The organism is Paenibacillus sp. LC231 (assembly GCF_001860525.1).
Lineage (GTDB): Bacteria > Bacillota > Bacilli > Paenibacillales > Paenibacillaceae > Paenibacillus_AQ.
Map to the genome: position 1 here is coordinate 1 of NZ_JFOM01000014.1, position 115343 is coordinate 115343.

General features: G+C 47.9%; 88 protein-coding genes and 1 rRNA gene (1 of these 89 running past the window's edge). 11 read left to right on the forward strand and 78 right to left on the reverse strand.

Annotated features, from left to right (window positions below; genetic code table 11):
* Positions 1-106 (reverse strand): 16S ribosomal RNA (locus AK95_RS09455); the annotation flags it as partial.
* A 494-nt stretch (positions 107-600) separates the two neighbouring features.
* On the opposite strand from AK95_RS09455, the gene AK95_RS09460 reads away from it, so the two are divergent.
* On the forward strand, positions 601-1857 hold the full coding sequence (locus AK95_RS09460; RefSeq protein ID WP_071219729.1) for an MFS transporter: 1257 nt from the start codon (positions 601-603) through the stop codon (positions 1855-1857).
* Positions 1858-1921: 64 nt separating this feature from the next.
* Here the strand turns inward: AK95_RS09460 and AK95_RS09465 are convergent, their stop codons facing one another.
* From AK95_RS09465 to AK95_RS09570, 22 genes are all read right to left on the reverse strand, one after another.
* The gene (locus tag AK95_RS09465; protein WP_071219822.1) at positions 1922-2113 is read right to left on the reverse strand and encodes a hypothetical protein; all 192 of its coding nucleotides are present in this window, start codon (positions 2111-2113) and stop codon (positions 1922-1924) included.
* Positions 2114-2293: 180 nt separating this feature from the next.
* The gene (locus AK95_RS09470) at positions 2294-6784 is read right to left on the reverse strand and encodes a S8 family serine peptidase (protein WP_071219730.1); all 4491 of its coding nucleotides are present in this window, start codon (positions 6782-6784) and stop codon (positions 2294-2296) included.
* Positions 6785-7144: 360 nt separating this feature from the next.
* Positions 7145-9160 carry an NAD-dependent DNA ligase LigA gene (gene ligA, locus AK95_RS09475; RefSeq protein ID WP_071219731.1) on the reverse strand — a complete coding sequence of 672 codons (2016 nt, stop codon included), beginning with the start codon at positions 9158-9160 and terminating at the stop codon, positions 7145-7147.
* Positions 9161-9298: 138 nt separating this feature from the next.
* A complete protein-coding gene (gene pcrA / locus AK95_RS09480; RefSeq protein ID WP_071219732.1) occupies positions 9299-11629 on the reverse strand; it encodes a DNA helicase PcrA in 2331 nt (776 codons plus the stop codon).
* Positions 11630-11926: 297 nt separating this feature from the next.
* Positions 11927-12616 (reverse strand): heptaprenylglyceryl phosphate synthase, encoded by a 690-nt coding sequence (gene pcrB, locus AK95_RS09485; RefSeq protein WP_071219733.1) that lies wholly within the window; start codon positions 12614-12616, stop codon positions 11927-11929.
* Positions 12617-13030: 414 nt separating this feature from the next.
* On the reverse strand, positions 13031-13903 hold the full coding sequence (locus AK95_RS09490) for a phosphatidylinositol-specific phospholipase C/glycerophosphodiester phosphodiesterase family protein (protein ID WP_071219734.1): 873 nt from the start codon (positions 13901-13903) through the stop codon (positions 13031-13033).
* A gap of 117 nt (positions 13904-14020) precedes the next feature.
* Positions 14021-15421, reverse strand: a complete 1401-nt coding sequence (locus AK95_RS09495) for an undecaprenyl-phosphate glucose phosphotransferase (protein WP_071219735.1) — start codon at positions 15419-15421, stop codon at positions 14021-14023.
* Positions 15418-16329, reverse strand: a complete 912-nt coding sequence (locus AK95_RS09500; protein WP_071219736.1) for a glycosyltransferase family 2 protein — start codon at positions 16327-16329, stop codon at positions 15418-15420. Before AK95_RS09500 ends, AK95_RS09495 begins: the two co-directional genes overlap by 4 nt.
* 103 nt (positions 16330-16432) lie before the next feature.
* On the reverse strand, positions 16433-17362 hold the full coding sequence (locus AK95_RS09505) for a glycosyltransferase family 2 protein (RefSeq protein ID WP_071219737.1): 930 nt from the start codon (positions 17360-17362) through the stop codon (positions 16433-16435).
* A gap of 128 nt (positions 17363-17490) precedes the next feature.
* Positions 17491-18375: a dTDP-4-dehydrorhamnose reductase gene (rfbD, locus tag AK95_RS09510; protein WP_071219738.1), complete on the reverse strand. Its 885-nt coding sequence runs from the start codon at positions 18373-18375 to the stop codon at positions 17491-17493.
* Positions 18372-19394, reverse strand: a complete 1023-nt coding sequence (rfbB, locus tag AK95_RS09515) for a dTDP-glucose 4,6-dehydratase (RefSeq protein WP_071219739.1) — start codon at positions 19392-19394, stop codon at positions 18372-18374. The genes rfbD and rfbB overlap by 4 nt, the downstream gene beginning before the upstream one ends.
* 12 nt (positions 19395-19406) lie before the next feature.
* Complete coding sequence (gene rfbC / locus AK95_RS09520) at positions 19407-19955, reverse strand: dTDP-4-dehydrorhamnose 3,5-epimerase (protein ID WP_071219740.1); 549 nt, start codon at positions 19953-19955, stop codon at positions 19407-19409.
* 18 nt (positions 19956-19973) lie between these two features.
* Positions 19974-20717, reverse strand: coding sequence for a sugar phosphate nucleotidyltransferase (locus AK95_RS09525; RefSeq protein ID WP_071219741.1), 744 nt, complete (start codon positions 20715-20717; stop codon positions 19974-19976).
* A gap of 45 nt (positions 20718-20762) precedes the next feature.
* Complete coding sequence (locus AK95_RS09530) at positions 20763-23144, reverse strand: glycosyltransferase family 4 protein (RefSeq protein WP_071219742.1); 2382 nt, start codon at positions 23142-23144, stop codon at positions 20763-20765.
* A 14-nt stretch (positions 23145-23158) separates the two neighbouring features.
* Positions 23159-24355: a glycosyltransferase family 4 protein gene (locus AK95_RS09535; RefSeq protein WP_071219743.1), complete on the reverse strand. Its 1197-nt coding sequence runs from the start codon at positions 24353-24355 to the stop codon at positions 23159-23161.
* 16 nt (positions 24356-24371) lie between these two features.
* Positions 24372-25949: a class I SAM-dependent methyltransferase gene (locus AK95_RS09540; protein WP_071219744.1), complete on the reverse strand. Its 1578-nt coding sequence runs from the start codon at positions 25947-25949 to the stop codon at positions 24372-24374.
* Positions 25946-27220 carry an ABC transporter ATP-binding protein gene (locus tag AK95_RS09545; RefSeq protein WP_071219823.1) on the reverse strand — a complete coding sequence of 425 codons (1275 nt, stop codon included), beginning with the start codon at positions 27218-27220 and terminating at the stop codon, positions 25946-25948. Before AK95_RS09545 ends, AK95_RS09540 begins: the two co-directional genes overlap by 4 nt.
* A gap of 12 nt (positions 27221-27232) precedes the next feature.
* Positions 27233-28009 (reverse strand): ABC transporter permease, encoded by a 777-nt coding sequence (locus AK95_RS09550; protein ID WP_071219745.1) that lies wholly within the window; start codon positions 28007-28009, stop codon positions 27233-27235.
* A gap of 142 nt (positions 28010-28151) precedes the next feature.
* The gene (locus AK95_RS09555) at positions 28152-29090 is read right to left on the reverse strand and encodes a GDP-mannose 4,6-dehydratase (protein WP_071219746.1); all 939 of its coding nucleotides are present in this window, start codon (positions 29088-29090) and stop codon (positions 28152-28154) included.
* A gap of 24 nt (positions 29091-29114) precedes the next feature.
* Positions 29115-30074, reverse strand: a complete 960-nt coding sequence (gmd, locus tag AK95_RS09560) for a GDP-mannose 4,6-dehydratase (RefSeq protein ID WP_071219747.1) — start codon at positions 30072-30074, stop codon at positions 29115-29117.
* A 51-nt stretch (positions 30075-30125) separates the two neighbouring features.
* A complete protein-coding gene (locus AK95_RS09565; protein WP_071219748.1) occupies positions 30126-31202 on the reverse strand; it encodes a mannose-1-phosphate guanylyltransferase in 1077 nt (358 codons plus the stop codon).
* Positions 31199-32377: a glycosyltransferase gene (locus tag AK95_RS09570; protein ID WP_343225160.1), complete on the reverse strand. Its 1179-nt coding sequence runs from the start codon at positions 32375-32377 to the stop codon at positions 31199-31201. Before AK95_RS09570 ends, AK95_RS09565 begins: the two co-directional genes overlap by 4 nt.
* Positions 32378-32590: 213 nt before the next feature.
* Here AK95_RS09570 and AK95_RS09575 point away from each other — a divergent pair, with 213 nt between their 5' ends.
* Entirely contained in the window at positions 32591-35050 is a 2460-nt protein-coding gene (locus tag AK95_RS09575) for a Wzy polymerase domain-containing protein (protein WP_071219750.1), read from the forward strand.
* 71 nt (positions 35051-35121) lie between these two features.
* Here the strand turns inward: AK95_RS09575 and galU are convergent, their stop codons facing one another.
* Positions 35122-35994 carry a UTP--glucose-1-phosphate uridylyltransferase GalU gene (galU, locus tag AK95_RS09580; RefSeq protein WP_071219751.1) on the reverse strand — a complete coding sequence of 291 codons (873 nt, stop codon included), beginning with the start codon at positions 35992-35994 and terminating at the stop codon, positions 35122-35124.
* A gap of 297 nt (positions 35995-36291) precedes the next feature.
* Here galU and AK95_RS09585 point away from each other — a divergent pair, with 297 nt between their 5' ends.
* Both AK95_RS09585 and AK95_RS35305 read left to right on the forward strand, forming a co-directional pair.
* Positions 36292-37338 carry an acyltransferase family protein gene (locus tag AK95_RS09585; protein ID WP_071219752.1) on the forward strand — a complete coding sequence of 349 codons (1047 nt, stop codon included), beginning with the start codon at positions 36292-36294 and terminating at the stop codon, positions 37336-37338.
* Positions 37339-37473: 135 nt separating this feature from the next.
* Positions 37474-38586 carry an acyltransferase family protein gene (locus AK95_RS35305; protein WP_074961822.1) on the forward strand — a complete coding sequence of 371 codons (1113 nt, stop codon included), beginning with the start codon at positions 37474-37476 and terminating at the stop codon, positions 38584-38586.
* A gap of 133 nt (positions 38587-38719) precedes the next feature.
* On the opposite strand, the gene AK95_RS09595 is transcribed toward AK95_RS35305, so the two are convergent.
* Positions 38720-41233, reverse strand: a complete 2514-nt coding sequence (locus tag AK95_RS09595) for a U32 family peptidase (RefSeq protein WP_071219754.1) — start codon at positions 41231-41233, stop codon at positions 38720-38722.
* 729 nt (positions 41234-41962) lie between these two features.
* The gene (locus AK95_RS09600; protein ID WP_071219755.1) at positions 41963-43060 is read right to left on the reverse strand and encodes a DNA alkylation repair protein; all 1098 of its coding nucleotides are present in this window, start codon (positions 43058-43060) and stop codon (positions 41963-41965) included.
* Positions 43061-43656: 596 nt separating this feature from the next.
* Between AK95_RS09600 and AK95_RS09605 the strand changes: the two genes are divergently transcribed.
* Complete coding sequence (locus tag AK95_RS09605; protein WP_071219756.1) at positions 43657-44865, forward strand: MFS transporter; 1209 nt, start codon at positions 43657-43659, stop codon at positions 44863-44865.
* Between the two features lie 139 nt (positions 44866-45004).
* On the opposite strand, the gene AK95_RS09610 is transcribed toward AK95_RS09605, so the two are convergent.
* The 7 genes from AK95_RS09610 to uvrB all read right to left on the reverse strand — a co-directional run bounded on the left by AK95_RS09610 (position 45005) and on the right by uvrB (position 57712).
* Positions 45005-46963, reverse strand: a complete 1959-nt coding sequence (locus tag AK95_RS09610) for a GTP-binding protein (protein WP_071219757.1) — start codon at positions 46961-46963, stop codon at positions 45005-45007.
* Between the two features lie 308 nt (positions 46964-47271).
* A complete protein-coding gene (locus AK95_RS09615; protein ID WP_071219758.1) occupies positions 47272-49206 on the reverse strand; it encodes a copper amine oxidase N-terminal domain-containing protein in 1935 nt (644 codons plus the stop codon).
* Positions 49206-50282, reverse strand: coding sequence for a S1C family serine protease (locus AK95_RS09620; protein WP_071219759.1), 1077 nt, complete (start codon positions 50280-50282; stop codon positions 49206-49208). Before AK95_RS09620 ends, AK95_RS09615 begins: the two co-directional genes overlap by 1 nt.
* A gap of 250 nt (positions 50283-50532) precedes the next feature.
* Positions 50533-50742, reverse strand: a complete 210-nt coding sequence (locus tag AK95_RS09625; protein ID WP_071219760.1) for a hypothetical protein — start codon at positions 50740-50742, stop codon at positions 50533-50535.
* Between the two features lie 248 nt (positions 50743-50990).
* Positions 50991-52493, reverse strand: a complete 1503-nt coding sequence (locus AK95_RS09630; protein WP_071219761.1) for an S-layer homology domain-containing protein — start codon at positions 52491-52493, stop codon at positions 50991-50993.
* Between the two features lie 257 nt (positions 52494-52750).
* Positions 52751-55618, reverse strand: coding sequence for an excinuclease ABC subunit UvrA (gene uvrA, locus AK95_RS09635; RefSeq protein WP_071219762.1), 2868 nt, complete (start codon positions 55616-55618; stop codon positions 52751-52753).
* 102 nt (positions 55619-55720) lie between these two features.
* Positions 55721-57712, reverse strand: coding sequence for an excinuclease ABC subunit UvrB (uvrB, locus tag AK95_RS09640; RefSeq protein ID WP_071219763.1), 1992 nt, complete (start codon positions 57710-57712; stop codon positions 55721-55723).
* Between the two features lie 302 nt (positions 57713-58014).
* On the opposite strand from uvrB, the gene AK95_RS09645 reads away from it, so the two are divergent.
* Together AK95_RS09645 and AK95_RS09650 are read left to right on the forward strand one after the other, a co-directional pair.
* Positions 58015-58809 (forward strand): flagellar motor protein, encoded by a 795-nt coding sequence (locus tag AK95_RS09645; RefSeq protein WP_071219764.1) that lies wholly within the window; start codon positions 58015-58017, stop codon positions 58807-58809.
* The gene (locus tag AK95_RS09650) at positions 58793-59611 is read left to right on the forward strand and encodes an OmpA/MotB family protein (protein WP_071219765.1); all 819 of its coding nucleotides are present in this window, start codon (positions 58793-58795) and stop codon (positions 59609-59611) included. The genes AK95_RS09645 and AK95_RS09650 overlap by 17 nt, the downstream gene beginning before the upstream one ends.
* Positions 59612-59815: 204 nt before the next feature.
* On the opposite strand, the gene AK95_RS09655 is transcribed toward AK95_RS09650, so the two are convergent.
* The 3 genes from AK95_RS09655 to AK95_RS09665 are packed head-to-tail and all read right to left on the reverse strand — an operon-like array spanning position 59816 to position 63148.
* Positions 59816-60979 carry an ABC transporter permease gene (locus AK95_RS09655; protein ID WP_071219766.1) on the reverse strand — a complete coding sequence of 388 codons (1164 nt, stop codon included), beginning with the start codon at positions 60977-60979 and terminating at the stop codon, positions 59816-59818.
* A complete protein-coding gene (locus AK95_RS09660; protein WP_071219767.1) occupies positions 60972-62153 on the reverse strand; it encodes an ABC transporter permease in 1182 nt (393 codons plus the stop codon). The genes AK95_RS09655 and AK95_RS09660 overlap by 8 nt, the downstream gene beginning before the upstream one ends.
* A gap of 47 nt (positions 62154-62200) precedes the next feature.
* Positions 62201-63148: an ABC transporter ATP-binding protein gene (locus tag AK95_RS09665; protein WP_083397578.1), complete on the reverse strand. Its 948-nt coding sequence runs from the start codon at positions 63146-63148 to the stop codon at positions 62201-62203.
* 189 nt (positions 63149-63337) lie between these two features.
* Between AK95_RS09665 and AK95_RS09670 the strand changes: the two genes are divergently transcribed.
* The gene (locus AK95_RS09670; protein WP_071219768.1) at positions 63338-64498 is read left to right on the forward strand and encodes a sensor histidine kinase; all 1161 of its coding nucleotides are present in this window, start codon (positions 63338-63340) and stop codon (positions 64496-64498) included.
* Between the two features lie 47 nt (positions 64499-64545).
* Positions 64546-65196, forward strand: a complete 651-nt coding sequence (locus tag AK95_RS09675) for a response regulator (protein ID WP_071219769.1) — start codon at positions 64546-64548, stop codon at positions 65194-65196.
* Positions 65197-65269: 73 nt separating this feature from the next.
* On the opposite strand, the gene AK95_RS09680 is transcribed toward AK95_RS09675, so the two are convergent.
* The 5 genes from AK95_RS09680 to ftsE all read right to left on the reverse strand — a co-directional run bounded on the left by AK95_RS09680 (position 65270) and on the right by ftsE (position 71166).
* Positions 65270-66592: a PDZ domain-containing protein gene (locus AK95_RS09680; RefSeq protein WP_071219770.1), complete on the reverse strand. Its 1323-nt coding sequence runs from the start codon at positions 66590-66592 to the stop codon at positions 65270-65272.
* Positions 66593-66684: 92 nt separating this feature from the next.
* Positions 66685-68154: a S41 family peptidase gene (locus AK95_RS09685; protein ID WP_071219771.1), complete on the reverse strand. Its 1470-nt coding sequence runs from the start codon at positions 68152-68154 to the stop codon at positions 66685-66687.
* A gap of 131 nt (positions 68155-68285) precedes the next feature.
* A complete protein-coding gene (locus AK95_RS09690) occupies positions 68286-69554 on the reverse strand; it encodes a murein hydrolase activator EnvC family protein (protein WP_071219772.1) in 1269 nt (422 codons plus the stop codon).
* Positions 69555-69581: 27 nt separating this feature from the next.
* Positions 69582-70490: a permease-like cell division protein FtsX gene (gene ftsX / locus AK95_RS09695; RefSeq protein WP_071219773.1), complete on the reverse strand. Its 909-nt coding sequence runs from the start codon at positions 70488-70490 to the stop codon at positions 69582-69584.
* Positions 70480-71166 carry a cell division ATP-binding protein FtsE gene (gene ftsE, locus AK95_RS09700; protein WP_071219774.1) on the reverse strand — a complete coding sequence of 229 codons (687 nt, stop codon included), beginning with the start codon at positions 71164-71166 and terminating at the stop codon, positions 70480-70482. The genes ftsX and ftsE overlap by 11 nt, the downstream gene beginning before the upstream one ends.
* Before the next feature lie 206 nt (positions 71167-71372).
* Here ftsE and AK95_RS09705 point away from each other — a divergent pair, with 206 nt between their 5' ends.
* On the forward strand, positions 71373-72809 hold the full coding sequence (locus AK95_RS09705; protein ID WP_071219775.1) for a VanW family protein: 1437 nt from the start codon (positions 71373-71375) through the stop codon (positions 72807-72809).
* Between the two features lie 275 nt (positions 72810-73084).
* Here the strand turns inward: AK95_RS09705 and AK95_RS09715 are convergent, their stop codons facing one another.
* On the reverse strand, positions 73085-73813 hold the full coding sequence (locus AK95_RS09715; protein WP_071219777.1) for a bactofilin family protein: 729 nt from the start codon (positions 73811-73813) through the stop codon (positions 73085-73087).
* 406 nt (positions 73814-74219) lie between these two features.
* Between AK95_RS09715 and AK95_RS09720 the strand changes: the two genes are divergently transcribed.
* Complete coding sequence (locus AK95_RS09720; RefSeq protein WP_071219778.1) at positions 74220-74993, forward strand: alpha/beta hydrolase; 774 nt, start codon at positions 74220-74222, stop codon at positions 74991-74993.
* 186 nt (positions 74994-75179) lie between these two features.
* Here the strand turns inward: AK95_RS09720 and argH are convergent, their stop codons facing one another.
* The 36 genes from argH to AK95_RS09905 all read right to left on the reverse strand — a co-directional run.
* On the reverse strand, positions 75180-76595 hold the full coding sequence (gene argH / locus AK95_RS09725) for an argininosuccinate lyase (RefSeq protein WP_071219779.1): 1416 nt from the start codon (positions 76593-76595) through the stop codon (positions 75180-75182).
* A 131-nt stretch (positions 76596-76726) separates the two neighbouring features.
* Complete coding sequence (locus AK95_RS09730) at positions 76727-77959, reverse strand: argininosuccinate synthase (RefSeq protein WP_071219780.1); 1233 nt, start codon at positions 77957-77959, stop codon at positions 76727-76729.
* A gap of 106 nt (positions 77960-78065) precedes the next feature.
* A complete protein-coding gene (gene argF, locus AK95_RS09735; RefSeq protein WP_071219781.1) occupies positions 78066-79022 on the reverse strand; it encodes an ornithine carbamoyltransferase in 957 nt (318 codons plus the stop codon).
* 58 nt (positions 79023-79080) lie between these two features.
* Positions 79081-80301 carry an acetylornithine transaminase gene (locus tag AK95_RS09740; protein WP_071219782.1) on the reverse strand — a complete coding sequence of 407 codons (1221 nt, stop codon included), beginning with the start codon at positions 80299-80301 and terminating at the stop codon, positions 79081-79083.
* A 235-nt stretch (positions 80302-80536) separates the two neighbouring features.
* Positions 80537-81373 (reverse strand): acetylglutamate kinase, encoded by an 837-nt coding sequence (gene argB, locus AK95_RS09745; RefSeq protein ID WP_071219783.1) that lies wholly within the window; start codon positions 81371-81373, stop codon positions 80537-80539.
* 31 nt (positions 81374-81404) lie between these two features.
* Entirely contained in the window at positions 81405-82631 is a 1227-nt protein-coding gene (gene argJ, locus AK95_RS09750) for a bifunctional glutamate N-acetyltransferase/amino-acid acetyltransferase ArgJ (RefSeq protein WP_071219784.1), read from the reverse strand.
* A gap of 18 nt (positions 82632-82649) precedes the next feature.
* Entirely contained in the window at positions 82650-83705 is a 1056-nt protein-coding gene (argC, locus tag AK95_RS09755; RefSeq protein ID WP_071219785.1) for an N-acetyl-gamma-glutamyl-phosphate reductase, read from the reverse strand.
* Between the two features lie 391 nt (positions 83706-84096).
* Positions 84097-84666, reverse strand: coding sequence for a GNAT family N-acetyltransferase (locus AK95_RS09760; protein ID WP_071219786.1), 570 nt, complete (start codon positions 84664-84666; stop codon positions 84097-84099).
* Positions 84667-84998: 332 nt separating this feature from the next.
* A complete protein-coding gene (locus AK95_RS09765) occupies positions 84999-85904 on the reverse strand; it encodes a YitT family protein (protein ID WP_071219787.1) in 906 nt (301 codons plus the stop codon).
* Between the two features lie 26 nt (positions 85905-85930).
* A protein-coding gene (prfB, locus tag AK95_RS09770; protein ID WP_162487559.1) for a peptide chain release factor 2 occupies positions 85931-87044 on the reverse strand; the annotation gives its coding sequence in 2 pieces (ribosomal slippage) (positions 85931-86971 and positions 86973-87044; 1113 coding nt in all).
* Positions 87045-87438: 394 nt separating this feature from the next.
* On the reverse strand, positions 87439-89952 hold the full coding sequence (gene secA, locus AK95_RS09775) for a preprotein translocase subunit SecA (protein WP_071219788.1): 2514 nt from the start codon (positions 89950-89952) through the stop codon (positions 87439-87441).
* 722 nt (positions 89953-90674) lie between these two features.
* Complete coding sequence (hpf, locus tag AK95_RS09780; RefSeq protein ID WP_071219789.1) at positions 90675-91241, reverse strand: ribosome hibernation-promoting factor, HPF/YfiA family; 567 nt, start codon at positions 91239-91241, stop codon at positions 90675-90677.
* 198 nt (positions 91242-91439) lie between these two features.
* The gene (locus tag AK95_RS09785) at positions 91440-91637 is read right to left on the reverse strand and encodes a cold shock domain-containing protein (RefSeq protein WP_009594275.1); all 198 of its coding nucleotides are present in this window, start codon (positions 91635-91637) and stop codon (positions 91440-91442) included.
* 356 nt (positions 91638-91993) lie between these two features.
* Positions 91994-92356, reverse strand: a complete 363-nt coding sequence (locus tag AK95_RS09795; protein WP_162487560.1) for a hypothetical protein — start codon at positions 92354-92356, stop codon at positions 91994-91996.
* A gap of 18 nt (positions 92357-92374) precedes the next feature.
* A complete protein-coding gene (locus tag AK95_RS09800) occupies positions 92375-94273 on the reverse strand; it encodes a glycosyltransferase (protein WP_071219792.1) in 1899 nt (632 codons plus the stop codon).
* Positions 94274-94289: 16 nt separating this feature from the next.
* Complete coding sequence (locus tag AK95_RS09805; RefSeq protein WP_071219793.1) at positions 94290-95393, reverse strand: glycosyltransferase family 2 protein; 1104 nt, start codon at positions 95391-95393, stop codon at positions 94290-94292.
* Between the two features lie 57 nt (positions 95394-95450).
* A complete protein-coding gene (locus AK95_RS09810; RefSeq protein ID WP_071219794.1) occupies positions 95451-99959 on the reverse strand; it encodes an IPT/TIG domain-containing protein in 4509 nt (1502 codons plus the stop codon).
* Between the two features lie 22 nt (positions 99960-99981).
* Positions 99982-100323 carry a hypothetical protein gene (locus tag AK95_RS09815; protein ID WP_071219795.1) on the reverse strand — a complete coding sequence of 114 codons (342 nt, stop codon included), beginning with the start codon at positions 100321-100323 and terminating at the stop codon, positions 99982-99984.
* 3 nt (positions 100324-100326) lie between these two features.
* On the reverse strand, positions 100327-100710 hold the full coding sequence (fliS, locus tag AK95_RS09820) for a flagellar export chaperone FliS (RefSeq protein ID WP_071219796.1): 384 nt from the start codon (positions 100708-100710) through the stop codon (positions 100327-100329).
* Positions 100711-100755: 45 nt separating this feature from the next.
* Positions 100756-102255 carry a flagellar filament capping protein FliD gene (gene fliD, locus AK95_RS09825; protein WP_071219797.1) on the reverse strand — a complete coding sequence of 500 codons (1500 nt, stop codon included), beginning with the start codon at positions 102253-102255 and terminating at the stop codon, positions 100756-100758.
* Between the two features lie 14 nt (positions 102256-102269).
* Positions 102270-102602 carry a flagellar protein FlaG gene (locus AK95_RS09830; protein ID WP_071219798.1) on the reverse strand — a complete coding sequence of 111 codons (333 nt, stop codon included), beginning with the start codon at positions 102600-102602 and terminating at the stop codon, positions 102270-102272.
* Positions 102603-102680: 78 nt separating this feature from the next.
* Complete coding sequence (locus tag AK95_RS09835; RefSeq protein ID WP_071219799.1) at positions 102681-103514, reverse strand: flagellin N-terminal helical domain-containing protein; 834 nt, start codon at positions 103512-103514, stop codon at positions 102681-102683.
* Positions 103515-103680: 166 nt separating this feature from the next.
* Positions 103681-103917, reverse strand: a complete 237-nt coding sequence (gene csrA, locus AK95_RS09840; protein WP_071219800.1) for a carbon storage regulator CsrA — start codon at positions 103915-103917, stop codon at positions 103681-103683.
* Complete coding sequence (fliW, locus tag AK95_RS09845) at positions 103895-104359, reverse strand: flagellar assembly protein FliW (RefSeq protein ID WP_071219801.1); 465 nt, start codon at positions 104357-104359, stop codon at positions 103895-103897. Before fliW ends, csrA begins: the two co-directional genes overlap by 23 nt.
* Positions 104360-104432: 73 nt before the next feature.
* Positions 104433-105008, reverse strand: a complete 576-nt coding sequence (locus AK95_RS09850) for a DUF6470 family protein (protein ID WP_071219802.1) — start codon at positions 105006-105008, stop codon at positions 104433-104435.
* Positions 105009-105020: 12 nt separating this feature from the next.
* On the reverse strand, positions 105021-105914 hold the full coding sequence (gene flgL / locus AK95_RS09855) for a flagellar hook-associated protein FlgL (protein WP_071219803.1): 894 nt from the start codon (positions 105912-105914) through the stop codon (positions 105021-105023).
* Positions 105915-105926: 12 nt separating this feature from the next.
* On the reverse strand, positions 105927-107501 hold the full coding sequence (gene flgK, locus AK95_RS09860) for a flagellar hook-associated protein FlgK (protein ID WP_071219804.1): 1575 nt from the start codon (positions 107499-107501) through the stop codon (positions 105927-105929).
* An 18-nt stretch (positions 107502-107519) separates the two neighbouring features.
* Positions 107520-108020, reverse strand: coding sequence for a flagellar protein FlgN (locus AK95_RS09865; protein WP_071219805.1), 501 nt, complete (start codon positions 108018-108020; stop codon positions 107520-107522).
* Positions 108017-108313: a flagellar biosynthesis anti-sigma factor FlgM gene (gene flgM / locus AK95_RS09870; protein WP_015737724.1), complete on the reverse strand. Its 297-nt coding sequence runs from the start codon at positions 108311-108313 to the stop codon at positions 108017-108019. The genes AK95_RS09865 and flgM overlap by 4 nt, the downstream gene beginning before the upstream one ends.
* Positions 108314-108400: 87 nt before the next feature.
* The gene (locus AK95_RS09875; protein WP_071219806.1) at positions 108401-108811 is read right to left on the reverse strand and encodes a TIGR03826 family flagellar region protein; all 411 of its coding nucleotides are present in this window, start codon (positions 108809-108811) and stop codon (positions 108401-108403) included.
* A gap of 113 nt (positions 108812-108924) precedes the next feature.
* Complete coding sequence (locus tag AK95_RS34740) at positions 108925-109371, reverse strand: ComF family protein (RefSeq protein WP_235613074.1); 447 nt, start codon at positions 109369-109371, stop codon at positions 108925-108927.
* Positions 109372-110004: 633 nt separating this feature from the next.
* Positions 110005-111900: a helicase-related protein gene (locus tag AK95_RS09885; RefSeq protein WP_071219807.1), complete on the reverse strand. Its 1896-nt coding sequence runs from the start codon at positions 111898-111900 to the stop codon at positions 110005-110007.
* Between the two features lie 359 nt (positions 111901-112259).
* A complete protein-coding gene (locus AK95_RS09890) occupies positions 112260-112682 on the reverse strand; it encodes a hypothetical protein (protein ID WP_071219808.1) in 423 nt (140 codons plus the stop codon).
* Between the two features lie 290 nt (positions 112683-112972).
* Positions 112973-113695, reverse strand: a complete 723-nt coding sequence (locus tag AK95_RS09895) for a response regulator (RefSeq protein WP_071219809.1) — start codon at positions 113693-113695, stop codon at positions 112973-112975.
* Positions 113696-113699: 4 nt separating this feature from the next.
* Complete coding sequence (locus tag AK95_RS09900; protein WP_009594214.1) at positions 113700-114854, reverse strand: sensor histidine kinase; 1155 nt, start codon at positions 114852-114854, stop codon at positions 113700-113702.
* Positions 114855-114899: 45 nt separating this feature from the next.
* Positions 114900-115343 carry the end of a phosphodiester glycosidase family protein gene (locus AK95_RS09905; RefSeq protein WP_071219810.1) on the reverse strand. The gene runs 2259 nt beyond the window's last position, so 444 of the gene's 2703 nt are visible here — the last part of the coding sequence; the start codon falls outside the window, past its right edge — the gene reads right to left on this strand; it ends in the stop codon at positions 114900-114902.

Here is a 115343-nt window from a genome sequence, read left to right on the forward strand (position 1 = left end):
GCCGCTAACCATCAGGAGTGCAAGCACTCCATCAGGTCCGCTCGACTTGCATGTATTAGGCACGCCGCCAGCGTTCGTCCTGAGCCAGGATCAAACTCTCCAATAAAGTGTTTGACTTGCTCATTTCAAAGCTAACGTATTAACGTTTGCTTGTGTTACATTGACGTGATCCATTTGTTCAGTTTTCAAGGAACTTGTTGGCTGCTTTGCCGATCATCTCAATCAGCAGCGCAGGTTTATATCTTATCAAGTATTTAACTTGATGTCAACACTTTTTTTCGACACCGTTCGACAAGCTTCAAAAGCTTTCGTCAAAAGCGACAGTTAGTAATATACCATGATACAAAACATATAGCAAGCATTTTTAAAAGAAAATATGTAAAGTTTCGCATAACATCGCTCCTATCAAGATTTATACCTTATAGAGAACGATATCCAACCCCGCCTGCCGGCGACCTTGCTATAAATTTGCTCCATCGTAGACCTCAAATTCGTGAAGTATCATCTCGAAATGTAATTGATTTCCTATAGAAAAGGTTTTAAGGTTAGTTCATCGCTTTTCTAAAGCCCGACTACATACATAAGAAAGGAGTTCGCCGAATGGCAGACAAAAGCATCGCTCTCCAAAAGCCCTCAGATACTCCAAGCCCTGCCCACGGAGAGGCAAATCAGGCTACCGTATATAAAATTCTAATCGCCATCAGTTTCGTTCATTTGTTTAATGATTCGATCCAGTCCGTGATCCCTGCTATCTTTCCTATCTTAAAGGATAACCTGCTGCTTACCTTTACGCAGATCGGTTGGATCTCCTTTGCCATTAATTTTACTTCATCCATTATCCAACCGGTTATCGGGTATGCCGCGGATCGAAGACCGACACCGATTCTGCTTCCGATCGGTATGTGCTTCACGTTTGCAGGCGTGTTCATTCTTGCATATGCACATACATATATCCTTGTTCTGTTCGCGGTCGTTCTGATCGGATTAGGCTCGGCGACCTTTCACCCTGAGGGAATGCGAGTCGCTCATATGGCTGCAGGTATGCGAAAAGGATTATCCCAATCGATCTTTCAAGTAGGAGGCAATGCCGGGCAATCACTTGCTCCGCTCCTGACACGATACATTTTCGTACCGTTCGGACAGTTCGGCGCGATCGGTTTCACCTTCGTTGCCGCAGCTGGTATCCTCGTGCAATCCTATGTTGCCCATTGGTATCATGGCATGCTGAAAGCTGGTTATACGTTTAAAAAGAAAGCAGTCGGACGCATGCTTGATCCCGCCCGCCGCAAAAGCGTACGCAATGCAACGCTGGTTCTCGTCATTCTCGTGTTTATCCGCTCCTGGTATGGCGCAGCCATTAGCAGCTATTATGCGTTCTACCTCATGGATGCATACAAGTTCACGATTGATGATGCTCAGATTTATATTTTTCTATTTCTCGCATCCGGAGCTGTGGGTACCTTCTTCGGCGGTCCGCTGGCCGACCGCTTTGGGCGCCGCAACATGATCATGCTCTCCATGATCGGCACGGCGCCCATTGCACTGATTCTGCCGTTCGCCTCCCCGTTCTGGGCGGCTGTATTGCTGCTGATCGGCGGATTTGTCCTATTGAGCAGTTTCTCGGTCACCGTTGTGTATGCCCAAATGCTGCATCCGGGCAATATCGGTACGGTATCCGGGCTGATCACCGGGTTTGCTTTTGGCATGGGCGGGGTCGGTTCGCTTGTGCTCGGTAATCTCGGGGATGCTTGGGGAATCGGCAATGTTATGATCGCCATCGGCTTCTTGCCGCTGCTTGGTCTGCTTGCCCTGCTTCTTCCCGGTGATGACAAGCTGGACCAGTGGTCGAAGGAATAATCGAGATTATGGGAAAAAGACACTCATCGTGCTGCACAATACGTGCAAGCGGTGAGTGTCTTTTTCACTTTATTTTTCTGACAAGTTTAATGAACCAGTACAGGAATATCCATGGGAGCACGTATTTCGTCAGCCATTCGATGCTCAACTGAATAGCTCCGGCTTCTGATCCCTCAACCAGATTCCCCAGTACAGAAACCATAACGAAAAATAGCACGATGGCAATGGTTGCATAGAACACTGTTCTATATCTCATGTCCTCCCACCCTTCATCGAATTCAGGCGCTACCAAAATATTACACACGCCGGAATATCGAATCAACCTATTTGTAGCAGCCAACACCATTAAAAAGAGGAGATGCCCCATCACGTCGCATGATATGGAGCAGCTCCTCTTTAGCTCAATCAGAATTGTATTGAAGCAGCTTAGCCTTCATTAGATTTTGTTCAGATAATCCAGTAAACGATACACAATTACGGATACCTGAGCCCGAGTGGAAGTCTCACCCGGTCCGAAGCGGTTGCCATTCACTCCCTTCACCAGACCTTCCTTCACAGCAAAGGCTACAGCCGCGCGCGCCTCCTCCGAAATCAGATTCGTATCGTTAAATGACAAGGAACCTGCTTCGGAATCAATCTTCAGCGCTTCCGCAATCATGACCACCATATCCTCACGGGTCAGCGGATGCTTCGCTCCCGCTTCTTTGCTGCGTGTTTCCCAATCGATGCCTGTTTCGAAAATACGATCAAGCAGTGTCGCAAATTCGGCACGGGTCACCGCATTGTTCGGCGAAAACCGGCCCGCACCTGTCCCGTTCGTGATATGCTGCGAGGCTGCAACCTCGATCTCATCCTTAGCCCAGTGGCTGACGATGTCGTTAAAGGTCACGTTATTCTCGGCAGCCACATATGAACCAGGACCGTTAATACGGAACGTGATCGATCCACGCGCAGCCGATTGCAGCAATCCTGCGGATTGCAGGTCCCCTTTTTCCGACTGTACGTAGGCACCTACCTTGCGCGCATCCTTCACTTTTGTTGGGTCATAGTTCAATGTCAACAGAAGTGGGTGTTTGAACTTGTCTCCGTGTTTGATCGAAACGATCGGGGATACAGCGTTCAATGTGTTTTCGGATCCCGCTTTGCTTGCAGCTACGGAAACCGTTAAGCTGAATCCGCTGCTCGTAGTGAAATCATCCAAGGCATCAGCAGGAACCGTCAGGCTAAATCCGTTACCCGCAATCACAAGCGGTTTGCCGGATGCTTTCAATTTATCTACGGCAGCCTTACCGAGGGTAAGAGCTACATCGCGATATTTGCCGAAATCCAGCTTCGATACATCCAGCTTCACTTCTTTGCCGTCTTCGGTAATTCCTGCCGTAACCGCTGCTTCAGACAGAGCCGCCGTTGCAGACTCGGTACCATCCGCATTTTTCTTCGTGGTTACTTTGGCATCCCCCGATACTTCTGAGGCCGGAGTTGACGGAGTTCCCGTAGAACCTCCACCAGAGGACGAGCCGCCTCCTCCAGATCCGCCACCATTACCTGGATCCGGGTTGCCTGGTCCAGGCGCGCCCGTCAGCTGCAAAGATACGGAAGCCGTTCCTTGAAGTCCTTGACGGTCCTTGACGGAAAGCTCAACGGTATAGTTGCCTGAAGATAATCCGTCTAACGCAATGTTAAATGCACCATTCTGTTCAACATCAAAGGTACCTTGCTTGGCGACCGTTTTGTTAGCTCTTTTAATAACATAGCTGGCATCCAGCCATTCGCTCACATCAAAATCAATTGCCCACTCATCCCACAGAGCCGGAACAGCTGTTACATAGAGATCATCGATCGTGCCGGTTAGCGAAGGATTGTTCTTGCCGGAAATTTTGACATCCGCCTCCGTTTGTATCGATGGTGCCGATCTCTTCACGAAGAAAGGAATCGTGGCATAATCGGAATAAACGATTCCATCCGTACCAAGGGATAAAAGCTCTATCGAGTACAGACCGTCCTGAACCTCTACCTCTTTCTCGGTCTCATAATCGGCATACTTCCCGTTCCAGCCGATCGTAAACGAGGTGTTCGCATCAAAATAGGCTTCCCCTCCGAATATTTGGCCGATAATACCGTCGCCGTCAACACCCGCGCCCGGATTAAGACTGTCATACAAGTCCACAATGACGATCTGCATCGGATTGTAAAATTCGAAAGCCAGGTTGAGCTTGCCCAATTCACCCGTCACGGTCAACGGAACATGCGGTAAGTAATTCTCTTTGTCACTGTAGGCTTTTGTATATTTCACGCCTGTGATCTCAAGGTTAAAGTACGCAACGTAAGGAACTGAATAGGTGTAGGCTCCATTCGTAAAGGTAATATACCCTTGTTGTTCTGATACGCCCTCTATCCCTTCCGGCACTTGAAGGGTTATTGTGACCTCTTCTTGACCGTTTAGGGTGAAGGTGCTTTTATCGGTTGTAACACTTACTCCCGGCGTGACCTGTGTGTTATTGATTTCCACGTTAAAAGTCCCGCCCGCATTTCCAATACTCTCTACCTTTATTTTTTTCTGAACGGTCTTGGCAGCTTTGCCCGTGAAATTACCGAAGTTGATGCTTCCCGTAATGTTATCCTGCTCTTTACTTGTTCCGTTCTCCTGATACGAGGTCTTGTCCAGGACCTTCACCAAAGCCTCTGCCTGGATGGTATTGAGCGCTTGTATACGCCCGGCTCCTTGATCCGTTACATCGTAGGATTCGGTATTCAGCACTTTGGCGTTATTCATCAGTGCGACTTTGACGTCGAATGGAGTCCAGTCGTTGTGCTTCTCCAAAATAAGAGCTGCAAGCCCTGCCACATGCGGGGATGCCATACTGGTGCCCGTGAAGCGATCATAGGATTGACTGTAATCTGCATCGGCAATGTCCCTACCGTACGCCGGAATGGATGACAATATGCTTGTTCCCGGTGCAACCACGTCAGGCTTGATGTCCAGCGTCTTTTTGGCCGGGCCGCGGGAGCTGGAATCATTGATTTCATCGCCTGCGGTTCGGTTTTTGATAAAATCCGTAAAATTCACTTTCATATTCGGGTTGGCATCGAGCAGCGATTTGATATAATCGCCGTCTTCTTTGCTCATACTAAAGGTTGGAATGAAGGCAAAACTGTCCCCAAGCAAAACACCGATAGGTCCAGGGTTCTGGTTGAACACAATGGCACCCTTCGCGCCTGCCGCCTTAGCATTGGCAATTTTTTCGACAAAGGCAATTTCGCCGCGCTTAATCAATGCGATTTTGCCCGCTACGTCTTTACCCGTGAAATCTTCTGGCTTACCCAGATCCGCATAAACCAGTCCGAAATCGCCATCCAGGACAACTTCAGGATCTTCGGCCAGATTCCAAGCCATTAATTCAAGCTTATACGTTGCATCTGTCACCGTGATCGGAGCGGCATCGTCTGCCGAAGGCAGTTCCTTATCCTTAACAGGTTCAACAGCCTCCTCTTCCGTTACCGGCTCTTCTCCGGCTCCTCCATTCGGTTGAGCCGGCTCTAGATCTTGCTCCGTATCGACGGAAGGCTCCGTCCCAACCATAGCAGCCGTGTCATCAGTCGATGTTGGCCCAGCGGCTTCATCTGCCTGTGCTCCTACATCCGTCTGCTCTTCAGGCGTAACGGGTTGTGTTGGCTCTGCTCCAAGCTCCAACGGACCCTCATTGTTATCCATTGGCTCACCCGGCAATTCCGCATCCGTGAAAAAGTGCGATGTTGCCGCAATTTCGTCACTTGGACCCGTTGAGTTTCCTACTGTAATCGGAAAAGCCGCTGCCCCTGGCGATCCAACCGTCCAGCGGTTAGGCCCTGAATTGCCGCTTGCAACGACTGGCGTGACACCAGCCAGCGCAGCATTATTGAGTGCTACGGACGTAACATAGTCCGGATCATTGCGTGAATTGCCCAGCGAGAGGTTGATTATATCCATTCCGTCTTGAACGGAACGGTCAATACCACCCAGTACCCAGCTGGAATAGCCGCTTCCGTATGGCCCAAGAACTCGGTAAGCATAGATATCCGCTTCCGGCGCAATGCCCACGACTCCATATTCGCCGGCATCACGGGCCCCGATGGTACCCGCTACATGCGTTCCGTGATCCGTCCAATACGTACTCCCCCTGTCATCGACCTGTGGGGGATTGGAAGGGTCATTCTCCCAGTCGAGCGGAGTCGTCTCATAGGGATCGTTATCATTGTCTACGAAATCATATCCACCCTTATAAGCATCCTTCAAAACAGGGTGTACGTAATCAATACCCGTATCGATAACGCCTACTTTAATGCCTTTACCTGTATAACCGAGATCCCATACTTCCGGAGCACCGATGAACGGCCCCGTATCCTTCATGTATGGATTCACTTCGCCCTTCGGTCCAACCGTTACCTCCAGATCGGGATATACGCCTAGAACGCCAGGAAGATCAAGCAGCGCTTCAACCTGGCTGCCGTCAATCTCCATGGACACCCCGTTGAATGCGTAACTATATTGCTCCGAAATTTCGTGCGTTATATTCTTCGTGCTCAGGCTGCGTATAAAAGTCTGCTGCTCCAATTGCACTTGTGCCTCAACCTTCGCTACTGCGGAAGAACTAAAGGATTGACCCTGAATAGAGGAAAGCCCTTTGGCTAAGGCCACTGGCTCAGTAGACAGCTCTACAATGACTCTTGTAGGACCCCCGGCAGATCTCTGCAGACTTTGATCAAGCACCGGAAACTCGGCAAGCTTAGCCCGCTGTTTCAGAATATCCTTTATTTGCCCAGCTTCATCGGCACTGAGCTGATTGTCCAGCTCGATCTGCCGTTCAGACGGAGCGGCCCCAGCCGCTGGTGCAACGAGTGATAGCGTTAATACAAAACTTAGTAGTGCGGACCATAACTTTTTACTCAAGGCTTTGCCCCTCCCATAAGATAGATTTCCCAATCACATTAGGGTCTGGGATGTCCTCAGCATATCTGCGCTGCCTAACGATGGTATCCACTCCTTTCCGCATAAGACTGACCCGTGGTAAATTATTCTAGAACCCAAAATTAGATTCCTTCATCCTTTTCTGTATACTTTTGTTAAATTCAGTCGATTGTATAGGAGGTTTTGACGAATGATCAAAAACGTCATAGATTCATAGAAAATATGGCTTACATTGCAAGTAAGGAGGACGTCAGGGAATCGGGGAAAAAGAAAACCCGAGGCATCGATAGCCTCGGTTCACATGGAGTTGCAACTGATTCTGCAAGATATATCAAAGTTGTATTATGATTCGTCTAGCAATCGCACGAACTCTTCTTCATCCTCAAGAATGTCGATGCCGAGCTGCTGGGCTTTCGCCAGCTTGCTGCCGGCTTTCTCGCCTGCAATGAGGAGGTCGGTTTTCTTGGACACGCTGCCGGTGACTTTGGCGCCGAGCGCTTCCAAGCGTTCGGTTGCCTCTTCGCGGGTCAGCAGATGGAGGGTGCCTGTCAGCACCACCGTTTTGCCGCTGAAGTAGGAATCCGTACTGACCGGCTTCGGTGCTTCCGGCGCTTTCGCTTGGACACCCAGCGAGAGCATCTTCTGAATGCTTGCTTGGGCAAACGGGTCCGCGAAGTATCCAGCGATGCTTTCGGCCACGATGCCGCCCACGTCCGGCAGCTCGACCAATTCTTCTGCGGTCGCCGCCATCACGCGGTGCAGATCACGGTAGTGATCGGCCAGCATTTTGGTTGTGGATTTGCCGGTATTCGGAATCCCCAGCGCAAAGAGGAAAGATGCAAGATCCCGCTCCTTACTCTTCTCGATGGCATCCAGCAGATTCTGGGCTTTTTTCTCGCCGAAGCGCTCCAGCTTCAGCAAGCTATCAAAAGATAACGTGTAAAGATCAGCCGGTTCTCTCACGCCCAGTTCGTCGTATAACTGGATCGCGGTTTTGTCGCTGAATGTCTCAATGTCCATGGCATCCCTGGAAGCAAAATGCGTGATCCGGGCCACGATTTGCGGTTTGCACCCCGTCTTGTTGTTGCAGAAGAGATGAGCGCCGCGCTGCTCCAGCGGGAATCCGCAGGATGGACACTGTTCCGGATACAGGATCTCTTCTCCGTCCTGCTCCTCCGTTACTTTGCCAAGGATCTCGGGAATAACGTCATTCGAACGGCGAATGAAGACTCGGGAGCCCAGTGCGAACTTGAGGTTCTTGCGCTCAATATCCCCGATATTGTTCAGCGTACAATTTTGCACCGTGACCCCGGCAAGCTCAACAGGCTCTACACGCGCTAACGGCGTGATTTTTCCGGTCCGCCCCACATTCCAGGTTACCGACTGCAGCACGGTCGTGGTTTCTTCCGCTTCGAATTTATAAGCGACTGCCCAGCGGGGGAACTTATCGGTATATCCGAGCGCCTCTCGTATGCGGAAATCGGTCACCTTCACCACCGCTCCGTCAATGAGGTAATCGAGCTCGGAACGGCGCTTCTCGATATCGGCCAATTGCTCCATTACATCATCAAATTGCTCAAAATAGAAAATGTACGGATTGACCTTGAGCCGGTTCTCGCGCAGGAAATCCATCATCTCCTTGTGATCAGCAAAGGTGATTCCATCCGAATAACCTACATTATAGAAGTAAGCGTTCAGTTTACGCTCAGCCGTCACCATCGGATTGAGATTGCGGAGCGCCCCTGCGGCGGCATTACGCGCGTTCTTGAGCGGCTCGGCCGCGGTTTGATTGTATTTGTCCAGCACGGACAGGTTCATGATGCCTTCGCCCTGTACTTCAATCGTACCTGCCTTGTACGGGATCGTCAGCGGCACCGACTTGATGGTTTTCACCTGAGCCAAAATACCTTCGCCAACTGCACCGTTGCCCCGTGTCGATGCTTGAACGAGCTTGCCGTCCTGATAGGTCAGATTCAGCGTGAGCCCGTCAAACTTCAGCTCCAGTGCATAACAAGGCGCCTTGAGAGGATTGCCGGGATTCTTCGTATTATAGTCATTGACCAGCCTGACCACGCGATCATGCCAGGTACGGAGCTGCTCAATGTTCTGAGCCTTATCGAGACTCCATAACGGAGCCAAATGGCGGTGCGGGGCAAAACCCTTCAAAATCTCCCCACCCACCCGCTGGGTCGGAGAATCCGGAAGCGTCACTCCGGTCTCGGCCTCCAACGCTACCAGCTGGTCGTACAGGGCATCATATTCCTTGTCGCTTACAAGCGGCTGATCCTGCGTGTAGTAATGGTAATTGTAATTGTTCAGCTCCGCAATGAGCTTCTCCATCTTTTCCTTGAAATCCATGCAGGGGCAATCCTCCTTCAATAATATAAGGCCATAATAGGTTGCATTGTGACTTATGTGGACTGTTGTTCAACCATTGTATTACATTGTTGTCCAAACATCCTGCCCTTAACATGAAGCAACCACCATCGTCCTCGGTTATTCCACCTTCGTAATCGGCGCGAAGCCGGCAAGCAGACGTTTCACGCCCACAGGCGCCGGGAATGCAATCTGCAATTCCATGTCGTTGCCACTGCCTTTTACCGCTACGATCGTACCGGTTCCCCATTTGCCATGGGCCACTTTATCGCCGGCTTTAAATTCCCCACTGCCCGAAGCCGCAGCCGGACGGGATGACGCACCAGTTGTCATCGTCACCCGGCTCTTCGGCGCAGCTTGCGCGGAAGCGGTCGATCCGCTGAGGGAGAGGTCCACGCTGCGGCCGCCGCCAAAGTTGCTGCCTCCGCCCCCACCGAAGCCGCGTCCTGCGTAAGATCCGCCCACATTGCTACCGCCGCCGCGGCGGTATCGGTCATGCGCCATCTGGGTGTCTTCCTTCAGTTCTTCCGGGATTTCCTCCAGGAATCGCGATGGCATGTTCGCCGTCGTGCGCCCAAATAAGGTACGCATGCGTGCACAGGATAAGAACAACTGCTTCTCGGCGCGCGTGATGCCCACATAAGCAAGTCGACGTTCCTCTTCCAGCTCCTCGTTATCCATAAAAGCACGGCTGTGCGGGAATACCCCTTCCTCCATGCCGATGATGAACACCACTGGGAACTCCAGACCTTTGGCACTGTGCATGGTCATAAGCACGACAGCGTCGTCACGATCTTCTTCGTCATCGTTCATCGAATCGATGTCAGCGATCAAGGCTAGATCCGTAAGGAAAGAGATGAGCGATTTATCCTCATTGTTCTTCTCAAACTCTTGCGTAACCGACAGGAACTCGTCGATGTTCTCGAGGCGGGATCTGGATTCGATCGTATTCTCGTTTTGCAGCTCGAGGCGGTACTCGGACATTTCCAGTATTTTTTCCGTAAGCTCGGTGACCGACAGAAACTCTACCATACGAGTGAGCGCGGCAATCATGTCGTAGAAGCCCACCAGCGCATTACGCGTCCGTCCGGCAAAACCGAGGTCGTCCACGATTTCCAGTACGCGGAAGATCGAGATGCCCCGCTCTGCGGCTGCAGCAGCCAGCTTCGCGACGGTCGTGTCGCCGATGCTTCTTTTTGGCACATTAATGATCCGCGTTAAACTGATATCGTCGTCAGGGTTGGAGATCAGGCGTAGGTAGGCGAGCAGGTCCTTAATCTCTTTGCGATCATAGAACTTGATGCCCCCGACGATCTGGTACGGAATATCCGACTTGATCAGAATTTCCTCGATCACCCGAGACTGCGCATTGGTCCGATACAGGATCGCATGATCCTGATAGCTTTTGCCGTCCTTGATATTCTTGCTAATTTCCGAGGTGACAAAATACCCCTCATCATGTTCCGTATCCCCACGGAACACCTTGATCTTCGGTCCTTCACCTTGCTCGGTCCACAGATTCTTCGGTTTGCGGCCTGTGTTCAGGCCGATCACATTGTTGGCAGCATTCAAAATATTCGCGGTAGAACGGTAATTCTGCTCCAGCAGAATCGTCCGCGCCTCGGGATAATCCTGCTCAAAATTCAGGATATTCGTGATATCCGCGCCACGCCAGCGGTAGATCGACTGATCGCTGTCCCCGACAACGCAGATGCGGTGATGGCTGTCCGCCAGCATGCGGCAGAGCATGTACTGCGCCCGGTTGGTATCCTGATACTCATCCACGTGAATGTACTGGAATTTGCGCTGGTAGAAATCGAGAACCTCCGGCACTTCCTTAAACAGCTGGATCGTGGTCATGATCAGATCGTCAAAATCGAGCGAGTTGTTGCTCTTCAAGCGCTTCTGGTATTCCGTATATACCTTGGCAACAAGGGTTTCAAAATAGTCTCCGGCTTTCTGTTCATACTGCTGCGGGGAGATCAGCTCATTCTTGGCCGCGCTCATGGCCGCTTGAATTGCCTTCGGCTCAAATTTCTTCGGATCAATGTTGTGCTGCTTCATCACGTTCCGAATAACGGACAGCTGATCCGTCGAGTCTAGAATACTGAAATTCGATGTAAAGCCAATCCGTTCAATGTCTCTACGCAAAATCCGCACGCACATCGAGTGAAACGTCGAGACCCAGATGTCCTGGCCTTCCCGGCCGACCAGTTTGGATACCCGCTCCTGCATCTCACGGGCTGCTTTATTCGTAAACGTAATCGCCAGGATGCTCCATGGTGCAGCTTTGCGCGTGGCGATCAGGTATGCGATTCGGTGTGTCAGTACCCGCGTCTTACCGGAGCCGGCACCTGCCATAATGAGCAGCGGTCCGTCGGTTGCTTCAACGGCTTGGCGCTGCTGCGGATTCAGCCGTCTGACGGCGTCGTGTATATCAATGGAATGCATAGTATTGCCTCCTAATAAGTGTAGATTTGGTAAGGGAGAAACTTGGTTAAAGATGACAAGCGAAAAAATGGAATAGGGTCTGGCAGATAGATAAAATTAAAGATAATGAATGTATATAATGCTGTCTGTCTAAGACATGGTGCGTTCTGCTTGCTTGGTTAAATGGAATATAAAATTAATTATTAATAAATGTATACTTAACCGTCACAAGGCGGATGGAGAAAACACACTATTATAGAGCCTGAGCTGGCTTAACGCACCTCTATATTTTTGGGCAGATCTTATAACAGAGACAAGTCAGCCCTTCACGGCCTTGACCGTTTCGAGCGCCTGCTCCAGATGATCATACACAACGTTGCCAACAACGATCGTATCTGAGATAGCAGCTGCCTCCGACGCTTGCTGGGCGCTCGTTATTCCGCCACCGTAGAACAAACGGGCGTTATCCAGCGATCCGCGCACTGTACGAACAGTCTCCATATCCCCATATGCGCCGCTGTATTCCAAGTACACAATCGGCAGATTCATCAGCTTGTCCGCAATCTGGGCATAAGCGGCTGCCCCGCTCGCATCAATCGAAGTCTCTGCTCCGGTCAGCTTCGCCACCGCGGCATTCTCATTCAACACGATATACCCCTCGGTTACAACCAGATCCCACGGGATCATATACCCATAGCGTTCAATTCCTTCGCGATGCCGGCCCATAATCCAGGTTGGATCCTGCGTATTCAAAACCATCGGGACCATATATAGATCAAATCCGGGTACAACGGCTTCCAGATCGGATACTTCCTGCACGCACGGCAGCTCGTAGCGCCTAATTCGGGACAGCAGATCCACGGTATTTTCATAAGTGACTCCGGTTGAGCCTCCGACCATAATGGCATCGGTTCCTGACAAACATACCGCATCAAGGGTCTCGTCATCGATCTCCTTGTCGGGGTCCAGCTTAAACACATGCCTCCAGGATTGTATCATCTCTTTCAAGCGTCATTCCTCCACGTTCACGGGTTACTATTATACTAAAATAAGTCTATGCTAGCACGGTAAGCAAGTCAATTTATGTTCGCATAAAATACGAACATTTTTTTGGTAATTGCGGTTTATCGGTTTAGCCGATATACGAACCTAACCTCTTGAACGGGATTGGGGCTGATACTTCGCTTAAAAAAGCGTCTACCGACATACCGTATGACGCACAATTCCAGAAATATAGATGGTGGTTTTCTGTGATATCAAGTAGGCCATTGCTTCGAATTTATATCTTCTGATAGCATGAAAAAGCCCGCGTCTTTTGGAGACAACGGACTTCGATGTTTAGCATCACTATATATGAAGAAAAGCCTATTTCATAGGCGGACCATTCAACATAAAATAAGCCGTGCAGCACTCCTATGGCAGTCACTTTTTAATGGTATATCTCAGGCTGTTCTGCTCCAGCTCCGGCTCTGTCAGCAGGTCCGAGTAAACGCCGTACACGCCCCATTTTTCATAATTATTCACGGTGTTGGTGTCATTGATGGTATGGACATAAGTCACGGCACCCGCTTCCTTCAGCTTGGCTACGAAATTCGGGCTGACCTTGTACTCCGGCATGGTAACGGCGTCAATGCTGTTTTCCTGCACGAAGGCCGTGATCTCGGCGGGTGAATCCTGCGTGGCATACAGCGTATAGATAATCGACTTAAACGGATAGATGTCCCTGACCATATCGAGCATCTGCTCATTATAAATTTGGACAACGACCCGATCCAGAAGTGCCGGGTTCCTCTCATTAGCAGCACTTACAATCTCCGTAAACAGGTGCTGAATATCCTGATCCTCCTGCTCCTTCGTATCCGTCACGATGTAGATATCAGGATGACGCTCCATCATATCCATGATCCCCTCAATATCCATCGGTTGGTATTGCTCCAAAATCGGCGTATTAATGAATTCCTCATGGCTCAGGCGGGCCGCCTGCTTATCGTCAGGGAGTTTCTCTTTCTGACCCAGCTGCTGGGTCATGCTCTCCGTCCACTCGTGCCTGGCCACGACTTTGCGATCCTCCGTCAGCATCAAATCAATCTCGAATACCCGGGTGCCTTTCTCGTAGTTAATGGCCATGGCTTCATAGGCGTTCGTGTAGGACTGTTCCCCGATGCTCCCCATGGCATGGGCGATCAGGCGATAGGCCGTGAATCCTTGCGGCGCTTCCTCTTCCAACTCCAGATGAGTCAGAAGCAGTATCATAATGGCGGAAAATAATAGAAGGACAGCTGCGATCCGTTTCATGGTATCCCCACCCTTTGTTTCGTTCATCGCTGTTGCTAGGTAAATACCCGGTTACATGGTCGGCCAAACAAAAAACGCCATTTGGCGGCTGCCAAATGACGTCTACATTCATTAAAATCAGTATGCGTTCTTAAATCCGTTGCGGATCGTGCGCAGAATGATTTTGATATCAAACAGAATGGACCAATTCTCGATGTAGAAAATATCGTGCTTGATCCGCTCCTCAATCGAAGTATCCCCGCGCAGACCATTGCTCTGCGCCCACCCCGTGATGCCCGGGCGTACGTGGTGTTTCACCATGTACTTCGGGATTTCCTCTTTGAACTGTTCCACATAATAAGGGCGCTCAGGCCTAGGGCCCACCACACTCATATGACCGAACAGGACATTGAAGAATTGCGGCAGCTCATCCAGACTGGTCTTCCGAAGAAAAGAGCCGAACTTGGTGCGGCGTGGATCATTTTCCACGGTCCAGCCCGTATCCGGGGCCCCCTCCGGCAGCGGCTTCATGGAGCGGAATTTATACATATAAAAGTTCCGGCGATTCAACCCGACCCGCTCCTGCTTGAAAATGACGGGTCCCCGGGAGGTCAATCGGATACCGAAGTAAATCCCGATCATCACCGGCAGGGTGAGGATAATCGCCACTAACGAGAATACGATATCAAACGCTCGCTTGAACAGTCGATTTGCCGCCAAATCCAGCGGGATATCCCGCACGTTGATCATCGGCATACCAGCAAAATTATCAAACACCGGCCGTGCCGGGAGGTAATCGAAAAAGTCCGGGATAATCAGCGTTCGGACACCGGCCTTTTCACAAGCAGCAATGATCTCCGGGTATTTGTGGTGCGCATCTAGTGGAAGTGCTAGTACGACCTCATCGACGAGCTTTTCGTTTAGCACCTTATGCAGATCGCTGACCGAACCCAGAATGGGCTTAAGTCGTCTGGCTTCGATCTCGTCCCACTGCTGGTAATCATCCAGAAAACCGATGACTTCATACCCAAGCTCCGGGTATTGCTTCAAATTTTTGAAGAAGCGCTTGCCCAGCGTACCAGCACCCACTATGAGCACGAATTGGCGGTTGTAGCCTTTTTCCCGAAAATGCTTGAGGGATTTCTTTAGGAAATAACGGTATAGGATGATGAAGGCTACATTGAGAATCATGTAGATGGCGAGATACCACCGAGAGATATTCACTTCCTTCACAAAGAACATTAAGCTGAGAAGGATAAACATCCCGATGAAATGCATCTGGAAGATTTTCAAAAATTCGTCGGCAAAACGCTTTTTCCGCTTCGGCGAGTACAAGGTAATCATGATGCCGACAACCACAGCAACCGCACCGTAAATCAAGCTCCACATTCCGTAAGATTCGATGGGCAGCGGTTTTTCGTACGGAAACCAACCGCTTTCGAATTTCATCCACCAAGCGAGCAGAAACGCCAATTGGATAAAGGCAAAGTCGGTCAACATATACAATTTGGTCAAAAAACCCTGATTCTGGCGGATCATGATTTCACCTCCACTCCACCTGAAGATTGTGTTATCGTTGCTGGACGAATCGGCTTAAGCCGGTTCATAAGCAAGGATAGGAGCAATTTTAAACCAACGCCTGCATAGACGGCTCCATTAACGAATATGTTGTACTTCTGCCGGTAATGCTTCCGATGAAAAAGAATCATCGCGCGATGGAACTCATAAATAATCTTGAACGGCCTGCGCCGGGCGCTGCCGCCTTTATAATGGATAATCGTCGTCCGAGGATAATAGTGAATTCCCCATCCCGCCTGCTTGATCCGATAACACCAGTCGATGTCTTCCCCGTACATAAAAAACGTCTCGTCCAGCCCGCCCACCTGCTCGATCGTCTCACGGCGAACCAGCATGAACGCACCGACCAAACAATCCACCGGATACTCCACATCCGGATTCAAATACCCGAGCTGATATTGGTTAAATTCCGGCTTGTTCGGGAACAGCTTGCTGAACCCGAAGGCATAGTAAAAGGAAGCCGAAGGCGTTGGAAACCCTCTTTTGCAGGCTTTATCCAGCGATCCGTCCGGAAGGACGATTTTACAGCCAGAAGCGCCAATGATCGGGTTATAGTCCATAAAAGCGACCATCGTCTCGATTGTATCCTGCTGGATAATCGTGTCGGAATTTAGGAGCAGCATATAGCGACCTGCCGCAACTTCCATCCCCTGATTGTTGGCTTTGGCAAAGCCGGTATTCTCCGTGTTCTCGATCAGCTTGACCTGTGGGAATAACTCTCGGATGGTCTGAACCGACTCGTCCTTCGAGTTGTTATCGATCACAATGACTTCGTATGTATATTCCGTCTCTGATGCAAACACGGATCGCAAACAGTCCACCGTCAGCTGACAGGTATTGTAGTTCACGATTAAAATGCTTAAATCCATTGCATAACGTCTCCTGACAAATATAGTAATCTATCGACATTATAGCATAGTTCGTGGGGAAAGAAGGAATATCAAGGAATAAGTTGCTATAACCTCCTCAACCTCATATAAACCCGATCAAAATAAAGAATTTGAACAATAAACTCTCTGCTTTGGACTGTCTGTATAATTTGCTCCTACGCGCATAATGTAACCTGTCTAGGAAACTTGTGCGAGATGCAAGAAATAAATCCAGCTGCTCTTTCTGTATGCCAGTCAAACGTGATCCATAGATTCGATTAAACTCTCTCGCTTGTTTATGTAGCAAGTCTTTACCTGTATGTCTCTTAAAACTGGCCCACTTACTCTTCAGCTTACCCACGATGGAGTTGCTGCCTCCAACCACATTGTTACTGTGCTGACGATATAACATGGTCGGCATGTTATCGTAGATTACGGTTCCAAATGCGGATACGAGCAAGTAGAACCACCAATCATGCATAAGAACCTTTTGACTGTCCACCGATTTACTATTCATAAAAAGGTTTCTTGCTGATTGATTCATCGTGATCGTCGCGCCAATGGCGATATTCTCATATAACGCATTGAAGAAAGAAGGCTCCTGAGCTGGAGGCTTCGGCCAAGTACCTTTCCGGTTTAACTCGGCATCCGTAAGATAGGTCGAAGTAAAAACCATCGCCGGAACCTCTCTATGTATGGAAGCATTCAAGCGCGCTATGGCATCCTCTACCTTATGATCAAGCCACACATCATCCTGGTCACAAAAACAGTAGTAGTCGGCTTCAGGATCTGCAGATCTCAGCAGTTCAAAGAAGCTGGACACAACGCCAACATTCGGTCCTTTTATGAGCTTTATCTTGTGTGGATGGATATTCATCAGTTCTTCAAGAACTTCAACGGTTTGATCCGTGGATCCATCGTCACGTATCAAGATCGAGATGAAAGGGTAAGTCTGATTGAGAATGCTCTGGATTTGTTCGAATATATACTGTTCGCCGTTATAGGCGGATAGCAATACTTGCACTTTATTCATAATGAGGAACCTCCGGAAAAACACATTGGCTTCATACTGCTGCCATTCATTAGATCTATGAGTGAATTAAGAGATTGGCTAATAAATAAACCTGATCCATACAGATCAGGCCTCTTTCATCGCTGTATTCATTTTAAGTATAGTTCAGGGTGCTGCTTCATATCCACCGTAAACTGCTTCAGCCCCTCACGCCAATGAGGCAAATCTTGTAGTTGGTTTAGGCGGATAGCCAGATGATCCATCGTTGAATTGGCTGGACGCGGAGCGGGTCGTGGAAACTCTGCCGTCGTGCAAGGTTTCAGCTCAGCCGTTATCTCTAGTCCCAATTGTTCACGGGCCTCTTCAAGAATAGCCTCGGTAAACTCATACCAAGTACAAGACCCACTGTTGGATGCATGATATACACCGTATTTTTCAGTGGAAATTAAGTTTATCAAGAACTGCGCCAGATCTACCGTGTATGTCGGCGAACCTTTTTGGTCGTTAACCACTTTTAACAGCGGTTTTTCTTGTCCTAGACGAAGCATCGTTTTTACAAAGTTGTTGCCGTGAAGCCCGAAAACCCAAGATGTTCTTACAATAAACCACTTGGAACAGAAGTCCCGAATCATTTGCTCGCCTGCGAGCTTGGAGCGGCCATAAATCGTTTGTGGGTTGGTGTCGTCGTACTCAACATAAGCTGTCTCACTAGTACCATTAAAAACATAATCCGTGCTGATATAAACTACGGTGGCACCGATTTTTTCGGCGGATACTGCGATATTTCTCGTACCTATTGCATTCACAAGATACACACCATCTGTATCGCTTTCGGCTGCATCCACTGCCGTATAAGCCGCACAATGAATGATAATATCCGGATTATGGGCGGAAATAACCTGTCCGCATTGCTCCATATTGGTAATATCCAGCTCTGCTCTCCCGCAGCCGACTACCTCATGTCCAGCTTCAGTTAGTGAATGTGTTACATCCTTCCCCAACTGACCGTTTGCCCCGGTTACGAGTACCTTCATTTAACTTCACCCAACCGCTTGCCGTACTGCTGGGTCATGTATTCCCGGTAAGCACCAGACTGGATACGCGTCCACCATTCCTTATGATTCAAGTACCATTGAATCGTTTCTTTAATACCTGTCTCGAAGTTATGCTTTGGCTTCCAGCCCAGCTCATTCATGATTTTTGTAGGATCAATGCCATAACGTCGGTCATGGCCTGGACGGTCTGTCACGTAAGTGATCAGTGACTCCGGTTTGCCAAGCTCCCTCAGGATTGTTTGCACAATATGCAGATTGGTCCGCTCGTTGTTGCCCCCGATATTATAAACCTCACCTATTTTTCCCTGGTGAATAACCAGATCGATCGCACTGCAATGATCCTCGACATACAGCCAATCGCGAATATTGAGACCATCGCCGTAGACCGGCAGGGATTCATCATTTAGGGCACGAGAAATAATCAGAGGGATCAGCTTCTCAGGGAATTGGTAGGGACCGTAATTATTCGAACAACGGGTAATGTTAACCGAGAGACCAAAGGTCTCATGATAAGCTCTTACGAGCATATCCCCTCCTGCTTTGCTGGCAGAATACGGGCTATTCGGTGCAAGTGGCGTCGTTTCAGAAAACAAACCGGTTTCGCCCAAGGACCCATATACTTCATCCGTGGATACTTGAACAAATTTGGTCACGCCATATTTCTTGGCTGCATCCAGAAGAACCTGTGTACCAAGCACATTAGTGTTCACGAAAATCTCCGGTTCTAGAATGCTGCGATCCACGTGTGACTCTGCCGCGAAATTAACTACAACGTCGATGCCCTGTTGGAAAACTACATCTACTGTTGTTTTATCAGCAATATCTGCTTGGAGAAACGAGTAATTTGGGTGGTGTTGAACGGATTTTAAGTTTTCAAGGTTGCCCGCATACGTAAGTGCATCCATGTTGATGATCTGGTAATTCGGATGCTGCTGAATCATATATAAAATAAAGTTACTGCCTATAAAACCGGCACCGCCGGTAACAAGAAGTTTCATCCTCACTGCCCCCTAGTCAAAATTCATCTCTGCGTCTTTCAGCAGCGGGTGCCGCTGGTCTTTGTCCGATAGAATCGGATTCGACGTTGGCCAATCGATCCCCAAAGCCGGATCATTCCATAATATGCCACGGTCATTCTCGGGGGAATAATATTCGTCCACTTTATAGAGAACCCGGGTATTGGGCACCAGTGTACAAAAACCATGAGCAAACCCTTTAGGCACAAGCAGCTGGCGATGGTTATGCTCGCTCAAAATGACGCCAATCCACTGACCAAAAGTAGGGGAGCTTTTTCTGATATCTACGATGACATCGTATATTGCACCTATTAAGACACGTATGAGTTTGGTTTGAGCCTTAGGGTTGAGCTGATAATGAAGTCCCCGCAGCACCCCAGCTTCAGCGGATAAAGATTGGTTGTCTTGGATGAAGTTATAGGTAATGCCATGTTGTTTAAATTGCGAATCGTTGTAACTCTCCATAAAAAAACCCCGGTGATCGCCGTGGACCACCGGTTCAAGTACAAAAGCGTCTGTGAGTTTTAAAGGAGTTACGTTCATCGTTCAATTCCTCCCTAACTACAGTTTAAGTTTTCCGAAATCATCACCGAATCGAATATCTCTAGCCAACTCATTGGCCCGAGCGAGCGACGCATGCGTTCCCGCATCCGTCCACCAGCCTTGAAGCGTATCAAAGGTAAGCTCTCCTCGTTTAATATATGCATTGTTGACGTCCGTGATTTCCAATTCGCCACGAGCTGACGGTTTCAATGTCTTAATAATATCAAAAACCGTATGATCATACATATATATTCCCGTGACAGCATAATTGGACTTAGGCTGTTCCGGTTTTTCTTCAATGGAAATGATTTGGCTGCCTTGGATTTCCGGAACACCAAAACGGTTAGGATCAAGAACTTCCTTGATTAGGATTTTGGCGCCAGATTGTTGGCTTTGGAAGTTAGCGACATAAGCAGAGATGTCATCCTCAAAAACGTTATCGCCGAGGATGACAGCGATTAGTTCACCACCTGCAAACTGCTCTGCAAGGTTCAATGCTTGAGCAATGCCCCCTGCTTCATCCTGCACTTTATATGTGAAGGAGACCCCCATTTCGCTACCACTACCCAATAGGTTTACGACATCCCCCATATGGTCCTTCCCTGTAACAATGAGTATATCTGTAAGACCCGCTTGACGGAGTTTATGTACAGGGTAGAAGATCATCGGATATGCTCCGACTGGCAGCAGGTGTTTATTGGTGACTTTGGTTAAGGGATAGAGGCGTGAACCTGTTCCGCCGGCTAGGATTATGGCTTTCATATTAACTCCTCTTTGTGGTACTAAACTTAGTATGAATCACCGCATTTACATTCCTGTTACTATTTTTTTTAATCTCCATGCAATCTTTTTCCAAGAAAAATGGTTATCTATATAATCATATGCTTCTTGCGAATAGCCATCTTTTAGCTGTTCATCGTTCATCAATTTGTTAATAGACTGCGGGAAGTCTGGCAAGTCTGTTATTATAAGATGTTCTTTCCTGAAGTCATACCCTCTCGAGCCTACTTCAGTAGATATTACAGGTATTCCATTAGCCATATATTCAGCTATCTTTAAATTCGTTCCAGAACCATTAATCATAGGATTAATGGCCACATCTGCAACAGAGTAAATCAAGCCCTTCATCTCTTCACTGACTATACCGGCAAAAGCAACATTTTCAGGAGGAACTGTCCCTTTAAATGCTTCACATTGCCCTCCCATAATAACAAAATGGCAGTCTGGAAGGTTAGGGGCAAACTTAAGAATTTGTTCAACAGCTTCCAAATTAGGCTTGTGCCAACTCCCAATAAATACAACTATTTTCTCGTTGATTAACCCTAATTGTTCTTTTCTACCCTTTCTCTCTGCTACCGTTAGGTATTGATTGATGGATAGATCAACTCCATTGGGTGCCAGTATAAATTTATTCCTATCAACTCCATTGTATAGTTCTGTAAAAGTATTAATATCTTCGTTAGAACAAGCAAAAACACAATTACTTTGCATAACTGCTTTTTTCTCCAGTTGATACAAATCCTCAAGAAGCTCGTTAGTCATTTTTCCTTTTGGTAGCATTGATTTCTTCAATTGATACTCAACGTTATGAGCATCATAAATTACCACCTTTTCACCTAAAAATGGGTCCATTAAGTGGAGTAAATATGGATGGGAAGCTACGAGAATATCACTTTTGTCTAATACTTCCTTGGCCACATGATGGTACTCTGGCGTAAACTGGGATAACTTTTGCATCGCTATATCAGTAATAGGTATCCCAACCTCTCGTTCAATTTCCCATTCTTTATCCTGATGTTTTTGGCTTTTGGGTATACTTATCTCTGAGAATCCATCTCTCTCAAGCTTATAGTGCTGGCCCTTGTCATTTAAACTCACGATTGTTATATCAAAATCTCTTCTAAGATTGTAATACAGGTTATAGATTCTTAATTGACCTCCATGTTGTTTAGGGAATACAGGGTAAGTTGAAAGAACAGCCATTTTCTTCCTTTTAACAGCATTATTGGGTTCATTATTAACGTCTTGGGTACCTAATAACTTGTCGATTGTATTTGTCCAGGATATTTCACGAACTAATTGAAAAGCTCGTTCTCCCATTTCCATTGAAAGATGCTTATTATTTATTAAGAAGTTCAATTGTTTAGACAAACTTTCAGGGCTAGCATCCGCAATTAAACCAGTTAATTGATGCTGTACGAATTCAGTTGTTCCTCCAGAGTCCTTACAAGTTATTACCGGTTTTTTACAATACATCGCCTCAATTGTTGCCAAGCCGTAATCCTCATCGTAAGGTATATAGACTACTCCTAATGCGTCTTTATACAAGGAAACTAATTTCTCATTATTGATATATCCCAAAAAGGTTATTCGCTTATCATCTTGGGATAGATTTTTAAGTTTCCTTTCTTCTGGTCCTGTCCCGGCTATTATCAGTTTGGCTTCAGGATTGTCCACCAGTTTCATTGCATTTATTATTAAATCAACTCTTTTGGCCCCATCTAATCTACCCACAACTAAAAAATAGTCATACGAACCAGGCTCTAATCCTTCCAACGAGGATGGAGGATAAATAACATCTATGTCTACATTTCTAGGAAAATAATCTTTTCTTGCTTTTACAGTTTCAGATATAGAAGTATATCTCTTTATTCTAGAAGGATGTAATGCCCACTCATCAAGAAAATGGATAATTAATTTGATAAAGGGACCAGGAAATGAAAATAGAGAGTCTGGGAACATGTGTTGTTGATCAAACAGTTTATCTAAGCGGACAAAGAAACCGTCCAGATCATTTCCTAAATTTTGAGCATTATTTGTATAGTCTATTATTTCATTAATAAGATCAAACTTTGTTTTATTCATTTTTGCAGGCAAATTCATAAAATGATAAGTATCAAAAAGGCCTCTAAGATGGTGTGCCATATAAACAACTTGATTATGATGTCTTACCATCCAAGCAGGATATTTAAATGTAATTACCATGTCAAAGTGATCTAGGTTTAAATTATAAAATGTTCTATAGCTATTAATAAGAGACCAAAAACTGTTCTCTTCTGTAGGGATTTTAAAAAGTTCCACTTTATGATTAGTTATTTTGTCGATATTATAATATAGACCTAACATTAATTTTTCTATTCCGCCCACTGCAAATGGTTTAGGACTCGGAGAAACTATAGCTATGTTCATATGTACACCTCCCGCTAAGTAATGACTTTAGAAATTTTATTCATAGCGTTCTCCCAAGAATAAAATCTACTTGTTTCATAGGCGTTTTCACCCATTTTTTTTGCTAGATCTGGATTTGAGATTAATTTAAAAATTGCCTCAGCGAGGGCCTCAGAGTTAGGCTCAACCAAATAACCATTTACCCCATCCTCAATCAACTCAGCGTAGCCACCACCGTCAACACAAGCAATTACTGGCTTTTTAAAACACATTGCCTCTATTGCTGTCAAACCGTAATCTTCTTCATAAGCTGGACAGACCACACATAAGGCATTAGCATATTCCTTAAATAAATCTTTTCTGGACACTCGACCCGTAAATATAATATTGGACTTAAGTTTACCTTTGTAAGACTGCGAAAGCAGGTTCAAGTGTTCATCTGAAAAGAAACCGTTAGACATCTTTTTCCATATAACGTCATCTTCAATAATAATATTTTTAATAGCTGCATAGGAAAGAAGTTGATCTATTTTTTTCAAATCATCAGTACGTCCGCCTTCTCCAATAATTCGACCTTGATACGATGGTAGCTTTTTCATGGCATTAACAAATAACTCCGGACGCTTCGGAAACTCATGTCTACCCACCACTATTGGGGAATCATACTGAGTATGTCCTTTATAATTGTAAATTTCATTATCAATTCCTGCATAAAATAAATCCACATTATTAGACAAATTATTGTATCTGAAAATGCGGTCCTTTATAGTTCTACTACCAGCTAAAATAGTTGTTACTTTAGATAAGGACAAGGAGTCAATTTCCCTTAATATTTCCTGCGCCTTTTTATGGAAAGGCCTCTGAAGGCCCGTCTCCTGTATTAGCTCAGAAAGATCATAGTGAACCTTGCTATGATGGTAAAACAATGCATAGTGACGAGGATGCTGTATCGCAAAAGAGGGAGGCTGCGTGCTAATAACCGCATCATATTTCGACAAATCCATCTTCATATATTCCCAAAAATAATTAATGTATTTAAAAAATTCTGGATTCTTTTCATATTCTTGGGTAGTTACGGAATAAGGAATAGAACTCAGTTCATTCTTTGTAGCATCCAAATATATAATGTCTACCGAATGTCCCTGTCTTTCGAGTTCATCCTTAATATGATTCACTACTACTTCAAAGCCACCTGTAATTTTATAATCCGGCTTAACTATTCCTATTTTCATAATAGTCTCATTCCTTCTACTTCCGAGCTATAATAGCATAATCTTGATCTCCGTACAGCAAATCATTCATTCGATCTATAGAACGATTAAATTCATCAACATTAGATATAGAATCATTCGAAACTTGAATATGCGGTAACGCATTTTCTTTCTCTACACGGCCAGAATATAGAATTGTTGTCTCTCTGAAACCTATAGACTCAGTTAGAAATTGAATAGTTAATGGGTGAACCGGTTTAACATGAGTAGGATCCATATAAAAAGACCTTGTAAAAATGGCTAACGTTTGAGGGTTCGGAGTTTCCATTATCAAGTAACCGTTTGTAGCTAGTTTTCTATGTGCAACTTCAACCAACTTTACTATATCTTCAAAAGGAACATGCTCAATTACCTGCCCAAGAAAAATACCACCGACAGAGTTATCGTCTTGTTCTTTTAGATAAGTTATGGCATCTTTTTTAATAACAGGTAGACCAATGTCCTGGCAATATTCTACCATTTCATCTGTCAAGTCAATTCCTTTTGCTTTAATATTGTGATTAAGAAGAAGCTCTAAAAATTCACCTCTACCACAACCTATATCTATAACATTTTCTTTGTTTTTAAAATACGGTATATATTTAAGTTGTCTATTTCTTATATCCTCCATTGATCCTCTATACCTATTTTCGAAGAGCAGATAATCAAAAGGGCTTACATTATCCACTTCATAACTTTCCCCCTCATTTGCTTCGGGTAATTTAGGTGAACCGGCAATACTTGAACCTTTTTGATTTTTTAATTTTCTTATTCTATAATTCAAAAAGTTTATATCCGCTCTAAACTGTTGTTCGTTATAAAGCATCCTTCCATTAAGCTCATCGAGTTTTGGAAAGATAAACTCATTCACAGTATTCTTATGTTCATTATTTGATACAGTTAACAAGTTGAATTCTTCGTATAGGTTATTTATTTCCTGTTGAATTTTAGATAATATCTCGTTATCTTTGTTCAGTTGATTACTGTTTGATACAGTAAAAGAATTGAATTCTTCGTGTAGATTATTTATTTCTTGTTTGATAAAAGATAATGTCTCTCTATCCTTTTTCAGTTGATAATCGACATCATTTTCAAAATTATATATTTCTGTGTTATTTAAAAGTGTTCTTTGCCTTAATATCTCCCCTTCCACCAAATCTATTCTATCTAATATGTTGGTTTGTCTTGATGTTACTTCTTCGATTTTTGTTTTTGTGACAATTAAAACATTCATTAATTCGTTTAAAGAACGGGTGACCGAAGCATTAAATTCGCTTTGTGTTTTAAAAGTATTTGATACGTACCATCTTAGAAATTTCCTGACAAATTTCTTCCCGAAAATCAGGAATTTTCCAATTACTTTTCTATGTGACGTAATAGGTTGGTCGGCACTTACATTCCATAACCAATTATTTTTTTCTGCCTCCTCTTTAAATCTGGAGAGATCTATCTCAGTGGGGGTTGAAGAAGACCTTTTGTAATTATCATTAGAAATTTCTTCGCCGTTTGAATATTGAATAATCTGCGTCTTTAGAAAGTCCATTAATTGTTCAGTTGTCGTAAACCTTCCATTCATTCAAACTTACCTCCTTTGTGTATCCATTGATGCGGTAAATACGCTACCCCAACCTCTTCTTCATAAGATTTCACATTAAACGTAAGGGCCTTCGTAATATAATCATAGGGAGTCCCATCTTCATGATGACAGGCAACGTCAAGATAATACTCCCCTGCAACTAAGTTAAGATTGCTAATTCTAACTTCCATAATACCTTCTTCGGATAGAACTACCTTTTGATCATCAATAAAAGTGTTAGTACCATAGCAACAATATCCATCCATTTTAAAAATCCCAATCCCAAAAACAGATTTATCTATCTCTGAATGGACTGAATACTTTATACGAATTGTTGCTTCCTTTCCTTTTTCAAAGAAATGCTTTTCTGTCTTAGTTTCATCAAGCATGGTTACCATATTTATTTCTAGCTTTTTATTTCCCCACCTCTCAACATTATCGTTTTTTGCTGAGAGTTCATTTACTTTCTCTAAGGCATCATTTGTATTTTTTTCTGTCTGTGGCTCCTCAGATTCCCTGGTTAAACGCATTTCCTCGCTCTCATTTAAAAAGTCCATATAATTTCTAATTATTTTTCTCGGATCACCATGCTCCACCACACGAGATTCGTGTATCCAATATAATTCATCACACAGCCGTTCCATCACACCATTATCGTGAGAAACAAATACAATAGTTTTACCTTTATTTTTGAAATTTTCAATTTTACTTATGCACTTCTTCTGAAATGCATTATCCCCTACTGCCAAAATTTCATCAATCAATAAAATATCTGGATCAACATGCACAGCAATTGAAAATGCGAGTCGCATATACATTCCTGAAGAATAGGTCCTAACAGGATTTTCTATAAATTGGCCCAGTTCAGCAAACCGTATTATCTCATCAATCCGGCTATCTATTTCTTTTCTTGTTAACCCAAAAATAGACGCGTTCATATAAATATTTTCGCGTCCAGTGAAGTCCATATGAAACCCTGCACCTAATTCAAGTAAACTCGATACACGGCCTACTATCTCAATACCGCCTATATCAGGACGCAAGATTCGAGTCAGAATTTTCAGCATCGTACTTTTACCTGAACCATTTCGGCCAATTAATCCGATCATCTTACCTTTTGGAACCTCAAAGGAAATGTCCCTCAAGACCCACTTTTCTTGATAAACCCCTTTACTCCGATATATAATTCGATCCTTTAAAGTCGCGGGCTTATCTTCAAATATTTTGAATTTTTTTGATACATTTGTGACCTTGATCGCGAATTCTGACATATCCTCCACCCTTTATATTTCCTCAATAAATCTAAATTTAAGTTTCGTAAATACACGTTGCGAAATAAATAATAAAAGAATAGAAAATAAACCTATAAATAATAGAGATTGTAAATCAGGCGTTCGCCCATAGTAAAAAACATCCCTGTAAGAAGCCATAAGTAAGGCAATAGGATTATTATAAAAGAGCCACCTTGCTTCTTCCGGTACTTGACTCAATGGGAATAGTACCCCTGATAAATAAAATAATGCATTAACTATGATAGCTAACATATGCTCCAAATCTCTGAAAAACACGGTTAAAGCTGAAACTAAAAACGTAATCGCTAAGGTTAAAATTACTTGTATTAACAAAATCAATGGTAAATAAACATAATGTACATTCGGATAGTATCCATATATACACAAGGCAGGAATCAAAATTACAAGGCCATATAAATAATTGACAAGTCCCGCCATAACCACAGATATGGGGAGAATTTCATGAGGGAAATATATCTTTTTTATCAAATTACCTGATCCAACTACAATAGAAGAACCACCCAAAATTGAATTAGCAAAAAAGTTCCACGAAAGCAAAGTGCTAAATAAAAATAGTGGATAGTTATCAACCTGCATCCTCACAACTATTGAAAATAAAACAGAATAAACAACTAACATTAATAATGGATTAAGAAACGTCCATAAGAAACCAAACACAGATCCTCTATATCGAGTCCGAAGATCTTTCGAGACCGAATTTTTAAGGAATTCCCGATATTTGTATATATCAACCCAATCTTTAAACATGGCTAACTTCCACCTTAATCGTATCCTTTTAAACTTCCCAACACGTCCTTTGGAAGTGTTAGCTTATTTATGAGGAGATTTATATTTACTAAAACAGCAGACATACTTTCCGATAACTTCACTTCAATAATTCACCAGAGTTTTAAAGAATACTTCTCCAGTAAGTTAAAATGTCGACTAGTGATTCTTCAATTAGGTATTCGGTGTCCCACCCAATCAAATTATTAATTTTTGTTGAATCACCTATATAAATTGGGAATTCAGATGGTCTCATTTTATTGATATCTTGCTGTACATCAATTGATTTGTTAGTGCTCAGGGTTAGCAAATAATCTAAAATGTATCTTATTGGATGAGATTTGCCTGAACATATATTGTATACTTCTCCTGCCCTGCCCTTTTGAATCACTTCTGCATACGCTCGAACTATATCCCGGACATCTGTAAAATCCCTTTGAGCCTCTAAATTTCCAACTGTAATAACAGGCGGTAACTTCTGACTCTCGATTAGAGCTATTTGTCTAGCAAAATCAGATGTAACAAAACCTTGTTTCTGCCCTGGTCCAATATGATTAAATGGTCTTACATGGACGATATGTAGACCAAGTGATGAATAAAGTTTAGCCAGCATATGCTGAGTAACCTTCGATATTCCATATGGATTTGTAGGATTAAGAGGGGCTGTTTCCGAAATTGGGATGTTCTCCTTAGACACAATTCCATATTCCTCTGAAGATCCTACAGAAAGAATTTTAACTGTATCGGAAATATCAGATTGTTTGATGGCATCATAAAACAAAGCAGTCTTAGTAACGTTAGCATCCAGAGTCCTGGACACTTGTGTCCAGGACTTCGCCACCGAACTTTGAGCTGCTAGATGGAAGATTAGATCTGGTTTTATAGTATTCAGCAATTGAACAATGGCTTCTTCTTGATTGAAATCAAGCTGAACCCTGTTTATATGATTTTTCTCGTGATTGACACTTCGACTAGTCCCCCAAACTTCAATCTGCTGGGAGACTAGGTACTCTTCCAAATGCCTACCTACAAAACCGTTAACGCCTGTAATTAAGGCTTTCATAGCTTAACCTCCTTTAGTTGAGGCTTATTTTAGTCTGTTAAGATCACTATCCACCATCATCTTCACCAACTGCTCAAAACCAACTTCTAGTTCCCATCCGAGCTTATTCTTAGCTTTGGAGCAGTCACCTAATAACAAATCAACCTCAGCCGGTCTCACAAACTTCTGGTCAATAACCACATAATCACTCCAGTTAAGACCAACATGACTAAAGGCAATCTCAACTAATTCTTCAACCGTGTGTGTTTCACCTGTAGAAATAACGTAATCTTCTGGTGTTTCCTGTTGAAGCATCAGCCACATTGCTTTTACATAATCTCCGGCAAATCCCCAGTCTCTTTTTGCATCCAAATTCCCCATGCGAAGCTCACTTTGAAGGCCCAACTTAATACGAGCCACTGCATCAGTAACCTTGCGTGTAACAAACTCAACACCACGTCGAGGTGATTCGTGATTAAAGAGAATGCCAGAACAAGCAAACATATTATAGCTTTCTCTATAATTCACTGTGATCCAATGGCCGTATACCTTCGCCACACCATATGGGCTTCTTGGGTAGAACGGAGTTGTCTCTTTTTGTGGGGTTTCAACTACTTTACCAAACATTTCACTGCTAGAAGCTTGATAAAACCTAGCCTCTGGCTTTACAATTCGTACTGCTTCTAACATATTAGTTACTCCCATACCGGTTGCTTGGCCTGTGAGTACGGGTTGATCCCAAGAGGTTGCAACAAAGGATTGCGCTGCTAAGTTATACACTTCATCTGGATTAGATTTTTTCACTGCATTAATAAGAGAGCCCTGATCTAACAAATCACCTTCGATAAATTCGATTTCATTCTTGATGTATTCAATATTTTCAAGAATTGGAACACTCGTTCTTCTTCGTAATCCATAAACTTTATATCCCTTGGAGAGCAGAAGCTCAGCCAAATATGATCCGTCTTGTCCAGTAATGCCTGTAATTAACGCTTTTTTATTCATAGTTTGATAATTCTCCTTTTTATGTTCATTACTAAATATATTTCGATTAGTTTAGAGATACTGCTCTCTTTTTTGGTTTCTTAGTTCCTTTAGTAACAACTTGACCTCCTGAGCTTTATCTTTTGTGCATATAAGAGTTACATCTTCTGTATCTACTATTATTAAGTCCTCAATTCCAAGTGTCGCAATTAACTTACCATTGCTTTCAATAATGCATCGCTTAGTATCTAAATTCAGGATGTTACCTTTAATAACATTACCATCCTCATCAAGATCATTAATACGTTCAAGGGCCGTCCAGCTACCGACATCATCCCATCCAAAAACACAAGGGATCATGTATATATTGCTAACCTTCTCCATAATCCCGTAATCAATAGATTGATCTGGCATTTTAGAAAACTCACTTTTGATAGCTTCATCACGTTCCGGAGAATCAAAAGTAGCCTTCATGGTCTCTAGAACATCATGCATATCAGGCATCAGTTCTTTAATATAATTCCGAATCACGCTAACCTTCCATACAAAAATGCCGCTATTCCAATAATAATTTCCAGATTTAAAATAAGATTGAGCTGTCTCAGCGTCCGGTTTCTCAACAAACTTACTAACTTTTATAATATCTAGATCATTTAATTGCGTGGATTCACCAGAACTTTCAATATAGCCGTATCCAGTTTCTGGATAGGTAGGTTTTATACCTAGTGTAACAAGATTAGACCCCTCTTGAGCAACATCAACAGCAGTTTTGATAATTTTAATAAATCCTTCGTCATTCTTGATAATATGGTCGGATGGAATAACAACCATGGTACTGTCAGGGAATTTTCCTTCGATGACGATAGAGGCCAGCCCAACGCAAGGTGCTGTATTCCGTCCCACTGGTTCGATAATGATATTGCTGTTTGGTAAATGCGGAATTTGAGCCTTTAGAAGTTCTGCATACAACTCATTGGTTACGATGAAAATTTGGCTGATATCTACAAGTTTCTCTAATCTATGTATAGATTGTTGAATCATCGATTTATTACCTGATATATTTAAAAATTGCTTTGGCAAATTGGTCCGACTCTTCGGCCAAAAACGTTCGCCTTTTCCACCAGCCATAATTACACATGTTATTGTCATTTCGTTCCCCCAAATTTCCAGAAGTATATATATTCAAGTCTCTTTTGTATTAATGCACCAATAGCTTTCGGGGAATAATATTCTTTGATAAAAGCCTCCCCTTTACTTGCAACTGAGTTGTAGAAATCGGAATTATTTACCAAGCGTTTCATATAATCACTTGCATGATCAACGTCTGGATCCGCCCAATATTGATAGGCTTTATAAGGGCCATGGTCTTTTCCGACGTTAATAAGTCTATAATTAACTAAACACGAGTTAGTACTATTCATATAGTCGATATTCGAAGACCAATTTGTCCCAATAACCGGCTTCCCGAGATACATGGCCTCTGCAAGCCCTAATCCAAAACCTTCACTTCGATGTAGAGACACAAAGCAGTCTATAACTGAAATCAAGGCATTTATATCATTTCGGCTAATTGTATCTTTAATTAAATAAATATTCTTATGATCACTAGTAAGTTCCAAAAGTTCGTCCAGTTCAGCTTTACCGCTATTATATGAGTTTACTTTCAGTACCAATCCAACTGATCGATCGTAAGGCTCAAAGGCTGCTTTAAACGCTTTAATCACAGCCTTAGGGTTCTTACGTTCTTGATAACTCTTAACATCATACATAGATAAAAACAGGAAGACTCCATCGGGCAGACCAAAGAACTCCCTATTACGAACTTCATTTATACCAACCTGAATGGAGTGCGGCATTTTCACCACAGGAACTGGGCTTTTCAAAGCTATTGAATCTGCCACAAATGTAGAAGGAACCCAGATTTCATCAACAAGCTCAAAAGCCTCTAGCCATTCATCTGGAAAATCCGGTAATTCCCAATGCCAAAAACCGATATTATATCGATTTTGGAACAAGGAATTTCCATATTGAGCGTAGACCTCCATCATTTGTTCGGCATTAATATGAAATAAGTTAATGTTGTATTTAGGTTCTCCAATTTCCTTCGACGACCATGTAAGGTCAGACATTCTAGCACTATTCGTGCCCTTGAAATTAATAATTCCAAAAGGGATACCCGCGGAATCCATACTATTAGCAGCTATTCGACATGATTCTCCAATCCCCATCTCCGCTCGTGAATAGCCCAGTAGATTAACACCCTTTTCCAGGTTATTGCCGTAACTTTGATCTTGACTCTTTTCTAGAGGATAAGCCTTCTTCAAAAGCGCCCTTTTCACTCTTTGCCTAAAGCCAGGAGATAACAAGCGAGTTATAAGGGGCTTTGTTAATACTGCTAACTTATATGTAAATTGATATATTACTCTTTTAATATACAACACCACCGGATAACAAATATACGTAGAACAGGAATCTAGCCCCATTCCTCTCATTATGCTAGAATATTGTCGTATCTACAAGAAAAGGAGCTAATTACGTTGTCGAATCCAGTATACGGTAAAAAAGCCGCCACGTCGAGAAAAGGTGAGACGAGATCGGTTTTGTTTTGGGTGTTAATATCAGGAATAATTCTGTTTCTAGCATGGACGCCATTCCAAACGGCTCTATTTAACGGACAAATGTTAGTATTTGAGAAACCGATTTTCTGGGCAGCTATCTTGGCTTGTCTACTACTATTTCTCTGGATTGCTCATTCTTATAAAAGCATCCAATTAAAAGATCAAAAAGATTGGCTGGCCGTGGGTGTACTTTTACTCCCCCTAACTTACATACTCTCACTCATTAGCGCCGCCTCCCATGTTCTTGCCATGAATATGGTCATCATCAATTGTATCTACGCCATAATGTTTATCATCGGATTATATGTGTTACGCGAGAATTTGGGGAATCGAATGATTCAAATCACGATTATGACGGTTTCTTATCTGATCGTGGGATTCGGCTTACTCAACTGGTTTGGCCAAGGCAAGACAGCGGGCGCCATTGCGAAATGGTTTTCCAATACCGTTTTAAACGGCACGTATACCCACGCCGTCATGACTGACTCTAACGGTCTGCGTCTGACTTCGGTGTTCCAGTACGCGAATACTTATGCCGCTTTTCTCATGGCATTCCTTTTCGCGGCAGTCTTTTTCGTTACGACATCTCGAAAATGGCACAGTCAAGCCTTTCATAGCTTCATGCTGGTACCCATCATCGTATCGCTGCTCTTGACTTTGTCTCGGGGCGGTCTGGTGATGTTACCTGTTGTGTTTGTTTTGTTACTACTATTCCTGAAGCCAGCTAAACAGCTATTGTGGATCCTGTACTGCGGTATTGCAGGCGTGACTTCACTGATCATTTCCAAACCGGTAACAGAGCTGGGGTTAAAGTTAAATGAGGCCTTTAGCAGCAGTGATGCCCTTAAGGGCTGGGGAATTTTGCTTGGTGCGTCCGCTATTGTAGGACTGCTTGGATGGGTTATACAAAGTTTTATTGCTCCCAAACTTGAACGGTCTTTAGACAATTGGTCGGTTAAAAAAACCTCCAACTTATGGATTCCACTAGGTTCCGTCGCAATTGGAGGCTTGCTGATTTTCCTATTCATCGGTACCGGATTGAAAAATATACTACCGCAAAACATCAGCGTCCGACTCGAAAATATTAACTTTAATCAGCATAGTGTTCTGGAACGCTTTACATTCTATAAAGACGCCATGAAGGTTCTGGCTGACTACCCGATCATCGGAGCCGGAGGCGGAGCATGGGCTTCACTCTATGAGCAATATCAAAACAACCCATATACAAGCCGTCAAGCGCATAACTTCTTTTTGCAGTACTTGATCGAAGTCGGAATTGTCGGGTTTGTGATATTCATGTCGTTTATTCTGTATATTTTCTATAAGTATGTCCGCGGTTATATCAAAGGCAACGAGGAAGAGCGCAACGGTCATTTTCTTTATTTCATTATCGTTCTATCGATATTGATCCATAGTATTCTGGACTTTAACATGAGTTATGTATTCATGGGAATCCTAGTATTTCTGGGACTTGGCGGAATGGCAGCTGTAATGGATAATAAATCAGTGAAGAAATGGAGCCTCAAAGATTCAACTGCCAGAAGTGTATTTAGTGCAATCGTCGGACTTTGCGGTATTCTTGTCATGATTACATCTATCCGGTATGTACAAGCTGCCGACTCTGGAATGGAAGCAGGCAGAATCGTTCAGGTCAGCTCTTCATTTGAGGAAATTAAGGCTCCCCTTGATAAAGACCTGAGCATACGCCCGAGCCATCCCGATTCGGTACTGTTAACCGCATCACTCTATCAGACTATATATAAGCAAAATCAAGATGAGAATTTTTATAGCGCATCTGTTGATCTACTAAATAAAGCGTTAGAAGCTGAACCATATAACAAATCTATGCTTAGTCGATTAATTGAAAGTTACGAAATGAAACAGCAACCGGAGCAAGCTTATGAAGTATTTATCAATAATGCCTATAAATTTAAATGGGACATTAGCTGGTCCGAACAGATTATCAATAAGGGTTATGATCTAGGGATGAAGGCACTTGGAGCTGGAGACGCAGCAAGGAAAGACAAGTACTTCAAGCAAGCAACCGAAGCATTTGCCAAGGTTCAGACAGGTATTCAGCATTTGGCTACATTACCGGAAGGACAATTGCAAGGGCGCTCATATGAAAACACACCAGACATGATCCTCCATGCCGGCAAAATGTACTACATGATGAATCAACCAGAGCAAGCATCAGAAACTCTTAAGCTTGGCATACAAGAAGATCTCTCACAGACAACCCAGCAGGAGATTGTACGTTGGTATCTGGCAGCATTACAAAAACAAAACTTGAGTGATGATGCCCTTATGGGGAAACTATCCCAAGTTGATCCGAATGCGAAGGAAAGTGTTCAGCAGCTTGCTAATCTTCAATTCTAATTAAAAAGGGGGCAGTTGTGGTAGAAATTCTCTACCCAACTGCCCCTCTTTCTAATGTGTCAAATTTGCTTCTACCGAACTTTCGTCAAAACCCCACTTAAATATGCAATCAAATCCTCTCTCAAATCTTCCCGCTGCAATGCATAATGAATGCTGGTTTCAATAAATCCCAACTTCTCGCCGACATCATGGCGCATCCCGTCAAAATGATATGCATAGATCGGGCTGCGATCAGCCAAGGCTGAAAGCGCATCTGTCAGTTGAATTTCCCCGTTCTTTCCAACCTCCTGATTCTCTAGCAGGTCGAAGATTTCCGGCGGCAAAATATAGCGGCCCATGATGGCCAGGTTAGAAGGCGCCTCGGCATGGGACGGCTTCTCTACTAACCTTGACGTTTCATAGATTCGTTCTGATTTCTGAAGTCCATCTACGATCCCGTAACGGTCCACTTCGTCCCAGGATACCGGCTGAACGCCTACAATGGCAGATTGGTAGGTATCGTAGACTTTCATCATCTGTTTTAGGCAAGGGACTTCCGACTCCACGATATCGTCGCCTAGCAGCACGGCAAACGGCTCGTCCCCAATGAACTTGCGTGCGCACCAAATGGCATGTCCCAGCCCCTTAGGCTCCTTTTGACGGATATAATGGATATCTGCCATGTTGGACGGCTTGCGTACTTCTTCGAGGAGATACCATTTCCCTTTTTCAGCTAGGTTATGTTCCAGCTCAAATGAAGAATCAAAGTGATCCTCAATCGCCCTCTTCCCCTTACCCGTCACAATGATAATGTCCTCAATGCCGGAAGCGACCGCTTCTTCGATGATGTATTGTATGGTCGGCTTGTCCACAATGGGTAGCATTTCTTTGGGCATCGCTTTCGTGGCTGGCAGGAACCGTGTACCAAGTCCAGCGGCAGGTATGATCGCTTTACGAATGTTCATCCTATCTTCTCCATTCCCGTAAGTCTCAACATATTGATGACATTGTACCATGAGTCCGGCCAACCCATCGATTAAAATCGGTTTTTGTCAGAGGCAGGGAGTTCATTGTCCTTGCTTTAGCCGCTTAGGCGGTGTTACCTTTTTCTTCACCTTATCGGTTTTGATGTGGCATTTTCAAGGTGGGGCCGATAACTGGAAATGACGCCTCCCAGTTTTATCCATGGAAATAGCCAAGACTCCTCCGATATACTAGTACGAAACTTCGATGGACCAAAAAGCCAAAGGAGATGGTTGCTGATGAAAGAGAGAGACGACTATTTCGATAACCTCAAATTCATATTGATCCTGTTGGTGGTCGTGGGGCATCTCATCGAGCCGTTTAACGGCGAAGCAGCGATGGGAGCGATCTATCAGTTCATTTACTCGTTTCACATGCCGCTGTTTGTTTTTGCGGCCGGTTATTTTGCCAAATGCATTCAATCCCCCAAACAATACGTCGGCCTGCTGTCGGGGCTGGTCGTGCCGTATTTCATATTCGAGACGCTCTTTACCCTGTTCAACTATTACATGCAAGGCTTGGATCGGCTCGATTTCACGTACTTTTACCCCAATTGGATCCTGTGGTTCCTGTTCAGTATGATGCTGTGGAAAATGCTTCTGCCGTACCTGCTGATGCTCAAATACCCGCTCATCGTCTGTTTCGCGATGTCCATCCTGCTCGGGTACTCGATCGATGTCGACTATTACGCGAGCATTTCGCGTACGCTGTACTTCCTGCCTTTTTTTCTTATCGGCTATGTTTTCAAAAGGGAATGGCTGGATGCCATCAAGGCCCGGTCCTTCCAGCTACTATCGATCATCCTGCTGGCCGCCGGATTTGTCTTGCTGTTCGTCATATCGCCGATCCTGCCAACTAACTGGTTCTACGGAGCGATGCCTTACTTGGAGTTTGGCTTGGACTCGTGGTATGCGGGCTTCTACCGTATGATCACCTACGCCTTCACCGTCATCATGGGACTGTGCGTGCTCTCCCTTATTCCGAGGTCAGATACGCCCTTCACGGACCGTGGGGTTAATACCATGTACGTCTTTTTGCTTCACGGGTTCATCGTCAAAACGATGCAGCATTTGAGCTGGTTCGAAGCGTTCCGGTCCGCGGGAGGCAAGCTGCTGCTGATTCTGATCGGAGCCCTCTTGACCTGGCTGCTATCCTCGTCCTGGATCAAACGCGGCTTCGGTTGGATCGTCGAGCCGAACGTCGGGTTTCTATTCCATTATCGATCCAAGCACCGGCATGAACGCGCTGAAACGAATCGTTCCGAAGCAAAAAGGAGTGATGCCTAACTTGGCGTCACTCCTTTTATTCATATTAACTAGGGTCCTTTCCAACTTCATATTTAAGACTAGTGACATTCACTCAATTCAACTGATAAAATATTTTATAATTATCGATTATCATGGAAGGATATACCTTATTTTATGAATAGAATAAACTCATTAGATGGCTTAAGAGGTCTTGCTGCAATGGGGGTCGCTTTTTTTTGGCATTATCAGCATTTCACTCCTGAAACCTTTCCTTTTAGCCGTAAAGCCTACTGGTTCTATCAATACGGTTATAGTTTAGTTGATCTTTTCTTCATTTTATCGGGGTTCATTTTTTGTTACGTTTATAAAGCTAGACTAACAAGCAAATCACTTGGGCTTAAAGAGTATAGTGTTCTCAGATTCAGCAGATTATATCCGCTGCACCTACTTACATTATTATTAGTTGCCTTAGTTCAATCAATAAGACAGTATTACATCGGAGATTATTTCGTCTATCAACACAATGATACATATCATTTCATATTAAATTTACTCTTTATTCAAAATGGTTGGTTCGATCACAATTTTTCATTTAATGCTCCAACATGGTCACTTTCTGTTGAGATTATTGCTTATTTCATATTTTTTTCAATTATTTATTTCCTTGGAAGAAAAAAATACTACTTAGTGCTGTACATAGCCTTTGTAATTTTAGGAATAGTAATAAAGCTCACTGGCTTTAATACTTTTTTACTTAATCAAGAAACGAGTCGGGTATTTATGGTTTTTTTCGTAGGTTGCTTAGTATATGAATTATATAACTATGTAAGAAAAATAAAGAACAAACATGTATTTATTGCTATTTATTGTGCTATATTCTTATTTCTCTCAGTATGCGCAATAACATTTGGTCATGTCGTATTACGAGACTGGCAATTAGTATATACACTTATAATTTTCCCACTTGGAATATTAATAATTCTCGAGATAAAAATATTTAACCGAGTCTTATCAGTGAAGCCTCTTACATATCTTGGGGATATATCCCTTTCAATCTATTTGCTCCATTACCCAATGCAACTCGGTTTAATAACACTGAAAGATATTTATTTTTTTGATATAAACTTCTCCTCAAGACTAACTTTTGTTACTTTCAGCATTTCAGTCATTTTTGTTTCGATTCTATCCCACGAATTTTTCGAGAAGCCATCTCAAAAGTATTTACGAAATACTCTACTGAACAGAAATAAAGTGCGGGACAAGAGAATCCAGTACAGTAAAAGCTGAAACTGTATTTGGAGCTTTTATCCTGCGAAGAATTCTAGAAATAATAAATAGAGTACGCCCCATTTTATTGCTAAGGCGTACTCTTCGATAATAATTTATTCGAGGCAAGTCAACTGGGATGTTATCCTTGCCCTTACTTCACCAACTGCCCCCGCGTAACGCCAAGCTGGTTGGTTGCCTTCAGCTTCTTCCACACCTGGGTGCCGCTGATCTCGCCGCGCAAGGCCCGGTTGTAGAGATCGATAACCTCATGGACTTGCTCCGGCGTTTCTTCGAGGAACTCCACGCGGTAGCTGGATACACCCAGCTCCATGAAGTTGGCCAGGTACTCGGCGCCGGATTGCTCGATGGCATTGTACACGGTGTTACGGCAGCCTTCATCAACCCGTACCGGATGGGACATGCCGATCCGGTCCTGCAGGGACACGCGGCTCTCTTCACACGGACGACCGCAGTTCGTGAAGTCCGTTCCTTCGCTGAGGAACGTACAATACACGCAGTGCTCGGTATGGAACATCGGCAGATGCTGATGGATGACGATCTCCAGCTTGGACGTGTCCGCCTTCCCAAGAAGATCCACCATCTGCTGGATGTTCAGGTCATAGGAAGGCGTGACGGTGTCGCATCCGGCTTCGACGAACAGGTCAACCGCCTTGTGGTTGGCAATGTTCAGGGAGAAGTCGCCGATCAGCCGGGGATGCTTCGCCCCCGGGTTCTCCATCCGGTGGCGCAGGTAGAAATACAGCGCACCGGTGTTGCGCACCAGCACGGCGTCCGGCTGGAGGCGCAGGATGTTGTTGTGGTAGCCGTTCTCGCCCGGCATGTGAATGCGCGGCGTTGCCAGCGCAATCTGCTTGCCGGCTGCACGCACGGCTTCCACCGCTGCCGGGAACTGCTTGATGAACTCGAAGTCGGCGTAGATCATCTCGACGCCGGCCGCAAGCGCAGCCTCGACCTGCGGGAGGCTGCGGCACAGCGCGGTGAGCTTCGCCTCACCGCGAGCCACGGGCGCTGCGGGCGCAGCCGCATCGCCATACACCGACACCGCCCGTTTCACGTACACGGGCGGCTTTGGCCGCTCGCCAGCGAGCAGCTCCACCGCACGGCGGCGGATGCTGTTGAGCTCGCGAATCGGCACGATGACGTCGCCGTACAGGTCGACGTCGAGTGCCTCAAGCTGGAACACCGTTCCGCCCAGGCGGCCAAGCTGCTCCTCCAGGATTTCCTGGCTGAGCGGCCGCTTCTGGGCAATCTCCAGTTCCAGCTCCGAATCCACCTGGACCGTCGTGCCCTTCTGCACATCGGTCCACCAGGTCGACAGCGGCTGTCCGGGACGGCCGCTGACACGGACATGTACCGGGAATACCCGGTACGGCTTCTCCGTCTCGTACGTCTGACGGAGTCGCTTATCCAGCGCCGGATCGTTCGTCTTCCAGATCCGGTCGCCCACATGCAGCTTGCGCAGGTCCACGTCGCTTCGGCCGGGAACGATATCAACGATCCAGCCTTCCTGCGCTTCGCCCTCCAGCTTGACGCCTTTGCGGCGCACGTCGTAAACGCGTCCGCCTTCTTCTTTTTTCGTTGGGTCGCCAGCATCGAATACGATACCGTCCCCGCGCTTCAGCGGCGCGTCCAGCTTGCAGACTACACCGTCACGCAGAATCTGTTCCACCCGGCCGAGATACACGCCGCGGCTTTTCGGGAAAGTACCCTCGACGAGCTTTTTATTGTTCGTTCCATCCAGGAAGCCATGGGTGAAGCCGCGGGAGAAGCTCTGCTGCAGCTCGCGAACCTCTTCCTTGCTCGGTCTCGCATCTTCGCCGTCAAAATACCGGTCGATCGCCTTCCGGTACTTGCTCACGACGTTAGCCACGTATTCCGGACTCTTCAAACGGCCCTCAATCTTGAACGAGGTCACGCCCGCTTCAATCAGCTCCGGCATCAAATCGATCGCGGCTAGATCCTTCGGAGATAGCAAGTAAGCGACGTCACCCATCGGCTTCTGCTCGCCATCCACGATCAGATCGTACGGCAGACGACAGGCCTGCGCACACTCCCCGCGGTTGGCGGAACGACCGCCCCACATTTCGGAAGTCAGGCATTGGCCCGAGTATGACACGCACAATGCACCATGCACGAATACTTCCATTGGAAGCTTCGCCTGCTCCCCGATCTTCTGGATTTGCTTCAGATTGTTCTCGCGTCCCAGTACGACACGTTCCATATTGAACGGCTTCGTGAACTCAACGGCCTCCGGCGACGTAATCGTCATTTGCGTAGAACCATGGATCGGGAAATCCGGGGAAATCTCGCGAATCATTTTTACCAGACCCAAATCCTGCACGATCACCGCGTCCACGCCGGCATCCACGCACGCATCGATCAGCTCCTTGGCATCCTCCAGCTCGTTCTCAAACACCAGAATATTGAAGGTCAGGAACCCCATAACCCCATAACTGTGCAAGAAGGCCATAATCTCAGACAGCTCGTCCATCCGGAAATTGTTCGCCCGTGCGCGTGCATTAAATTTCTCGACCCCAAAAAAGATCGCGTCCGCCCCATTCGCCACCGCGGCCCGCATGCAATCCCAATCCCCTGCGGGTGCCAGCAGCTCCACGTCTTCTCTTCGTAGTGCTTTCGTGTCCATCTATATCCTCCCAGGCCGGTTCAAGCCGGCGTGCTGTGTACTACTATTCTTTCATTGAAACCTGCAAGCCATACTCTATTTTCATAGAACAGGGCATCCGACATCTATATCAATTGAGTTTGTAAATACTTCGAAAGCTTTTCAACTTATCTAGTTTACCAAAAGTCCGGCTTCTCTTCTACCTGCTAACTTGATTTCCACACTTTTGATAGTGTTGCCATAATCCGCATAGCACACTCGGTTTCGCTTGCCTGCGGTTCATTGTCTAGTTCGGTGGGGGAGCGGATGCTAAAACTCCCTGTGATGATCTAATGCCCTCTTATATCTTCATAGCCATAACACTTTAAAAGAAAAATAAACAAGCCCTCCATCGGAAGGCTTGCCTCACATCATCCGCAGCGACTGCTGCTGGCAGATGATCATCAGCGCGGGGCTAGTGTTGTTATCTCTTTCTCTTGCATATGGGGATTACTTCCCCTCTCCTTTATCGGGGAGCTGGGATACTGCATGTTAATCTCCGTATCCTTTAGTCAGAACCTCCTTAACATCTCAGAGGTCGACAGCCATCCAAGTATGCCGCGAAGCACGTACCGTGCGCACGATGTACAAAACTTTGGAACGGAATCGCCCCAACCGTCAACTGGTTCCAGGATTTCTTCACCATAGGTTTGCCAGTGCACGACCTGCCCCCAAGTTTTCCAGTACATCGTCCTGCTCCACGCCCTACTTTTACTCCGCACCCTCCAGCACAAAATCCATGCTCGCCAACCGCTTGCCGTTCACAACAATGTGAAGACGGTGATCACCCGAATAGAAACGACGCGTGGAGATCGGTTTAAACGACTGCTTCTTCTCTACCTTCCAGCTTCCGGGCGCATAGATCTTGTCCGAGCATTTATAGCGCTTCGGCGCAAGCTTGCCGCTCGCCTTCATATAATCGATCTCATAATCGATGCGGAGCGCCATCGGATGGCCGGTTTCGTTGACCACCTGAAAAGCGAACTCCAGATCATCCCCCATCGCGATCACGGAACGTTTGATCCGCAGCTCGCGCACCTCAAGTCCCTCCAGCTCTTCAAGCTCCTCATACCCGAAAATGGCCAGTGCCCGGATATCACCCCTCCGAAGGAGCGAACGCAGCGCATGCCGTACGATCCAATCCGTTAACGGATGTTTGCCATACCATTTGGCGGCGATCTCAAGCACAAGCTCCGGATGATCCTTGGAGATATCGTTCAAGTGATTGGCAACACTTTTTCTAACATATAAGGAAGGATCCTCTTTCAACTGTTCCAGGATCGGCAGCGCCGGACGCGGATCCTTAATCAGGGCCGGCAGCTGCGGTGCCCAAGGCAGGCGTGGTCTGCAGCCTTCACTCGCCAACCGGCGCAGATGCTCGTCATCGGACTGTGCCCATGTCATCATCTGAGCCAGCATCCGTTCCTGATCCTGGATGATAAAAGGCCGAACCGCAAACTCCGCCGTGGAAGAATGCGTGAATACCGCCAAAGCCTCCATAGAGGTCTCCAGATCCTCCATCCCGTTCACCTCGACATAGTCAGGGAAGAACACATATTCCACGCCTCTAAAATGCGGGGCTACCTGTTTTAGAATCTGAACAGCTTCCGGGTAAGAAGCAGGCAGCGTGTCCGTTAAGGCCAGCGTAATATGCCGGATGCGCTGCTTGAACTCCTCCTGTCCCCAGGCTTCATTATGAATCAGCTCCATGAACCGGTTCGAATCGAATGCCGGATAAACCTCCTTCAACCGGTCGGTCACTTGCTGGAACAACGTATTTGAATATAGATCCTTCAGCGTTTCTCTCATATAAGATCTCCCTAAAAAATAATTTTTACGATATTGTATCCACGTCTTACGGAATCCTTGAAAGCCCTTTATTTATGCGATAACCCGGCGGTTCCAACCCATCTCCAAATGAGCCGTCAACCGCTCCAACCCCATTCCCCGCCTCTTCCCAATCCAAAACATGTGGTGTAGGATGAAGTTGCACGCCTTTCGCTTTAGCGCGGCAGTCTGGTTCATTCCAGTTTGCCAAATTAGTGGGGCGTTTTGCTTTATCCGTATCCGGCCTCCCGCTGCTGGGATGTCACAATGTATACATGAACAACTTTCTTATCTCTAAAGAAAAACGTCTATCGACGTACTTTCACAGATAACAGACCGCATGTAGAGGAAGTTTTCCTTTCGAGATAAGCGCAGCGCCTTCTCCAAGATCCGACGGTAAACCGACGGATTCTCCTGCAGGAACTCCTGCAGCTTCTCGGCGAACAAGGGCTCAAGTCTCGAAGTTTATACTTTTGCTATCTCTAAAAATGTAATACATACATCATTACCCCATTTAAAAGACAGGAGGCGAAGCTCGAAGGATTACAACAAATCGCACATCAGGAGATGAAGAAGACATGGAAAGCTGGAAAAAGAATTTATGGATACTATGGTTCGGCTCATTTATCGTTTCATCAAGCTTCTCGATGGTCATACCATTTCTCCCACTTTTTCTGATTGAGCTCGGCGTTACCAAGAATACGGAAATGTGGTCGGGACTGCTGTTCAGTTCCGCTTTTTTTGCGGGCGCCTTGTCCTCTCCCTTCTGGGGAGCCGTCGGGGATAAATACGGACGCAAACCGATGATTATCCGCGCGGGGCTGGTGCTCTTTGTCATCTATATTCTGATGGCATTCGTCACGAATGAGTATCAGGTGCTGATTCTCCGCCTGCTGCAAGGCCTTCTCTCCGGCTTTATCCCGGGTGCAATCGCCATTGTAGGCACCAATACCCCCGAGAAAAAGGTCGGCTACGCACTCTCCATGATGTCCACAGCAACCGCAACCGGCGGCATTATGGGCCCAATGATCGGAGGCACCCTGGCCTCCCTGTTCAGCAACCGAATGGCATTCGGATTGGCAGGGATGCTGTGCTTCGCAGCCACGCTGCTTGTCATATTCTGGGTCAAGGAAGAGAAATTCGTACCCAGCAAAGAGCGCGTCTCCGTCATAAACACGTTTAAGGTCGCCGGACATAACAAGGCGCTGATGACCGTGCTTATGCTTACGGTGCTGACGCAGTTCTCCGTCATGACGATCGAGCCCGTACTGCCGCTGTATATCGCTCAAATCGGCGGCTCTTCATCACATACCTCGATGATTGCCGGCTTTGTGTTCTCCATCGTCGGGATCGCCAGCATCCTGTTTGCGGCCCGCTGGGGACGCTTATCCGACAAAATCGGATTTCAAAAGGTGCTGCTGATCGGTCTGCTCGCCGGCGGAATCGGATCGCTCGCCCAAATCCTGTTCAGCAACATTTGGGCATTCTCGGCCATTCGCTTTGCTTACGGCGCCTTCTTCTGTGCCGTATTCCCGGCACTCAACGGCCTAGTTGTCAAACATACGCCAAGCGAATTCCGCGGGCGTGCGTTCAGCCTCAACCAGACAGCCAACCAAATTGGCGGTATGGCCGGGCCTCTCGCAGGCGGCATGATCAGCGGCATCTTTAACATCCATTCGGTATTCTTGATGACCGGTGTGTTAATGCTGATTACGACCGCCATTACCTATTGGACAATGCGGCCAACGCGACAGCAGCCTGTTGAAAAAGGCACGCTCTCTTCATAAAATCTCTTTACGATGCGCACGCATGATGTATTCAATCACGCGTGCGTATTTCATTACGGATTTAAATCGAATCATCGTGGGGCTTATATAGTCCAACATCTTTAACTCATTGCCTGCACACCTATTCTCCTCCGCCACTTTAGACATGCATATGACGGTCCGCTTCATCCCACGGCACCGCATATCCGCTTCCCTTGGCGCAAAATATCGAAGAGGAGCTGTATTCCGGGTCCGCATTTTTATCGTATCCTTTACGTTCAATGACCTCGGCCTCGTTATGGCACCGGCCATATCCGCCGTAAACCAGGGATATCGCACCTCTTCCCTTCGTGTAGGCGGCTAATTCCATGCTGTAATTCATCATAGTCGATACGGGAGCTGATCCTGTGACCGTCACCTTGTTTCCCGCCGTTTCCGGCGGCTCGAAGCTTGCTTTCGCCTGGGTCAGATCTGACATCAACCGTCCGATATACTCGGCATCCACCTTTACCTTGAAGTGATAGTAAGGCTCCAGGAGCATATTGACTGCCTTCTCCAGGCCTTGGCGTAACGCACGGTAGGTGGCTTCCCTGAAATCCCCGCCATGCGTATGCTTGTTGTGCGCCCGCCCTTTCAGCAGGGTAATCTTGATGTCCGTAACGGGAGAGCCTGTAAGCAGTCCGTGATGATCCCTCTCGCCGACATGCTGGGCGACCAGATGCTGATAATTGACCGGGAGCACATCGGGATGACAAGCATTGGCGAACACGATGCCGCTGTTCCGCTCTCCAGGCTCCAGCCGGAGGTGCACCTCCGCATAATGCTTCAACGGTTCAAAATGACCACAGCCTACGACGGCTTCCATTATGGTCTCTTTATATAGAATCTCCGGTTCACCGAAGGTGATCCGGTAACCGAACCGCTCGAGCACGATGCGTTCCAGCACTTCAAGCTGAATGATCCCCATCACATGGATATGGATCGCCTGAGCATGCTCATCCCACTGCACAGACAGGGAAGGATCCTCCGCATCCAGCAGACGGAATTCGCGCAGCATATCCTTGGGATGAATCGAGGAGTCGAATTGCACCTTCGACTTCAGTGTCGGTACAAGCTCATATACCGTCCGGCCACCACCCAGAGTCCCAAGCCCATCCCCTGCCGCAGCTGAAGAAATACCCGTAACGACAAACAGATCACCCGCATGCACCTGATCGACATTCGTCACGCGGCCCCCATTGATCAAACGGATATGCGTCACCTTCTCCGTGATCGTCTCCGTTCCGATGAAATAAGTCATTTCGTCGCGCACCCGCAGCGTTCCGCCCGTGGCTTTGATATAGGTCAATCTTGCGCCCTGTTCATCATGACGAATCTTATATACCCTTCCGGCAAAATCAACCCCGGGATCATAGTCCGTAACCGTCAGCAGATCCAGCTGATGCAAGAAATGGGACACGCCCACGTTTTGCAGAGCTGATCCGCTGAAGCAGGGGAATAGCTGCCCTTTTCGTATCATCGTCGTCATCGTATCCAGCCACCGTGAAACCTCATATACTTGTTCCATATACAGCTCCAGCAGCTTCTCGTCCCGCTCCGCGATAGCCTCAATGACCGAGGACTGCATCACGCCTTCGTGCAGCATATCCTCCTCTGTGATCATACAGACGTCTTCGGTAAGCTCACTCCGAATCTCTGCAAACACACGCGCCACATCCGCGCCTTCCCGGTCGATTTTATTAATAAACAAGAACGTAGGGACGCCATGCTTGCGCAATAACTGCCATACCGTCTCCGTATGCCCTTCGACACCTTCCACGGCACTTATGACGACGACGGCGGCGTCCATGACTTGAATCGCCCGCTCCATCTCCGGCGAGAAATCGACGTGACCCGGCGTATCGATTAAATAATAAGTGGACCCGTTAAAATCCATGGTGGCCTGATCGGCAAATACGGTGATGCCCCGTTCCTTTTCAATGTCATGTCGATCAAGAAAAGCACTCTGATGATCCACGCGGCCGCGCTCCTGAATCGTATCGGTCATATATAACAACTGCTCCGCCAACGTGGTTTTGCCTGCATCCACATGGGCGAACATGCCTATCGTTTTTTTCATCCGCTTATTCCCTCTTCTGTAAGCCGGTTTAATTACATATCCATTGCTCTCACAGATTTAATTTTACCATATCAGATCGCATGAGCGGCACATATGTTCTATATTTTCGGGGGAGAGTCGCTCCTTTTCTCTATATGTGCGTGTTCAAAAAGGTCGATTTTCAGCACCGAGAAGGTTTTGAACAACCTCTATAAACCAAAATAGCTGCCTGCGGCACCCCTATGGATGCAGCAGGACAGCTATCCGCGTTATCAAAAATATGATTGCCCACTAAAATGTGATATGCGTTTTATATTCCATCCTTCGGACTACTTCACCAGCTCAAACGAGGACAGCGCACGCTCCAAAGCGGCTTGCTGCATGTCCGTCGCATTGGCATCATTCAACGTCGTCGTAATCGTGTACGTGATATTTCCGCTTTCAAAGACGATCTCCTGGGTGGTAAAGCCAACGCCGTTCTTCACCTGATGCACCTTGAACGACACGGCAGGCACACCGGCAAACGTGATGTTATCCACGCCAAGTAATTTCACCGTCGTCCCTGAAGCCGTGCTGGCTTCATTATAATAACGCTTCAGGTTGCTGACGATGAAGTCTGCGGATGTATCCTTCTGTGCATTAATTTCAAACCCGCCTCCGGCAAATCCATATTCGACCGTTCCCTGCTCGAACTGATCATTCAGCGGTTCCCAGTATTTTGGAATGTCGATATGATAGCGGTACGTTTCGGAGTTTTTGCTCCGCATCTTGGTTTTATCGGTCAGGTAGCCTTCTTCGCCAATGCGGCCGAAGTTCTCCGGTACCACATCATAATCGATCTCGATCGATTCCAGCACCTTCTTCCAGTTGGCTGCCGTTTTCTCTTGACCATCCGGTACCGCATACTCCAGATAATAACGGTAGCCGTTCTTCTGGATCATCACTTCATATTCCGTCACCCATTTATCTCCGAAGTTGTACCGCACCTCTTGAATCTGCCCCTTGACGCCCGAGATCTCCACAGGCGTAAGTCCGACGTATTCGTATGAATCTTGGACGAAGGATTCCGACAGCCAGTCTTTAAGCCGCTGCCCCCAAGCTGCGAGTGTGCCCTCAACCCCTGTCGGTACGGATGTCACCGAGACGGACAGATAACCTTCCCCTTCGCTGCCGTACAACATATCCTTATTGTTGATTTCCCATCCTGCAGGAATGCCAAACCATATGCCGTATTCTTCATTTCCTGCTTCGCGGAGCCCACCTACGATGGAAGAGACGTCTTTTAACGATTTGTCTCCCGCCTGATAGGTCGTTCTAAAAGAACCCAGCAGGCTCGCGTGCTTGTCCATATCTTTATAGTGAACCGCTTCTGCATCGGCAAAATACAGCTCATAGACGCGGTCATTGGCATAATACTGCCGGCCTTCCCACAGGACGCCGTCGATATCGCGGGAAATGACTCTGGCATACGGTACAGCTCCGCTTGCGACCGTCTCTTGGTGAAGCACAACATCTCCGGAATCGTTCAGTTCTTTCAGGAGCCGTTCTAACAGATCGTCCGGACTCAGCTTTACTTTCTGGGAGGAGGCATGAACCTCAAGATAATAGCGGCCCGTAGCATCGTTGAAAGCCGCACCGCTCTCGTCGTCCGTTCCTCTCCCAACGATCATCCAGGAAGGATAATTCATACTCCATTCATAATAGCTATTTCCGATTCGAGTCTTCCCGGTCGTATTGTTGATCTCGCCCTCGTCATGCTTCTCTTCCTTATCCGTGACCATGAGGCTGATGGACAGCTTGCCTTGGGAGGAGCTTACCTTGGCTCCAATCCCCGCGGCAACCGGACGCAGCGGTACCATCAGCGTTCCGGACACCATCGTCGGTTCTACCGGCAGCTGTACCTTTTTCCCATCAATCCAGGCAGTCTTGTTGTCGATAACGAGCACAACCGTATGCGGTCCTTGCAGCAGTCGAACCCGGTTCTCGCCCTCCAGCTTGATCTCGCTGCCAAACGCTTTTTTAAACACGCCCAGCGGCACCATCAATACGCCCTGCTTCAGCTGCGGCTTGGCTATCTTATACGAGGTGCCATTGACCGAAGCTGAGCTGCTGCCGCTTTGCACGGTCAGGATACGCTTCTCCGGCACAACGTCATCTCCCCATACGGGAAGGGATAATGACGTGAATAGCATCAAAGCCGATAAGGTACCAGCTGTCATCTGCCGCAAACGCTGGCTTGACTCCGTTCTTTTTCTCTTCACCATTACTCGGCCTCCCCAGCGCTTGACGAAGCAGCTCGATTATCATCCTGGCTGAGCGTCAGTTTTACATTTACAATATCTCCATCCCGCTGCATCAGCAGCCGAACCTGCTGGCCTGGGATGAAGGGTTTTAACCGTTCGTTGATATCCACGACGGAATAGATGCGCTTTCCGTTAATTGCATATAACACGTCATCTTCTTGGATTCCAGCTTTTCGGGCTTGCTCGGACAGCACCTTCGTAACGGTCAATGGATCGTCTGAAGGCAGACCCACAATGGCGGACCAGCTTTCTTCCAGTTCCAACCCAAGGCCGGCTCTTCGAACCTCTCCATATTCCAATAAGTGATCCACAATATAATGGACCGTTTCCGCAGGAATGGAAAAGCCCATATTTTCGATGCCAACGGCGGCAAACTTCTTGCTGTTGATGCCAATGACCTCGCCTTTCAGATTGACAAGCGGCCCTCCGCTGTTGCCCGGGTTAATGGCGGTATCGGTTTGAATCAGGCGATAAGAGCCGTCGACGCTCCGGTTCAGGCCGCTTACCACACCTACGGATGCCGAGTTTCGTAACGAGAAAGAGATTGGCGTACCAATGGCAACCACCGTTTCTCCAACCAGCGCATTTTGCGCGGATGCGGCAAATTTGGCCGGCTTCAGAGACTTGGCGTTTATTTTGACTAAGGCAATATCACTCATAGGATCGCTGTATACACCCTTGGCTTTATAGGATTTGCCGTCTGACGTCACGACCGTGATTCCGGTAAGCCCGTCCACTACATGAGCGTTGGTGACGATCCAGCCGTCTGACTTCCAGATCACCCCTGTACCGTGCGCCAGGTTGTATCTGTCATCCACTTCGCTGCTTCCTTGTGCTGCCTTTCCGATAATGCCAACAACCGATGGCGACATCCGGCTGATAACCTGAGGCACCGCATTTTGTTCATATGTACTCTTGGGCTTAGCGCTTGCTGCAGCCGCAACGTCTGTATGCATAACCGCATTCCCGCTTCCTGCCATAATGATGGCCCCCAGCAGTAAAGCCGTCGATCGTTTTTGCCATTGTATATTCTTCAATTCTTTTGTTCCTCCCCCGGTTCCATCCTCTACCCAACCAACCTGTACTCCTCAATTTATCATGTTTTTCCATTTGTAGCCATTGCTTCTAGACCTATTTCTTTTACGGTTTTCCTGCGGACCGTGTAACTTTTCCCCGAAGAAACAAAAAGACGCCTCCACACTGCGAACAGCAGACGGGCGTCTTGTTTGTATGTATTTCATTACATTCGTCATATGAAGCCGCTTTAAATAAGGTACTTAAGACAACCTAATTGTTAAACCATCCTGTAATCATGGCATAGTCAGAGTACAAGAACACAAATAAGCTGACGAGACCGAAAGCGATTGCGAATTTATTTTTTTGGCGGGCCATCAACAAGCGAACCACACCAACAAAGATCAGAATCGTAAACAGGATCATGAAAATATCAAATGTCTTAAATGTCGCGCTCGCATCCGATGCTGCTGCAAGGATCATGAAACGTACCTCCTCGTGGGTTTCTTCTCGGGCAAATTTACATATCTTCTTCTATGTTATCCATGTGCCCGTCCAGATGCAAGCCCTCCGCCCCTAAAAATCAAAAAAAGTCATAAAATTTTCTCATTTTTAACCAAATTTTCAGATATTAGCATGACTTTCATCACGGCAGAGGTTAAATCAAGCTTGCGTAATGGATTCAGGCATAGGCTGCTTCGTATATCCAAGTACTCCGAACAGGAAAACATTCACTCCTGTGCCTCATACTCCTCAGGAGTCGATACCTGCTCTGTTGCCGTTTCCTCCTCCAAGTCTTCACTTGGCAGCGCGACGGAAGGATCTGTGATCGTAATCCGATCCTCTGGGTCCTTCTTGACCTCCAGCGCAACCTCATTGGACGGTTCGCTGCTTACATTTAATTCGTTCACAGCAACGACATGGATCGCATACCGGCCGGACGGACCTACTAACATATTGCGGTTCGGAATAAGATAGGAACGGCTCACTAACGGCTCCTCATTCAAACGATACAGTACTCCGTCAGGCCCTATGTAGTATACATGATAGATTACGCCTTCCTGCACATCTGTCCAGGTTAAACCAATGGATTCATCTTCCTCATTTAGGATGGCCTGAAGACCGGATATTTTATTCGGACGGCTCGAAACTTCGTTAGAATAACCACTCTTGCCGAAACTGTTCACTGCCTCGACTACATAGTAGGCCGTCTCCTGAAAACGCACGTCGGATGTTGCGTAACTGCCTGACTTCACATTCGCTCCGTCTGACAATAATGTATAACCCGTCCCGGACTTCTCGCTGTAATAGATATTGTAGGTTTCCCCTTGTTTCGCTGTCCAGGTTAATTGAATCTGCCCCTTCTCATATCGGAACTTCAGATCCGTCGGAGCAGTTGGTGCCGTTGTCGGCAAATCCGGCTGAGATGCCAAGTTCTCTGTCCCCGTATGGGACTGTGCTGTTCCAGGAACGGAAGGCGTTGTGGATGTTGATCCCGATGATGAGGTTACGATACCATGGATGACCGGGTGAGGACTTTCTGGTGGTGTCTCTACCTCATCCTCCGAAGTATTGGAGACAATGTGCCCCACGGCTTTCAACCACTTCGCTGTAACCAAAGCTGCTTCTTCCTGGGTAACGATACCCTTGGGATTCCAAGCCTCGGCTGCGGATTCCTGAAAGAGACCTAACTCCATGGCCAGTTCGATAGCTTCCTTAGCATAAGGGCTAAAAGAGCCCGCATATAACTCCAGCTGCTTGGCTTCCGCGTCCGAGTTTTCTTTATCAGTAATCCCTTGAAGAGCTCTTTGATACAGCACAGCCATATCCTGACGTGTCAGCGATTGTCCAAGTCCAAACCTACCGTTCCCTACCCCTTTCACCAGCCCTGCATGAACCGCACCTTCGATTGCGGAGAAAGCATAGTGATCGTTCGGTACATCCTTGAAGGTAGCGACTTCCGGACGTTCAGCCGTGCTAAGGTTTAGAGCATTGACAATCATTATGACAAAATCCTGCCGGGTGATGGCCGCGTTCGAATGGAGATCCCCACTACCGTCACCGGGATGGAGTCCTTCCTCGGTTAACCGGAGAGTGGCTTCCTGTGCATCGAAGCGCCCCCTATCTGAGACGGGTACGGGTATACCATCATCTGCTTGAACGCTATCGGATGAGTTTATGTATAAAGCACTTGCTGCCAGTGCTATCAGAACGGAACAGGTGATCCTCTTCATACAATCCCTCCAATTTGTCGCAATCATCAAGATCATACCATATCCTGGAATGCGAAGATATTGGAGGATGATATGAAAATAAAAAAAGAGCCCCCGTTAATAAAACCAGGGACTCTGTTATTACGCTAACCTTGTTCATCTGCTGAAATATGAAATGCAATAAGCTGTGTACCCACAGTTCACTCCAGCATGGAGCAGATTCGACTAAGATGCTGCCATTTCATCCGGTCTCCTTAACAGAAGCGAGGGAGCAGCCGTTAACGTGCCGCTTCCACCTTGTTCAATTCCTTAGTTCGCTTCGTATCGCGTTCCAGGATGGGCTTCAGGTACTTCCCTGTATAAGACTCGGGCACCTTCACCAAATCCTCAGGCGTTCCGGTAGCGATGATGGTACCACCGCCGCTACCGCCCTCTGGACCCAGGTCGATCAGATAGTCTGCTGTCTTAATGACATCGAGATTATGCTCGATGACGAGGACGGATTCCCCGGATTCCACCAGTCGATGAAGGACAACGAGCAGACGGTCGATATCGTCCACATGCAGGCCCGTGGTCGGTTCATCCAGAATATACATCGTTTTGCCTGTGCTGCGGCGGTACAGCTCGGAAGCCAGCTTCACGCGCTGAGCTTCACCACCGGACAACGTGGTGGCAGGCTGACCCAAAGTAATATAACCCAGACCGACATCCATCAGCGTTTGCATCTTTCGGTGAATCTTCGGAATGTTCTGGAAGAAATCCGTTGCATTCTCTACGGTCATCTCCAGGACTTCAGCGATGTTCTTGCCTTTATATTTAACTTCCAGCGTTTCGCGGTTGTAACGCTTGCCCTTACACACTTCGCAAGGCACGTAGATATCCGGCAGGAAATGCATCTCAATCTTGATAATGCCGTCTCCACGGCAGGCCTCGCAGCGACCGCCCTTCACGTTAAAGCTGAAGCGGCCCTTCTTGTATCCACGAATCTTCGCTTCATTCGTCTGGGAATAGATATCCCGGATATCGTCGAAGACGCCCGTGTAGGTCGCCGGGTTGGAGCGTGGTGTACGTCCAATCGGTGACTGGTCGATGTCAATGACCTTCTCGATATGCTCCAGACCCTTCATCTCGCGGTATTGCCCCGGACGGACTTTGGCTCTGTTCAAGTCACGAGCGAGCGTCTTGTAGAGGATCTCGTTGACCAGTGTCGACTTGCCTGAACCGGACACACCGGTTACCGCCGTAAAGACGCCAATCGGAATTTTCACGTTGATATTCTTCAAATTGTTCTCTTTCGCACCTTTAATCTCGAGCCAGCGTCCATCGGTCTTGCGGCGCTTGCTGCTGACCGGAATGAACTTGCGGCCGCTCAGGTACTGGCCCGTCAGAGAGTTAGGGTCGTTCATAATCTCCTTCGGGGTTCCCTCCGCGATGACCTGGCCGCCATGAATGCCTGCGCCTGGGCCGATGTCGATGATATAGTCCGCGGCCATCATGGTGTCTTCGTCATGCTCGACCACAATGAGCGTATTGCCCAGATTCCGCATATGCTCCAGCGTCGAAATCAGGCGGTCATTATCCCGCTGATGCAGCCCGATGCTGGGCTCGTCCAGAATGTAAAGAACGCCCATCAGGCTGGAGCCGATCTGCGTAGCTAACCGGATCCGCTGAGCTTCCCCACCCGACAGCGTTCCCGCCGAACGACTGAGAGTCAGGTAATCCAGGCCTACATTGACCAGGAAGCCCAAACGGCTGTGAATCTCCTTCAGAATGAGATTGGCAATCTGCTTTTCTTTCTCGCTAAGCTCCAGGTGATCGAAGAATTTCAGGGATTCTCCGATCGACAGGCTGGTGACATAGGCCATGTTGCGGTCATTGATCGTAACCGCCAGGCTTTCCTTCCGGAGACGATGACCTTTACAAACATCGCATGGCTTGCTGCTCATATATCCTTCGATGTATTCGCGAATACCCTCGGAACTGGTATCGCGATAGCGACGTTCCAGATTCGGAATGATGCCCTCGAAGGTCACATGCGCTTCCTTGCGCTGACCGAAGTCATTCTCATAACGGAAGTGAACCTTCTCATTGCCCGTGCCGTACAACAGTTTATTCATCTGTTCCTGGCTAAAGGTACTAACCGGCTTGTCCAGCGGAATGCCGAAATGCGCGCAGACCGATTTGAGAAACTGCGGATAATAAGTCGACGTGCCCCCGCTCCATGCAGCAAAGGCGCCTTCCTCCACGCTTTTGCTCGTATCCGGTACAAGCAGCTCCGGATCCACAATCATCTCGACGCCAAGTCCGTCGCAATCCGGACAAGCGCCGAAAGGCGTATTGAAGGAGAACATTCTCGGGGTCAGCTCTTCCATGCTGAAGCCGCAGATCGGACAAGCAAAGTTGGAGCTGAACCGCAGCTCCTCCTGACCCATGATATCGACCAGAAGCTGGCCGCCTGACAGGTTCAGTGCGGTCTCGATCGAATCGGCCAGACGTGCCTCTATATCTTCCTTAACTACGATCCGGTCCACAACCACCTCGATCGTATGCTTTTTGTTCTTCTCAAGTTCGATACTTTCCGATAGATCGCGCAGCTCTCCATCGACGCGCACCCGAACGAAGCCCTGTTTCGCAATATCGGCGAACAGGTTCTTATGCTCGCCCTTGCGCCCGGAAATGACCGGCGCGAGAATTTGCAGTCTCGTCTTCTCGGGATACTGCATGATGCGGTCTACCATTTGCTCGACCGTCTGGGAGGTAATCTCCACGCCATGCTCCGGACAGTGCGGGTGTCCCACCCGGGCAAACAGCAGACGCAGATAATCATAGATTTCCGTTACGGTACCTACCGTAGAGCGCGGGTTGCGGCTCGTCGTTTTCTGGTCAATTGATATCGCCGGCGATAGGCCTTCAATGGAATCGACATCCGGTTTCTCCATCTGTCCGAGGAACTGGCGTGCATAAGCGGACAAGGATTCCACGTAACGTCGCTGACCCTCGGCATAAATCGTATCGAATGCGAGAGAGGATTTGCCCGAGCCGCTAAGCCCCGTAAGAACGACGAACTTGTCACGCGGTATCGTGACGTCGATATTTTTCAGATTGTGTGCACGTGCGCCTTTGATCACAATATTTTCACTTGCCAAACGATATCATCTCCTACTCCATATGGCATGCATGTGGTGCTTATATTTTCACAAAGAGAACGACCGCATAGGCCGTCCCCCCTGTCATTCATCTCTCCAAATTTATTCGGCTTGCAGCTCCAGCAGCGCATCACGAAGCTCGGCCGCACGCTCGAATTGCAAATTCTTCGCTGCTTCCTTCATTTCGGCCTCGAGACGCTGGATCAGTTTCTGACGATCCTTCTTCGACATCTTCTGTCCTTCGCCCACCAGATAATCCGCCTTGCCCTCCGCAACCTTCGTTGCTTCGATGACATCGCGGATCTTCTTGCGGATCGTTTGCGGCGTTATGCCGTGCTTCTCGTTGTAGGCAACCTGGATGCTGCGGCGGCGCTCGGTTTCCTTGATCGCCCGATCCATCGAATCGGTGATCTTATCGCCGTACATGATAACTTTACCTTCCGAGTTACGGGCTGCCCGGCCGATCGTCTGAATGAGCGAGCGATCCGAACGGAGGAAGCCTTCCTTGTCGGCATCCAAAATCGCTACCAAGGAAACCTCCGGAAGGTCAAGACCCTCCCGTAGAAGGTTAATACCCACCAGCACGTGGAATGTACCAAGCCGCAGATCGCGCAGAATCTGCATCCGCTCCAATGTCTTGATATCGGAGTGCATGTAACGAACCTTGATGCCGATTTCCTTCAGATAATCGGTCAGATCCTCTGACATTTTCTTCGTCAGGGTCGTCACGAGCACACGCTCGTCACGTTCCACGCGGTCATGGATCTCGCTAATCAGGTCATCGATCTGCCCTTCAGTCGGACGCACATCGATGATCGGATCAAGCAGGCCTGTCGGCCGGATGATCTGTTCAACCATCGTATCGCAGTGCTCCATCTCATACGGTCCCGGCGTGGCCGACACATAGATGATCTGGTTCACCTTCTCCTCGAACTCCTCGAACTTCAGCGGCCGGTTATCCAGCGCGGACGGCAGGCGGAAGCCGTGATCGACCAGCACGGTTTTCCGTGCCCGGTCACCGTTATACATCGCGCGGATTTGCGGGAGCGTAACGTGCGATTCATCAATGACAAACAGCATATCGTCCGGGAAGTAGTCAAGGAGCGTATATGGCGTAGCACCAGGCTCCCGGAAGGTCAGGGGACCGGAGTAGTTCTCGATGCCGGAGCAGAATCCGACTTCCTTCATCATCTCGATGTCATAACGGGTACGCTGCTCCAGGCGCTGCGCTTCCAGCAGCTTGCCTTCCGAGCGCAGCAGCTCAAGGCGCTCTTCCAATTCGCGTTCAATGTTCACGAGCGCGACCCGCATCGTCTCTTCACGGGTAACGAAGTGAGACGCCGGGAAGATAGCGATATGCTCGCGTTCTCCAACCAGCTCGCCCGTCAAGACGTCGATCTCCGTGATCCGCTCGATCTCGTCGCCAAACAGCTCGACGCGAACGGCCTGTTCCCCCTTCGAGGCAGGGAATATCTCGATGACATCCCCGCGGACGCGGAAGGTACCGCGAACGAAGTTGATATCGTTCCGCTGATACTGGATATCAACCAGCCGCGACAAAATCTCATTCCGCGGCTTCTCCATGCCTACCCGGAGCGACAGCAGCATTTCGCCGTATTCATGCGGCGAACCCAAGCCATATATGCAGGATACGCTCGCCACAATGATGACATCGCGCCGTTCAAACAGCGAACTCGTTGCAGAGTGGCGGAGCTTATCAATCTCTTCATTAATGCTGGAATCCTTCTCGATATACGTATCGGAGGAAGGGATATAAGCTTCCGGCTGATAGTAATCGTAATAACTCACGAAATAATCCACGGAGTTGTTCGGGAAGAATTCCTTAAACTCGCTGGCCAGCTGTGCAGCCAGCGTCTTGTTATGCGCAATGACGAGTGTGGGACGGTTTACTTTGGCGATTGTCTGCGCGATCGTAAACGTCTTCCCCGTTCCTGTTGCACCTAGCAGCGTCTGATGTTTTTTCCCTTGGCGGAGTCCTTCGACCAACGCATCAATAGCCGTGGGCTGATCGCCCTGCGGCTGGAATTCAGACTGGATCTCAAAGGATTTGGTACTGACAACTAAATCGCTCATTGCCCTTCATCACCCTCATACTCTAAAATGAAATTCATGCTAAAAGATATGTCGAAACTTCCCGATGATATACTATGGGAAATTAGTGGTGTCTACGTAAGGAATAAGAATATTTGTTCCCGTCTCATTATACCCTTTACGTTTTTTTGATGCAAACAGTTTAATTAAATTTTAATAAGTTCCAGCACGAATGTTCCAAGCCTCAGCTTCCTCCGGTCCGGCTGCTCCGGAATCCATGTCGGACAAGCTTGAGGCGAACCGATGATTGTTAATTAACTTCCTTAAGGAGATGATACAGCGTTATGGATATTACGATTATTCTTGGCATTCTCGCCGGCTTGGCCGCGTTGATCGGAGGGTTTTTATGGGAAGGCGGGCATCTGAGCGGCCTGCTGCAAGGTGCGGCGGCGCTTATCGTATTCGGCGGCACCATCGCCGCCGTCATCGTCAGTTTCCCTGCTACCCGGCTCCGCACCATCCCGGCTGCGCTCAAGCTGGCCTTCGGCCGCAGCAACCGTTCGTCGGACGAGCTGATTGACGCCATTGTCGATATGTCGGTTACAGCCAGAAGAGACGGGGTGCTGGCGCTGGAGCGCATCTCGGCCGATCACGAGGACCCGTTCCTGCGGGAAGGCATGCAGATGGTCGTGGACGGCAATGACCCGGAAATGGTGCGTCAAATCTTGGAGCTCGATATCAATGCCGCCGAGCAGAAGCACGAAGGATATGCCAAAATTTTCGAGTCTGCCGGGGGATATGCTCCTACCATGGGGATCATCGGTACCGTCATGGGATTGATCCACGTGCTGGGCAGTCTGCAAGACCCAACCGGTCTCGGACCTTCGATCGCGGTGGCGTTTACCGCCACTTTATACGGCGTCGCAAGTGCCAATATTATCTTTTTGCCCATTGCGTCGAAGATTAAAGCACGTTCCGAAGAAGAAATTGCAAATATGGAGCTGCTGCTCGAAGGAATTATGGCTGTTCAGAACGGAGAGCACCCGCTGTTGGTTCGTAAAAAGCTAGCCTCCTTCGCTTCCGCAGGCACCACGGACATTCCGTCCTCAAGGGGGATCGCGCATGAGACAGCCGAATAGACGGCGCCGTCATCGCAAGCAGGCGGAAGGCGACCAGCGCGAACGCTGGATGATCACCTATGCCGACCTGATTACGCTGCTCCTGATCTTTTTTGTGGTGATGTATGCCATGAGCCGGCTCGATACGGAAAAATACAAACTCGTCACCCAGTCCCTGCAGGCCACCTTCCAGAGCGGAGACAGCATCCTGGAGATGGGCTCCGGCATTACCGGCACAGCCGATACGGAGAACCATAAGAATCCTCCGCCGAAGCCTGCTGCCGAAGAGGAGGGCGGCGAGGATAAGGATACGGCGGCGGAACCGCTAACCGAGCGGGAGCTCGCTTTCCGTGCCCAGGAGGAGGAGCTGGCGAACTTTATGGGGCTCATTCAGCAATACGTGAAGGACAACCAGCTCGAAGAGGATATCTTCATCGCGGATGAACCGCAAGGGATTGCCATTACGCTAAGCGACCGCTTCCTGTTCGATGTCGGCAAAGCCGAGCTTAAACCCGGGGCCGCTCCGGTTCTGGGCAAATTAGCCAGCCTGTTCGGCGATTTAAACACCACGGTGAGCATCGAGGGGCATACGGACAATGTGCCGATCGGCCGCTACTCCAGTTACAAGGATAACTGGGAGCTCTCCGGTGCCCGGGCGATGTCAGTGCTGCGGTTCTTCCTCGATAACAGCAAGCTGGACCCGGAAGGCTTCCAGTACGCAGGCTATGCCGATACAAGACCAGCGGCAGATAATGCGACTGCAGAAGGCAAACAGAAGAATCGGCGGGTTGAAATTACCGTTCTACGACAGCTTAAGGAGTAGGAAGAGGCGTCATGCGGCAAAACCCGCATCCCTGCCCTGCCTTGCCTTAAGAAAACTCTTATCCCATCGTCACCTATAGTAAATAAGCGCCCGGCAGACTGAATGGACATGCATTCAGATCTGGCCGGGCGCTTTCGTTTTTTTCAAAAAATGATTCGATCACTGACAACTTTCCTGAGAGCCACAAGTATCCAGCATACCCGTTTATGCGCCGTGCCCAACTCCGCTCTCGCTTGGCCGCAGGATAGCAGAACCGACGGCAAGCAGAATGATCGCCATCAAGCCGAGAACGGCCAGCGGCAGTGCGATATCGGATAGCGTACCACCGGTGGCCGCTATCTCAACCGCCTCAATGGCCCATTTTTGCGGGATGAAGTTGGCGATTTTCTGCATGAACTCCGGCATGATGGCAAGCGGCCAGAAGCACCCGCCCAGCATGCAGGTCGGGGTCACGATCATGGAATTGATCATGGCCGCATTCTGCCCGTTCCGGATCAACCCGGCGACCGTGCTTGCCACACCTAACGATACCAGCATGAAGGCCATCAGAATAAGGAAATGCAGTAACAAAGGAACTCCGTATTCGTAACGGAGCACATACCGGCTCAGCACAAGCACGATGATCACCTGCAGCGAGCCGACAACCAAGCTGCCCAGAAAATTGCCTAAAGCAATCTGATAGGCACGTACTGGTGCCGTGTACATGCGAGACAGCGTTCGCTGCCTGCGGTCATCGATCATCATCGAGACCACGCTGGAGATGAGGGTCATCATGAACATCAGGGTAAAACCCGTTACGTTGGATAGTCCTGGCTTGGCGTACAGGTTCAAATCCTTGACCTCCGTATCCACCCGATTCATTGCGGATTGCTTGAGCACTTCTTGCAGCATCAGCATTCGGTCAACATCCGGCTCCGAGGTTTCCCGGATCAAAGCAGCGGTGCCGCTCAGACGCGTGACCGCAGAGTCTGCCGTCATTCGTATCATCACCGAAGCCTCCGAGGTTGAGACCTCGTATATCTGAACCAGCGGCTGTTGTCCTTCAATCAACCCATCGCTGAAGCCCTCCGGTATATAAACGCCTACGGTACTTTTATTCTCCACCAAGTCTTCTCGCAGCGTATTCTCGGATTCGGACTCCTTGAGTACGTATTGGCCGCTGCGCTCCAGCTCATTCATCAGATACTGACCTGCCGGGCCTTCGTCTTCATTCACATATGAGACCAGGATGCTTGCAGCCGAGGTCTGCCCCAAGAGAAACACCGTCAAGGTAACGACCACGCAAGGAACCAGCAGGTAGACGATCCAGCCTCTTTTTCGCCCCAGCGTGCGCCGCACCATATGCCAGGCAATGGTTAGGCTATGCATGGTATCCCACCTTTCTGTACGTAATCATGGCTGCAGCTGACAGAGCTGCGGTAATCGCCGCCAGCATGCCGAGGCAGGTGACGATCAAATGCACGTCGCTGTTCAGCATCATCCGCAGCATGCTCTGCATGGCCCAATGATTGACGGTGAAGGAAGCGATCTTTTGGAAAAATTCCACGGGAAGCGGCATGAATCCCCCGCTCACAAATGTCATGGCGATAATGATCGCCTGCATCAGCCCCCTGGCTCCTGCCGCCGTTGAGGAGACCAGGGTGATAAACGTGGCAATGGTCATGGACGATAATGTGATTAATACGCAGACAACGATAAGCAGCAGAGGGTGGGGCCCCCATTTCACGCCGTACAGCCACATGGACCCAAGCACAATGGCTGCTGCCTGTACAAGCGTGATCAGACTACAGCCGATAATTTTACCGGCAAATACGGTTCCGGGGGTGACGGGTGCGCTTTGCAGGCGATACAGGGTCCGGCTTTCCCGCTCTCCCAGCAGACTGCTGCTTGCCATCAGACCCGAATACAACAGAAACATAATCAGCATGGAGGCAGCGTAGTATTGGGCTGCTGAATACGTGGCTCCTTTCTCGCCCAGTTTCCCGATGGTTACGTTCGGTCCAGACGAGGTTTCCACAGGTGCTGCCGCTTGAGCCGCAAGAACTTTATCTCCGCCCATAACGATAACCTCAGCCTGTTTGTGATTGACATCTGCGATAAAGGTCTTAAAGATCGTGTCTGCCACCAGGTTGAGATTACGGTCTCTTCCGGGCAGCAATTCAAGCTTCACGTCCGCTCCCTGACCCATCCGTTCATCAAAGGAAGCGGGAACCACTACCGCGTAATCGACCTCGCCCCTGCGCAGCTTTCCTTCAACCTCCTCACGGCTGGCTGCCATCTCTTGAACGAGAATCTCCTGGATTTCCGGCGAGCCGGTTAGAGCCTGAATGCTCCCCGGCAGTTGGCCTCCATCCGCAGCATCCAACACAAATCCCACTTTGACCGATGGCTGTTTAAATTCCTGATCGTTGCCGAACCAGCCCGAGAGCGCGTTTCCCAATATAAAAATAAGAATGAGCGGCAGCAAAAACTGGTTGATCAGCACCGTTCGGCTGGTAGCCATCCGCTTCAGCTCAAACCAGGCGATAATCATCATATTCATCTTCGGTATTCCTCCTTTATGGATTCCTCTGCACGTGTCCCTTATGATCAATCGCGAAGCGTACGCCCGGTCAGGCTGAGAAACAGCGTTTCAAGCCCCGGCTCCTCGCATTGCAGGGAGCGAAGCGTCGTATGGTGTTTACTGCAGATGAACAGAATATCCTGCAGCTCATCCTGAGCTGACGGGACATAAACTTCGATCTCGTTATCATTCTGCGTGACGCGCCGGACGCGCGGGTGAATGGTCAGCTCCTCCACCAGTTCCGGTGTGATCCCATCAGCGGTAAGAATGATTTTTTCCTCATGCGCAACGCGTGCCCGAAGCTCCTGCTGCGTCCCGCAGGCGATAACATGACCTTGATCCATAATCGCCACCCGATCACTGATCGCGGCAACTTCCTCCATGTAATGACTTGTATAAATAACGGTAGAACCCATGCGGTTTAGCGTCTTCACGGATTCCAGGATATGATTCCGGGACTGCGGATCAATCCCCACCGTAGGTTCATCCATAATGATCAGCTTCGGACGGTGCGTGATCGAGCATGCAATATTCAATCTTCGTTTCATCCCCCCGGAGAAGGTGGACGGCTTTTCCTTCGCCCGATCTTGCAGGCCGACAAACTCCAGCGCCTCTTCCACTCGTTCCTTTAACAAAGGGCCGCGCAGTCCATATAATTTTGCAAAAAAAGCAACATTGTCCCAAGCCGACATCTCTTCGTACATAGCCAGATCCTGCGGCACCAACCCGATTCTCTGCTTCACTTCCAGCGGCTGCTCTTCAATCGAGATGCCGTCCACCTTGATGCTGCCCTGATCCTTGGGAAGAAGTCCGCAGATCATATTGATGGACGTGCTTTTGCCCGCCCCGTTCGGTCCCAGAAGCCCAAAGATTTCCCCTTCGTTCACTTCCAGGTTCATATGATCCACCGACAGCTTGTTTCCATATCGTTTCACGACATCCTTCATCTGCAGAAAGACCGCCATCTTCACCATCTCCATTTCTCAAATCTCTCGTATCCATTTGTTGATTTTATTCTATCTGGAATCGCCGGATTTTTAAGGTAGAAGAAGTCACTTTATAGGGTGACGAAAGTCATCTCCTTACTGAAAACATCCATGTGATATAATGATGCCAATGGTTTGAACGGTTTGATTTCACTAAGGAAAAGGGTTTGATCGCACGTGACATCCCCACTCACCTATCTAAGGTATGGCTTCATTCTCCTTCCGGCCGCCGCGGACATCTTTTTGCAGCAGCTCGATGATTACGGGGCATACATGGTGTACATATTGCTGTTTCTGGCGATTTCGGTGCTAAGCCGCTTTTTGCCATCGCCTGCTTATCTGAAGGCAGCCGCTCTGCTGGAAATTTCACTATCTCTGTGGCTATGCCATCAATACGGCTTCATGATGGTGTTCCTATCCATCTCCACCCTATGTGTTTATTTGCCCTTGTTCGAGCGGCCAGGCAGGCTATGGGCGGCGTTCGGTCACCTCCTGCTGCTCAACATGGCTATTATCGATTACGATGCGCTGCTGTTGACGACCGCCAATCTGTTGTTTCTGTTCATGGCGGTAACGTTCAACCACATCCATGAAATGAAGCAGAAGGAAGCGGATCATATTCAGTTATACGACGAGCTGAAAAGACTGCATTTCCAGCAGGACGAGGCCGGCAGACAATTGCTGCAATTCGCTCATCAGGTAGAGAGTGCGGCGCAGGCAGAGGAGCGCAACCGGATCTCCCGCCAGCTGCATGACGACATCGGCCACCGGCTGATTCGCGTTAAAATGATGATGGAAGCAGCCCTCCTCACCGTTCCGCATGATTCCGCGCGCGGCATGGATATGCTCCGTCAAATCCGTGACCAGCTGGGAGAGAGCATGGAGCAGATGCGAACGGCCGTGAAACAGATGAATCCGGTCCGGCGGATTACAGACGACTATTCCCTCGATCGGCTCCTGGAGGAGACAGGCAGGCAGACCGGGATCGAGACCGAGCTTATATTACAGGGTTTTCCCTATCCGCTCTATCCCAGTCAACAGGTGGTGTTATACAAAAATGCCCGTGAAGCTATCACGAACGCCATCCGCCATGGCGAGGCTAAACGGGTCCAGATCATCCTGCATTACGGGGAACAGGACGTCCGGATGGAGGTTTCCAACGACGGTGCAGTCCAGAAGCCGGCAGGCGACGAAGCTTCACCGAACCGTCAAGGTATCGGAATGAGCGGCATGCTCGAACGAACCCAAGTGGTGGGTGGAACGCTGGAGGTACGAAAAACCGTGCCTTTTACCGTCATCACCCGGCTGCCTGTCTACCGGAAGCGTGAGATTATGTAATTTAACAAGACGCAGTTCTTATTTTATCGAAAAGGTCGTGGCCATCCATGATATCTGTTTTAATTGTAGATGATGATCCGTTCATTCGGGAAAGCTTGAAATTGCTGGTGGGGATGGACCCCGATATCAAAGTATCGGCTGTCGCAGAGCACGGGGAGGAAGCGCTGGCTTTGTTGGAGGAGGGGCTTCCTGTCAACGTCGTCCTCATGGACATTCGCATGCCGGTATGCGACGGCGTGGAGGGAACGCGGCGGATTCGTGAACGTCACTCGGATGTGCGAGTGCTTATGCTGACCACCTTCGATGATGATGAATATATTGTCGAAGCTCTGCGGAACGGGGCCAGCGGTTATCTGCTGAAGAACATTCCGCCGGACCGGATCATCCAGGGGATTAAAACCGTGCATGACGGAAACATGCTGATTCATCCCGATATCGCGCGCAAGCTGACCGGCATGCTGCGTCCAACGGCTCAGCCCGTCCCTAAATCCGCTGAGCTGGAACAATTCGGACTGACCCCGACCGAGAAGAAGGTCGTTGTCCTTATTGCGGAGGGCCTCTCCAATAAGGAAATTGCCGGGCAACTTTATTTAAGCGAAGGTACCGTCAAAAACTATGTCACCGAAATCTTGGGAAAGCTCAATCTTCGGGACCGCACGCAAATCGCCATTTTTTATTTGAGAAAAGTGCAGGGCTAAATCCATATACAGCATTTTGCAACCAAAAAAGCGGGTCACTGTCCGATATAGGACAAAGGCCCGCTTTCCAGTATCATGATGAATGGAAACCTGTTTCTTCGGAACCGCCGGTCGTTGTGCTGCCGGAAGAACCCCGCTTGCTGCGAATATGAAGTTTATTCGCCAGCAGCGTGATCAAGCTTACCGGCTTCAATCTCACCGCTATGCCATCTCTCGGATCAGGCGCCACGATAGCTCCCAGCTGATGATGATCCCCCGCGTAAATCGCACGCTGCAGGAACTTGCTCTCCCCTTGATGATTCTGAACCTCCAGCTTACAGAAGGCCGAATTCTGACGAAGGGCGCTATGCAGCTGTTCCTTACTATGAATCAGTTTACCGTTCACCTTCAGAATCGTCTCTCCGGCGAGAATACCCAGTTCGCTTGCCGGACTATTCGGAAGCACCGCGAGGACGCGTAGTCCACGAATCGGATGCACAAAGATCGGACTGCGCTGCTGCTCTTCATAACGGCTGTACCACACCAAGCCCTCATGCAGCAGTAATGCCGCTAGTGCAGCCACGATCGTAAGCGGTGTCCACCACTCGGCAAGCAGGCTCAATGCCAGCACAATCGCTCCGTAGAATATGAGCCGCTTCGATGTGATTCCTGCCTTCTCCTGCGGGAGCATGCTCTGCGTCATTTCCCCGAAGCCGATCACGACCGGAAGCGCCATCATGGTAAAGCCTGTGCTCCAGGCATCACCGCCGAAGAATGGCGTCCAGGGCAGCACGCTGCCTCCGCTTACCGCCGGAACAAGGAGGAACAAGGGCAAAGGCCAGAAACTCTGCATATGATAGCCGCCAACGAGCTTGCCACGCTTCCCCTCAAGGAACAACGGTGTAGCAAAACCCGAACCCTGTATCCTGACAAGCAAGGCTTCGGCAAAATGCAGGACGGCGGATAAAGCAAGCAGCGCGGGAATGTCCAATCCAACAATCGTTGTGATTACATGACTGATCCAGCCTTCCGGCTGCCAATTCGGAAACCAGCTTAATCCAAACTGAATGATCCCAAGAAGGCCGATGGAATAGGCAAAGCATAAGTACCGGATATGAAAGAGCATCAGGATCAGGGAAGTCACCCATATACATATAATGGCTTCCAGGCTTAAGGATATCCCGAGGAAGGCCACAACGATGGACACGCCGATTCCTGCCAGCAGCCCGCCCAGAAACGTTCGCCATGTCTGCAACCCCCAGGAATGCAGCTTCACATGGAACAGCTTGCGCTCCACCAGCACCTGCCTTCGGTAAAACAGCATCACAAACAAAATCGAAATATAATAAAAGGGCTGCGTCAGCAGTTGTATGCCTGCATCTATCCCATACAAAAGCAGTTGTTTCAATGTCTCCAACAGCTTGCCACGCTCCTTTCAGCTTCAAGACGCTTCAAAGCTTATACTTTCTAATACTTAAAAGAAAAAAAGAAGGCTAACGTTCAGCCTTCTTACTTGTTCGACGCCTGAGCGGCGATTTCCTTCCGAACCTCGGCAATTCCGCGATTCATTTGATTATCCTCTTTCGGATCCTGAATCTTCTCGATCAATGCGGCTTCCAACGCCTCGGCTGTGGCACCGTTAAGGATACCGTCCGCTTTCAGCTTGTGCTTGCTCTGGAAGCTCTTGATCGCCTTCTCCGTGTTCCGGTCGAAATAGCCATCGGTACGCCCAGTCTTATAGCCAACGGCTTCAAGCATGATCTGCGCGTTCTTCACATCCGTGCTATTGGTGTCGTACGTATAGGTTTTCTTCTTATCGATCGGTGCAACGGTAAAGTATTCCGGCTGTGACACCTGAATATCCGGCTCAATTCCCTTCTCATGGATCCAGGTACCGTTTGGTGTCAACCATTTGGCAATCGTAACTTTGAGCAGGCTTCCATCGCCAAATTGCTTATCAAAGCTCGTTTGCACGGTTCCTTTACCGAAGGAATGCTCACCCATCAAGGTAGCTCCCGCCGACTGCTGCAGTGCGCCCGCCAAAATTTCGGAAGCGCTGGCGCTGCCCTTGTTCATCAGCACCGTAATCGGATAGGATTTCGCCTCACCGTTCGAAGGATGCTTCTCCCGCTTCTTATTCTTATCCTCTACCTGAACGATCAACTCGCCTTTAGGTACGAACTGCTCTGCAATGTCAATGACAACGGACAGCACGCCGCCTGGATTGTTCCGGACGTCGATCAGCAGTCCCTTCATGCCCTGGCTTTCCAGTTTCTCGAGTTCTTCCTTAAAGCGTTCGCCTGTATTCAGCGAGAATTGGGAGATCTCAATAACGCCGATTCCGCCCTTCTCCATCCGTGCCGATACGGTTTCCAGATCGACGTCATCACGAACGATAACATACTCGATCGGCTGCTCGGAGCCAGCACGCTTGATCTGAAGGACGGCCTTGGAGCCCTTCGGACCACGAATCTTGTTGACGGCCGCGTTCAGTTCAAGGCCCTGCAAGGATTCGCCATTGACTGAAAGGATGGTGTCCTTCGCCCGAATGCCGGCTTTATCCGCAGGAGATCCCTTGATCGGAGACACAACGACCACACTGCCATCTACAGAGGACACCTCCGCGCCAATCCCCGAGAAGGAGCCCTCGATGCTCTCTTCAAACTGAGCTGCCGTTTCTTTTCCCATATAGTTGGAATATGGATCCTCCAGCGCTTCCATCATCCCGTTGATGGCGCCGTCGATCAGTTTCGACCGATCGATATCCTTGTAATAATTGCTTTCGATGAGGTCAATTGCTGTCCCCAGTTTTTTCGCCTCAGACTGCTCCAGCCCATTCCTGTTCGCTATACTGGCCAGCAGCCCCTCACCGTCTCCAGTCTGGCTGGGAGCGGGCAGCTGGGTCAAAGCCATCGTTAACAGCACGCCGCATAGCATGGCAGCTATGACCAGAAAGACAGCCGTTCGTTTTTTCAGCAAGTACTTCACCGCCTTTGTACGTTTCAACTGCTACACACACGGGGAATCCCGTCCACCTAGTATATGATTGGCTTGCCGGGAATATTTATACAGCGGTCTGAAGGTTATATGGTATAAGTCCTGAAATTCGGTTACAGATAAGGCGAAGGATTCACCGGCGATCCATTGACACGAACCTCAAAATGAAGATGCGGTCCTGTGCTCTGACCCGTGGAGCCTACTTCGGCAATCTTCTGCCCTCTGGACACCTTGTCGCCTTCGCTGACTTTAATGCCGCCGTTGCGGATATGTCCATACAAGGTCCATACGCCGCCCCCATGATCAACAATAACACAGTTTCCGTAACCGCTCCACCACTCGGCCAAAATGACCGTGCCGCTCTCGGCTGCGCGGATCTCAGTTCCCTGCGGAACAGCAAAATCCTGGCCTGTATGCATCTTGCCGACTTCCCCCGTTACCGGATGGACCCGAGGCCCATAACCGGAGGACAGTCTGGCCCCGGAGACCGGAATGGCGAATGGTCCGCCGTTCCCTGTATATCCCCCGCCGCCTTTACTGCCGCCGAGGGTAGTCGCCTTGGCTCTTTTCGCCGCAGCCGCTTTGGCAGCCGCCGCTTTACGTGCAGCTTCCTCAGCCGCAAGCTTATTCTTTTCCTTCTGCAGATCCGAACGTTTGCTTGCCAGGGCAACCAGCATTCTATCCTGCTCTTCGGTCAAGATTTCCGCATCCTCAATTTCCTGATCATACTGGGCCAGTAGTACGCGCTTCTCCTGTTCCTTCTCGTTCAGGATGCTCTTGCGGTCCTCCATTTGGCCATACAGGTCCTTGGCGGTTGCATACTGTCCTTCAAGTTCCTTCTTCTTGTCAATGACCAGCAGCTTGTCCTGCTTATGCTCCACCAGCAAATCCTGGTCCTGGTTAACGATCGTCTTCAAGGAATCCGCACGCTCAATAAAATCGCTGAAGCTGGTCGAGGAGAGCAGCACATCCAGATACGATACTTGCCCATCCATGTAGATGAGGCGAATTCGGGATTCCAACAGCTTCTCACGGGAGGCGATACGCTCCTCCGCCGCTTCAAGTTCCTTGGTCGTTTTTCTCAGCAGATCCTCTGTCTCCTCGATCTTCATGGAGATTTTGGTCAATTCATTGCTGACGATGCTGATCTGCTCCAACACATATTTCAGATTCTTCGTTGTTTTCTTCTTGTAATGCTGAGCTTCTTGTTTATTTTCCGCTGCTTTGTTCTTCTGCGCCCGTGCTTTCTTGACCTGCTCCTGAAGTACGCTCAGCTCTCGATCTACATCGGCTGAAGTCTTCTTCTCGGCTTGTCCGACGGACGGTTGGATCATAACAGTGGCCAGTAATAAGGCTGCTACTCCTGCGGCGATCTTCTTCAAGTTTCGCTCCCCATCCTTTACCTTGTTTTATACTTTCAAAAATTTACGTATCGACATGGTGCTTCCCCAGATGCCAATGACAATGCCCAGCCCAACAACAATGGTGCCTATCGGCAGCCACAAATCGCCTAGAGGGATTAAACTTTTGGCTAACGTCAAATCCGTTTGCGATGCGGCGTACAGGCGGTTGTAGCCTACAAACAACAGCGTGACCGTCACAATGGAGCCCATCAGGCCGATCATGGCGCCTTCCACGAAGAACGGCCAGCGAATGAAGTTGTTGGTCGCGCCGACAAGCTTCATAATGCCGATCTCGCGGCGACGGGCCAAAATCGTAACCCGAATGGTGTTCGAGATCAGGAACATGGACATCAAGCCAAGTCCCGCTACGAAAATAAAGCCGATATTCCGCACCGTCTTCGTAATCTTGAACAGGGTTTCTACCGTGCCTTCCCCATACTTGACACGCAGGATCGGCTCCTCCGTATACTTCTTGTTCAGGGCAGTAATCTTGTCGGCAACAAAACCGACCGTAGTCGGTTCAATAACGGAAACCTCGAATGCATCCGGTAGGGGATTCTGGTCCGCTTCGCTGAAGCCTTCCACCCATTCGGATCCCAGGCTTTCCTCAAGCTCCTTCATGCCCTCTTCCTTGGACACGAACTTGATGGCGCTGACCTCCGGCATGGCCTCGAGTTCACCCTTAATGGTCTCGCGCAGCTTCTCATCCACGTTGAGATTTAAGTACGTATTGATTTGCACATTGCTATCTGCTTTATCGGCTAAAGCGTTCACATTCATGACTAACAGCATGAAAACGCCCAGTATAAACAAAGACACCACGATGGAAGTGACGGATGCGACCGACATCCATCCGTTCCGGAAAACGCTCTTCGCCCCTTCCCGCAAGTGCCGCAAGAAGGTTCTAAAATTCATACCCGTAATCTCCTCTCTGCTGGTCACGGACGATCTGTCCGTGCTCAATCGCAAGAACGCGTTTACGCATGGTGTTCACGATATCCCTGTTGTGGGTAGCCATTACGATGGTCGTTCCCCTGAAATTGATTTCATCCAGCAGCTGCATGATGCCCCACGAGGTTTCCGGATCCAGGTTACCTGTAGGCTCGTCCGCAATAATGACGGAGGGGTTGTTCACAATCGCTCTGGCGATTGCGATCCGCTGCTGCTCCCCGCCAGAGAGCTGGGAAGGTTCGCGGTTTGCCTTGGATTTCAGACCCACAAGCTCCAGCACCTCCATGACCCGTCTCTTGATGAGACGCTGCGGCGCTTCGATAACCTCCATGGCAAAAGCTACATTTTCGTAAGCAGTCAGCTTGGGCAGCAGACGATAGTCCTGAAAAATAACCCCGATATTTCGGCGAACATAGGGAATTTTGCGCTGCTTCAGCTTCCCGATATTAAATCCGTTAACGGAAATTTGCCCCTTGGTAGGCACTTCTTCTCTATAGATAAGTTTCATAAACGTCGATTTGCCCGCACCTGACGGTCCGACAACATAGACGAATTCATTTCGATTGATTTTGACGGAAACTCCCTGAAGCGCATGAGCGCCGTTCGGATAAGTCTTCCATACGTCCTGCATTTCGATCACTTCATCACTTCCCAATCCTTAATTAGCCATTATACTTTCGACAGTTTCCATCGAATTCCTTTAAAATCCATGAAAAATCCTCACGACATCGTCTATTGTAACAAATTTGTTACCTTTTGAGTACCCGAAAGTTTAAGCCCACCGTGACATATACATGAACAAGTGCATGAACTGCGGCCAATACGAAGTTAAGAAGGTGGTTTCGAATGAAAAAAATTCATCTTGGTCTCATCATTGTCATCAGTTTCGGTCTTCTCCTCTCCGTCGGCTTCGGTCTATTGACGATGTACGTGAACCAGAAGGAACTCCCGAAGGGGGTTGTTCTCTCCGGTTGGCAGGTAGGCGGCAAACCATCAGACGAGGTGCTGTCAGAGCTGGATCAACGGCTGCAGGCGATGACAGCGTTGAAGGTGGAGCTGCAATCGGACGCACTCAAGGGACACACGGAAATCTTCACTCTCCGTGAGGCCGGAGTTGAATTCAACGCAGCCGATTTTCAGGAGGCTATCGCCAGGTTGTCCGAAGGATCACTATGGGATCAAGTTCTATACCGGCGTAACTTTCAGCTGGAATGGCATATATCCACGGACTGGGATCGCGATGTGTTAAAAAAGCGGCTGAGCGAAGACTGGCAAAAGGAACGCTTCGGGGAACCCGTCAATGCGGTACGGAGCATATCCGAAGATGATGTTGTCCGGTACACTCCGGAGAAAACGGCATACCGCATCGATTGGCCGGCATTCTATGAAGGGTTCAGCGCTGTGCTTCCGAATGAGTCTCACTTCACCGAGCCGAATCCAGATGAGATCATTACGGTTTCGCTGCCTCTCATCCGTCAAAAGCCCCCCGTTACCGTAAAATCGCTGCAGGATGAAGGGATTGAGCGCAAAATCGTTGAATTCTCCACCAGTCTCGGATCCAGCGGGCCTGGACGCGTTCATAACGTGACCGCCGCTGCCAAATCCGTTGACGGCATGATTCTGAAGCCCGGCGATGAATTCAATTATGCTCATATTATTGATGCCGCGAAAAAGGAATACGGCTTTGAAGAAGCTCCTGTCATCGTGAACGGCAAGCTGGTCCCCGGCATCGGCGGCGGAATCTGCCAGGTATCCAGCACGGTGTATCACGCCGCCCTACTGATCGGACTGGAGATCACCGAAAGGAGGAATCATTCCCTTCCGGTCAGCTACCTGCCCAAGGGGCAGGATGCCACCTTCGCGGAAGGGGCGATCAATTTCCGTTTCCGGAACAATACAGGCAAGCATCTCCTTATTTTATCGGAAGTATCGCACGGTAATTTAACGCTGAAGATGTTTGGCACCTTCCCGGAAAATACGGAATATGAGCTTGTGTCCACCACCGTTGAAACCTTGCCTTCGCCAGAGAAGGTCATTCACAATAACTCGCTGCCGCCAGGACTCAAGCAGGTGGTTCAGAACGGGAAGCCCGGCTATGTGGTTGAAACCTACCGAACCAAGAAAGTAAACGGCAAGGTTGTAGAGAAGGTTAAAATATCCAAGGATACCTATCGCCCCCAGAACAGCATCGTTGCCATCAATCCGACAAGCGAGGTCCAACTGCCGGAAGCGAATGATACACCGAAAGAGGAAGTGGTTGAGGACGGCATCAGTGCACCCTAAACCTGGAGATAACATGGAAAACATCGACGTCTACTCTATCGGTTCCGTTCTGCGGCGAAAGCCCTTGAGGATCTTCCATTGGTCATACCGAACATAGTAGAAACATGGAACAGCCCGGATTCGCGAATAGAACCGCGAATCCGGGCTGTTTGCCTTTTTAGTGTAAAACATCGATTTTATATAGGTCCCGACTTCTGCCATGGCATCTGCGCTGAAGGCCACGGTATATTCCACCTGTTCGGCCTATGTCCTGAACGTGGGGATCGTTTCCACCCTTAAAACCGCCTGGACGCTCTGACCTCGGCTTCCGGATGCTGTGACAGTTCATCTCTGTACTCCACTTGCCGAATCTCGCAGCCTTTGCCTAGGATCACCCGATTACCGCGGACGATATCAGCTTCGACATACTCGAGATCAAGGACGTCGCCTTCAATAATACGAGCCTCCAGACGCGTTCCCTTTAAAGACAGGGACAGCATTTCCCAGAGCCGCTTCCCTTTTTTGCGAACCGTTATTCGGTCTCCAACGATTTCCTGTGCAAGGCAGCGACCCAATACCCGGATATCCGCTGTTCCAACATGCAGGCGGCCATCGATCTTAAAGCCTCCCTGGAACGTGGCGTATTCACTCCGCACGTCACCATGGCTTCTCAGGTGTCCGGTAACCTCAAGCTTCTTCGATTCGGAATCTCCGTGAATGCTGCAATGCCCCCCGATGTAGATGGATCGGCTGCGCAATCCTTCCTTCAAGCTCAGGCTGCCGGCTACATTTAGCTCCTCAGACTCCACGGTCCCCTTAATGGTTCCCGAACCGTTCACGCGAATCGTACGCGCAGCGACGGCGCCATTGACGCTCATCGTTCCATTGCCTATCAATTCCCGGCAATCCAGATCTCCATTTATCTGCCCGGCACCGTCAATGCGTACCTTGTCGTATTGGCCGCCGCTTGAACTTCCGGTGCCCGTAATCTTCAGATCGGATAGCTTGTCGTCATGTGGTATCATGAGTATCCTCCATATTCACAAAGTAATCACTATCTATATCTATCTAAACTGCTTCATCACAACAATTACCTTAATAGATGTCCATCCTCCACCAGGTGGAGCCATAATCTCCCTCTAAGATACCACAACCCCGTCCATCATAGAACAGCCCGATGGCTGAACTTCGCCTCGGTCTCAAGACCGAGACGAAGTATGCAGCTTATCCTATCCATTTCGATTCCGGCCCGAGCCGCCTTTATATCCCCGAGGATTAGCGAGGTGGCCAAACGCAGCAGACTGTACATCCGTTCACGCCCGCAGAAGTTGGTTCAGATTTGCTTGGAGGAAGGGAGATCGATTGTGATATGATTTAAATAGACTCGTCTTTTCGATCTCACATTTACAAAAGTGAAAGGGGATACATAACATGGCTCTTATGCAATGTCACTTCTACTCGGAGGTACTCGGTCTCAGCACGTCCATGACCGTCATTCTCCCTCAGCAAACCTCTTCGCAGATCGGTATGACCAATCATGCCAAAAAAGGGCTGCATCCGACGCTCTTCCTGCTGCACGGCCTGTCCGACGACGATTCCATCTGGCTGCGCAGAACCTCCATCGAACGCTATGTGGCCGAGATGGGCATTGCCGTCGTTATGCCGCAGGTGCACCGCAGCTTCTATACGGACATGGAATACGGCGGCAAATACTGGACCTTCATCAGCCAGGAGCTGCCGGCCATTGCCCGTTCCTTCTTCCCGTTATCCCACGCGAGAGAAGATAACTTCGTCGCTGGCTTGTCCATGGGCGGATACGGGGCATTCAAGCTGGCCCTTCGCTGTCCCGAAGCCTTTGCCGCAGCTGCCAGTTTGTCGGGCGCGCTCGATATGGCGGGTCATGTCCGGAGGAATGAGGCCTTGTTTGAACATCAATTAGTCTACGGAGATCAAGATATTACCGGCACCGACAACGACTTGCTGTGGCTGCTTCAGGAAGTCGATCAATCAGAGGGACCTAAGCCGCTGCTGTATCAATGCTGCGGAACCGAAGACTTCCTCTATGAAGACAATCAAGCATTCCGCAAAGCCTGCGAAGAAACCTCCCTCGACCTCACCTATCTGGAAGGCCCGGGCGGTCATGATTGGGGATATTGGGATACTCACATTCAGGATGTGCTGAAGTGGCTTCCGTTGAAAGCCTGATGATTGCAGATATGCATGCCCATCCTACATGCAGCAGTTGTCCCGCTGTTCGATTTATCCGCGGCAATGGAGGACACCGCCCCTGCGATTCGTCCATACTTTTCTGATATCTTAAAAAAGGTGGATCGGCAAATGTAACGTTTGCCGGTCCACCTCTATTTTTTCACGCTTGCGATTTCTGTATCGTTACTCAACATTCCCTTGACGAAGACCCAGCCATTCTTCCGTAACCTGTAGCGTCTGCACGCTGCGGTCAATGGCCGCCTTCACCTGCTCGGTTGCCGTGCCGCCGTAAACGTTACGCGCATTGACCACCGTCTCCGGTTGAAGCACGCCATAAATGGAGTCGTCGAACAGCTCCGAGAACTGCTTGAACTCATCCAGCGTCAGGTCCAGCAGATACTTGTTGTTCTGGATGCAGTACAATACGGTCTTGCCGATCACTTCATGCGCTTGACGGAAAGGAAGCCCTTTGCCAACCAGGAAGTCCGCGATGTCGGTTGCGTTGGAGAAGTCGGTATTCACCGCTTCGCGCATGCGGCCTTTGTTGACCTTCATCGTGGCAATCATCGGAGCAAACAGCTGCAATGCGCCTTCCAGCGTAGCCACCGTATCGAACATGCCCTCTTTATCTTCCTGCATATCCTTGTTATAAGCAAGCGGCAGCGACTTCAGCACGGTGAGCAGACCCATCAGGTTGCCGTATACCCGACCGGTTTTGCCGCGGACCAGCTCTGGTACATCCGGGTTCTTCTTCTGCGGCATAATGCTGCTGCCCGTACAGAACGCATCATCCAACTCGATGAAGTTGAACTCCGTGCTGCTCCAGAGCACCAGCTCCTCGCTCAGGCGGGACAAGTGCATCATGATGATGGAAGCATCCGAGAGGAATTCCAGAATGAAGTCGCGGTCGCTGACCGCATCCAGACTGTTCTCGTAAACGCCGTCAAACCCAAGCTGCTCCGCCACGAAATGGCGGTCGATCGGGAACGTCGTACCCGCAAGCGCGCCTGCCCCGAGCGGCAACACATTAATGCGCTTATAGCTGTCGATCAGACGGTCGATATCCCGCTGGAACATAGACACGTAAGCCATTAAATGATGCGCAAACAGAATCGGCTGGGCACGCTGCAGATGCGTATAGCCCGGAATAATCGTGTCCAGGTTATCCTTCGCTTGCCCGATTAATGCGGTTTGCAGCTCATGCAGCATGCCGGTCAGCGCCACCACGCGGTTACGCAAATACAGATGCATATCCGTAGCCACTTGATCGTTACGGCTGCGCCCTGTGTGGAGCTTGCCGCCGACAGGTCCGATTTCCTCGATCAGATTCTTCTCGATGTTCATATGGATATCCTCATCCGAAACGGAGAACTCGATGCTGCCCTCACGGATGCGCTCCAGCACCTTGTTCAAGCCAGCCTTGATCGTCTCCACATCTTCGGCCGGCACGATGCCGCATTTGCCCAGCATGGACACATGCGCAAGGCTTCCCTGGATATCCTCCTCAGCCAGCTGCTTATCAAAACCGATGGATGCCGTATATTCCTCTACCAATGCGTTGGTCTGCTTCGTAAAGCGTCCGCCCCATAACTTGCTCACAACACTTGCCCCTCTCTGTTTAAGGCAGAGGGCCGCTTCCCGCTTAAGAAGTTCCATTGATCCCGGTTACGCGAGAATCAACGGAGCTCCCTTGCATGAAAACGGCCTTCAGCCTGTTCATTATTGTAAACTTATTGATTCTGGTTCACGCCGGTTGCCACTTTCAAACGCAGTGCGTTCAAGCGGATAAAGCCGGTCGCATCGCCCTGATCATAAGCTTGCGTTGGATCGGCTTCCATCGTAGCGATATCCGGGTTGTACAGACTGACCGGACTCTTCACGCCTGCGCCGATAATGTTGCCTTTGTACAGCTTCACGCGCACCGTACCGGTTACGTTCTTCTGACTTTCGGTTACCAGCGCCTGCAGTGCCAGTCGCTCCGGCGCAAACCAGAAGCCGTTATAAACCAAGGTGCTGTAACGGGTAATCAGGCTGTCGCGCAGGTTCATCACTTCGCGGTCCATCGTGATGGATTCCATTTTGCGATGAGCGGTGAACAGGATCGTTCCGCCCGGCGTCTCGTAGACACCGCGGCTCTTCATGCCAACGAAACGGTTCTCCACCATATCCACGCGACCGATGCCGTGCTTGCCGCCCAGCTCGTTCAGCTTCTCCATCACTTGCAGCGGGCTCATCGATTCGCCGTTCAGCGCAACAACATTCCCTTGCTCAAACGTAAGCTCGAGGTATTCCGCCTCGTCCGGCGCATCCTCAGGCGATACGCTGAGCAGGTACATATCCTTGCTGTCCTCTGCGCTTGCATCGAACCAAGGATCCTCCAGCACGCCGCTCTCATAACTAATATGGAGCAGGTTGCGGTCCATGGAGTAGGATTTGGCCGCGGATGCCGTCACCGGAATGCCATGGGCTTCCGCGTAAGCGATCATCTCTGCGCGACCCGGGAAGGAGTTACGGAACTCCTCGATGCGCCAAGGCGCGATTACTTCAATATCCGGTGCCAAGCCGGCTACGCCCAGCTCAAAACGAACCTGGTCGTTCCCTTTGCCCGTAGCGCCGTGCGCAATCGCCGTCGCGCCTTCGGCACGAGCGATATCCACCATGCGCTTGGCAATCAATGGACGCGCGATGCTGGTCCCGAGCAGGTACTGTCCTTCGTACATAGCACCCGCCTGGAACATCGGATAGATGAAATCTGTTGCAAATTCGTCGCGCAGATCATCGATGTATACTTTGGAGGCGCCGGTCGCCAGCGCTTTTTCCTCAAGTCCGTCCAGCTCTTCCTTCTGGCCGATATCGGCCGTGAAAGCAATGATCTCCGCATCGTAAGTTTCTTTCAGCCATTTCAGAATAACGGACGTATCCAGACCACCGGAATACGCCAGCACGATTTTTTGTTTTGCCATCGTTAAACTCCCTCTCTTTGTTTCTAACAACCCTGTCGTTCATTATACTAAAGATAACGTCCATTGACGCATTTTCATAGAGAATGTTCGCTTGCCATGGGCGGCTTTATGCCATCAAAGCAACCATCAAAGCCTTCTGGGCATGGAGACGGTTCTCGGCCTGATCAAAAATGACGGAATTGGCACCGTCAATCACGCCTTCACTGACCTCTTCGCCGCGGTGGGCCGGGAGGCAATGCAGGAACAAGTAATCTGGCTTTGCCGCCTTCACAAGCTCCTCATTCACCTGGTAGTCCGCAAACGCAGCCTCTCGCTGTGCCTGCTCCTCTTCAAAGCCCATGCTTGCCCATACATCCGTATAGATCACGTCCGCATCCTTCGCGGCTTCGATCGGGTCTTGCGTAATCGTAATTTTGCCACCCGTTTGCACCGCAATTTCCTCGCTCAGCTTCACGATGCTGGCATCCGCCTCATAGCCCTTCGGACTGGCCACGGCTACATGCATGCCCATCTTGGCACCGCCAATCAGGAGCGAATGCGCCATATTGTTGCCATCCCCGATAAAGGCCATTTTGAGGCCTTTCAATTTGCCTTTGTGCTCCAGCACCGTCTGCAAATCGGCCAGCACCTGACATGGATGCGCCATGTCACTCAAGCCGTTGATAACCGGAATGGAGGCATATTTCGCCAGGTTGACCACATTGTCGTGCCCGAAGGTACGGATCATCAAGCCGTCCAAATAACGGGACATCACTTGCGCCGTATCGCTGATCGGCTCGCCGCGTCCGAGCTGAATATCGTTTTTGCTTAAAAAAAGTGCATGTCCGCCCAGCTGGAACATCCCAGCTTCGAATGAAACCCGCGTCCGCGTGGACGACTTCTCAAAAATCAATCCGATCGTTTTGCCTTTCAGCGGCTGATAGACTTCGCCGTTCTTCTGCTTGCGTTTGATCTCAATTGCCGAATCGAGCAAGAACTGAATCTCTTCCGTCGAGTATTCGTCCAGCTCGATCATATCCCGCCCTTTCAGACTTAATTCCTTCACTTGTCCGCTAGTGGCCATATTCTCCAGTCCTCCTTAACCATGCTGTTATTGTCCAAAATGTCTCTGCACGATTCTTCTATGCTTGGCTAACCGCCGTATGCTCATGTATAAGTTCCGTAACAATCGATACCGCCTGGTCGATCTCTTCTTTAGTGACGTACAGATTCGGAAGCAGCCGGATCACATTCGGTCCTGCCGTTACGAACAGCAGCCCGCGGCTCTGCCCTTTCAGCACCAGCTCGCCAACCGGCTCAGCGCATTCGATGCCAATCAGCAGGCCTTTACCCCTGATCGCCTTCACAAAGGGATGACTGCCGAGGCTCTCATTCAGCTTCGTCATCAAATATTCTCCGGCTTCGGCCGCACGCTGAGGCACATTGTCCTCCAGCATCGTTTCGATAGTGGCCTGGATGACGGCGCTCGCAATCGGTGTGCCGCCAAACGTGGTCGCATGGCTTCCTGCCGTGAAGGCTTCGCGCAAGTAGGCTTTACCCAGCATCGCGCCGACCGGGAACCCGGAGCCGAGCCCTTTGGCTACGGTAAAGATATCCGGCTCGATGCCGTAATGCTCATGCGCAAACAGCTTCCCGGTCCGGCCCATGCCCGTCTGCACCTCGTCCACGATCAGCAGCAGTCCATGCTTCTTACATAGCTCGGTGATGGCTTGAAGGAACTCCGGCTCTACCGGATATACGCCGCCTTCCGCCTGCACCATTTCGATCATGATCGCAGCGGTGTTATCATTAATGGCCGATTCCAGTGCCGGAAGGTCATGCAGCGGAACGCTCTTGAAGCCTGCCGGAAGCGGAAGGAAGCCTTCCTTTACCTTATCCTGGCCGGTGGCCGTCAGCGTAGCCAACGTCCGTCCATGGAAAGACTGCGTAAACGTAATGACCTCGTAGCGTCCCGTTCCCTTTACCTTCTGATGGTAGCGGCGCGCCAGCTTAATGGCCGCTTCGTTCGCTTCCGCTCCGCTGTTGCAGAAGAAAACCGCATCCGCGCAGGTGTTCGCCGTCAGCAGCTCGGCTGCTTTTTCCTGACCCGGAATGTGGAACAGGTTCGAGACATGCCACAATTTATCCAGCTGGGCCTTCAGCTTCTCTTTCACTTTTACCGGGGCATGGCCGAGATTCGTTACCGCCAGGCCCGCCATAAAATCAAGATATTTGTTGCCTTGAGCGTCCCATAACCAGCTGCCTTCCCCTTTGACCAAGGCGATTGGATATCTGGCGTACGTCTGGAACAACGAGCTTTCATTCGCTGCTTTAACACCGCCTGCTGCTGTTTCTTTCCCCATAACCTTCACACACTCCTTTGCATTTGGACAAAACAGATTCATGAATACTCCTGAGCTCTGAGACCCCTGACATCACTGCGCATGTGGATTGTTCTTCCGATCGCTGTTGCCCCCAGATTGTTATTGAAATGGTTGCAGCGGTTAAAATCCGGGGGCAAAGGCGACCGCGCTGCTTCTCCAGAACAATTCCGCCTTCTCCGTTGAAGCCGCTCTGTCTATAATCTCTAATCTCAATTTACATCCGCACGATGCGCGTGCCCAGCACTTCTCCGCCAAGCACTCGGCTCAGTACATTCGGCTCGCTTCCGTCCACGATGACACCCTCGCTCACCTTGCCGTGAATGCAGCTGATGGCCGCTCTGACCTTCGGTATCATCCCGCCGTAGATTTCGCCTGTCCCGATCATATCCTCGATCTCCTGCACGGTCACGGTCGGAAGCACCCGCTTCTCGCCGCCCGATCCCTTCATAATTCCAGGTACGTCGGTGACAACGATCATCCGTCGAACCCCCAGGTGGGAGGCAACGGCACCCGCCGCCGTATCGGCATTGATGTTGTAGCGCTGACCGGATTGATCCACCCCGATCGGTGCAACCACCGGCATGTATCCCATCTCCAGCACGCCGCTCAGGACGGATGACTTCACAAACGTAACGTCGCCGACCCAGCCGACCTCCGCGTGGTTCGTCACCGGTTTGGCCTCGATCAGCCCGCCGTCCGAGCCGGATAAACCGATGGCAGAGCCGCCTACGCTTTGAATCCGTCGTACGATCTGTTTATTGATGGTGCCCGCAAGTACCATCTCCACAACGTCCAGCACATCCTCCGTCGTCTTACGCAGCCCGTTCACGAACTCGGTCTCGATGCCAAGCTTCTCCAGATTGCCGGAGATCGCGGGTCCGCCACCATGAACGATAACGGGGTTAACTCCCTTTTGCTGCAGATTCTTCAAATCCTCGAAGAAGCTGTCAGGAAGGGCCGCGAGCGTGCTGCCGCCACATTTCATCACGAACGTATCCGCATCTGATGTTTTAACCGGCAGCGTAACCTTTTGATCGATCGTGCTCTTCATATCCGTCTCCTCCGTCCTACTGAATGTTTATCTACGTACGATAAGCCGCATTAATGCGGACATAGTCATAAGTTAAATCACAGCCCCAAGCCGTAGCCGAGCCATTTCCGATATGCAGCTTCACGTCAATATCCACGGTGTCACCCTGGAGGTAAACCAGAGCCGCCTCCTCGTCAAAAGCAACCGGTCTTGACTGCTCCAGCACCGAAATCGGGCCTATGGCAATATCGACCGTCTCCGGATTAACCGGGCGGCCCGCACGGCCGACAGCCGCAATAATGCGTCCCCAGTTGGCATCTGCGCCGAATACGGCGGATTTGACCAGGCTGGATCCAATGATCGTCTTGGCAATCGCTTGCGCGTCATCGTCGCTTTCAGCACCGTCCACACGAACCTCGATCAGGCGGGAAGCCCCCTCTCCGTCACGCGCGATCGCCTTCGCCAGCTGCTGGCACACATAGTGAAAACCAGCTGCGAATGCATCCCAATCCGGGTGCTCAGGCGAAAGCAAGTCGTGCCCCGCCATGCCGCTAGCCATCGCGACCAGCATATCGTTGGTGCTTGTATCGCCATCCACCGTAATCATATTAAAGGTCAGATTGGTCGTTTGGCGCAGCAGCAGCTGCAGCGCTTCCTGACCAATGACCGCATCTGTCGTCATAAATCCGAGCATGGTCGCCATGTTCGGATGAATCATCCCCGACCCCTTCGCTGTTCCGGCGATAGTTACCTTTGTACCGTTAACTTGAACGGTCACGCAGGCTTCTTTTTTCACGAGATCGGTTGTCAAAATCGCTTGGCTGAAGCTCTCAGCCCCTTCGCTTCCGCCGCTGAGTCGTGCAGGCAGCCCAGCGATCCCCGTCGAAACGCGGTCCATCTTCAGCAGTTCCCCGATGACTCCCGTTGAGGCGACGGCCACATCGTTCTCGTCCAGGCCGAATTGCGCAGCCGTATTGGCACGCATCGTGTAAGCATCCTCTTCGCCCTGCTTACCCGTACAGGCATTGGCATTTCCGCTGTTCACGACAATCGCGCGAAGCTTGCCGTCCTGCAGGCTTTCACGCGTTACCTTCAGCGGTGCCGCTTGAAACAGATTCGTCGTATATACAGCTGCCGCCACGGCAGGCACGTCACATACAATGACGCCCAGATCGTTACGGTCGGTCTTCTTAAGTCCACAGTGGAGTCCGGCAGCCTTGAAGCCTTGCGGCGTTACGATGCTGCCCCCGTCAATAATCGCAAACATATTCTCTCCCATGTCTGTATCCCCAGCCGCTTACGGATAAATCGGCGTAAACGTAAGTCCGAGGCTCTCCTCCCATCCCATCATCAAATTCAGGTTCTGGATTGCCTGACCGGCCGCACCCTTCACCACATTGTCAATGACCGATATAATGGTCACTCTGTTCGTACGCGCATCCACCGCGAATCCGATGTCGCAGTAATTGGACCCGCTGACTTCTTTTGTCGCAGGCCATACGCCCAAGTCCCGGATTCTCACAAACTTGCGATCCTTGAAATACTGGCGATACAGTTCAATGAAATCCTCTTCCGTGTATGGACCATTCAGCGTGGCATACATGGTGGTCATGATTCCCCGCGTCATCGGCACCAAATGGGTGGTAAAGGTAACGGTAATCGGTTCGCCCGCTACCTGAGTCAATACCTGCTCAACCTCGGGAATATGCTGGTGTTTATTCACCTTATAGGCTTTGAAGTTCTCATTGATCTCGGCATAATGCGTCATCAAACTCGTTCCCCGCCCTGCACCGGACACACCGGATTTGGCGTCGATAATAAGGGAAGAGGCATCAATCCATCCCGCGCTGATGGCCGGAATCAGCCCGAGGAGCGTCGCTGTCGGATAGCAGCCCGGATTGGAGATAAAATCGACATCGCGGACCTCTTCGCCAAACACTTCGCATAGACCGTATACGGCTTTCTCTAATAGTTCCGCACTCGGAGCGGTATGCTTATACCACTGTTCATACACTGCCCCGTCTTTCAAGCGAAAATCTCCCGACAGATCAATGACCTTCAAGCCTGCATCCAGCAGCTCCGGTACCAGCTTGGCACTGACCCCAGAAGGCGTGGCCGCGAACACCAGGTCTGCCACCTCAGCGATTTCCGCTGGGTTAACGCCATCCAGGTTCTGGGTCATGATATTTGTCAAATGCGGAAAACCGTCCGAGATCGGTACCCCTGCAGTTGAAGACGAGATTACCGATGTAATCTCAACGCGCGGGTGTGCTTGCAGCAGCCGGATCAGTTCCACGCCACCGTAGCCGGTAGATCCTACAATAGCTACTTTTACTATGTTTGTGTCCGTCATTTCTCCTCATCCCTCTCCCCAAGGAACAGCTGAAGGACCTTATGCAAGGTCCCATTCATCCATCCTTCATCTGTACGCCATGCTCATCCGTTTCCTTCACCCGATCGATCACGCTGCCGCTGATGCTATCCTCATCATATGATGGGTTATCAAAAACCACGCGTGTCTACTGATGCTTCTTGATATCATTTTTGCTTCAAGAAGCAGTCAAGCTGGCGATGATCTTCTTCGGAGTTTTTTGTCTCCTGCGTTAGCACACGCTTTATTCCTAGGTATTCATTGACTTTATCCGTCTCATAAATATGTATTATTATACGACCGTATTCATATAAATACAATGGATTATTCAAAATTGGTCCCAATTACAAGTTAAATCCGTTTCATACAATGACTAAAGTGCTGATTCATATTCTTCTTTTAGAATGGAATATAATTTGAGGTCCCAATGCCGCCCTTTGGTCTTAATCCCCTTCCTCAACGTCCCCTCATAGGACATGCCGATCTTCTCCATAACACGCTGAGAGCCGATATTCCCTTCTATGCAACGAGCTTGGATGCGCACAAGATCCATTTCACCAAATCCGAGTTTCAATAGAGCAGAAGCAGCTTCCGTCATGAGACCTTGTCCCCAACAATCCCGCGCGAGTACATATCCAATCTCGGCACTCTGCTGTTCCGGCTTCCACCATACGAAATCCACCGTCCCGACCAGACGTCCGCTTTCCTTCAGCTCGATCCCCCAAGGGGCAATATCATGCTTGGCATACTGGACAAGTATAAACTGGATGAATTTCTTACTGTCGTTGATCGAGCGGTGAGTTTCCCATGTTACGTACTTGGCAACCTCATCATCAGAGGCATAGGCATACATCTGGTCCGCATCCTGCATCGATATTCTGCGAAGCCTCAGGCGTTCGGTTTCCAGCACCGGCAAATTAGCAAAGATCCGTTCGATTTCCATAATCCCCTACCCCCTGAACAATATTAGATACCATTATATGCTCTTTGCTAGAAAAATAAAGGAAAATTCAAGGACGATAGTCTGACCCTACCCTAAAGGCCGATCCCATAAGAAAAACGACGATCGACGCACTTCACAGAAGATGACGGCGTTTAGAGGAAGTTTTGCTTGCGATATCAGGAAGGCTCTTGCCTCGAAGTTTTGCTTGCAACTCAACAAATGGTTCAGCTTCGCTGAAAACTTATACATTCTAAAGTCCACAAAAAAAGAGAGACGGTGATATGCACCGTCTCTCCGAGTGCCGAAAACCTCTCGACACAGCTCTTATTGTTTTACGCCTTGATATTACGGAAGCCCTCACCCAATACCTCATGGGCATTGCTAATGATGACAAACGCATTCGGGTCCACCGATTGTACCACCGTTTTCAGACGTGGAATTTCGCTCTGCCCGACCACAACCATCAGAACCGTCCGGTGTTCACCCGTATAGCCTCCCTCTGCGGTCAGCTTGGTTAAGCCACGGTCGAGATCCTCGAGAATGGCCTTGGTTATCGGCTCCGTATGATCGGATATAATGTAAGCCACCTTGGTGAAGCTAAAGCCCAGCTCAATCGCATCAATCACTTTGCCTGTCACGTACAGTCCAATGAGTGCGTACAACGCCTGCTCCAGCGACAGCACGAGGGCTGCCGAAGAGATCACAATCGCATCCAAGAGCACGACGCAAAGGGAGAAGCTGAGGCCGCTGTATTTTTGCAAGAGCTGAGCCACGATGGTTAATCCACCGGTTGAACCCCTGCCGCGATAGACCAGCCCCATGCCGATCCCGACGCCGATCCCGCCATAGATGGAAGCCAAGAGGGGATTGGAGGTTGGAATGGGCCAGTCCTTGGTCAAAAATACGAACAATGGCAAAACCACGCTTCCCAGCAGGGAACGAATGCCGTAGTCACGTCCTAGCAGCCAGAAGCCGAGCACAAACAAGGGGATATTCAGCGCCCACTGCGTAAAAGCCGGTTCAATGCCGAGCCATGCTTGCGCAAGAACGGACAATCCGGACACACCGCCTGAGGCGATGTGGTTGGGCAAGAAAAACAGATTAAATGACAGCGCCATAATAAAGGAGCCGATGATGATAAAAACGGTGTCCACCGTCTGTCGAAGGGGACCGTTGATCGGAATCAGGGGTTCTCTTTTTCTTTTGTTAATCGATGGATTACCAGCGGATTGCGCCATAGCTCTTCGAATCTCTCCTCAACGTCCTACTCGACTTCCTGCTTGATCTGGCTGCGCAAATATCCATCGATAAAAGCATCCAGATCCCCGTCCATGACGGCTCCTATATTACCGGTCTCCACCTGTGTACGATGGTCTTTCACCATGCTGTACGGATGGAATACATACGAGCGGATCTGGCTGCCCCATGCGATATCGGACTGCTCGCCGCGGATTTCCGCCAATTCCTTTTGCTGCTCCTCGATCTTGCGCTCGTATAGCTTGGAACGAAGCATGGTCATTGCACGCTCACGGTTCTTAATCTGGGACCGTTCATTCTGACAGGTTACGACCACACCCGTTGGCAAGTGAGTGATCCGTACGGCCGAGTCCGTCGTGTTGATATGCTGACCACCGGCGCCGCTCGCACGGTAAGTATCAATCTTCAGGTCCTCCGTGCGGATATCCAGTTCAATCTCATCGTTAATCTCAGGAACGACGTCACAGGACACAAATGAGGTATGTCGACGGCCGGAAGAATCGAACGGGGAGATCCGAACCAGGCGATGTACGCCTTTTTCAGCCTTCAAATAACCGTAAGCATTGTAGCCCTTAATGAGCAGCGTCACACTTTTAATTCCCGCTTCATCCCCAGGCAAATAATCCAGCGTCTCTACCTTGAAGCCGCGTTTTTCCGCCCAACGCGTATACATGCGATGCAGCATTTGGCCCCAGTCCTGCGACTCGGTACCCCCCGCGCCCGGATGCAGCTCAAGGATGGCATTCATTTTATCGTAAGGTTGGTTCAACAGCAGTTGGAGTTCAAACTCTTCCACACGCCCGACCAGGTCCTTGATCGTTTCTCCAATTTCCCCCGCAAGGGAGTCATCGCCTTCTTCATCCGCGAGCTCGATCATCACGACGGCATCGTCGTAATCCGCTTGCAGCTTCAGATATTGATCCACGGATGACTTCACGGCATTCATCTCGGCAATGAGCGCCTGAGCTTTCTCATTGTCGTCCCAGAAATCCGGGGCTGCCATCTTTTCTTCAAAGTTCTCAATCATCTCCTGCTTTAAACCTAAGTCAAAGAGACCCCCTAAGATTGGTTAGTTTCTTGCTAATTTCACGCAGGTCCTGCTTCACACTTGGATCGATCATGAGTCCTCGCCCTTTCTTATCTTCATGTAATAATTTCAGTATACCCTCTCCTGTATGAAAAACGTTCCATTTCAAGAGAAAATCCATGTCACATCGCTTCACAACAGGTTTCGCTGTTTATTCAGATAAACTCCCTTAAGCGCAACAGTGATTCCGGATCACGGTGGAATAGACCACAATCACCCGGTTCATCTGCCGCTCTTAAGGGAGTTGAAAAGTTCGCGCCCATATTCTGGACGGGCTTATAAGAATCACCGAATTCGTCGGTTTTAGCGAAACTGAACAAATTCGATCATCGCAAGAAAATGATCCTCTACACGCGATCCGACTGCTGTAAAAGCGTGTCGATGGATGCTTTTCTTATATTATATTCATCGCCAATAGGCCGTATCGCTTATGCGTTCTGTCCATGGCAGTGCTTATATTTCTTGCCGCTGCCGCAAGGGCATGCATCATTCCGGCCAATCTGTTCAGCCACTTGGACCGGACGCTTCTCGGCAGGTTCGCTGCTGCTGTTCGTGGAGACTTTGTTCTCGTCCACAACGGCTTGACGCTCCTGATTCGTCGCGATTTGGGCCTTCATGATGTACGTCGCCACTTCTTCCTGGATCGTCGCAATCATGGCATTAAACATTTCGAAGCCTTCGAATTGGTATTCGCGAAGCGGATCGGTACCGCCGTAAGCACGAAGGTGAATACCTTGACGCAATTGGTCCATTGCATCGATATGATCCATCCACTTACTGTCTACCGCACGCAGGACGATAACCTTCTCGAACTCACGCACCATTTCTTCGCCGATGGCTTGCTCACGCTCTTCGTACTTCTTCATCACGCGATCGAAGATGTACTCGGTGAGCTCTTCTGCCTCTTTACCCCACAGATCTTCGCGGGTAACGGCACCCTCATCCAGCAGCTTGCTGTTCACGTAGTCTGCCACTTCTTGCAGTTCCCAGTTCTCCGGAATGTCATCGCTGCAGTGAGCCTGAACGACACGATCAATCACCGGCTTAATCATCTCTACAACGATTTGCTTAATGTCTTGGGACTCCAAGATCTCGCGGCGCTGTTTGTAGATGATCTCACGCTGTTGGTTCATGACGTCATCATATTGAAGAACGACTTTACGCATGTCGAAGTTGTTGCCTTCTACCCGCTTCTGCGCGGATTCAACCGCACGGGTAATCATTTTGCTCTCGATCGGCTGGTCTTCTTCAAAACCAAGACGCTCCATCATGTTCAGCACGTTGTCCGTACCAAAACGTTTCATCAGCTCATCGCCGAGGGACAGATAGAACTGAGTCGACCCCGGGTCACCCTGACGACCGGCACGACCGCGCAGCTGGTTATCGATCCGGCGCGATTCGTGACGTTCCGTACCGATAATGTGAAGTCCGCCAATATCCTGTACGCCTTCACCAAGCAAAATATCCGTACCGCGTCCAGCCATATTCGTCGCGATCGTTACCGATCCCGGCTGACCGGCGCGGGAGATGATTTCCGCTTCCTCCGCATGGTACTTTGCATTCAGAACTTTATGCTGGACGCCTTTGCGCTTCAGCATTTCCGATAGACGCTCGGAGTTCTCGATGGAAACCGTACCCACCAGAATAGGCTGGTTCTTTTTGTGACGTTCCACGATCTCAGCTACAACCGCCTTAAACTTGCCCTCTTCGCTCTTGTATACCACATCCGGCATGTCGATACGCTGATTCGGTTTATTCGTAGGAATTTGCAGCACTTCAAGACCATAAATCTTCTTGAATTCTTCTTCCTCGGTTTTCGCCGTACCGGTCATACCTGCCAGCTTGCGATACATCCGGAAGTAGTTCTGGAAGGTGATCGTTGCAAGAGTCATGCTCTCGTTCTGAACCTCGATGCCTTCCTTCGCTTCAATCGCCTGGTGGAGTCCGTCGCTATAGCGGCGTCCAGCCATTAGACGTCCCGTGAATTCGTCAACAATAACCACTTCATCATCGGTAACAACGTAATCCACATCGCGGCGCATGATCACGTTCGCTTTCAGCGCTTGTACAATGTGGTGGTTCAAGGTTACGTGATTATGGTCATACAAGTTATCGATACCGAAGGAACGCTCCGCCAGCGCTACGCCTTTTTCAGTTAAGGCCACGGATTTGACTTTAATGTCTACCGTATAATCCTCTTCCGCAGTCAGACGCTTCACGAAACGGTCAGCGGCAAAATACAGCTCGGTCGATTTCTGAGCTTGACCCGAGATGATGAGCGGCGTACGCGCTTCGTCAACCAGGATGGAGTCCACTTCATCAATGATACAGAAATAGAGTGGACGTTGAACCATCTGCTCTTTGTAGAGAACCATGTTGTCCCGCAGATAGTCAAAGCCGAACTCATTGTTCGTACCGTACGTAATATCGCAAGCATATGCCTGCTGTTTATCCGGGTGTTCCATACCGCTCAGGTTAACCCCGACCGTCATTCCCAGGAAATTATATATTTGCGCCATCTCTTGGCTGTCACGCTGCGCTAGATAATCATTGACCGTTACAACGTGAACACCTTTGCCAAGCAGGGCATTTAAGTAAACCGGCAGCGTACCTACAAGGGTCTTACCTTCACCGGTCTTCATCTCTGCAATTCTGCCTTCGTGGAGGGCCATTCCTCCGATCAGCTGCACGTCATAGTGACGCTTGCCGAGTGTCCGTCTGGAAGCTTCACGAACTGTCGCAAACGCTTCAGGAAGCAATTCCTCCAGCGTCTCACCTTTCTCGATCCGCGCACGGAACTCTTCGGTTTTGGATTGCAGCTGCTCATCGGAGAGCTTCTCAAAATCCGGTTCCAGTTTGTTGATTACATCGACCGTCTTCATGAGACGTTTGACATCACGCTCGTTGGTGTCGCCGAATATCTTTTTGACAAGTCCTAGCATGGTTAACCCCTTTCGTGCAAAACAAGTGATAGAATCAACTTCATTAAATGCCAAAGGGTTAAATGATGAAATCGATTCATTGATTCCTTATGATGGTCCCATTTCATGCAGGCTAAAAAGCCCGTCCCATAAAATGAGGGTTTGCATAAATTGTAACAGTTTGTAAGGGATGCCGCAACAATATGTGCTATCACAAGAGATGTCTGTTACGTGAAGCCCTCATTCTATGAGACGCGGGAAGGCTCAAAAAAGTTGCGTGGAGCATTTACCCAGTCATAACCAATGGAAGTATATTCATTTCATAAATGAAACTCTACATCTAAGTGGGTGCCAAATATTCATCTCTCATTGTCCGAAAACAACAAAGACTCCGCCCTAGAACTATCGCTGAATCGTGGCTAACCGAACGTTAATCCTCTTATATAGGAAGTCCTTAAGACGTTGTACCTGAAGCTGTTAAAGAAACGGCCTCGTAGTCCCCTAAGAGCCACCTCATTGAAAAAATGATTGCACTATTCAGCACACTCCGATGGGCTTACCATCATATGCCAGCGTCTTTACGATGCCTATCGCATCGAAAACGTATATATCCAAATAAAGAGCCCCACCCGCTAACACGGATGAAGGCTCATCTTACATTTCAATTTCATTTCAACGTTTAAAATTTAAAATTGATCAGGTCCAACTGCCTCTGCATTCCATTTGGAATGCCGTTTAAAAACTTAGTCCCGCTCGATCAATCCGTACTTGCCGTCATCACGCTTGTAAACGACATTTACTTCTTGTGTGTCAATGTTGGAAAATACGAAGAAATTATGGCCTACCATGTTCATCTGCAGGATCGCTTCTTCCACGTCCATCGGCTTCATGGTAAAACGTTTCGTACGGACAACTTCGTAATTGTCCTCGTCATACTCGACTTGCTCTGCCTCCATCTGACTGGTTGCCGCTGCTCCGTTTGCCGCAATGAGCGTCTTCAGTCCGCCCTCTTGCTTGATCTTACGGTTCAGCTTGGTTTTGTGCTTGCGAATCTGACGTTCCAACTTGTCCACAACAGCGTCAATGGAAGCGTACATATCATCGCTTCGGTCTTCCGCACGCAGTACCACGCCTGTGAGCGGAATGGTCACTTCCACTGTGTGCAATCCTCGAATGACATTCAGTGTGACATATCCTTCGGAGGTGGGGGGTGCATCAAAATACTTATCTAGCCTGCTGAGCTTCTTGTCAACATAGTCCTTCAAAGCATCGGTCACTTCAATTTGTTGACCTCGGATAGTGAATTGCATTGGGCACTCCTCCTTTGCACCTTCATTATAACATTTTGTTAAGGCTATGTAAAAAGTCAGAATTGTGAATTTTAGCACAATATTTTAAAGGGGTCGGCGCACAGAAAAAAGACTCCGGACGAACCGGAGTCTTGGGCTAGCGAATCTCGAACTGTTAATCATCTATACCGTTTATGTAGGTCGGCTGTGCCGGGATGATTATAATTTGATTACGTTAGCTGCTTGCGGGCCACGAGCGCCTTCAACGATCTCGAATTCTACGGATTGTCCTTCTTCCAGAGTCTTGAAGCCCTCGGATTGGATCGCGGAGAAATGTACGAATACGTCGCCGCCGTCCTCAGTCTCGATGAAGCCATAACCTTTCTCTGCGTTGAACCATTTCACTTTACCTTGCATGCACTAACATTCCCTTCATTGTCAAATAAAGTGTGACACTAATTGTCCACATTTCCGACTATAGCACCCGACTTATCCAGTGTCAATTACCAAGAAAAAGGTTTTCTTTTGCAGAAAACCGGGAAAAATGTCGACTTGGCTTCACGACTGAGTTGGCGGGTGAAAATAGTCTTCGGACAAAATAGGTTTAGGGTTATTTACCCGGTAAAAAATATTATGAACCATGTTCCTTCAGAAAAAATCTTCTTAATTATACAAACAGATTCTCAAGCAGCCAAAATGAAGCCATACAAAAAAGCTCTCGGCAACGCCATCTGCGTCGCCAAGAGCATAAGTTATTTTAAACATCAGTCGTCTTAATGGGCACCCGGATCATAGGGCGGGGTTTCCGGTACACTTGTCCCCGTATCATAAGAATTCACTTCAAACGTAATAATCTTATCATAGAATACATAATCCTTACGATTTACAAACGGCCCTTTATTATTATTGTATTTATTGATACCATACATAGCTGTTCCAACGCCGTTGGCACGTTCTTCATACCAGTTAATGAAGGCATTCACCTCCGTCATGGATAAGTCGTACTCTCTATCGATGCCATTTAAAAGGATAAGACGAAGCAAGGCCCGCTCTCCTTCTTGACCATCACCAGGACCGGGAGGATTTACTGCTCTTGTGGTTTTAAAGATACCAGGAATTTCTTGCTCGATACTCACTTTACCTTAGTGTAGGTATCATATAGTAACTCCTCTTTCATAAGCCTCTTCTTTAACCCACTTTGAATCGGGGTAAAGACTATTTATTTTTTGAAGAAGCTCACGACTCGTTTTTGCATCCATATCACTATAGATTCTCCATTGTTCATATAAAACATTAAAATCCAATTTTATTTTTTCTGCTTTCTTGAAATAAAACAGAGCATCTTCCATTGCACCTAGTTTTCTGAGAGAGTTAGCTGCGACCATATATATTTTTCGGTTAATCTGTTGATCGCTGGTTTCAACCAACACATCAAGCGCTAACGCATCGAAACCGTACAATTGCAAACATTCTGCAATAATTAATTTCAATTCCGGCTGATCTGTCGCATTAATTAATATATCTATAAATTCGTATTTTTGCAGTTGAATAATATCTGTAACGAGTTGTTTCCATATAACTAGAATAGAACGATTAACTGGAATTTCGCTAACTTTCTTAGTATCCACTAAATTTTTGAACCATTTCAATTCTTTTGATGATAGTGATAAATCAAAGTGATCCAATAAACCAGAATTCTCAGTTGCCATCGCCAAAAATAATAGATTGGAATTGACTTGCGGATCTTTTTCAACAGACTGCTCCTTGTTGCTTAAGAAATCCGAAATTGCTTCTTCATACTTACCAGCCACAATATAATAGAAAGTAGAAACCGGATAAACGACGTCCATCCCGAAATAAATCAAAAACTCATTTAGTAAAGGACTTCTTTGTTGGTACAGGTAGCTTATAAATTGAATGTATCTTTCTGGTGAAAATGGCCAAATCGAACTAATTGTTTGAAATATCTCGCTATTTTTTGCGTTTGGATAAATAGATAGGAATATATCAAAAATCGCCAATGTATCCGGCGAAGCTTTGGCTGCTTGAACAATATACTTTAAGGCTTCTTCATGATTTTCCAAAGCTAGACTAATCTCTGCCAATTTAGCTTGAGCCATATAAGAGCCTGTCCCATCATAGTGTTGGACTAACTTATATGCATTCTCTTCCCCGATCTCTAGACATTGTTCAAAACATTTTTGTGCATCCTTGATCAATCCCCATTCCATAAATACAAGGCCCATTTGATACCAGAAATCCGGAACGTCTTCATAAAGAACGACAGCATCTTTACCAACTTTTATAGCTTCTTGAAATTGCCCCAACGCCTGCAAACACTTCATAATATCCAAAACTACTTTTTGAGAAAAAGCATATTGGGTACCTAAAGAGTAGGACTTTTTCAAGGCAATCAAAGCATCATGGTGCTTCTCTTCCAAAATATACTGCATACCCAAATTATAGTAATTGAACGCTGTTGGTTTCGTTTTGATTTCTTTTAGTAAAATTTTCAAATTCCTCTGAGCTTTTTGTTTAGTTTTGACGAGATGTGTTTTATACCCTTCGTGAAAAATCTCCATAGAAGATAAAAATCCATAACGTTCAATATCGAAATCAGAAGGAACCTGCTCATGCAATGCTCCCCTATAACGTATATCTGAAGAGTTTCTGAATAATCTAATAAATTGGTGAGATAGGTATAATCCCGATCCCAAATCATTCTTTATTCGAATATAATAGAAGTCTTTATTCAACTGTTGAAGAAGATCGTTTTGAGGAAAACGAAGTATTTCATCTGCATCCAACTGAAGAATATACTCCGATGATGCAAACTCTATCGCAAAGTTTCTTGCTGCCGAGAAATCATCAATCCATTTGAAATCAAATACTTTATCGGTATATCTTTTTGCTATATCTTTAGTTTTATCTGACGAACCTGTATCCACAATGATTATCTCATCAACAATACCTCGAACGCTTTCAAGGCATCGTTCCAAATAGCTTTCTTCATTCTTGACAATCATGCATAACGAAACCGAATTATGATTCATTGGTCCAATTCCTTTCTTAGTGCAGGAGCCTTCGCAATCTTTCTTTTGCCTGCGTGTAACCGTCCCTGCTGCTTAATTGATAATGATGGACTGCTTTTTTAAGTTGACCAGTTAATTCATAGAATAGAGCTAAATTATAATGAGCCTTAAATGAGCCAACTCCTTTGACAGTTTCATATTTAATGCTTGATGCTTCACCCATTTCGGTGCATTTTTTAAATACATCTGGTATTTCTTTGAACGCATGTATGTTTCTTGATTCAATAAGTCCTACACCATACATAAAATATAAATCGGTATAATCAGGGTATAAATCAATAGCCAACTTATAATATTCCGATAAAGCGTTAAATTTCTGCAGGGGGATACAACAATATCCCATTGTCAATAAGGCTGAACTCAGGAAATTTCTCCTTGAACTTTGAAGTTCGGTTTCGATACATTTATTTAAAAAATGCTCTGCTTGAACATAATCTTTCATGACATAAAAAGTTCTTCCTATCTGAAATTGAATATAGCTTGGATCAGGGTGTTCTGAAAGTTCACTCAGTAATAATGCCAAATTGCGCTCGTATTTATTTTTCTTCGTCATTTGTAATGCCGAATAACCCAAATGATTTACTTTAATTTGAGAATCGACTGCGAGTTGAATTGGTTTCCCTAAAAAAGTTAATTGCTCATGTATCTTTCCTGTATATCGATAACGCTCATCCCTTGGAAAAATGCGGACAATTGTTGTAGAAGAAGTATCTCCAGACATCGTTTCATTTAATATTGTGATTGTTCCGGCGGAACCAGGATTTCCTTCTATTTTTTCACACAGACGCTGAAGTGCTTCTGTATTGCCTTCAATGATCATCTCATCCGCATCCATAACCAATATAAAGCGCTGCGTTGCCATTTCAATGGAGTAATTTCTCATTTCAGAGAAATTATCATTCCATTCCTTCTTAAATACTTTTGCTCCCAGATTTTCAGCCAACACAGGAGTTTGGTCTGTTGAACCCGTGTCTACTACGACGATCTCTTGCACAAACGGTTTAGCTGAAAGAACTGCCTGTTCGATAAATTCTGATTCATTTTTCACAATCATGCAAAGCGATAATCCAGCAGTAACCATATACCCTCCAGAAAAGAAGGAGCAGGCGAGAAACGCCTACTCCAAAATTTGTTAGAATTATTGATAAGTGTATCCACCGGCCAATACTATAGATTGGCCGTCACTGTTCTCTACTTTAATGTCAACCGGACCAGATACGGTGCTAGCTGGAACACGAGCTCTTACTTCTCCGGTCGAATAGAATAAAGTTTGGACGCTTATGTTATTAATATATACTTTTGTTGTGGACTCAAAATTCGTGCCCTTAATAGAAATGAAGGAACCGCCTGCAAGAGTACCTGAGTTAGGAGTTACACTGGTAATCACTGGAGCTGGTTTTTGAGGAGGGGTTTCGTAAGTGAAACCACCAATGACTTCAGCATATTGTCCGTCTTTATTGACAACCTTAACATTGACTGGACCACTAACGCTGGTAGCAGGTACTCTACCACGCACTTCACTGGCACTATAGAATACGGTTTGCACCTCAACATTATTTATCCAAACTTTCGAATTAGCATCATAATTGGATCCTTTGATACTAATATAATAACCACCTGTTATTTGTCCCGTGTTTGGCGTTATGGAAGTTACAACAGGAGATGGCGGTGGTGGCGGAGCAATATAGGTAAAGCCGCCGGTAACAGTAACTTCCTGACTATCGCTATTCATTACCCGTACATCTACCGGACCAGGCTGAGATGCTTGTGGCACCCTTGCTCTTAACTCATTGCCAGAGTATAGAATGGTTTGTACTGCCACATTGTTAATATATACAACAGATGAGCTATTAAAGTTTGCTCCTGTAATAACAATAAGATATCCTCCTGCTATTTCACCTTTGTTTGGCCTGATTTCCGTGACTGACGGCGGCGGAGGCAATAAATAAGTAAATCCGTCTACAAGGAGCCCCTCTTGCCCATCACTATTAACAACTTTAACTGTAACCGGGCCGGCAGTTGTTTTAGCAGGTACCATTACCCTAATTTGTTTAGGCGAATAATACACAGAGTTCAATAATGTATCATTAAAATATACCTTAGTACTGGAACTAAAGTTGTCTCCATTAACGAAGCTATAATATCCTCCCGTCGTTATACCGCTATCAAGAGATAATGAAGTTATCATTGGCGCAGGTGGTGGTGGTGGTGTGATATAACTGAACGCACCTGCCGCAATTGCAAATTGTTCATCGGAATTCACTACTTTGACATCCGCTACTTTCGCTACCGGAGAAGCCGGAACTCTGCCTCTTAGTTCATTGGCTGAGTAGAAAACAGTCTGAACAGGCTTGCTGTCAATTTGCAAAATAGATGAACTTGTATAGTTTGCTCCTTTAACTGTTAAATAGTATCCCCCTTCAAGGTACCCCTCGTTAGGTGTTACCGAGGTGATGGTTGGTGCAGGCGCTGGCGGAGGAGCCAAATACATAAACGCATCAGATGCAATAGCTTCCTGACCGTCCGAATTAACTACTTTAACATCCACTTCTCCAGGGGTTTGAGAAGCTGGAACTCTCATTCTAAGTTCACCGCTGGAGTAGAAAATTGTTTCTACTAATGAACCATTAAAATGGATTTTTGCTGTGGAATCAAAATTACTTCCCAGTACCTTTATTAAATATCCGCCTTGCAGTGCTCCCTCGTTAGGGGTTACTGAAGAAATAACAGGCGCTTCCTTCAACGGTGGGGCCAGATAAGTGAAGGCTTGAGGTGCAAGTGCTTCTTGACCGTCCGAATTGACTACTTTAACATCCACTCCGCCAGGAGTTTGAGAAACTGGAACCCTCATTCGGAGCTCACTACTGGAATAGAAAGTAGTTTCCACTAATGAACCATTAAAATAGATTTTTGCTGTGGAATCAAAGTTACTTCCCAGCACCTTTATTAAATACCCGCCTTGCAGCGCTCCCTCGTTAGGGGTTACCGTTGATATAACAGGTGCTTCCTTCGGTGGCGGGGCAAGATAAGTAAATGCTCCAGATGCAATGGCTTTTTCACCACTCATATTTAACACTTTGACATCAACTGCACCACTCATAGTAGAGGTTGGAATAGTTATACGAAGTTCATTACTGCTGTAGAATAAAGTCGCAGCAGAAACGTCATTGACAAATACTTTCGATGTGCTTTCGAAATTAGTGCCCTTTACTACAACAGTATACCCACCCTTCATAGTTCCTTCATTTGGAGTGATTGTAGTAATCGTCGGCACTGGTGGAGGTGGTGGGCTCAAATATTCAAAAGCATCAGGTAAAATGGATTCTCTGCCATATTGGTCTATTACTTTTACATCAACTTTTCCTGGAGTTGTAGCTTTAGGTGTAGTAAATGTTAGTATTGTCCCACTATTGGATTTAATTTCTACTTTCATAGAATCCAGATATAACTCAGTCACTGATCCAAGATTAGATCCTGTAATACTTACTGCAGTTCCTCCGCTTAAAGGACCTTCAATTGGATTTATCCCCGAGACTACTGGTGCAGAAGGCAGTTGATAGGTAAAACCATCAAGCTCAGTATCTTCTTGTCCATCGGGATTAACTACCTTTACATTAACAATGTCGGCATTTGCCCAGACCGGAGTCCTGACTTTAAGTTGATTGCTACTATAGAACACCACATTTTGAAGTTGTACACCATCAAAAAATACTTTGGCACCATTCAAAAAATGCTGTCCCTTAATGTCCACTGAAAGATTACCTGATACCATACCTTGATTAGGTGAAATACTTTCTATTACCGGTTTTGGATAAACATATTGATATCCGGAATCTAGTACCGCCTCTTGGCCATCCGGATTAACAACCTTCACCTTGACGAATTCTGCATTAACCCAGTTTGGCGTTGTTGCCAATAATTCAGTATTCGAAACAAATTCAGAAGTAATCAACGTGTTATTAAAATAAACTTTCACTCCATTAATGAAATGAGCGCCGTGTATGGTGATACTTTCATTCCCTAACGTTAACCCTTTATTCGGGGATACGTTTTGGACTTCAGGTCCAGTTACATATGAATAAGCTTGTTCCGCAGTCACAGCAGTTGCATCCGGATTGGTTATTAACACGTCTACGGTTTGAGCAGTAGCAGATGGAGGAGTGTTCACAACAATTTGCTTTGATGTCGTAGAAACTACGGTTCCCACTTGATCACCGAACTTAACTTCTGCTCCTGGGAGGAAATAATCCCCGTTTATAACGACTCTGGTTCCCCCAGCCAATGGTCCAATATTGGGGGTAATGGAGGTTATGCTCGGATTGGCAACATATTTGTAAATGGCTGTTGCAAATTGCCCATCCGTATTCGTTACTTTAACCGTAACATCACCTTGGACGCCTTTAGGCGCCGTAACAATCAATTTAGTTGCATCAATATATTGAATGTTTGTAGCAGAATTTGATCCAAACAGGACTGTAGGATTTGGCCTAAAATTCTTGCCTGTAATAACTACGTTCTCTCCGCCGTCGATTCCCCCTCTATCCTCAACAACTGAGGTTATCTCTGGCGCAGGATAAGAAACTTTAATGATAGGATGAGGAACGCTAAACTGATGTGGCGCTCCGGCATAATCCTTGTAGGTTACATTTACGTTTTGTTCTCCGACAGATACCTCGCCCGTTTTCCCTCCAACTTTATGGCGAATCTTATAAGTTAAGGTCAGTGTTTGTTCCTTTAATTCATTAAACTTGAATGTTAATGTGTTCCCGTTAACTGTAGGTTGAGGAATGTTATGCAGATAAGAGTCCGGGACAATTTCAAACTCTGGTCCTACACTGTCGGTTACAGTTACATCATAAGCACTGGCTACTCCAATTTCGTCGACAATAGCCTCGTATATTTCAGACAGTCCAACCGATCCTAACACAAAATGATGGTGGTGTGCTGTTGTAGCCATTTCTTTCATTAGTTGGTTTGGAGCGCTTGAATCCGGATTTTCATTTCCTTTCAGTAAGGCTATAGTATAAAATACAATTTCTTCATTCTTAGCTAAGTTTGCTTGCTGTAAGGCCTGTAACCGGGCATTTTCTACAGGGGACGGTTCCGTTGCTTCCCCGTCTGTCAACAGAAGTATTACCGGTTGGGCATCAGGTCTATGATTGCTTAAAAGCTCGCGCGATTTCTCAATTGCGCTTTTTGTATTCGTTCCTCCATTAGCGCGTATACCATCAATATAGGTTTTTAGTTCGCTCGGATTGTTGGAAAGCTCTTTAAATTTCACGTCACTTGAAAAATCAACAACCCCGATTCGGTGCTTAGAAAAATCCACAAGATCAATAAATCCTTTTGCCGCTGCTTTGGCATTGGCCATTTTATCCTCACCATTATTGTTACTCGGCAACATACTGCCGGAGCGGTCAATTATGAGGATAATATCATTTGGCTTTACAAAACTAGCATCTCCTGATCCTGTTACATCAAGCTGAATTTCCGCTTCGCCACCTTCGAGGATTCCAGTCGGACTTACTGTTTTGGTAACCTGAACAGCCTCTGAACTTCCCGCAGCTTGTGAACTAATAGGGAATTGAGTCCATACTAGTACAGCTGCTAAAAATATGTATATATACTTTGACAATGATCCTTTCATTTAACGAGCCTCCTTTTTGACTCTACTTTTTATAATCCACGAAAAAAGCATCCATTCTTTCATACTCGGATACTTTTCCGTATTGACTGGATGCATTTTTCTTCATATTAAACTCAATAAGCTCCTCACCTAAGCCCTTTTTTTCTGATAGAATCATGTTAACGACTTGATCATGCAACGATTTGATCTCAATTAATTTCACATGGTCACATTTCGTGTTCTCCCTCTGTTGCAGTTGAAAAAATAATGCATCAATTTCACCGGCTGTTGCAGCATAATTCTCAAATTTTGGTTCTCTTAATACCTCTTGATACAAACGTATAAGACGATCTTCAAGTGACTGGAATTGTTGCGAATTATCCATGCTCTAATTCCCTCTCCCACTTTTCACTAGAACTAAGGCTTGTTTCCAAGTCTCAAGCAACCCTCTAGCAAAATCAAGTGTTTCATCCAATAACGTTTCATTTTTATTTATAATAAATTGTGCCAAATAGTTGTTGTAGAAGAGGTATAATTCTTTTAAATTCCGGGAGATTTCATACTGTAGGTCCAAAGTTATGATCAATTCGTTAAAAATGCTCCTCACCTTATGCAATACTTCATTCATGATTTCATACTCGCCTTGGGTATATAGCTGTTTTGCCTTAAGTAAGGATCTGACAGTCTCCTGATATAGCAAAAGAGTCAATTCTCCCGGACTCGCTGTTTCAACCTGAACTTTTAAGTATTGCAATTGTTGTGCATTCTGCATGTTCAATCTCTCCATAATTCTATTTAGTTGGGACTAGACTTCAGATTAGCCGCCAAGTTGCGAAAATAGCCAAGAACTTTGTGTGTTCAACTTCTGAATGGCCTGTTCCATAGCCGCAAATTTTTTATAATACCGGGTCTCAATATCAGCTAATTTTCGTTCTAAGTCCGATTCCTTTTGGCCTAGTTGTTTTAATTCTCGGCCAAGAACACTGTCGTCAATTGATTCAATGGACCCCGTACCGATTTTTTTAGTGAATTTATTGAGTTGGGCCGTAATCTCCTCATAAAGTCTATCAGCAAAACCAAGCTCTTGCCTTCTCTTTTTGATGTTTTCCGGAGTATCCGCAGGCGTGTCTGAAGTTTGCGTAAAGAGCTGTTTCACTTCATCAAAACGGTTATTTATAGCATCTTGAAGTTTTGCTTCATCAATCTCCAGCTTACCGTTTTCCCTGTAATCAGATTTTACGGTAATACCGATCTGAGATAACAATGCCAACTGATCTTCTGACGGTGTGTCCAGCGGCAGATTCAAAGCGGAGCGAAGAGCTGAAAGTGTCCCTGTAAGCAAAGTGTCATTATACAACGTTCCAGCACGTGCCTTCTTCTCCCATAGTTCAATTTCTTTCTCGGACAAACTGCCTTTCTCTTCGGAAGTTAACGGCTCATATTCACGATTTTTCCTCGTAGTTGCAGTTGTTGAAAACAAATCAACAATTTCATTGTACTTCTCAACGAAACTTTTAATTTTATCGGTAATTCCGGACCGATCAGTAGCAGCACTTATCGTAGCATCTCCGCTTCCACGGAGAGTTACTTGCACTCCATTAATCGATACATTATTAGTACTTGATTTAATTACGTTACTTCCATTAACGGTATATTCCGCATCCTCTCCAGTTTTAGAAAGTTGAGCTGTATCCAAGTTAAAAACTTGTGCTAACGCGTTTGTCGCCCCCCCCGGGGTGATCTCAACCTTTGAAGAAGAACCCGTTGTCGTAGAACTTAGATACAATACTCCTGCGCTTTGATCAAAACTGGCTTTAACGCCAGTTGCCTTCGAATTATTATTTATATCTTTAACAATAGAATCCAAAGTCGAAGTGCCAGCAGTTATGGTAATTTCGGCCGAACCGCTCGCTCCTGTAATTTTAACTGTACCACCGGTTGTCACTGGAGCCGAGGAGGATTGGGTAACTTTATTACCTATAATAGACGCTGAAGAAGCCAACTTGCTTACAGACACCGTGCTCGTGCTTGGATTAGACCCTCCCGACAAAATATCCAGCACACCAGTGTTTGAGGATGATGCCTTTACCGTTTCAAAGTTAGATTCAAAGCGCAGATCATTAACCGCGTTTCTAAAGGAAAGCAGCGATGTATTCATCGAGCGGTAATCTTCGCGTTTCCAAAGCGTGTACTGTTTCTGTTTCAGCAACTTGTCCAATGGCATGCGTTCGGCTTTCATCAAGTCTTTAATCAATGAATCCGTATCAAGGGCACCGCTAAAACCTGTTAATCTTATTGGTCCATTTATGTTCGCCACTTTAACTCCTCCCCCTACATTTTCTCATCTAAAAAAACACCGACTTGTAAACACATGTTGTACATTATGTCCAGCATTTTTTCCGGTGGAATTTCGCGAATCACTTCATTGGTTTCATTTGCAACAACAGCGACCATGATGGTATTTGTCTTCTCATGTAACTTCACCTGAATATGGGTCCCCATATCAGATAACTTCTTGTTTAATTTCTCCATAAGCTCAGGCACTGTATAATCTTCCTTGTTCTTACCACTTACCTTTTCTGTTTGACTTGAAGCTGCGGAGGAGAGATTGTCATTCAACCCTGGGACCGGGAATATAAATGAAGAGTTTTGTTCAACCTTCATTGCTAGCCTCCATTTCACAACAAAAATGGATCTATAGTAAAAAAGCCGGCCGGTTTCCCGGCCGGCTTAATCTCAAGATTAACGAAGCAGTTGCAGAACGCCTTGCGGCTGCTGATTTGCTTGAGCCAACATAGCTGTAGCAGCTTGTTGCAAGATGTTGTTCTTCGTAAATTCGGACATTTCTTTTGCCATATCAACATCACGAATACGAGATTCAGCAGCTTGCAGGTTCTCGGAAGTTGTTCCCAGGTTGTTGATTGTGTGTTCCAAACGGTTTTGAACAGCACCAAGATCAGAACGGATAGAAGAAACCGAGTTGATAGCCGCCTGAACAGAAGCTAAGTTTGCAGCAGCAGTGGAGTTCATAGCGTCTGCAGCAGCTGTGGACAAACTAGCAAGACCAGCAATATCCAAGGAAGTTGCAAGAGCTGCTTTCAGATCAAGGGTAATTGTTTCTCCACCATTAGCACCAACTTGGAATTTAACAGAGCTAGTAGAACCATCCAAGAGTTTCTTAGTGTTAAATTGAGTTTGTGTAGCGATAGATCCGATTTGGGAAGTAAGTTGGCTAATTTCCGAATCAATCTTAGCAGCATCTGTAGTAGTTAATACTTCGTTAGCACCCTGTACATAAAGCTCAGCCATACGTTGCAGCATAGCATGAGTTTCATTCAAAGCACCCTCAGCTGTTTGGATCAGGGAGATACCATCCAAGGCATTCTTCGAAGCTTGCTCCAAACCACGGATTTGGTTACGCATTTTCTCGGAGATTGCAAGCCCAGCAGCATCGTCAGCTGCACGGTTGATGCGGTAGCCGGAAGACAGCTTTTCAAGGGATTTACCTTGTTGAGTGTTGTTGAAAGACAATTGACGCTGTGTGTTGTAAGAACTGATATTGTGGTTAATACGCATGATAAAATTCCTCCTTGGAATGTGTTGGTGATTAGCATCCTTGCTTCACCCTATTGTGATCGGGACATGGCGTTCGGCCGTTACTGCCATGCCTTTCGACCCATATTATATTTATCGGAAACTTTACTCTATTGTTTATAGCAGAATATTAATTTCTAAATAAAAATTATTTCTTTTCTCTTGGAATGACAGTCTGCAATATATTTTGTATATCATCATTGAATTCAACTGCATTTTGATTCTGCTGCTTGATAGCTTCATAAATTTCTTCACGAAATATAGTCACATTCCCAGGGGCTTCAATACCAATTCTGACCTGATCACCATTTACTTCAATAACAGAAAGAACAATGTTATCATTGATCATAATTTTCTGTCCTTTATTTCTTGACAGAATCAGCATTAATTTCAGCCCCCTTCTTCTCTCTTAACAAGGGCTGCTGTGTCGTATATCCCCCATGATCTAAGACAATCTGTGCAGCGCTATTGTTGGATTTATTGATGACAACAGGCGCCTTTAAATTGCAGGATATGTCATCTGCAGACCGGACCGTAACGATAACCATGATCGTTATATCAGATTCATTAGTAATGGCTAATGCCTCAAGCCAGTGTGGTTCCAAATGAAATTCATATTGAGGAAAAAAAACAAAGGGGTCTGTAACAATAAAACTTAGATCTTCATTCTCCGCAGACTGCAAGAACTCAAAGGGACTCGTCTTCTCCTCTGATTGAAGCAAAATATATTTCTGGAAATCTCCGAATCCCAATATCGGACTCTCAAATACGATCATTTGGTTGTTATCTATCTCGATTTTGCCGAATCTTTTTGTATTTACAATCATAGGTTATTCCTCCTTCGTTAAAAACAATAGCTATAATGAAACAAGTTTCATTATAGCTATTGTTTATCTACAACTAGACAACTGCATCAAGCTGTTTACCTGTTGCCGACATAAATATAAAATTTTGATTTATTAAATATGGGTTAACCTTGCCGGGATAATAATCAACTACTGGTTTATGGATCTCGGGATTAAAGCTAACTCCACCTGGAATATAGTTAGTTTTCACTTGACCAGGAATATAAGTAACGTCTACATTATCATATCCAGGATCACCGGTTAGCTCGACCCTTGGACGTTCCTTGAATACGTTATTCCTCGCAATTTCTGCAAATACATTACCGCCCTCATGAGTAGCCATCATACGGTCCCCGTTCTGGGCTATCTCTCCAATGTTCTGCATTGAAATCTGAAGAGAAGATTGTGCTATTCTATCCGTAACCTCTTCAAAGCGAGCCTTGCCTAACGCCGACCACGCCTTGCGTGAATCAATCTCCAATGTTCCCTTAGCTTGCTCCACCTCTAGGATGGCCTTCTTCTGGGTCATATTTATGGATGGTCTAGGCTGCTCTATACTCTGTTGGCCCTTTGTGGATTGAAGGCCAATCTGTGAGTATCCTTGCTGAATTTGTATTCGGGGGATATTCATGCATACCCTCCTTTATCTTAGGAAATCCAACAAACTCGGACGAATAATTCTAGCCATGGTATCTAAAGAAGCCTGATAAACACTCTCGGAAGTCTTGAGATCTATAATAACTTTGGAGATATCTGCGTCTTCCACTTTTGATTGTAAATCCATGTAGTTTAAATTAAGATCTCCAAGCCTGCTAAGCGTAAACTCCAGACGATTTTGTTTACCGCCCATCTCCGCTTGGGCAGTAATTGTTGTCTCGAGATTCTTCTGCAGTGAAGGTATGGCACTTTGAATACCTGCTGTATCATCAGCAAGCAGTGCCTTCTTAAGATTATCTACCACAGCAAATATTCCCGAAGTGTCTCCATATGCTCCAAACACTTGCTCTCCTAAAGTGTTCACAGACACTGTAATTCCAGCACCAACTTGATACCTTACTTCGCCATCATCCAAAGCATATGAGGTTTGGGTTGGGTCATCAGGGAATGGCTTTTCATCGGTTCTCTCACCATTAAAAATATACTTCCCTTTGAATTGCGAATTACCGAGAGAAACCAGCTGCTGGAATAACTGATCCACCTCAGCGGCAATGTTTTCCCTGGCATCCTTCGGCACAGTATCCGTTCCACCCTGAACCGCCAGCTCCGAAAGCTTTTGGATAATCTGTGTAACTTCGGTCATTACCGTATCTCCATACTTTAACCATGCATCCGCATCATCCGCATTTTGCTCAAACTGCGTTGTAGCAGTGATTTGACCACGGTATTGGAGCGCACTGGCTACACCCACCGGATCGTCGGAAGGACGATTAATCCGGCGCTGGGTCATCATTTGCTCCTGATATTTATCCAGTCTGCGATAGTTGCCTTGCAAGCCGCTCATCATGGAGCTAGTCATCATGGATTGGGTTATGCGCATGACTTATTCCTCCTATCTGCCGACGACGCCGGTACCGTTAATTAATTTGTCCAACATTTCATCAATCGTAGTGACAACACGTGATGATGCGCTGTAAGCATGCTGGAACCGGATCAAATCCGACATCTCTTCATCAAGTGATACACTGCTAATCGACAGACGGAGTGTATCTGCATGCTCCACCAACAACGTGCCGTTCTCCACCATCTTGATGGCATTGCTGCTGTCCGTACCCAATTTGGAGATAACGGACTGCAGATATCCTTCAAAATTCGTGATGTCCGTTACTGAACCATTGTTGTTATTCGGATTGAAATTAAACGTACGTTCTGACAGTTGCGCAATCAGAAGCGCCATGCCGCCGTTCCCTTTTAAAACCACCTCGGAGGTCGTACCAGTCGTTGGATCAGTCTTCATTTCTGTCCGGAGAGAGGCCCCGATGTTCTTCAGATCGGATTGGATCGTCTGGCTTAATCTCATATTCCCAGCGGTAATTGGCCCGCCGTTAGCAGATACAAAGAAGTCGCCACCGGTTGTGGCCGGCTCATTAAGGGTATAGCCCAGCTTATGTAGTCCGTTTAGGCCGTCTACAGTATGCTTCGTATCCTGGGCAAGCTTGCGAGGATTATTCGCATCCATAACAGCATTCGGAATATTCACGCCTGGTGGAAGTATCGTTCCAGCCGGCAGGGTCACTTCTACTTTGCCTGTAGCCAGTGTGTTGGCCATAATGTTCAGCTGGGTGATGTATCCTTGAACATGCACATCGCGAGAAGTTACATAACCAGCGATCTCCCCGCCGGTCAATGCGCCGGCAATCGCGTTCGTAATCGGAGTGAACGCCATATCATCAACCACAACCTGGTTGCCAAACGTCACTTGATAAATGTCCCCGGTCTCCGTTACGTTCACATTCCCGAGCAATGATAACTGATCAACGAGCAGATCCCGCTTATCCCGCAGGTCGTTCGCATTATCGCCAAGACCCTCGATCCGCTTAATACTTTGCGTCAATTCCGCCACTTGCTCGATATAGTTGTTAGCTTCCGCTACCTTGGTGTCGATGCGGGAAGTCAAGTTATTGCTGAGGGTATCCAATTGAGAGTAAATATGGTTAAACGTCTCCGTCAAAGCAATCGCTTTCTGCTGAACCGCCATACGGGCAGACAAGTCGGTGTCGCTTGGATTCTTACTGAGCGTCTGCCATGCCGTCCAGAACTCGGCAATACTTGCGCTCAAGCTGCTGTCCGAAGGCTCGTTAAAAATCCCCTCAATATTCGAAAGCGTCTCTTGCTGAACGCTCCATGTCGACAAATTTGTGTTCTGATTGCGGTATTCGATATCCAATAGAAAGTCCCGTACCCGCTGAATGCTCTCCGCTTCTACGCCCATTCCAAGCTGTCCTGCGGCTTGGGATCGCTGCATTCCTGGAAATGCAATCGGATTCGATGCAACCAGGCGGGTAGTCTGACGAGAGTAACCTGGCGTATTGGCGTTCGTAACGTTATGACCAGCTGTGTTAATTGCAGCTTGCTGGGCAATCAAGCCCCTCTTTCCGATTTCGAGCAAATGAAATGTGGATCTCATCTACATTTTCCTTTCTGCTTATGCCCTGGTATCAAACATGCTTCGGCCCTTGCCGGCAGGATTCTGATGCTTCGGATGCTGATAGAGCAAATCATCCTCCGGACGACTAACTAACAAATTCAAACTGTAATCAATGAACGCTAGGGATTGCTCAATGAGCTCTCGGTTAATCGCATTCAGCTCTTTCAGTTCCATGAGCCTGTCCATTAATTGCTGCTGCACATCTTGCAGCTCAGTTTTTTCCTCCGGGTTAAATACAAGACGAGTCATCTCAGTAACCGTCAGCTGAAGCTGGGAGCGGATGCCCTTCTCACGCAAAAAATCATCTGCGGCACCTTGACGCAGCGCTTCCGTTTCCGCCACCTGCTTCAGCAGGCGGTTCTCCTTGGTCATGACCGCTGTAAGACGTTCCACATCATTATCCAGAATGGCTTGCCTTTTATCTTTCCCTGCCTCTATGAGCTGCTGATGCAGCTCATCCTGACGCTTCAAATATTCGATTATGGACCTAGCACTCACTTGGACTCACCTGATTTATTGTAGGATTGAAAATACGGGAGCAATTTGTCTGCCAAACGATCAACCGGCACTTCATATGTGCCGTTGGTTACAGCTTCCTTCAAACGCTGGATTTTCTCCGCGCGTTCCGGATCCTGTACTTTACTCTGTGCACTCAGTTCCATCGCCTCCGGGGAGATTGATACTTCATCCTTACGGCGTTTCTTCTTATCGATATGCTGCATCTCCCGAGATTCAATATTCCGTTGATACGAATTGATGCCGTTCACACGTCCCGATTCGTTAATCTTCACGCCCTATTCACCTCACTTAAAATAAAAGACCGATAAGCTTTACTAAGTTTATCGGCCGGATATGAAACATTGTTAATAGTTCAAAAGTTAGTATTTGCGCAGTTTATCGACTGCACTGTAAGTCTCTCTGTCTTTGCGGGACCCAGGCTGATTTTCCTGGTCGCCAGCTGCAGCCTGCCTTAGCTCCCTCGTTAATCGCGTCCGGCAGGACTCGCACATATTGCTCTCGCGAATCAACGTTCCGCATACCTCGCAAGGATACGCCAGGTTTGGCGCGTTCGCGATCGAGATCCGGCCTTCCTTGATGAACTTCGTAATTTGCCGCACAGATACTTCCGTAGCCTCAGATACCTCATGAATCGTTGCACCTTTTTGCTCACGAAGGAAGTTTGCGCATTTCTCGTATTCTTTCTCAATAACCTTCATGCATTCAGTACACATTTCCCGAATATTCACCGTATATAACTTGCCGCACCGAGGGCAATTCCCCAGATTCATGCTCAACAACCTCCATGCCACATAGAACCTTTGATACCCCTAGATTACATTATCTGAGGGCTTACGTCTATCATTCGGTAACAGAATCCACACATTTTTCCTATTTTAATCATTTACGAACGAGCCCAAGTTAAACTATAGATCTCTACGGGCATTTCCATAAGGGATTCGCATCTCCGCAAAACCTGCGCACAAGCATTAATCGTACTTCCGGTTGTATAGATATCATCAATCAAAAGCATACGGAATGGTCCTTTGAACAGAGATGCTCCCACTTCGGAACGAGTATGCTCTGCGGCCTGATTACTTATAATAGACATAAGCATATCGGGTCCATCCTGCAATGCACCGAATACACCCTCCATATCCTTCAGCCGATCCATCCGGTTTTTGAAGCTCTGTTTGTCCGTGTGACGTCTACGTTCCAACATCCGTACATAAGGCACCTTAATTCTAAGCGCAAGCCCCTGTGCAAGTACCTCCGCTTGATTGAAGCCCCTCTCCTGAAGCCTTTCCTCACTGACCGGAACCGAAGTGACGGCATGTACACTCCATGGCATGTTACTAGATTTCCGTGACCCCTTATTGCCCAAATGGATATTTACTTCCCGATGGAGCATTGCGTATGCCCGCAGCATCATCTCTATCAAAAGAGGAGCATAACGTTCATTCCCCCTATATTTGTACTGAGCCAACCACTCTCTCATCTGTGTACCGTAGGTTACCGCACTTCGGTTCAAAACAAAGCTTCGATCGTTCATTCCTAAACGAGTACAGTCGGGGCAGCCGATTCCCCTTCCGCAACGCCAACATTTAGGTCTCATAATCCAGGGGATATTCCGATAACAGGCACGGCATATGCCCGGAAGTTCCCGGGTGAATGAACCTGTTTTTCCACAAGCGAGACAGGTTTCGTCAATTGGTTTGAGCAAACGATGCATATGTCCGAGTAAATGGCTAAAGGCGTTTGAAATCAATTATGCTCCTTCCTTTCTAAGAGAGATAGAATAAAGAATGATAGACATCACTCAACGGGTAAAAAGACTACAAAACAACAACGCGAATATATTGTCATCACTATTCCGGGACCGCCGATATCAGCTCAGTAGATTTTTTTCACTATAGTGTTGGAAACTTAAAGGACTCCCGAGATTCAATATTCATGCGCTACAAACTCATGTCCGCTCAATCCCCTAGTCATTCACCAGTTCCTGAACAGACCGTAAATACCCACCCTTACGGGCGATTCTGTTCATTGCCTTGATTTGCCGGACTGCCGTGCTTTGGCTCCGAGTCCATTGGGGCGCAGCAAAAACCACCCGTCCTGCCGGATCATCCTTGGATCGGCCCGCGCGGCCGGCCATTTGAATCAATGCAGCTTCATCAAAAAGCTCACTGTCTGCATCCAAAATAAACACGTCACTCTTCGGAACCGTTACCCCGCGTTCAAGAATGGTCGTTGTCACGAGCAAGCGAATCTCCCGGTTACGAAAAGACATCACTTTGCTTGCCCTCTCCGGATCGATAGATGAAGTCCCTTCAATCGGCATGTTGGCAATCGCCTTGCGAAGCAGCTTCAGAATAGGATCAATATGCTTGATGCGGGAAACGAACAGGAACACTTGAGCACCGCGGGATAGAGATGCGCTCAGACTGCGAACCAAGAGTGGGGAAAGCTTTTTTTCCTGTAGACAGCGGTTCACCGTCAAGATTTTCAGCTTTTGTGGAACGGGTAACGGATGACCGTGGAAGCGTGCCGGGACTTTGGCGTGAGGCAATCTGCCTGCAGCCGCCTCACGCTGTAATGGCGTTGGCGGAGTGGCTGATAGGTAGATATACTTCCCTCCTATTTTGCAAACGCCTTTGGCAGCGTAATCCAGCATCGGATCATTATGATACGGGAAGGCATCAATCTCGTCGATCACCACCAGGTCAAAAGCCCTCTTGAAGCGCAGCAGTTGATGCGTTGTTGCCAGTGTGATGCTCCCACGCTTCCATCGATCCGGACTTCCCCCGTATAACGTGACCACCGTCTCTTCGGGAAAAGCCTTGGATAAACGTGGCGCCAGCTCCAGCACCACGTCCCGTCTTGGCGCGGCAACCAGCACGCGCCCACCCGCATCCAGAATAGACTGCAGCAGCGGAAAGATCATTTCAGTCTTTCCGGCACCGGTCACCGCCCAGATGAGAAACCGGGCGGGCCCCGCGGAGCCCCCTTCGGGCGGCTCCGCCAAAAACCGCAGCGCAGCGCCAGCGGCGGCGCTCTGCGCTGCGCTAAGCCCCCACCGGCCCAAGGCTGCGGTGGGGGAACCCCCGGCCGTGCCCCGCACGGCCGATCCTGCTGCACCATGCAGCAGCAGGGCACAAGCGCGGCTGCGCCCCATCGCGAGGCAGGCCTCGCAATAGGCGCAAGCCGCCGAGCCGCACGCGGCGCATGCCGTGCGGCTTCGGGCCTCGCTGCCGCATCGCCGGCAGCGGGGGGCCATGGCCCGGCGGCGCAGCCAGCCGGGCGCACTACCCGGGGCGGGCTGCGCCAACCCCGCCTCCAACCGCAGACGGCCCAGCAGGACGCCGAGCTGGGCCACGGAGCGCCAGTCCCCGGTGTCCCCAGAAACCTCCGCCAATAAGGCCTCAACCTCGCCAGCAAGCAAGGCTCGTCCTGCCATGCACTGAATCAGCAGCTCTGCCCGCTGCATCAACAAATCCCATTCCTCAACCACGTTCCTCTTTTCGATAAAGGAATTTACCGACCCGTCCAACATCTGAATCTCCTTAAACAAAACACTCCATTGCGATATGCTTCCTTCAGGCTCATGTAATAAGAACGAACTTAAGCCCTGGTGCAAATATTTCCGCCAATCGGATTTCCCCCATTGATCCATGTCTTGGATGGATCGAAATCTCTTTTGAATGTAAACCGCCCATCCTAGGGGGATCTGTGTTGATAACAGTACCAGTGCACCTGAGCTGGCTTTCTCATCCGTCGATCTATTCACTCCATACCACCATTGAATATCCACCCGCATATTCAGCGAGAGATAACACTTCCATTTCTCTGATGTTCGAATGGCATATACGGCAATCCGCATGAAATCAACTCCAATATCGAGACATATAAAATTACATTATGAAACAGATCCTTCTCACGGTGCCCTATGTTAAAATCTGTCACCTCCTTCTTTTAGCTGCCTTATTCCCACTTCTCCTAGTCGGGTACACGTACTGCTACGAGGGACAGTCAGTCACAGGGAACCAAAATCTGAGTTGAGTGTGGGAGGTTCAGCTAAAAACAAAGCAAGAACAAGCACCTATAGATACTTATGGATATTGGAAAGAGGCTCCTCTCCCCAGAAAAACAAAAAACACACCCCTCGCTTACGCTAGGAGTGTGCTTCACGCCTTTAACAATATGAATACGAACCTGGTAACCAAAACAACTTGCAGATGTTTATCCCTGTACATATGGAATTCGAACAGCCTCCATCGGGTTTCTTAGATCGATCCGTATCACTTCTTCTTCATTCGGATCGACATCCACTTCCCGTGATGCCGAATCATCGGACCTCCAAGTCCCATATACCAGCTCAATTCCGGACAAATGAGTCAATCTCTGGACAATCTTCAGTGTATCATCGTACGACTGATCATCAAGGACGGTGACACGCACGCGCGTCCCGCTCAGCAGGGCATACCATGAAAGGGCTCTCAAATACCATTCCACCTGCCGCTCATGGTTGGACGTGATCAGCACATAATGCCTGCGCCGCCCCGTGCCTTCACCGGCTCTTCTGAGTTGACGGGCATGCATAATATGAATCAGAGCAACAGCAATCCCGTACACCGCGAGTATCCACAGCAATTGGGCAACCATGAGACTCACCTCCTTCTCTTATCAACAATATATGCTGATCAGGAGGGGACGGTGACAGTTAAGAAACCAGGGCCCACACGGAACTTGATGGGAACGGCACAAACACCGTTAGCAGAACATCTATGGCAGCACTCTTCACTGAAGGCTACCTCGCTGAATAAGTTCTTCTTATCATTATCAAGGTTGTTCAGCTTCGGTGGAAACTTTTAAACTCCATATCATAACAAAAAGGAACCGCCCTTGGCAGTTCCCTCCCTATGTAAGACGCGTCCGTGCATTCGGATCGGCGATTACAACGTCACCCAGCCATATTTGATCGAGTTGATAACCGCTTGCGTACGGTCGTCCACTTCCATCTTCTGCAAAATGCTGCTGACGTGGTTTTTTACAGTTTTTTCACTAATGAACAGGTACTCCCCTATCATCTTGTTGCTCTTGCCTTCAGCCATTAGTCTAAGCACTTCCGCTTCGCGCCTTGTCAATGGGTTATTCTCGCCTGCCACGAACTTGACTCCAGCCTCACGCGAACCGCTCTCAGCCATAGCGCCTGCTTCGTTTACATAAGTCATCCGACGGAGCTGTTGAATAAGCTTGCCCGTAACCTTCGGATGGATAAATGCATATCCCTCATGTACCGAACGAATCGCATTAATCAGTGACTCGGCTTCCATATCCTTCAGGAGGTAACCGTTTGCTCCCTTACGGAGCGTTTCAAACACATAACTTTCGTCGTCATGAATCGACAGAATAATAACTTTGATCTCAGGAAACATTTCACGTAGTTTCTCAGTTGCTTGAACGCCATTTTCGGTAGGCATGTTGATATCCATCAGCACGATATCCGGCTTCACTTCATTACAGAACTCAAGTACTTGAATTCCATCGCCGCATTCTCCGATTACGTCAATGTCGTCCTCCATATTCAGTATACGCTTCAGACCCTCCCTAAATAGCTGGTGGTCATCCGCTAGTAATACTTTTATAATCGTGTTCTCTTTTTCCAAATGTTCCATCCGATTACTCCTTTCTCTTTTCTACGTTCGTCGGGATATGAATCACGATCTTGGTTCCTTGATTCTCAGCTGAATCGATCTCCATTCTCCCTTCGAGCAGCTCAACCCTCTCCCGCATGCCAATTAACCCAAAGTGGTCCTTGCTTTTCTGCTCCAGCAAATCGACATTGAATCCCAGGCCATTGTCCTGTACAACGATTTTGACCAATTGCGCCTGGTACGTGATTTCAACAAGCACATAAGTCGGGTAAGCATGTTTTGCAGCATTCGAAAGTGCTTCCTGCACCAACCGGTAGATGGCAGCCTCCATCGCAGAAGAGAGACGATGCTCTTTTCCCCGTGTCTCGAAGATCGTGCGGATTTTCGATTTCTCTTCATAATCATGCACGTATTTACGCAGTGTGGGGATTAATCCTAGATCATCGAGTGCCATTGGACGCAGATTGAAAATGACTTTTCGCATTTCCTCCAAGCTCGATCGAACCTGGCCCTTCAAATCTACTATTTCGTCCTGCACCATCTTAAATTCCTGCTTTGCAAGCATTCTTTCTACAATTTCCGTCCTAAGAACCAGATTCGCCAGCAATTGTGCAGGTCCATCATGAATCTCTCTGGAAATGCGTTTCCGTTCCTCTTCCTGCGCCAAAATAATTTTGAGACCAATGACCTGCCTGTTTTTCGCAGATTCGATGATTCGGGATACCTGCCCCAGCTCTCCGGACAAGTATTCCAATACCACGCCCATCTGAGATCCGATCGATTCTGCACGCTCCACGGAGTTCTCGACATTACGAACCCGCTTCTGCAGCTCATCTCGTCTTGCCTTCAAATACATTTCCTTTTCCCGGTAGATCATGAGGTCAAGCTGAAGCTGCGTCGCTTTCTCATACGCCTGCTTGATGTCCTCTTCCTTGTACCGGACAAAATCCCGGCTGACCTCGGTCAGCCGGATCCGGGAACGGCGGTAGTTCAGCTCCAGCTGATCTACCTTCTCTAAGGTTTCCGTCGTTTCTTTTAATGTCCGCTGCAGTTCATGATTGAGAGACGCGAGCTCCTGCCGCGACGCCTCCAATATTTCGAACATTTGGTATTTGCTGTCCTCCATCACTTTGATGGCATTTTTTATGACACGGTCGATGGCATCGGCTTGATAATCCACGCACTCTACTCCATTTCTAACGTTTCATATACATATCATACCATATCACGATTCGATCGTAACGGTCTTCGTGTTCTTGTCCCATTTTACTTTAAGGCCTAATTGCTCGGAAACGAGACGAAGAGGGACCAAAGTCCTACCGCCTTGAACCATAGGTGCTACAGCCGCCGAACTGCGCTTACCGTTTAGAATGAATTCCTTCTTGCCGACCGTCAGTTCCATGAGCATGCCGCCCCTCAGGACACCCACCCGCTGAGCGGATTGGTTCCAGGTTGCTTGCCCGCCGAACGCGTCGAGCACATGCTTAATCGGAACGTAAGTCGTTCCATTCTTCAAGATTGGCGCCGAATCAATTGCCACTTTCGAACCATTCAGCATAAGCGATTTTTGCCCAATGGTCATGACCGCCTTGCCTGTTGGAAGACCTTCATTCCCGGATAGGGACGGCATCGTGAAGCGGATATCGTCAAAAGATACAGCTCCTGTCAA

Excerpts from the sequence above, each read along its gene's own strand:
- AK95_RS09460 (WP_071219729.1), top strand. The coding sequence starts at position 601 with ATGGCAGACAAAAGCATCGCTCTCCAAAAGCCCTCAGATACTCCAAGC.
- AK95_RS09465 (WP_071219822.1), bottom strand. The coding sequence starts at position 2,113 with ATGAGATATAGAACAGTGTTCTATGCAACCATTGCCATCGTGCTATTT.
- ligA (WP_071219731.1), bottom strand. The coding sequence starts at position 9,160 with ATGGATTTCAAGGAAAAGATGGAGAAGCTCATTGCGGAGCTGAACAAT.
- pcrA (WP_071219732.1), bottom strand. The coding sequence starts at position 11,629 with ATGCATTCCATTGATATACACGACGCCGTCAGACGGCTGAATCCGCAG.
- AK95_RS09490 (WP_071219734.1), bottom strand. The coding sequence starts at position 13,903 with ATGAAACGGATCGCAGCTGTCCTTCTATTATTTTCCGCCATTATGATA.
- AK95_RS09495 (WP_071219735.1), bottom strand. The coding sequence starts at position 15,421 with ATGATCCGCCAGAATCAGGGTTTTTTGACCAAATTGTATATGTTGACC.
- AK95_RS09500 (WP_071219736.1), bottom strand. The coding sequence starts at position 16,329 with ATGGATTTAAGCATTTTAATCGTGAACTACAATACCTGTCAGCTGACG.
- AK95_RS09505 (WP_071219737.1), bottom strand. The coding sequence starts at position 17,362 with ATGAATAAAGTGCAAGTATTGCTATCCGCCTATAACGGCGAACAGTAT.
- rfbD (WP_071219738.1), bottom strand. The coding sequence starts at position 18,375 with ATGAAGGTACTCGTAACCGGGGCAAACGGTCAGTTGGGGAAGGATGTA.
- rfbB (WP_071219739.1), bottom strand. The coding sequence starts at position 19,394 with ATGAAACTTCTTGTTACCGGCGGTGCCGGTTTTATAGGCAGTAACTTT.
- rfbC (WP_071219740.1), bottom strand. The coding sequence starts at position 19,955 with ATGAACGTAACTCCTTTAAAACTCACAGACGCTTTTGTACTTGAACCG.
- AK95_RS09525 (WP_071219741.1), bottom strand. The coding sequence starts at position 20,717 with ATGAAAGCCATAATCCTAGCCGGCGGAACAGGTTCACGCCTCTATCCC.
- AK95_RS09530 (WP_071219742.1), bottom strand. The coding sequence starts at position 23,144 with ATGAACATAGCTATAGTTTCTCCGAGTCCTAAACCATTTGCAGTGGGC.
- AK95_RS09535 (WP_071219743.1), bottom strand. The coding sequence starts at position 24,355 with ATGAAAATAGGAATAGTTAAGCCGGATTATAAAATTACAGGTGGCTTT.
- AK95_RS09540 (WP_071219744.1), bottom strand. The coding sequence starts at position 25,949 with ATGAATGGAAGGTTTACGACAACTGAACAATTAATGGACTTTCTAAAG.
- AK95_RS09545 (WP_071219823.1), bottom strand. The coding sequence starts at position 27,220 with ATGTCAGAATTCGCGATCAAGGTCACAAATGTATCAAAAAAATTCAAA.
- AK95_RS09550 (WP_071219745.1), bottom strand. The coding sequence starts at position 28,009 with ATGTTTAAAGATTGGGTTGATATATACAAATATCGGGAATTCCTTAAA.
- AK95_RS09555 (WP_071219746.1), bottom strand. The coding sequence starts at position 29,090 with ATGAAAGCCTTAATTACAGGCGTTAACGGTTTTGTAGGTAGGCATTTG.
- gmd (WP_071219747.1), bottom strand. The coding sequence starts at position 30,074 with ATGAATAAAAAAGCGTTAATTACAGGCATTACTGGACAAGACGGATCA.
- AK95_RS09565 (WP_071219748.1), bottom strand. The coding sequence starts at position 31,202 with ATGACAATAACATGTGTAATTATGGCTGGTGGAAAAGGCGAACGTTTT.
- galU (WP_071219751.1), bottom strand. The coding sequence starts at position 35,994 with ATGAACATTCGTAAAGCGATCATACCTGCCGCTGGACTTGGTACACGG.
- AK95_RS09585 (WP_071219752.1), top strand. The coding sequence starts at position 36,292 with ATGAAAGAGAGAGACGACTATTTCGATAACCTCAAATTCATATTGATC.
- AK95_RS35305 (WP_074961822.1), top strand. The coding sequence starts at position 37,474 with ATGAATAGAATAAACTCATTAGATGGCTTAAGAGGTCTTGCTGCAATG.
- AK95_RS09595 (WP_071219754.1), bottom strand. The coding sequence starts at position 41,233 with ATGGACACGAAAGCACTACGAAGAGAAGACGTGGAGCTGCTGGCACCC.
- AK95_RS09600 (WP_071219755.1), bottom strand. The coding sequence starts at position 43,060 with ATGAGAGAAACGCTGAAGGATCTATATTCAAATACGTTGTTCCAGCAA.
- AK95_RS09605 (WP_071219756.1), top strand. The coding sequence starts at position 43,657 with ATGGAAAGCTGGAAAAAGAATTTATGGATACTATGGTTCGGCTCATTT.
- AK95_RS09610 (WP_071219757.1), bottom strand. The coding sequence starts at position 46,963 with ATGAAAAAAACGATAGGCATGTTCGCCCATGTGGATGCAGGCAAAACC.
- AK95_RS09615 (WP_071219758.1), bottom strand. The coding sequence starts at position 49,206 with ATGGTGAAGAGAAAAAGAACGGAGTCAAGCCAGCGTTTGCGGCAGATG.
- AK95_RS09625 (WP_071219760.1), bottom strand. The coding sequence starts at position 50,742 with ATGATCCTTGCAGCAGCATCGGATGCGAGCGCGACATTTAAGACATTT.
- AK95_RS09630 (WP_071219761.1), bottom strand. The coding sequence starts at position 52,493 with ATGAAGAGGATCACCTGTTCCGTTCTGATAGCACTGGCAGCAAGTGCT.
- uvrB (WP_071219763.1), bottom strand. The coding sequence starts at position 57,712 with ATGAGCGATTTAGTTGTCAGTACCAAATCCTTTGAGATCCAGTCTGAA.
- AK95_RS09645 (WP_071219764.1), top strand. The coding sequence starts at position 58,015 with ATGGATATTACGATTATTCTTGGCATTCTCGCCGGCTTGGCCGCGTTG.
- AK95_RS09650 (WP_071219765.1), top strand. The coding sequence starts at position 58,793 with ATGAGACAGCCGAATAGACGGCGCCGTCATCGCAAGCAGGCGGAAGGC.
- AK95_RS09655 (WP_071219766.1), bottom strand. The coding sequence starts at position 60,979 with ATGCATAGCCTAACCATTGCCTGGCATATGGTGCGGCGCACGCTGGGG.
- AK95_RS09660 (WP_071219767.1), bottom strand. The coding sequence starts at position 62,153 with ATGAATATGATGATTATCGCCTGGTTTGAGCTGAAGCGGATGGCTACC.
- AK95_RS09665 (WP_083397578.1), bottom strand. The coding sequence starts at position 63,148 with ATGGTGAAGATGGCGGTCTTTCTGCAGATGAAGGATGTCGTGAAACGA.
- AK95_RS09675 (WP_071219769.1), top strand. The coding sequence starts at position 64,546 with ATGATATCTGTTTTAATTGTAGATGATGATCCGTTCATTCGGGAAAGC.
- ftsX (WP_071219773.1), bottom strand. The coding sequence starts at position 70,490 with ATGAATTTTAGAACCTTCTTGCGGCACTTGCGGGAAGGGGCGAAGAGC.
- AK95_RS09705 (WP_071219775.1), top strand. The coding sequence starts at position 71,373 with ATGAAAAAAATTCATCTTGGTCTCATCATTGTCATCAGTTTCGGTCTT.
- AK95_RS09715 (WP_071219777.1), bottom strand. The coding sequence starts at position 73,813 with ATGATACCACATGACGACAAGCTATCCGATCTGAAGATTACGGGCACC.
- AK95_RS09720 (WP_071219778.1), top strand. The coding sequence starts at position 74,220 with ATGGCTCTTATGCAATGTCACTTCTACTCGGAGGTACTCGGTCTCAGC.
- AK95_RS09730 (WP_071219780.1), bottom strand. The coding sequence starts at position 77,959 with ATGGCAAAACAAAAAATCGTGCTGGCGTATTCCGGTGGTCTGGATACG.
- argF (WP_071219781.1), bottom strand. The coding sequence starts at position 79,022 with ATGGCCACTAGCGGACAAGTGAAGGAATTAAGTCTGAAAGGGCGGGAT.
- AK95_RS09740 (WP_071219782.1), bottom strand. The coding sequence starts at position 80,301 with ATGGGGAAAGAAACAGCAGCAGGCGGTGTTAAAGCAGCGAATGAAAGC.
- argB (WP_071219783.1), bottom strand. The coding sequence starts at position 81,373 with ATGAAGAGCACGATCGATCAAAAGGTTACGCTGCCGGTTAAAACATCA.
- argJ (WP_071219784.1), bottom strand. The coding sequence starts at position 82,631 with ATGGGAGAGAATATGTTTGCGATTATTGACGGGGGCAGCATCGTAACG.
- argC (WP_071219785.1), bottom strand. The coding sequence starts at position 83,705 with ATGACGGACACAAACATAGTAAAAGTAGCTATTGTAGGATCTACCGGC.
- AK95_RS09760 (WP_071219786.1), bottom strand. The coding sequence starts at position 84,666 with ATGGAAATCGAACGGATCTTTGCTAATTTGCCGGTGCTGGAAACCGAA.
- AK95_RS09765 (WP_071219787.1), bottom strand. The coding sequence starts at position 85,904 with ATGGCGCAATCCGCTGGTAATCCATCGATTAACAAAAGAAAAAGAGAA.
- secA (WP_071219788.1), bottom strand. The coding sequence starts at position 89,952 with ATGCTAGGACTTGTCAAAAAGATATTCGGCGACACCAACGAGCGTGAT.
- hpf (WP_071219789.1), bottom strand. The coding sequence starts at position 91,241 with ATGCAATTCACTATCCGAGGTCAACAAATTGAAGTGACCGATGCTTTG.
- AK95_RS09785 (WP_009594275.1), bottom strand. The coding sequence starts at position 91,637 with ATGCAAGGTAAAGTGAAATGGTTCAACGCAGAGAAAGGTTATGGCTTC.
- AK95_RS09800 (WP_071219792.1), bottom strand. The coding sequence starts at position 94,273 with ATGAATCATAATTCGGTTTCGTTATGCATGATTGTCAAGAATGAAGAA.
- AK95_RS09805 (WP_071219793.1), bottom strand. The coding sequence starts at position 95,393 with ATGGTTACTGCTGGATTATCGCTTTGCATGATTGTGAAAAATGAATCA.
- AK95_RS09810 (WP_071219794.1), bottom strand. The coding sequence starts at position 99,959 with ATGAAAGGATCATTGTCAAAGTATATATACATATTTTTAGCAGCTGTA.
- AK95_RS09815 (WP_071219795.1), bottom strand. The coding sequence starts at position 100,323 with ATGGATAATTCGCAACAATTCCAGTCACTTGAAGATCGTCTTATACGT.
- fliS (WP_071219796.1), bottom strand. The coding sequence starts at position 100,710 with ATGCAGAATGCACAACAATTGCAATACTTAAAAGTTCAGGTTGAAACA.
- AK95_RS09830 (WP_071219798.1), bottom strand. The coding sequence starts at position 102,602 with ATGAAGGTTGAACAAAACTCTTCATTTATATTCCCGGTCCCAGGGTTG.
- AK95_RS09835 (WP_071219799.1), bottom strand. The coding sequence starts at position 103,514 with ATGCGTATTAACCACAATATCAGTTCTTACAACACACAGCGTCAATTG.
- csrA (WP_071219800.1), bottom strand. The coding sequence starts at position 103,917 with ATGCTGATTCTGTCAAGAAATAAAGGACAGAAAATTATGATCAATGAT.
- fliW (WP_071219801.1), bottom strand. The coding sequence starts at position 104,359 with ATGATTGTAAATACAAAAAGATTCGGCAAAATCGAGATAGATAACAAC.
- AK95_RS09850 (WP_071219802.1), bottom strand. The coding sequence starts at position 105,008 with ATGAATATCCCCCGAATACAAATTCAGCAAGGATACTCACAGATTGGC.
- flgL (WP_071219803.1), bottom strand. The coding sequence starts at position 105,914 with ATGCGCATAACCCAATCCATGATGACTAGCTCCATGATGAGCGGCTTG.
- flgK (WP_071219804.1), bottom strand. The coding sequence starts at position 107,501 with ATGAGATCCACATTTCATTTGCTCGAAATCGGAAAGAGGGGCTTGATT.
- AK95_RS09875 (WP_071219806.1), bottom strand. The coding sequence starts at position 108,811 with ATGAATCTGGGGAATTGCCCTCGGTGCGGCAAGTTATATACGGTGAAT.
- AK95_RS34740 (WP_235613074.1), bottom strand. The coding sequence starts at position 109,371 with ATGCCATGGAGTGTACATGCCGTCACTTCGGTTCCGGTCAGTGAGGAA.
- AK95_RS09885 (WP_071219807.1), bottom strand. The coding sequence starts at position 111,900 with ATGCGGATTGCCGTATATGCCATTCGAACATCAGAGAAATGGAAGTGT.
- AK95_RS09890 (WP_071219808.1), bottom strand. The coding sequence starts at position 112,682 with ATGGTTGCCCAATTGCTGTGGATACTCGCGGTGTACGGGATTGCTGTT.
- AK95_RS09895 (WP_071219809.1), bottom strand. The coding sequence starts at position 113,695 with ATGGAACATTTGGAAAAAGAGAACACGATTATAAAAGTATTACTAGCG.